General features: G+C 70.9%; 105 protein-coding genes (2 of these 105 only partly in view). 60 read left to right on the top strand and 45 right to left on the bottom strand.

From position 1 onward, the window contains the following. Together IPM43_10830 and IPM43_10825 are read right to left on the bottom strand one after the other, a co-directional pair. A protein-coding gene (locus tag IPM43_10830) for a universal stress protein (protein ID QQS23912.1) crosses the window boundary here: on the bottom strand, positions 1–12 show its start. 477 nt of this gene lie to the left of the window's left edge; 12 of the gene's 489 nt are visible here — the first part of the coding sequence; it begins with the start codon at positions 10–12; the stop codon falls past the left edge of the window. 42 nt (positions 13–54) lie between these two features. Then, complete coding sequence (locus IPM43_10825) at positions 55–2,037, bottom strand: AAA family ATPase (protein ID QQS23911.1); 1,983 nt, start codon at positions 2,035–2,037, stop codon at positions 55–57. Positions 2,038–2,102: 65 nt separating this feature from the next. Between IPM43_10825 and mftA the strand changes: the two genes are divergently transcribed. The 9 genes from mftA (at position 2,103) to IPM43_10780 (ending at position 10,586) form a co-directional block, all read left to right on the top strand. Then, the gene (gene mftA, locus IPM43_10820) at positions 2,103–2,273 is read left to right on the top strand and encodes a mycofactocin precursor (GenBank protein QQS23910.1); all 171 of its coding nucleotides are present in this window, start codon (positions 2,103–2,105) and stop codon (positions 2,271–2,273) included. Positions 2,274–2,299: 26 nt separating this feature from the next. Continuing rightward, complete coding sequence (mftB, locus tag IPM43_10815; protein QQS23909.1) at positions 2,300–2,584, top strand: mycofactocin biosynthesis chaperone MftB; 285 nt, start codon at positions 2,300–2,302, stop codon at positions 2,582–2,584. Further along, positions 2,556–3,692: a mycofactocin radical SAM maturase gene (mftC, locus tag IPM43_10810; protein ID QQS23908.1), complete on the top strand. Its 1,137-nt coding sequence runs from the start codon at positions 2,556–2,558 to the stop codon at positions 3,690–3,692. Before mftB ends, mftC begins: the two co-directional genes overlap by 29 nt. Further along, positions 3,692–5,593 carry a mycofactocin system FadH/OYE family oxidoreductase 1 gene (locus IPM43_10805; protein ID QQS23907.1) on the top strand — a complete coding sequence of 634 codons (1,902 nt, stop codon included), beginning with the start codon at positions 3,692–3,694 and terminating at the stop codon, positions 5,591–5,593. Before mftC ends, IPM43_10805 begins: the two co-directional genes overlap by 1 nt. Position 5,594: 1 nt before the next feature. After that, on the top strand, positions 5,595–6,185 hold the full coding sequence (locus IPM43_10800) for a glycerol-3-phosphate acyltransferase (GenBank protein ID QQS23906.1): 591 nt from the start codon (positions 5,595–5,597) through the stop codon (positions 6,183–6,185). A 14-nt stretch (positions 6,186–6,199) separates the two neighbouring features. Further along, on the top strand, positions 6,200–8,167 hold the full coding sequence (locus IPM43_10795; protein ID QQS23905.1) for a mycofactocin system FadH/OYE family oxidoreductase 2: 1,968 nt from the start codon (positions 6,200–6,202) through the stop codon (positions 8,165–8,167). 83 nt (positions 8,168–8,250) lie between these two features. After that, entirely contained in the window at positions 8,251–8,715 is a 465-nt protein-coding gene (purE, locus tag IPM43_10790) for a 5-(carboxyamino)imidazole ribonucleotide mutase (protein ID QQS26436.1), read from the top strand. Further along, positions 8,712–9,860 (top strand): 5-(carboxyamino)imidazole ribonucleotide synthase, encoded by a 1,149-nt coding sequence (locus IPM43_10785; GenBank protein QQS23904.1) that lies wholly within the window; start codon positions 8,712–8,714, stop codon positions 9,858–9,860. Before purE ends, IPM43_10785 begins: the two co-directional genes overlap by 4 nt. A gap of 42 nt (positions 9,861–9,902) precedes the next feature. Beyond that, positions 9,903–10,586, top strand: a complete 684-nt coding sequence (locus IPM43_10780; GenBank protein QQS23903.1) for a DedA family protein — start codon at positions 9,903–9,905, stop codon at positions 10,584–10,586. Here IPM43_10780 and IPM43_10775 read toward each other — a convergent pair. Next, positions 10,551–12,110 (bottom strand): MFS transporter, encoded by a 1,560-nt coding sequence (locus tag IPM43_10775; GenBank protein ID QQS23902.1) that lies wholly within the window; start codon positions 12,108–12,110, stop codon positions 10,551–10,553. The genes IPM43_10780 and IPM43_10775 overlap by 36 nt on opposite strands. 90 nt (positions 12,111–12,200) lie before the next feature. Between IPM43_10775 and IPM43_10770 the strand changes: the two genes are divergently transcribed. The 9 genes from IPM43_10770 (at position 12,201) to mftF (ending at position 20,808) form a co-directional block, all read left to right on the top strand. Then, a complete protein-coding gene (locus tag IPM43_10770; protein QQS23901.1) occupies positions 12,201–13,421 on the top strand; it encodes a DUF222 domain-containing protein in 1,221 nt (406 codons plus the stop codon). A 125-nt stretch (positions 13,422–13,546) separates the two neighbouring features. Next, positions 13,547–14,494: a mycofactocin-associated electron transfer flavoprotein alpha subunit gene (locus IPM43_10765; protein ID QQS23900.1), complete on the top strand. Its 948-nt coding sequence runs from the start codon at positions 13,547–13,549 to the stop codon at positions 14,492–14,494. After that, complete coding sequence (locus tag IPM43_10760) at positions 14,491–15,795, top strand: FAD-dependent oxidoreductase (GenBank protein QQS23899.1); 1,305 nt, start codon at positions 14,491–14,493, stop codon at positions 15,793–15,795. The genes IPM43_10765 and IPM43_10760 overlap by 4 nt, the downstream gene beginning before the upstream one ends. Beyond that, the gene (locus tag IPM43_10755) at positions 15,795–16,172 is read left to right on the top strand and encodes a ferredoxin (protein QQS23898.1); all 378 of its coding nucleotides are present in this window, start codon (positions 15,795–15,797) and stop codon (positions 16,170–16,172) included. The genes IPM43_10760 and IPM43_10755 overlap by 1 nt, the downstream gene beginning before the upstream one ends. A 10-nt stretch (positions 16,173–16,182) precedes the next feature. Then, positions 16,183–16,989: a mycofactocin-associated electron transfer flavoprotein beta subunit gene (locus tag IPM43_10750; protein QQS23897.1), complete on the top strand. Its 807-nt coding sequence runs from the start codon at positions 16,183–16,185 to the stop codon at positions 16,987–16,989. A 109-nt stretch (positions 16,990–17,098) separates the two neighbouring features. After that, entirely contained in the window at positions 17,099–17,299 is a 201-nt protein-coding gene (locus IPM43_10745) for a hypothetical protein (protein QQS23896.1), read from the top strand. A 28-nt stretch (positions 17,300–17,327) separates the two neighbouring features. Then, positions 17,328–18,626, top strand: coding sequence for a PQQ-binding-like beta-propeller repeat protein (locus tag IPM43_10740; protein ID QQS23895.1), 1,299 nt, complete (start codon positions 17,328–17,330; stop codon positions 18,624–18,626). A 17-nt stretch (positions 18,627–18,643) separates the two neighbouring features. Continuing rightward, on the top strand, positions 18,644–19,315 hold the full coding sequence (mftE, locus tag IPM43_10735; protein QQS26435.1) for a mycofactocin biosynthesis peptidyl-dipeptidase MftE: 672 nt from the start codon (positions 18,644–18,646) through the stop codon (positions 19,313–19,315). A gap of 32 nt (positions 19,316–19,347) precedes the next feature. Next, on the top strand, positions 19,348–20,808 hold the full coding sequence (mftF, locus tag IPM43_10730; protein ID QQS26434.1) for a mycofactocin biosynthesis glycosyltransferase MftF: 1,461 nt from the start codon (positions 19,348–19,350) through the stop codon (positions 20,806–20,808). Here mftF and IPM43_10725 read toward each other — a convergent pair. From IPM43_10725 to IPM43_10715, 3 genes are all read right to left on the bottom strand, one after another. Beyond that, a complete protein-coding gene (locus IPM43_10725) occupies positions 20,706–22,235 on the bottom strand; it encodes a hypothetical protein (GenBank protein ID QQS23894.1) in 1,530 nt (509 codons plus the stop codon). The two genes, mftF and IPM43_10725, sit on opposite strands and share 103 nt — an antisense overlap. After that, positions 22,232–22,732 (bottom strand): sigma-70 family RNA polymerase sigma factor, encoded by a 501-nt coding sequence (locus tag IPM43_10720; GenBank protein ID QQS23893.1) that lies wholly within the window; start codon positions 22,730–22,732, stop codon positions 22,232–22,234. Before IPM43_10720 ends, IPM43_10725 begins: the two co-directional genes overlap by 4 nt. A gap of 66 nt (positions 22,733–22,798) precedes the next feature. Next, on the bottom strand, positions 22,799–23,296 hold the full coding sequence (locus IPM43_10715; GenBank protein QQS23892.1) for a DUF4395 domain-containing protein: 498 nt from the start codon (positions 23,294–23,296) through the stop codon (positions 22,799–22,801). 70 nt (positions 23,297–23,366) lie between these two features. Between IPM43_10715 and IPM43_10710 the strand changes: the two genes are divergently transcribed. Together IPM43_10710 and IPM43_10705 are read left to right on the top strand one after the other, a co-directional pair. Next, positions 23,367–24,329: an alanine racemase gene (locus tag IPM43_10710; GenBank protein QQS23891.1), complete on the top strand. Its 963-nt coding sequence runs from the start codon at positions 23,367–23,369 to the stop codon at positions 24,327–24,329. Positions 24,330–24,339: 10 nt separating this feature from the next. Next, positions 24,340–25,476, top strand: coding sequence for a DUF418 domain-containing protein (locus IPM43_10705; protein ID QQS23890.1), 1,137 nt, complete (start codon positions 24,340–24,342; stop codon positions 25,474–25,476). Between the two features lie 21 nt (positions 25,477–25,497). Here the strand turns inward: IPM43_10705 and IPM43_10700 are convergent, their stop codons facing one another. Together IPM43_10700 and IPM43_10695 are read right to left on the bottom strand one after the other, a co-directional pair. Next, the gene (locus tag IPM43_10700) at positions 25,498–26,409 is read right to left on the bottom strand and encodes a neutral zinc metallopeptidase (protein QQS23889.1); all 912 of its coding nucleotides are present in this window, start codon (positions 26,407–26,409) and stop codon (positions 25,498–25,500) included. A gap of 32 nt (positions 26,410–26,441) precedes the next feature. Beyond that, positions 26,442–27,371 (bottom strand): ROK family protein, encoded by a 930-nt coding sequence (locus tag IPM43_10695; GenBank protein ID QQS23888.1) that lies wholly within the window; start codon positions 27,369–27,371, stop codon positions 26,442–26,444. Positions 27,372–27,438: 67 nt separating this feature from the next. Between IPM43_10695 and IPM43_10690 the strand changes: the two genes are divergently transcribed. The 3 genes from IPM43_10690 to IPM43_10680 are packed head-to-tail and all read left to right on the top strand — an operon-like array spanning position 27,439 to position 30,670. Continuing rightward, positions 27,439–28,251: an acetoacetate decarboxylase family protein gene (locus IPM43_10690; GenBank protein ID QQS23887.1), complete on the top strand. Its 813-nt coding sequence runs from the start codon at positions 27,439–27,441 to the stop codon at positions 28,249–28,251. A 34-nt stretch (positions 28,252–28,285) separates the two neighbouring features. Beyond that, positions 28,286–29,584 carry a cytochrome P450 gene (locus IPM43_10685; GenBank protein QQS23886.1) on the top strand — a complete coding sequence of 433 codons (1,299 nt, stop codon included), beginning with the start codon at positions 28,286–28,288 and terminating at the stop codon, positions 29,582–29,584. Positions 29,585–29,620: 36 nt separating this feature from the next. Then, positions 29,621–30,670, top strand: a complete 1,050-nt coding sequence (locus tag IPM43_10680; GenBank protein QQS23885.1) for an alkaline phosphatase family protein — start codon at positions 29,621–29,623, stop codon at positions 30,668–30,670. A gap of 11 nt (positions 30,671–30,681) precedes the next feature. On the opposite strand, the gene IPM43_10675 is transcribed toward IPM43_10680, so the two are convergent. The 4 genes from IPM43_10675 to IPM43_10660 all read right to left on the bottom strand — a co-directional run bounded on the left by IPM43_10675 (position 30,682) and on the right by IPM43_10660 (position 35,052). Beyond that, entirely contained in the window at positions 30,682–31,995 is a 1,314-nt protein-coding gene (locus IPM43_10675; GenBank protein ID QQS23884.1) for a glutamine synthetase, read from the bottom strand. A gap of 62 nt (positions 31,996–32,057) precedes the next feature. Beyond that, on the bottom strand, positions 32,058–33,077 hold the full coding sequence (locus IPM43_10670) for a peptidase M29 (GenBank protein ID QQS26433.1): 1,020 nt from the start codon (positions 33,075–33,077) through the stop codon (positions 32,058–32,060). A 58-nt stretch (positions 33,078–33,135) separates the two neighbouring features. Next, entirely contained in the window at positions 33,136–34,299 is a 1,164-nt protein-coding gene (locus IPM43_10665) for an acyl-CoA/acyl-ACP dehydrogenase (protein ID QQS23883.1), read from the bottom strand. Positions 34,300–34,308: 9 nt separating this feature from the next. Continuing rightward, on the bottom strand, positions 34,309–35,052 hold the full coding sequence (locus IPM43_10660; protein ID QQS23882.1) for a gamma-glutamyl-gamma-aminobutyrate hydrolase family protein: 744 nt from the start codon (positions 35,050–35,052) through the stop codon (positions 34,309–34,311). A 95-nt stretch (positions 35,053–35,147) separates the two neighbouring features. Between IPM43_10660 and IPM43_10655 the strand changes: the two genes are divergently transcribed. Next, positions 35,148–36,629, top strand: coding sequence for a wax ester/triacylglycerol synthase family O-acyltransferase (locus tag IPM43_10655; protein QQS23881.1), 1,482 nt, complete (start codon positions 35,148–35,150; stop codon positions 36,627–36,629). Here the strand turns inward: IPM43_10655 and IPM43_10650 are convergent. Next, positions 36,586–37,635 (bottom strand): isopenicillin N synthase family oxygenase, encoded by a 1,050-nt coding sequence (locus IPM43_10650; protein ID QQS23880.1) that lies wholly within the window; start codon positions 37,633–37,635, stop codon positions 36,586–36,588. The two genes, IPM43_10655 and IPM43_10650, sit on opposite strands and share 44 nt — an antisense overlap. 194 nt (positions 37,636–37,829) lie before the next feature. Between IPM43_10650 and IPM43_10645 the strand changes: the two genes are divergently transcribed. Together IPM43_10645 and IPM43_10640 are read left to right on the top strand one after the other, a co-directional pair. Beyond that, positions 37,830–38,633, top strand: coding sequence for an alpha/beta fold hydrolase (locus tag IPM43_10645; GenBank protein QQS23879.1), 804 nt, complete (start codon positions 37,830–37,832; stop codon positions 38,631–38,633). Next, on the top strand, positions 38,630–39,475 hold the full coding sequence (locus tag IPM43_10640) for a DMT family transporter (GenBank protein ID QQS23878.1): 846 nt from the start codon (positions 38,630–38,632) through the stop codon (positions 39,473–39,475). The genes IPM43_10645 and IPM43_10640 overlap by 4 nt, the downstream gene beginning before the upstream one ends. On the opposite strand, the gene IPM43_10635 is transcribed toward IPM43_10640, so the two are convergent. Continuing rightward, complete coding sequence (locus tag IPM43_10635) at positions 39,466–40,491, bottom strand: pyridoxal-phosphate dependent enzyme (GenBank protein QQS23877.1); 1,026 nt, start codon at positions 40,489–40,491, stop codon at positions 39,466–39,468. The genes IPM43_10640 and IPM43_10635 overlap by 10 nt on opposite strands. 100 nt (positions 40,492–40,591) lie before the next feature. Between IPM43_10635 and IPM43_10630 the strand changes: the two genes are divergently transcribed. The 4 genes from IPM43_10630 (at position 40,592) to IPM43_10615 (ending at position 43,415) form a co-directional block, all read left to right on the top strand. Then, a complete protein-coding gene (locus tag IPM43_10630; protein QQS23876.1) occupies positions 40,592–41,149 on the top strand; it encodes a sigma-70 family RNA polymerase sigma factor in 558 nt (185 codons plus the stop codon). After that, on the top strand, positions 41,149–41,943 hold the full coding sequence (locus tag IPM43_10625; protein ID QQS23875.1) for a hypothetical protein: 795 nt from the start codon (positions 41,149–41,151) through the stop codon (positions 41,941–41,943). Before IPM43_10630 ends, IPM43_10625 begins: the two co-directional genes overlap by 1 nt. 110 nt (positions 41,944–42,053) lie before the next feature. Further along, positions 42,054–42,713 (top strand): hypothetical protein, encoded by a 660-nt coding sequence (locus IPM43_10620; GenBank protein QQS23874.1) that lies wholly within the window; start codon positions 42,054–42,056, stop codon positions 42,711–42,713. Between the two features lie 24 nt (positions 42,714–42,737). Beyond that, a complete protein-coding gene (locus tag IPM43_10615) occupies positions 42,738–43,415 on the top strand; it encodes a uracil-DNA glycosylase (GenBank protein QQS23873.1) in 678 nt (225 codons plus the stop codon). Between the two features lie 46 nt (positions 43,416–43,461). On the opposite strand, the gene IPM43_10610 is transcribed toward IPM43_10615, so the two are convergent. From IPM43_10610 to IPM43_10600, 3 genes are read right to left on the bottom strand one after another with little or no spacing between them, the layout of a single operon-like run. Next, positions 43,462–45,267 (bottom strand): hypothetical protein, encoded by a 1,806-nt coding sequence (locus tag IPM43_10610; protein QQS23872.1) that lies wholly within the window; start codon positions 45,265–45,267, stop codon positions 43,462–43,464. 3 nt (positions 45,268–45,270) lie between these two features. Beyond that, positions 45,271–48,264, bottom strand: coding sequence for an MFS transporter (locus tag IPM43_10605; GenBank protein QQS23871.1), 2,994 nt, complete (start codon positions 48,262–48,264; stop codon positions 45,271–45,273). Beyond that, on the bottom strand, positions 48,261–50,267 hold the full coding sequence (locus IPM43_10600; GenBank protein QQS23870.1) for an ABC transporter permease: 2,007 nt from the start codon (positions 50,265–50,267) through the stop codon (positions 48,261–48,263). The genes IPM43_10605 and IPM43_10600 overlap by 4 nt, the downstream gene beginning before the upstream one ends. Positions 50,268–50,346: 79 nt before the next feature. Between IPM43_10600 and IPM43_10595 the strand changes: the two genes are divergently transcribed. From IPM43_10595 to IPM43_10585, 3 genes are read left to right on the top strand one after another with little or no spacing between them, the layout of a single operon-like run. After that, the gene (locus tag IPM43_10595; protein QQS23869.1) at positions 50,347–50,751 is read left to right on the top strand and encodes an SRPBCC family protein; all 405 of its coding nucleotides are present in this window, start codon (positions 50,347–50,349) and stop codon (positions 50,749–50,751) included. Between the two features lie 42 nt (positions 50,752–50,793). Further along, positions 50,794–52,362 carry a sulfatase-like hydrolase/transferase gene (locus IPM43_10590; protein QQS23868.1) on the top strand — a complete coding sequence of 523 codons (1,569 nt, stop codon included), beginning with the start codon at positions 50,794–50,796 and terminating at the stop codon, positions 52,360–52,362. Further along, a complete protein-coding gene (locus tag IPM43_10585; protein QQS23867.1) occupies positions 52,344–53,693 on the top strand; it encodes an MATE family efflux transporter in 1,350 nt (449 codons plus the stop codon). The genes IPM43_10590 and IPM43_10585 overlap by 19 nt, the downstream gene beginning before the upstream one ends. Before the next feature lie 14 nt (positions 53,694–53,707). Here IPM43_10585 and IPM43_10580 read toward each other — a convergent pair whose 3' ends face one another. The 7 genes from IPM43_10580 to IPM43_10550 form a co-directional block, all read right to left on the bottom strand. Further along, complete coding sequence (locus tag IPM43_10580) at positions 53,708–54,295, bottom strand: DUF4202 domain-containing protein (protein ID QQS23866.1); 588 nt, start codon at positions 54,293–54,295, stop codon at positions 53,708–53,710. Further along, positions 54,292–56,076, bottom strand: coding sequence for a nitrite/sulfite reductase (locus IPM43_10575; GenBank protein QQS23865.1), 1,785 nt, complete (start codon positions 56,074–56,076; stop codon positions 54,292–54,294). The genes IPM43_10580 and IPM43_10575 overlap by 4 nt, the downstream gene beginning before the upstream one ends. Beyond that, entirely contained in the window at positions 56,073–56,810 is a 738-nt protein-coding gene (cobA, locus tag IPM43_10570; GenBank protein QQS23864.1) for a uroporphyrinogen-III C-methyltransferase, read from the bottom strand. The genes IPM43_10575 and cobA overlap by 4 nt, the downstream gene beginning before the upstream one ends. Continuing rightward, entirely contained in the window at positions 56,807–57,499 is a 693-nt protein-coding gene (locus IPM43_10565) for a bifunctional precorrin-2 dehydrogenase/sirohydrochlorin ferrochelatase (protein ID QQS23863.1), read from the bottom strand. The genes cobA and IPM43_10565 overlap by 4 nt, the downstream gene beginning before the upstream one ends. Before the next feature lie 3 nt (positions 57,500–57,502). Then, a complete protein-coding gene (locus IPM43_10560; protein QQS23862.1) occupies positions 57,503–58,225 on the bottom strand; it encodes a phosphoadenylyl-sulfate reductase in 723 nt (240 codons plus the stop codon). A gap of 79 nt (positions 58,226–58,304) precedes the next feature. After that, positions 58,305–59,672 (bottom strand): carotenoid oxygenase family protein, encoded by a 1,368-nt coding sequence (locus tag IPM43_10555; protein ID QQS23861.1) that lies wholly within the window; start codon positions 59,670–59,672, stop codon positions 58,305–58,307. A gap of 77 nt (positions 59,673–59,749) precedes the next feature. Beyond that, positions 59,750–60,604 (bottom strand): phytanoyl-CoA dioxygenase family protein, encoded by an 855-nt coding sequence (locus tag IPM43_10550; protein ID QQS23860.1) that lies wholly within the window; start codon positions 60,602–60,604, stop codon positions 59,750–59,752. A gap of 85 nt (positions 60,605–60,689) precedes the next feature. On the opposite strand from IPM43_10550, the gene IPM43_10545 reads away from it, so the two are divergent. From IPM43_10545 to IPM43_10530, 4 genes are all read left to right on the top strand, one after another. Continuing rightward, positions 60,690–61,217 carry an 8-oxo-dGTP diphosphatase gene (locus IPM43_10545; protein ID QQS26432.1) on the top strand — a complete coding sequence of 176 codons (528 nt, stop codon included), beginning with the start codon at positions 60,690–60,692 and terminating at the stop codon, positions 61,215–61,217. Positions 61,218–61,306: 89 nt separating this feature from the next. Continuing rightward, entirely contained in the window at positions 61,307–62,215 is a 909-nt protein-coding gene (locus IPM43_10540; GenBank protein QQS26431.1) for a fumarylacetoacetate hydrolase family protein, read from the top strand. Further along, positions 62,212–63,690, top strand: a complete 1,479-nt coding sequence (locus tag IPM43_10535; GenBank protein QQS23859.1) for an aldehyde dehydrogenase — start codon at positions 62,212–62,214, stop codon at positions 63,688–63,690. Before IPM43_10540 ends, IPM43_10535 begins: the two co-directional genes overlap by 4 nt. 20 nt (positions 63,691–63,710) lie before the next feature. Then, positions 63,711–64,589 (top strand): catechol 1,2-dioxygenase, encoded by an 879-nt coding sequence (locus IPM43_10530; protein ID QQS23858.1) that lies wholly within the window; start codon positions 63,711–63,713, stop codon positions 64,587–64,589. Between the two features lie 4 nt (positions 64,590–64,593). Here the strand turns inward: IPM43_10530 and IPM43_10525 are convergent, their stop codons facing one another. Next, complete coding sequence (locus IPM43_10525) at positions 64,594–65,112, bottom strand: universal stress protein (protein QQS23857.1); 519 nt, start codon at positions 65,110–65,112, stop codon at positions 64,594–64,596. Between the two features lie 76 nt (positions 65,113–65,188). Beyond that, positions 65,189–66,331 (bottom strand): RDD family protein, encoded by a 1,143-nt coding sequence (locus IPM43_10520; GenBank protein ID QQS23856.1) that lies wholly within the window; start codon positions 66,329–66,331, stop codon positions 65,189–65,191. Positions 66,332–66,510: 179 nt separating this feature from the next. Here IPM43_10520 and IPM43_10515 point away from each other — a divergent pair, with 179 nt between their 5' ends. Next, a complete protein-coding gene (locus IPM43_10515; protein ID QQS26430.1) occupies positions 66,511–66,990 on the top strand; it encodes a MarR family transcriptional regulator in 480 nt (159 codons plus the stop codon). Here IPM43_10515 and IPM43_10510 read toward each other — a convergent pair. The 7 genes from IPM43_10510 to IPM43_10480 all read right to left on the bottom strand — a co-directional run bounded on the left by IPM43_10510 (position 66,987) and on the right by IPM43_10480 (position 74,342). Beyond that, positions 66,987–68,810, bottom strand: a complete 1,824-nt coding sequence (locus tag IPM43_10510; protein ID QQS23855.1) for a branched-chain amino acid ABC transporter ATP-binding protein/permease — start codon at positions 68,808–68,810, stop codon at positions 66,987–66,989. The genes IPM43_10515 and IPM43_10510 overlap by 4 nt on opposite strands. 26 nt (positions 68,811–68,836) lie before the next feature. Next, on the bottom strand, positions 68,837–69,727 hold the full coding sequence (locus IPM43_10505; GenBank protein ID QQS23854.1) for a branched-chain amino acid ABC transporter permease: 891 nt from the start codon (positions 69,725–69,727) through the stop codon (positions 68,837–68,839). Beyond that, on the bottom strand, positions 69,724–70,449 hold the full coding sequence (locus IPM43_10500) for an ABC transporter ATP-binding protein (GenBank protein ID QQS23853.1): 726 nt from the start codon (positions 70,447–70,449) through the stop codon (positions 69,724–69,726). The genes IPM43_10505 and IPM43_10500 overlap by 4 nt, the downstream gene beginning before the upstream one ends. A gap of 18 nt (positions 70,450–70,467) precedes the next feature. Further along, positions 70,468–71,763, bottom strand: coding sequence for an ABC transporter substrate-binding protein (locus tag IPM43_10495; protein ID QQS23852.1), 1,296 nt, complete (start codon positions 71,761–71,763; stop codon positions 70,468–70,470). Between the two features lie 74 nt (positions 71,764–71,837). Continuing rightward, complete coding sequence (locus IPM43_10490) at positions 71,838–72,752, bottom strand: hypothetical protein (GenBank protein ID QQS23851.1); 915 nt, start codon at positions 72,750–72,752, stop codon at positions 71,838–71,840. A gap of 36 nt (positions 72,753–72,788) precedes the next feature. Next, positions 72,789–73,460: an enoyl-CoA hydratase/isomerase family protein gene (locus IPM43_10485; protein ID QQS23850.1), complete on the bottom strand. Its 672-nt coding sequence runs from the start codon at positions 73,458–73,460 to the stop codon at positions 72,789–72,791. A gap of 36 nt (positions 73,461–73,496) precedes the next feature. Continuing rightward, on the bottom strand, positions 73,497–74,342 hold the full coding sequence (locus IPM43_10480) for a sugar kinase (protein ID QQS23849.1): 846 nt from the start codon (positions 74,340–74,342) through the stop codon (positions 73,497–73,499). A 72-nt stretch (positions 74,343–74,414) separates the two neighbouring features. Between IPM43_10480 and IPM43_10475 the strand changes: the two genes are divergently transcribed. From IPM43_10475 to IPM43_10465, 3 genes are read left to right on the top strand one after another with little or no spacing between them, the layout of a single operon-like run. Further along, positions 74,415–74,729: a hypothetical protein gene (locus IPM43_10475; GenBank protein QQS23848.1), complete on the top strand. Its 315-nt coding sequence runs from the start codon at positions 74,415–74,417 to the stop codon at positions 74,727–74,729. A 57-nt stretch (positions 74,730–74,786) separates the two neighbouring features. Further along, entirely contained in the window at positions 74,787–75,977 is a 1,191-nt protein-coding gene (locus IPM43_10470; protein ID QQS23847.1) for an exonuclease SbcCD subunit D, read from the top strand. Continuing rightward, the gene (locus IPM43_10465; protein ID QQS23846.1) at positions 75,974–78,946 is read left to right on the top strand and encodes an AAA family ATPase; all 2,973 of its coding nucleotides are present in this window, start codon (positions 75,974–75,976) and stop codon (positions 78,944–78,946) included. Before IPM43_10470 ends, IPM43_10465 begins: the two co-directional genes overlap by 4 nt. A gap of 5 nt (positions 78,947–78,951) precedes the next feature. On the opposite strand, the gene recD is transcribed toward IPM43_10465, so the two are convergent. The 7 genes from recD to IPM43_10430 form a co-directional block, all read right to left on the bottom strand. Next, positions 78,952–80,688 carry an exodeoxyribonuclease V subunit alpha gene (gene recD, locus IPM43_10460; protein ID QQS26429.1) on the bottom strand — a complete coding sequence of 579 codons (1,737 nt, stop codon included), beginning with the start codon at positions 80,686–80,688 and terminating at the stop codon, positions 78,952–78,954. A 23-nt stretch (positions 80,689–80,711) separates the two neighbouring features. After that, entirely contained in the window at positions 80,712–84,023 is a 3,312-nt protein-coding gene (locus tag IPM43_10455; GenBank protein ID QQS23845.1) for a UvrD-helicase domain-containing protein, read from the bottom strand. Continuing rightward, on the bottom strand, positions 84,020–87,418 hold the full coding sequence (locus tag IPM43_10450; GenBank protein ID QQS23844.1) for an exodeoxyribonuclease V subunit gamma: 3,399 nt from the start codon (positions 87,416–87,418) through the stop codon (positions 84,020–84,022). The genes IPM43_10455 and IPM43_10450 overlap by 4 nt, the downstream gene beginning before the upstream one ends. Positions 87,419–87,506: 88 nt before the next feature. Beyond that, positions 87,507–88,370, bottom strand: coding sequence for a (2Fe-2S)-binding protein (locus tag IPM43_10445; GenBank protein ID QQS23843.1), 864 nt, complete (start codon positions 88,368–88,370; stop codon positions 87,507–87,509). After that, positions 88,367–90,097, bottom strand: a complete 1,731-nt coding sequence (locus tag IPM43_10440; protein QQS23842.1) for an NAD(P)H-dependent oxidoreductase subunit E — start codon at positions 90,095–90,097, stop codon at positions 88,367–88,369. The genes IPM43_10445 and IPM43_10440 overlap by 4 nt, the downstream gene beginning before the upstream one ends. Further along, positions 90,090–91,994, bottom strand: coding sequence for a molybdopterin-dependent oxidoreductase (locus IPM43_10435; protein ID QQS23841.1), 1,905 nt, complete (start codon positions 91,992–91,994; stop codon positions 90,090–90,092). The genes IPM43_10440 and IPM43_10435 overlap by 8 nt, the downstream gene beginning before the upstream one ends. A gap of 22 nt (positions 91,995–92,016) precedes the next feature. After that, positions 92,017–92,568, bottom strand: coding sequence for a protoporphyrinogen oxidase (locus IPM43_10430; protein QQS23840.1), 552 nt, complete (start codon positions 92,566–92,568; stop codon positions 92,017–92,019). 45 nt (positions 92,569–92,613) lie between these two features. On the opposite strand from IPM43_10430, the gene IPM43_10425 reads away from it, so the two are divergent. From IPM43_10425 to IPM43_10415, 3 genes are all read left to right on the top strand, one after another. Next, positions 92,614–93,594 carry an L-threonine 3-dehydrogenase gene (locus tag IPM43_10425; GenBank protein ID QQS23839.1) on the top strand — a complete coding sequence of 327 codons (981 nt, stop codon included), beginning with the start codon at positions 92,614–92,616 and terminating at the stop codon, positions 93,592–93,594. Next, entirely contained in the window at positions 93,584–94,831 is a 1,248-nt protein-coding gene (locus tag IPM43_10420; GenBank protein ID QQS23838.1) for an aminotransferase class I/II-fold pyridoxal phosphate-dependent enzyme, read from the top strand. The genes IPM43_10425 and IPM43_10420 overlap by 11 nt, the downstream gene beginning before the upstream one ends. Before the next feature lie 67 nt (positions 94,832–94,898). Next, positions 94,899–95,171: a hypothetical protein gene (locus tag IPM43_10415; protein ID QQS23837.1), complete on the top strand. Its 273-nt coding sequence runs from the start codon at positions 94,899–94,901 to the stop codon at positions 95,169–95,171. A 25-nt stretch (positions 95,172–95,196) separates the two neighbouring features. Here IPM43_10415 and IPM43_10410 read toward each other — a convergent pair whose 3' ends face one another. After that, positions 95,197–96,066, bottom strand: coding sequence for a bifunctional (p)ppGpp synthetase/guanosine-3',5'-bis(diphosphate) 3'-pyrophosphohydrolase (locus tag IPM43_10410; protein QQS26428.1), 870 nt, complete (start codon positions 96,064–96,066; stop codon positions 95,197–95,199). 92 nt (positions 96,067–96,158) lie between these two features. Between IPM43_10410 and IPM43_10405 the strand changes: the two genes are divergently transcribed. From IPM43_10405 to IPM43_10370, 8 genes are all read left to right on the top strand, one after another. Continuing rightward, entirely contained in the window at positions 96,159–96,677 is a 519-nt protein-coding gene (locus tag IPM43_10405) for an SRPBCC family protein (GenBank protein ID QQS26427.1), read from the top strand. 185 nt (positions 96,678–96,862) lie between these two features. After that, a complete protein-coding gene (gene nosZ, locus IPM43_10400) occupies positions 96,863–98,845 on the top strand; it encodes a Sec-dependent nitrous-oxide reductase (GenBank protein ID QQS26426.1) in 1,983 nt (660 codons plus the stop codon). Between the two features lie 109 nt (positions 98,846–98,954). Continuing rightward, positions 98,955–99,671, top strand: a complete 717-nt coding sequence (locus IPM43_10395) for a cytochrome C (GenBank protein QQS23836.1) — start codon at positions 98,955–98,957, stop codon at positions 99,669–99,671. Further along, positions 99,668–101,068: a nitrous oxide reductase family maturation protein NosD gene (gene nosD, locus IPM43_10390; GenBank protein QQS23835.1), complete on the top strand. Its 1,401-nt coding sequence runs from the start codon at positions 99,668–99,670 to the stop codon at positions 101,066–101,068. Before IPM43_10395 ends, nosD begins: the two co-directional genes overlap by 4 nt. After that, positions 101,065–101,919: an ABC transporter ATP-binding protein gene (locus IPM43_10385; GenBank protein QQS23834.1), complete on the top strand. Its 855-nt coding sequence runs from the start codon at positions 101,065–101,067 to the stop codon at positions 101,917–101,919. Before nosD ends, IPM43_10385 begins: the two co-directional genes overlap by 4 nt. After that, positions 101,916–102,821: an ABC transporter permease gene (locus IPM43_10380; protein QQS23833.1), complete on the top strand. Its 906-nt coding sequence runs from the start codon at positions 101,916–101,918 to the stop codon at positions 102,819–102,821. The genes IPM43_10385 and IPM43_10380 overlap by 4 nt, the downstream gene beginning before the upstream one ends. Then, positions 102,818–103,315 carry a nitrous oxide reductase accessory protein NosL gene (locus IPM43_10375; GenBank protein ID QQS23832.1) on the top strand — a complete coding sequence of 166 codons (498 nt, stop codon included), beginning with the start codon at positions 102,818–102,820 and terminating at the stop codon, positions 103,313–103,315. Before IPM43_10380 ends, IPM43_10375 begins: the two co-directional genes overlap by 4 nt. A gap of 34 nt (positions 103,316–103,349) precedes the next feature. Then, the gene (locus tag IPM43_10370; GenBank protein QQS23831.1) at positions 103,350–103,790 is read left to right on the top strand and encodes a cytochrome c; all 441 of its coding nucleotides are present in this window, start codon (positions 103,350–103,352) and stop codon (positions 103,788–103,790) included. Positions 103,791–103,858: 68 nt separating this feature from the next. Here IPM43_10370 and IPM43_10365 read toward each other — a convergent pair whose 3' ends face one another. Next, a complete protein-coding gene (locus IPM43_10365) occupies positions 103,859–105,394 on the bottom strand; it encodes an NAD(P)/FAD-dependent oxidoreductase (protein ID QQS23830.1) in 1,536 nt (511 codons plus the stop codon). Between the two features lie 83 nt (positions 105,395–105,477). Here IPM43_10365 and IPM43_10360 point away from each other — a divergent pair, with 83 nt between their 5' ends. From IPM43_10360 to IPM43_10345, 4 genes are read left to right on the top strand one after another with little or no spacing between them, the layout of a single operon-like run. Further along, positions 105,478–106,095: a DUF47 family protein gene (locus tag IPM43_10360; protein ID QQS23829.1), complete on the top strand. Its 618-nt coding sequence runs from the start codon at positions 105,478–105,480 to the stop codon at positions 106,093–106,095. Between the two features lie 39 nt (positions 106,096–106,134). After that, complete coding sequence (locus IPM43_10355; GenBank protein ID QQS23828.1) at positions 106,135–107,130, top strand: inorganic phosphate transporter; 996 nt, start codon at positions 106,135–106,137, stop codon at positions 107,128–107,130. Continuing rightward, the gene (locus IPM43_10350; GenBank protein ID QQS23827.1) at positions 107,127–107,309 is read left to right on the top strand and encodes a hypothetical protein; all 183 of its coding nucleotides are present in this window, start codon (positions 107,127–107,129) and stop codon (positions 107,307–107,309) included. The genes IPM43_10355 and IPM43_10350 overlap by 4 nt, the downstream gene beginning before the upstream one ends. Further along, positions 107,306–108,274 (top strand): ADP-ribosylglycohydrolase family protein, encoded by a 969-nt coding sequence (locus tag IPM43_10345; protein ID QQS23826.1) that lies wholly within the window; start codon positions 107,306–107,308, stop codon positions 108,272–108,274. Before IPM43_10350 ends, IPM43_10345 begins: the two co-directional genes overlap by 4 nt. Here IPM43_10345 and IPM43_10340 read toward each other — a convergent pair. Continuing rightward, the gene (locus IPM43_10340; GenBank protein QQS23825.1) at positions 108,269–108,496 is read right to left on the bottom strand and encodes a hypothetical protein; all 228 of its coding nucleotides are present in this window, start codon (positions 108,494–108,496) and stop codon (positions 108,269–108,271) included. The two genes, IPM43_10345 and IPM43_10340, sit on opposite strands and share 6 nt — an antisense overlap. Before the next feature lie 175 nt (positions 108,497–108,671). On the opposite strand from IPM43_10340, the gene IPM43_10335 reads away from it, so the two are divergent. Genes IPM43_10335 through IPM43_10325 form a run of 3 tightly spaced genes read left to right on the top strand, consistent with a single transcriptional unit; the run spans position 108,672 to position 112,106 of the window. Continuing rightward, complete coding sequence (locus IPM43_10335; protein ID QQS23824.1) at positions 108,672–109,646, top strand: SDR family oxidoreductase; 975 nt, start codon at positions 108,672–108,674, stop codon at positions 109,644–109,646. Beyond that, positions 109,643–110,395: a hypothetical protein gene (locus tag IPM43_10330; protein QQS23823.1), complete on the top strand. Its 753-nt coding sequence runs from the start codon at positions 109,643–109,645 to the stop codon at positions 110,393–110,395. Before IPM43_10335 ends, IPM43_10330 begins: the two co-directional genes overlap by 4 nt. Positions 110,396–110,399: 4 nt before the next feature. Further along, positions 110,400–112,106 (top strand): DEAD/DEAH box helicase, encoded by a 1,707-nt coding sequence (locus IPM43_10325; GenBank protein ID QQS23822.1) that lies wholly within the window; start codon positions 110,400–110,402, stop codon positions 112,104–112,106. Between the two features lie 22 nt (positions 112,107–112,128). Here IPM43_10325 and IPM43_10320 read toward each other — a convergent pair whose 3' ends face one another. Together IPM43_10320 and IPM43_10315 are read right to left on the bottom strand one after the other, a co-directional pair. Further along, positions 112,129–112,755 carry a helix-turn-helix domain-containing protein gene (locus IPM43_10320; protein QQS23821.1) on the bottom strand — a complete coding sequence of 209 codons (627 nt, stop codon included), beginning with the start codon at positions 112,753–112,755 and terminating at the stop codon, positions 112,129–112,131. 6 nt (positions 112,756–112,761) lie between these two features. Then, complete coding sequence (locus IPM43_10315; protein QQS23820.1) at positions 112,762–114,189, bottom strand: multicopper oxidase domain-containing protein; 1,428 nt, start codon at positions 114,187–114,189, stop codon at positions 112,762–112,764. Between the two features lie 215 nt (positions 114,190–114,404). Between IPM43_10315 and IPM43_10310 the strand changes: the two genes are divergently transcribed. After that, positions 114,405–115,343, top strand: the 5' portion of a protein-coding gene (locus tag IPM43_10310; protein ID QQS23819.1) for an LLM class flavin-dependent oxidoreductase. The gene runs 264 nt beyond the window's last position; 939 of the gene's 1,203 nt are visible here — the first part of the coding sequence; its start codon is at positions 114,405–114,407; the stop codon falls past the right edge of the window.

Below are 115,343 nucleotides of genomic sequence, written 5' to 3'. Positions count from 1 at the left end.
CACTCTCGCCATTTCAAGTGCCTGCTTTCGTGGGTTCCGTGGGACGAGCCGGACTTACCCACCCCGTGGGTGCGTCGAAACCACCGGGAACAGCCAGTGCGGAGGCGGCGCGTCGCCGACGAGGTGCAGCACCTGCACCGCCCGGGTCATCGCCACGTACAGCAGTCGCGCGCCCCGGGCCGTGCCGTCGAGGATCTCTGCCGGGTTCACCACCACCACACCGTCGAACTCGAGCCCCTTCACGGCCTCCGGGGTGAAGAGCGGCACCCGGTCGTCGCCGGGCGCGCCGGCTGCCGACGCCACGGCGAACAGGCCGTCCGCGGCGAGCGCCTCGGTCAGTGCCGGGTGGAGGTGCTGAGGGGCGACGACACCGGTCAGCGGGTGGCGGTGCCTGACCAGGCGCACCTCCTCGGCGGCGGCCGCGGCCAGCCGCTCGGTGGGAACCACCCTGACCACCGGGGCGGCTCCCTCGAGGCGGACGCTGCGACTCGGTGCCGTCGAGACCGCGGTCATCGCCAGCAGCCGGTTCGCGACGTCGAGGATCGGCGCCGGCACGCGATAACCGATGGTCAGCTCGGCGACGTGGCCGGCCAGCGCGTCGAGGTGCGTGAGCACTGCGGACCAGTCCTCCTGGCCGGCCGGCGCCGTGCTCTGCGCCAGATCCCCGAGGATGGTCATCGAGCCGGTGGGGCTGCGCCGCCCGATCGCGCGCAGGGCGACTGCGGAGTGGTCCTGGGCCTCGTCGACCACGAGATGGCCGTAGGTGAATGGCGGGCCGTTCAGCAGTGAGTTCGCCTCGTCGACGAGCAACTGGTCCGCCGCCGTCCAGCGCCGGCGCTTGCCCCCGGGGCCGTAGCCGGCCGCAGCCAGCAGCTTGTCGACCACCCGTACGGGGTGCTGCGCGGGCCACGCACGCTGGAGCGCCTGCTGCAACGTTCGAGCGTTGGCCCACGAGTCGTCACGCCCCGTACGCCGCAGCAGCTCACGCTGGGCAGCCGCGCGCAATGCCTCGCGGCGGCGGTTGAGCGGCAGGCGCCCGTCGAGCACCTCTTCGATCCAGCCGGCCACCTCGCCGGCGGAGAAGACGAAGACGCGGGTCCCGATCGGCACCTGCACGTCGTCGTCGGGAGGCTTGATCGCCGCCAACAGGCGCTGCTCGAGCATTTCGACCATCGCGAGCGAACCCTTCTCCACCGCAGCTCCCGCAGGGTCGACGTCGGAGACGTCCACTCGCGGCGCGCACAGGTCGAGCACCGTGCACTGGCGCACCGCGCGCTCACCGAGGCTGGGCAGCACGTTCGCGATGTAGTCGAGGAACACCGGGTTGGGGCCGACCACCAGCACGCCGTCACGACTCAGCCGGCGCCGGTGCTCGAACATCAGGTACGCCGCGCGGTGGAGCCCGACGGCGGTCTTGCCGGTGCCCGGGCCGCCCTGCACGATCAGGCACTGGTCGGCCCGGGCGCGGATGACGACGTCCTGCTCGGCCTGGATCGTGGCCACGATCTCGCGCATCGCGCCCGTGCGGGCGGCGCCGATCTCGGCCAGCACCGGATCGGGGATGCCCGTGGCGACATCGGCCGCGGTCGGGTCGTCGAGGTGCTCGTCTAGATAGGCGGTGATCTCCCCGCCGGCAAGGGTGAAGCGCCGCCGGTGGACCAGGCCGAGCGGGTCGGCGACGGTCGCCCGGTAGAACGGCGCGGCGATCGGCGCCCGCCAGTCGACCACCACCGGCTCGTGCCCGTCGTCTTCGATGTGGCGCCGCCCGATGTACCACCGCTCGGGTGCGTCTCCCGGGCCAAGCGCTTCCTCGTCGATGCGCCCGAAGAAGTCGCCGGCACCCGGCGTGCGCAGGTCGTCGAGAGCCTCGGCGACGGTGATCTCGACGTACTCCTTCGTGATTTCGTCGGCCGCGGCCTCCGGGTCGACGTGCGCGAAGCGCTCGATCATCCGGTCTCGGCAGGCGCGCGCGAACGAGAGGCGCGCGCGTTCGGAGGCGAGCTCGGGGAAGACGTCGACGACAGGGGAGGCATCCACAGGGGTCGGCGATGCTAGTGGGCCCGCATGCGCGTGCCGAGCGGGTATCGCTACGCTCGTCCTCCATGGAGCACCAGCCCACCTCCGCCGCACCGCGCGACGCGAAGAGCGCCGCCGAGACCGCGGTGTCCACCCCTTCGCCGTCGACGCCTACGGGCGCCACCGGCGACCTGCTGATCGCCGAGGAGCTCCTCGTCGAGGAGATCTCGATCGACGGGATGTGCGGCGTCTACTGACGCCGCCTACTACTTCGCCGCCGGTGATGGCCGTCGCGCTCGACCGTGCCCTGGAGCTGCACCCGCAGGTCTCCGTGCGGCCCGAACCGTTCGGCGCGCTCGCCTACCACTACGGCAACAGGCGCCTCGTGTTCTTGAAACACCCCGACGTCGCCGGCGTCGTGAACGCCCTCGGCGACCACGCGTCGTTGCGCGGTGCGCTCGTCGCCTGCTCGATCGACGAGCGGCGTTGGCCGGCGTTCGTCGCCGCGCTCACCTCGCTCGAAACCTCCGAGATCGTCCGTGAGCGCCAACCCGCAACCGCTCGTTGAGCAGCTGAAGGGCGGCCTCGACGCCCCGATCTGCATCACGTGGGAGCTGACCTACGCGTGCAACCTGCAGTGCGTCCACTGCCTCTCGTCGAGCGGCACCCGTGACCCCCGCGAGCTCGACACCGCAGAGGCCAAGGCGTTGCTCGACGAGCTGGCTGCCCTCCAGGTGTTCTATGTGAACATCGGCGGCGGCGAGCCGATGGTGCGCCGCGACTTCTTCCCGATCGTCGAGCACGCGGTGGGCAGCGGCATCGGCGTGAAGTTCTCCACCAACGGCGCCTTCATCGACGCCGGGACGGCGCGGCGCTTGGCGGCGCTCGACTACCTCGACGTCCAGATATCCCTCGACGGTCTCGACGCCGCCACGAACGACGCCGTACGCGGCGCCGGTTCACACGCCACCGCCCTGGCGGCGATGCGCCATCTCCGCGATGCCGACTTCGGCCCGTTCAAGATCTCCGTCGTGGTCACCCGCCACAACGTCGACCAGCTCGACGGTTTCCGCCGCCTCGCCGACTCGTTCGGCGCCCAGCTCCGCATCACCCGCCTGCGACCCTCGGGCCGCGGGGCCGACTCGTGGGCCGAGCTGCACCCGACCGACGCCCAGCAGCGGGACGTCTACCGCTGGCTGCTCCAGCACGGCGACTCCGTGCTCACCGGAGACTCGTTCTTCCACCTCAACGCGCTCGGCGAGTCCCTGCCCGGGCTCAACATGTGCGGGGCCGGCCGGGTGGTGTGCCTGATCGACCCGGTGGGCGACGTGTACGCCTGCCCGTTCGTGATTCACGACGACTTCCGCGCCGGCAACGTGCGTGAGGCCGGCGGCTTCGCACGGGTGTGGCGGCAGAGCGCGCTCTTCGCGGAGCTGCGTGAGCCCCATTCCGCGGGTGCCTGCGCGAGCTGTGGCAGTTTCGACGCCTGCCAGGGTGGGTGCATGGCGGCGAAGTTCTTCACCGGCCTGCCCCTCGACGGCCCCGACCCCGAATGCGTTGTCGGTGCCGGCTCGACGCTGCTCGCGGCGGTCGACGCTCGACACAACCCGCGCCCGGCGGCCGACCACACCAAGCCGGTCACGCTCCGTCGCAAGCCGACCCTGGCCGCACCCTGATGGAGCTGCTCCAGCCCCTGTCCCTCGGGCCGCGCACCGCCCCCAATCGCGTGCTCTTCGGACCCCACGTGACCAACCTCGGCGACGACGACCGCGGCCTCACCGAACGCCACGTCGCCTACTACCTGCGCCGTGCCCGCGGTGGGTGCGGCACGCTCGTCGTCGAGGGCGCGAGCGTCCACGACAGCGACTGGCCGTACGAACGCGCCCCGCTGGCCGAGCGCTGCGCCGAAGGCTGGGCAGCCATCGTCGCCGCCTGCAGGCCAGAGGGTGCGCTCGTCGTGGCTTCGCTGGATCATGCCGGCGGTCAGGGCTCGAGCGCGTACAGCCAGGCGCCGCTCTGGGCGCCCTCACGGGTACCGGAGGTCAACTCTCGCGAGGTCCCGAAGTGGATGGAGCCCGACGAGATCGCCGCCGTGGTCGAGGGGTTCGCCGCCGCGGCCGAGCTCGCCGTCGAGGCGGGCTGTGACGGCGTCGAGGTGAACGCCGGCCAGCACAGCCTGGTACGCCAGTTCCTGAGCGGGCTGACGAACCACCGTGACGACGAGTGGGCGGACCGCCTGCTGTTCGCGCGTCAGGTGTTGGCTGCCGTGCGCGGCGTGCTCGGGCCGACCCACGTGCTCGGCCTGCGGCTCTCTTGCGACGAGCTCGCCCCGTGGGCCGGGCTCACCCCGGAGATGGCGCCCGGCGTCGCCTCCGAGCTGACCCACACCGGCATCGACTACGTCGTCGTCACGCGGGGGGCGATCTTCTCCGCGGAGAAGACGCGCCCCGACTTCCACGAGGCACAGGGCTTCAACACCGACGTGTGCGCGGCGGTCAAGGCCGAGCTGGCCGGGTGGGCGACGGTGGTGCTCCAAGGATCGGTCGTCGATCCCGCACTGGCGGAGCAAGCGATCGCCGGTGGCGTCGCCGACGCGGTCGAGATGACCCGTGCCCAGATCGCCGACCCCGACCTCGTGGCCAAGGTCGCCGCCGGAGCCGTGGGGCAGGTACGGCCGTGCATCCTCTGCAACCAGGCCTGCCAGGTACGCGACGCCCGGAACCCGATCGTGAGCTGCGTCGGTGAGCCCTCGAGCGGCCACGAGCAGGAGGACCCCGACTGGACCTCGCCGACCACCCGCCCCCGCGACGTGGTGGTGGTCGGCGGCGGGCCCGCAGGGATGGAGACCGCCCGGGTGGCCGCGCTGCGCGGCCACCGCGTCCGCCTCGTCGAGCGCGACGCCACGCTCGGCGGCCTCGCCCGGCACGGTCCGGGAGAACCGCTCGTGCGCTGGCTGGCCGCCGAATGCGAACGCCTCGGCGTCGACGTCGAACTGCTCGGCACTCCCGGGGTGGTCGCGTCCCCGGAGACGGTCGTGGTGCAGGCGACTGGCTCGCGCCGCGGCGAGCCGTCGTATGCCCTCGATGAGGACGTGTCGCCCGCTCAGGTGATCGACGTCGCCGATCTGCGCCGGGGTGAGAGCGCGCTGCCGCCGGCGGGCACGATCGTCGTCGTCGACCCCATCGGCGGCCCGATCGCGGTCGCGCTGGCCGAACAGCTCGGCGCCCGGGCAGTGCTCGTGACACCAGACCACGTCGCCGGCAACGAACTGTCCCGCAGCGGCGACCTGGCGCCGGCCAACGTCCGGCTGGCTCGGCTGGGCGTCGCGGTCGAGCGCCGCAGCATCGTGCGCCGCGTCCGCAGGCAGGGCGACGGGCTGGCGGTCGAGGTGGAGGACCGCTTCGCCGGCACGATCCGCTCGATCGAGTGTGCAGCAGTGGTCGACTGCGGGTTCCGGCTGCCCGACACCGCGCTGGCCGACGCAGACCTGCAGGCCGGCGACTGCGTCGCCCCCCGCACGTACCTGGAAGCGATCCTCGACGGTCGCCGCGCAGCCCTCGCCGTAGACGGCGTCTGAGATGCTCGCCGCAGCTCTGCTCGTGCCCGTCGCCTACGCGCTGGGCATGTTCCCGAGCGCCCAACTCGTAGCCCGCTCGAAGGGTGTCGACATCACCGCCGCCGGCTCGGGGAACCCCGGAGCCTCCAACGTCGGCCGCGTGCTCGGGCGCCGCCAGGGCGTCTACGTGTTCGTGCTCGACGGCCTGAAGGGCGCGGCCGCGGCGGCGGTCGGCTACGGGCTGGCCGGGCTTCCCGGCGGGCTGATGCTCGGCATCGCTGCCGTCGTCGGTCACGTGTTCCCGATCACCCGGGGGTTCCGCGGCGGCAAGGGAGTGGCCACCGCCGGCGGCTCGATGATCGTCCTGTACCCGTTGATCTCGCTCGGGATGTGTGCGCTTTGGTTGGTGACGTCGAAGATCTCCGGCAAGGCGTCGATCGGCTCGCTCGCGCTGGTCGTCTCGTTCCCGATCACGCTCGTCGCCGTCGGCAGGCCGATCGGAGAAGTGCTCGCCGTCGTCGGTCTCGCCGTGCTCGTCGCCTGGCGGCACCTGCCGAATGTCCGCCGCCTGATGTCGGGCACCGAGCCCGACATCAGCCCCACCCCTCGCTAGCGTTCCGAGCTGCAATGGCCTACCGCTTCCTCTGGACACCACAGCAGCTCGGCCCTGTCGCCACTCGGAACCGGCTCGTGTTCGGGGCTCACCTCACGAACTACGCGAGGGACGGCAGGCCGACCGAGCAGCACGCCGCGTACTACGCCGCGCGGGCCGCAGGCGGGGTGGGGCTCGTGATCACCGAGGAGCACTCCACCCACCCGACCGACTGGCCCTACGAGAAGCTGATCCACGGCTTCCGCCGCGAGGTCATCCCCGGGTATCGGCGGATCACCGAGGCCGTCCACCGTCATCGGGTGCCGATCTTCGCCCAGCTCAACCACAACGGCGGACAGGCGTCGAGCATGTACAGCCGACTGCCCGTGTGGGCGCCGTCAGCGGTGGCCGACCCGCTGTTCAGGGAGGTGCCGAAGGCGGTTTCGCTCGCCGAGATCGACGAGGTCGTCCACGGATACGCGACGGTGGCCGAGAACTGCGCCGAGGGCGGCTTCGACGGCATCGAGCTGCAGTGCAGCCATTCCTCGATCGTGCGCGGGTTCTTGTCGCCGCTCACGAACCGGCGCACCGACGACTACGGCGGTTCGTTGCGCAACCGCACCAGGTTGCTGACCGAGATCGTGTCGGCGGTACGCAAGGTGGTCGGCAACCGCCTGGCTCTCGGCGTGCGCATCTGCGGCGACGAGCTCGTCGACGGAGGCACCACGATCGACGATGCCGTCGCCATCGCCACCATCGTCGAGGCGACGGGTCAGGTGGACTACATCAACACCTCGATCGGTGTCGCTACCGCCAGCCTCCACATGATCGAGGCGAGCATGCACGTGCCTCCCGGGTACGCGATGTTCATCCCGAGCGCGATCCGCAAGACCGTCGACCTGCCCGTCGTCGGCGTCGGCCGGTTCAAGGACCCGCTGCAGGCGGAGCGGGCTCTGGCCGAGGGCCACTGCGACCTCGTCGGCGTGGTGCGCGGCCAGATCGCCGACCCCGACTTCGCCGTGAAGGCTCGGGCCGGGGCGACCGACGAGATCCGCCTGTGCCTCAGCTGCAACCAGGAGTGCGTCGGGCGGATGGGCCTCAACCGTTGGCTCGGCTGCATCGAGAACCCGCGCACCGGGCGTGAGCACGAGTGGTTGATCTCCCACCACAGCGATGCCACCGACAACCCGCGCAAGGTGATGGTGGTCGGTGCCGGCCCGGCCGGACTCCAGGCGGCCATCGCTGCTGCCCGCAAGGGCCACCAGGTGCACGTCTTCGAGCAGCATCTCCAGCCGGGAGGCCAGGTGCGTCTCGCGGCGAGCGTGCCGAATCGCGCCGAGTTCGGCGACATGATCCGCAACCAGGTCGCCGAGTGCCGCCGGCTCGGGGTGGAGATCACCTACGGCGTCGGGGTGTGGCCCGGCCTCGTCGCCGAGCAGCGGCCGGACCACGTGATCGTCGCCATGGGCGCCGAGCCTGCCCGGCCTTGGTGGGTGCCAGAGGGCGCCGACCACGTGTGCGACGTGCGCGCAGTGCTCGACGGATCGGCCCCGAACGGGGGTCCCGCAGAAGGCGACATCGTCGTCGTCGTCGACGAGCTCGGCTTCCACCAGGCCACCTCCGTGGCCGAGCTGCTCGCCGATCGTGGCTGCCGGGTAGAGGTGCTGACGAACGGGATGGTCGTCGGCCAGGACCTCGGGATCACCCTCGACATGGAGGGTTGGTGGATGCGGGCCGGGGCGAAGGGCATCGAGCAGTCCACCGACCTCGTCCCGATGGGCGTCGACGGCCAGACGTTGAAGCTGTTGCACCATCCGACCGGCGCCGAGGCCACCCGCATCGCCGATTGGGTGGTGCTCGCCGTACCCGCCAACCCGGTGGAGTGGCTCTACCACGAGCTGAAGGCGAAGGGCTGGAGCGTCGAGCGCGTCGGTGACTGCGTCGCCCCCCGCCGGGCGCACGCCGCCGTGGTCGAGGGCGAGCGCGCCGGCTCGGCGATCTGAGCCGACGAGCCTCTCCCGGCGAGGTTTGCCAGACTGGGGCGGTGAGCGAGCGAGCGGAGCCGGCCGTGGCAGTCGGCGTGGTGATGGGCTCGTCGTCGGACTGGTCGACGATGCAGCACGCGGTGGCCGTACTCGAGCGCTTCTCGATCGCCTACCAGGTGCAGGTGTTGTCGGCTCACCGCATGCCGGACGAGATGTTCGCCTATGCCGAGTCGGCGGCAGCGAGCGGGCTGCGGTGCATCATCGCCGGCGCGGGTGGCGCCGCCCACCTACCCGGGATGCTCGCCTCGAAGACCACGGTGCCCGTCCTCGGCGTGCCGGTGCCCTCACGGCACCTGGCCGGGCTCGACTCCCTCTACTCGATCGTCCAGATGCCCGCCGGCATCCCGGTGGCCACGTTCGCGATCGGCGAGGCGGGCGCCACGAACGCGGCCTTGTTCGCGGTTGCCATGCTCGCCCACGACGACGACGACCTGGCCCGCCGCCTGGACGCGGACCGGGCCGCTCGCCACGACCAGGCGGCGTCGTCGACGTTGCCGCCGCAATGAGCGTCTCCGCCCCCGGCAGACCGATCCTGCCACCGGCGACGCTCGGCATTCTCGGTGGCGGCCAACTCGGCCGGTACGCGTCGATCGCGGCCCGCACCATGGGCTACCGCACGGTGGTGCTGGAGCCCGACCCCCGCGCCCCGGCGGGCACCGTCGCCGACGAGCACGTCGTGGCGCCCTACGACGACCCCGCCGCACTCCAGCGCATCGGCGCGTCGTGCGCGGTGGTGACGACCGAGTTCGAGAATCCGCCCTCCGCTTCGCTCGACGCGCTCGCCGGGCTGACGTTCGTCGCTCCGTCGCCGCCGGCCGTCGCGCTCTGCCAGGACCGCCGCCTGGAGAAGCGGTTCCTGCAGCAGCACGGCATCCCTGCCGCGCCGTGCGCGGTGATCGAGGACGCGGGCGACCTCGACCGCGCGGCGTCGTCGATGCGCTTCCCGGCCCTCTTGAAGACCGCGCGCCTCGGCTACGACGGCAAGGGCCAGGTGGCCGTGTCCACCGCCGCAGAGTTGGCCAAGGCATGGGACGCGGTGGGCAACGTGGCCTGCGTGCTCGAGCAACGCCTGCAGCTCGACGCAGAGCTGAGCGTGCTCATCGCGCGCACGGCCAGCGGCCGCTCGGTGTCCTACCCCGTGGCCGAGAACCACCACGTCGACAGCATCTTGGACCTCACGGTGGTGCCCGCCCGCGTGGACCCGGCGCTCGCCGCCGCGGCGGTGGAGCTGGCCGACGCGATCGCCGAGGCGCTCGACTTCGTCGGCGTGCTGGCGGTCGAGCAGTTCGTCGTCCGTGACCACCTGCTCGTCAACGAGCTCGCCCCGCGCCCGCACAACAGCGGTCATTGGACGCTCGACGCGTGCGCGACGAGCCAGTTCACGCAGCAAGTACGCGCGGTGTGCGGCATCGGCCTCGGCCCGACGACGATGACCGCCCCCGCGGCAGCGATGGTGAACCTGCTCGGCGACCGCTGGATCGACGGCGAGCCGGATTGGACCGAGGTGCTCGACCACCCCGACGCCAGGCTCCACCTCTACGGCAAGCACGAGCCACGACCGGGGCGCAAGATGGGACACCTCACGGTCACGGCAGCAGACCCGTCCGCAGCGGCCGAGCTGGCGCTAGCTCTTCGCTCGCAGACCATCTGAGTCAGCGTCCGCAGGCGGCGGGCACCGGTAGGGTCGAGGGCCATGTGGGCCGCGTCGGGGATCCTCGGGGATCTCACCGAGTGGCTGAAGGACCTCAGCGGCAACTGGTGGTTTCTCGCCGCGATCTTCTTGGTCGCCGTGTTCGACTCGGTGATCCCGATCGTGCCGAGCGAGACGACCGTGATCGTCGGCGGCGTCGCCGCGAGTGCGGCGGGCACGGCGTCTTACCCGGTGTGGCTGGTGATCCTGTGCGGCGCGGCGGGAGCATTCGTCGGCGACAACATGTCGTATCAGATCGGCCTCCGGGCAAGCGGGTGGATGGCGCGGCGCGCGGAGAAGCGCCCCGCCACTGCCGAGCGCCTGGCGTGGGCGTCGAGACAGATCCAGCTCCGCGGCGGCCTGCTGTTGATCACCGCGCGGTTCGTGCCCGGTGGGCGCACCGCGCTCACCCTGTCGTGCGGTGTCACCCGCCAGCCGGCACGCTGGTTCGCCACCTGGGTGGCCGTCGCCGCGCTCGTCTGGGCGTCGTACGCGGCTCTGCTCGGCTACGTGTTCGGCGAGCGGTTCGAGGACAACCACACGCTGGCGTTCCTGCTCGCGTTCGGGGCATCGCTCGTGGTGACGATGCTGATCGAGGTGTTTCGCTGGATGCGCCGGCGCCGCCAGGAACGCCTCGCCGAGCGGCTGCTGTCAGCCTCGCGTGACGACGGTGTCGTCGGCGGGTGAAGGAAGCGTGAACGCGAGAACCACCGCGACGGCGAGCACGATCGCGGCGCCAACCTTCAGACCGATGCCGATGGCGTCTACGAACGCCGCCCGTGCAGCCACACGCAGAGCCTCGACACCGGTCTCTTCGGCGACGAGGTCGGCGCGGGCGACCGAGTCCTTGGCCAGCTCACGCAGCGGCTCGGGCAGCTGAGCGACTGCCGGTGAAAGCCGGTCTGCATAGACGCTGTTGACGATCGTCCCGATGATGGCGATGCCAATGGCGCCGCCCACCTCACGAGTGGTGTCGTTGACCGCCGAGCCCACACCTGCCTTCGCGGTGGGCACCGACGACATCAACCCGGCGGTCAGCGCAGCTACCGCCAATGCCGGCCCAAACGCCATCACCACCAGCGCCAGCGCGGTGCGCCAGTACGGCGTGTCCTGCTGCGAAAGGGAAAGCAAGAACAGCCCTGCCGAGGCCATCACGATCCCCGTCACGATCACGAGCCGCGTCCCGAACCGCTCGACCAGCTTGGGCCCGCGGGGTGAGACGAGGATCATCGTGATCCCGAAGGGCATGCCGCGCAGCCCGGCACCGAGCGGGCTGTAGCCCTTCACGTACTGCAGGTACTGGGTCAGCGTGAAGAACATCGCGAACATGCCGAAGAACACGAACGTGATCCCGAGCGCGCCGTTCGAGAACTTCGGGATCGCGAAGTAACCCATGTCGAGCATCGGCTCGGCAATGGCGCGCTCGTACAGGACGAATCCGACGAGAGCCAATACGGAAAGCGCAAACGCCCCGAGCGTGAGCGCGTCCGTCCATCCGAGCTCGGGACCTTGGATGATCGCGAACAGCAGCGCCCCGAAGCCGGTGAGCGACAGCAACGCCCCGCCGAGGTCGAGCTTGCGAACCTGCGGGTCACGCGACGACGGCGCCATCAAGGAGATCGCGACGAGCGCCACGAGAGCGATCGGTGCCGGCACCCAGAACACCGCCCCGAACCAGAAGTGCTCCACCAACGCGCCGCCGAGCAGCGGGCCGATGGCGCCTCCTGCCCCGGCGAAGCCCGCCCAGACCGCGATCGCCCGGCGGCGTTCGTGCGGCGGGAAGACGCTCGTGAGGAGCGACAGCGTCGAAGGCATGATCAGCGCTGCGCCGACGCCCATCACCCCGCGCATCATGATCAGCGAGTTCGGCGACTGCATCACCGCGCACAGCGTCGACGCCACCGCGAAGATGACGAGGCCGACTTGGAGCGCACCCTTGCGGCCGTAACGGTCGCCGAGCGCCCCCGCGGGCAGCAGCAGGCCAGCGAACACCACTGCGTATGCGGCCACGATCCACAGCAGCTGGGTATCGGAGGGGCGCAGCTCTCGCGCGATCGAGGGGATGGCGACGTTGACCGAACTGACCGTGGCGACGACCAGCACCAGGCTGAGGCACAAGACGGCGAGGATCACGGAGCGGCGGTGGTACACCTCGGGGTCGATGCCGTGGGTGTCGATGGCGGCTGCAGCCGCGTCGGAGCTCGTGGTCATGAATGCCTCAAACGAACGAGGCTAGTGCTGGGCGCAAAGATCCTCCGAGTACGGGTTGACAAGACGAACATATGTTCGTATACTGTGTCTATGGAACCCGTAGTCGGGGTTGTAGGGGTCGAAGAAGAGGCGCTGGCGGTCTTGAACGCCGGTGTCGATGCACTGTCCAGTCTCGACCTCGTCGGTCTGTCTGACGACAGATTGCACGCGTTGACGATCGCCGTGCAGCGCTGCACCGCCCGGTTGGGGGTGGCTCGCGCCGCTGTCGTTCGCCGCTGGGACATGCGGGGGGTGTGGGCCGCAGACGGGTCACGCAGCCCCGCCCACCGCCTCGCCCGGGAGACGAACACCTCCACGCACTCCGCTCGGGTGGAGATCGCCAGGGCGCGGGACCTTGCCGTGATGACGAAGACCGCAGCGGCGATCACCGCCGGTCGGTTGTCGTTGGATCACGTGTACTTGTTCGCCAAGGCGCGCAAGGAACCCTGCCAGGCCGCGTTCACCGAAAGCGAGGAATGGCTCGTCGACCAATGCGCCAGGTTGCCGTTCCCCGACGCCGAACGGCTGGTCAGGTACTGGCGTCAACGCGCCGACGCCGCCGCCGCTGAGGAAGAGGCCGAACGCAACGAGAGCGCGAACGCGTTGCACGCGTCCGCGATCTTGGATGGCACGGTGGTGATCAACGGTCAACTCGACGCAGTGTCGGGGGCGGTGTTCACCAACGAACTCAACCGCCTGGAACGCCAGCTGCTGCTCGCTGACAAGGCGCAACTGGTGGTGAGAACCGCTGCGCAGCGGCGGGCGGCGGCGTTGGTGGAGATGGCCAAACGATCGGCCGCGTCCAAGACCGGTCGGCAGCGGCCACTTGTCACCGTGCTCGTCGGCGACGAGACGTTGCGGCACATGTGTGAGTTGTCCAACGGCACGGTGATCACCCCCGGCCAAGCGGCCGGGCTGGTCAACGACGCGTTGGTGGAATCGGTGATCTTCGACAACAAGACCACCGTCATCGCCGTCACCCACAAACGCCGCTTCACCGGCGCTTTGCGGCGCGCGATCGAAGTGCGTGACCGCCGCTGCCAACACAGCTCCGGCTGCTACCAGAGCGTGGAGCGTTGCGACGTCGACCACATCACCGCTTGGCGTGACGGCGGGCAGACCAGCCAGTTCAACGGACGGCTGCTGTGCGCCTTCCACAACCGCCACCCCGACGTCAGCGACCACCACCAGGTCAAACCCCAACCGGTGAGACCGATCGACGACCTCGACCGCCTCCGCGCCCTCATCCGCTGGCGCAACCAACAAGCATAAGCCGCCGAAGACGCGGCGGCCGCCGAAGAAGAAGCGAATGACGACGACAGCGACGACGACAGCGACGACGACAGCGACGGCGGTGGCGCCTAGCGAGGTGGGGCGCCATTAGCCTCGGCCACGCCATGCTCGCAGTCGTACCCGTTCGTGCCGGAGCACTCCCTGCCGGCGGCTCAGAGGCTGTGGCCGAGTGTGGTGGAGCGGTGCTGCTCGTCGGCGAGGGGACCGCAGATGCGGCGCAGGGCCTGGCCGGGATGTCGTCGAGGGTGGAGACAGCCGAGCTCGGGCTCTTCCGGCCTGGCGCCTGGTCACGCGTCCTCGCCCCTCACCTGCGCGCCGAGAACCACCTGGTGCTGCCCGCGTCTCCCGACGGCCGAGACCTCGCACCGCGGCTCGCCCACGAGCTCGGCCGCGACCTGCACGCTGGTGCGATCTCGATCACCCCGCAGCGGATCAGCCTTGCCCGCCACGGCGGGCTGTTCGTCGCCGATGTGCGGCCCCGTGGGCCGTTCGTGGCCACTCTCCAACCCGGCGCCCGCGGTGCCGAACACCGTGTCGGGGCCGCACCCCCAGAGGTCGTCGCCATCGAGCTCGCCACGTCTGCGGCCGGCCGCGACGACCACGGCGAGGACGCGGAGATGATCGAGCAACTGCCACCGGACGTCACCACGATGGACCTCGCCGAGGCACCCCGCATCGCCGCCGGCGGCGGTGGGCTCGACTCGGCCGAACGCTTCGCCCAGCTCTCCGCGGTCGCCGCTGCGCTCGGCGCCTCGCTCGGGGCGACGCGGGTGGTCACCGACCGCGCTTGGATCGGCCACTCCCGCCAGATCGGCACCACCGGCGTGGTCGTCGACCCGCGCTTGTACATGGCGTTCGCGATCAGCGGCGCGGTGCAGCACACCAGCGGGCTCGGCCAGCCGGACCACATCGTCAGCGTCAACACCGACCCGCACTGTCCGATGATGCAGCTCGCCGACCTCGCCGTCGTGGCCGACGCGAACGCGGTCATCGACGAGCTTGCCGCCCTGGTCCGCGAGCTCGGCGAAGTCGGCGAAGGAGCCCCACGATGAACCACGACGCCGACGCGATCGTCGTCGGTGCCGGCCCGGCGGGCGCCAGCGCGGCGCTCGTCCTCGCCCGCGCCGGGCTGTCGGTGGTGCTCCTCGAGCGGGGGCCGTTCCCCGGCTCGAAGAACATGTACGGCGGCGTCGTCTATCCCCGCGTCCTCGACCAGCTGATCCCCGAGTGGTGGCAGACGGCACCTGTCCAGCGCTGGGTGGTGCGCCGGGCGACGATGCTGATGACCGAGACGCAGGCGCTGACCGTCGACTACCGCACCAACGCGTGGGGCAAACCTCCGTACAACGGCGCCACCGCCTACCGCCCCGACTTCGACCACTGGCTTGCCGGGCAGGCCGAGGAGGCTGGCGCGCGCCTCGTCTGCAGCACGACCGTCACCGGGCTGCTGCGTGACACCTCGGGGGCGATCGTCGGCGTGCGCACCGACCGTCCCGGCGGTGACCTGCGCGCGCCGATGGTCATCGCATGCGACGGGGTGAACAGCTTCCTCGCGAAGGAGGCCGGGCTCTACGGCAAGCTCGACGCGTCGAACTACACGCTCGGGGTCAAGGAGACCCTCGCTCTGCCCAAGGACGTCATCGACGAGCGGTTCGGCGTGCGCGACTCCGAGGGTGTGGACATCGAGATCCTCGGCGGCACGTCGGGGGTGAACGGCGGCGGTTTCCTCTACACCAACCTCGATACGATCTCGGTGGGCGTGGTGCTGAAGTTGCCCAAGCTCGCCGCGCAGGACAAGCGGCCGGAGGAGATCATCGCCCGCCTCAAGGCGCACCCCGCGATCAAGCCTCTCGTCGAGGGTGGCGAGCTGAAGGAGTACTCGGCCCACCTCATCCCCGAGTCCGGATGGTCGATGCTGCCCGACTTCGCGGCGCCCGGCCTGCTCGTCGCCGGCGACGCGGCCGCGCTCTGCTTCGCGGCCGGCATCTGGCTGGAGGGCGTCAACTTCGCGATGGCGAGCGGGATGTACGCGGGCCAGACCGCGGCCGAGGCGCTGCGCAAGGGCGACACGAGCTTGGCCGGGCTCGCCGGTTACCGCGAGCGGTTGGAGGCAAGCTTCGTCCTGCAAGACCACAAGAAGTTGCGCGGGGTGCCTTCGCTCGTGCTCTCCGACCGCGTGCAGCACCGATACCCGCCGTTCGTCGCCAACGTGGTCGAGCGCATGTTCCGCGTAGACAACCCTGACCCCAAGCCGGGCCTGCGCCGGATCGTGCTCGAGGAGCGCAAGCGAGCCGGGCTGCGCTGGCGCGACCTGATCCGTGACGCGCGTACCGCGGTGCGAGGATTCGGCTGATGGCCGGCCGTTCGACGCGCGTGGAGGCGAGCACGAGGATCACCCCGCGGGTGACCCCTCATCTGCACGGTCACATCGAGCCCGACCACAGCTGGCCGGCGCTCTCGTTCGAGGAGCGGATGGAGACCGCCGAGTTCCGTGTGCACGAGCGGGCGCACATCGTCGTCGACGACGATGCCTGTCACGGGTGCACGACGCGCGCGTGCGTCGTCGCGTGTCCGGCGAACCTGTTCGTGCCCACGGCAGACGGAGGCATTCTCTTCAACTACGAGCAGTGCTTCGAGTGCGGCACCTGCTACATGGTGTGCAACACCGCCGGCGCGATCACGTGGAGCTATCCAGAGGGTGGCCATGGTGTCGTCTTCCACCGCACCTGAGGGACTACCGGTGGCGCCACCGGACGGTCCCGAAGTGTTCGCCTGCGTGAAGTGGGTGGCTCCCACTCCGGAGGCCGACGAGCGCTTCGCGGGGATCTCCCCCGCCGACCAGGCCGCGTTGGAGTGGGCGCTGCAGTCGGCCGAGGCGATGGGTGGCCGGCTGACCGTGGTCTGCGCCGGGTCACCTGCCGCCGAGGCGGCGCTGCGTGACGCGCTTGCCGTCGGCGCGACCCGCGCGGTGCGCATCGACGTGCCCCACGGACTGGACAGCGCCCGCGTCGCTGCCGCGTTGCGTGGTGCGCTGGGCGGCGCATCGCTCGTCTGGTGCGGTGACCACTCGCTCGATCGCGGCACCGGGTCGGTCCCCGCCTACCTCGCCGCACACCTGGGCGTGGCCCAGGCGCTCGGCGTGTTGCACGTCTCGCTCGCCGGCGACGGACCACTCGAGGTGCTGCGCCGCCTGGACGGAGGACGTCGCGAGCGCTTGCGCGTCCACGCGCCAGCCGTGGTGTCCGTCGAAGGGGGCACCGCCCGCCTGCGACGGGCACCGCTCGGGTCGGCCCTCGCCGCGAACGCGGCGACCGTCACCGTGCTACCCGGCCCTACGGCGCTGGAACTGGTCCCACCGGCGCTGCGGCCCTACCGCCCCCGCGCGCGCGTGCTGCCCGCTCCCGCCGCGGAGACGGCTCTCGGGCGGATCCGTGAGCTGACCATGGCCGGCAAGGCGGCGAGCCACGGCGAGACGTTGGAGGCACCGCCGAAGGAGGCCGCGCGGCGCATCCTTGCCGCGCTGGCGGAGTGGGGCTACCGGTCCTGATCCGGCGGCGCTAACTAGCGTGGGCGCCGATGCGTGCCTGCCGAGCCCAGCACCTGCGGGTCGGGCTGGCCACGCTCACCACCATGACCGCTCTCGCCACGGGTGCGGCATGCGCCGCGGACGACGAGTCCACGGCGACCACGACCGCGACGACCGCGCCCACTGCGGGGGCCACGACCACGACCGCGGCCCCGACGGCGACGACGACGTCCACGACTACGACTACGACCACTACTGCCGCCACGACGACTACCTCCACGACGACTACCTCCACGACTACGACTGTCCCGGCGCTGCTCGCCGACCCTGACGGGTTCGCCCAGCCGTGGGGCAGCGCGGTGCAGGGTCTGCTCACGTTCCGCGGCAATCCGACGCGCAGCTTCATGGGCACCGGTCCCGTTCCGCGAACCCGGCCCGAGGTGCTGTGGCGCTACCCACCGGACGGGCGGGCGATGTGCGCCGAGTCGAGCGAGTACGGGGAGATCCGTACGTGGTGCGGCACCGGCTGGACGGGCCAGCCGGCGGTGTTCGAGCGAGACGGTCGCACGTGGGTGGTCTTCGGTGCGTACGACCGGGCGGTGCACTTCGTCGACGCGGCAACCGGCCTCGACATCCTCCCTCCGTTCCCCACCGGCGATCTGGCCAAAGGCACGGTGACGGTCGACCCGGACGGGTACCCCCTCGTCTACGCGGGCTCGCGCGACAACCGGCTGCGGATCATCGCCATCGACGGCCCGGCGCCGCGCGAACTCTGGTCGCTCGACGGCCGCACCGCCGACCGGCGCTGGAACGACGACTGGGACGCGGCGCCGCTCGTCGTCGGCGGGCACCTGATCGAGGGTGGGGAGAACTCGTGGTTCGTCGGCTACGAGCTGCACCGCGGCTACGGCGCCGACGGTCTCGTCACCGTCGCCCCCGAGCCCGCCTTCCGGGTGCCGGGCTTCGACGACGAGCTGCTGTCAGCCGTCGGGGACAACCGCGTCAGCCTGGAGTCGTCGGTGAGCATGAGCGGCGACATCGCGTACCTCAACTCCTCCGGCGGGCTGCTGCAGGGTTGGGACCTGACGCCGCTGCGCACCGGGGAGGGTCAGGTGACTCGGGTGTTCCGCTTCTGGACGGGAGACGACGGCGACGCCACCGTCGTCACCGACGACGGTGGCTACCTGTACGTCGGTGTGGAGGTCGACCGCGACACCGCGCGTGGACGTGAGCTCGGCCAGATGCTGAAGGTCGACCCCCGCCTGGACGACCCCGTGGTCTGGTCGGTCGACGTCCACGGCGGCCCGGACACGGGAACGTGGAGCACGCCGGCCGTGGTCGGCGATCTCGTCGTGTGGCCGACCAAGCCGGGCACCGTGTACGGACTCGACCGCGCCACCGGCGAGATCCGGTGGACGCTCGACCTGCCGTGGGGGATGCTGTCTTCGCCTGCCGTCGTCGATGGTGTGCTCGTCGTCGGCGACGCCGGTGGTGTGCTTCACGCTTACGACCTGGGCGGCGGCGGTGGTGCACCGGTGGAACTGTGGCGCGTCGAGCTCGGCGGCAACATCGAGTCCACGCCGGCGGTGTGGCAGGGGCGGGTGTACGTCGGCACCCGCGGAGGCTTCGTCTACGCAGTGGGGGAGAACACACCGTGAACCAGCGGCATCGCTTCTTGGGCTCGGCGACGTGGTCGGAGCTGTGGGACCGCACGCCGCGCCCGCTGCTCGCCGTTCCCATCGGCTCGTGCGAGCAGCACGGACCGCACCTGCCGCTCGACACGGACACCAGGATCGCGGTCGCCCTGGCCCAGGGCCTGACCGACGCCTTCGAACCCGGCGACGTGATGGTCGCTCCTCCCCTCACGGTGAGCGCGAGCGGCGAGCACCAGGGCTTTCCGGGCACGCTTTCGATCGGTGTCGAAGCGACCGAGCTGATGCTCGTCGAGCTCGTCCGCTCCGCCGACTGGAGCGCCGGCGTGGTGTTCGTGAATGGCCATGCGGGCAACGACGCTCCGGTGCGACGCGCCGTCAGCAGGTTGGAAGCCGAGGGGCGCCGGGCGATGGCCTGGTGGCCTCGCGTGCGCGGTGGTGACGCCCATGCCGGCGAGACGGAGACCTCGCTGATGCTGGCCATCGCACCCGACCTGGTCCGCGCCGAACGCACGGCGGGGCGCACCGAGCCGCTGGCCGACCTGATCGAAGAGCTACGCGCGAACGGAGTGCGCCCGGTCTCGCCGAACGGCGTGCTCGGCGATCCGCGAGAAGCGAGCGATGTGCACGGTCGAGCGCTGCTGACCCGGCTCGTGGTCGACCTGGTCGCCGCCGTCGACGAGTGGTGGCGGTGAGCGAAGACCGCCCTACAGGGCCCGACCGGTTCGTGGTGGACCGCTCCTGGACGCGCCCCGAGCACGGCGACGTCGTGGTCGCCGGCTCGCCGTTGCGGCTCTTCCGCCTCGGCCCGGCAGGCGTGCGCGTGGTCGAAGCGATCGAGCGAGGAGAGCCCTGCCCGTCCGGGCACGAACCGCTCACGGACCGCCTCGTCGACGCGGGGGCAGTGCACCCGCTGCCTGGGCCGGCTCGTGCCTACGGCGCGGGTGAGGTGACGGCGGTGATCCCCGTGCACGACGAGGACCGCGCCGTGCTGGCCGCGCTCGTCGGACGGCTGGGCGCTCTGGGCGAAGTGGTGGTCGTCGACGACGCCTCCACCGAGCCGGTCGGTGAGCTGGCCGGTGCGCGTGTGGTTCGCCTTCACCGCAACCGTGGCCCGGCCGCGGCCCGCAACGCCGCGCTCGGCGCCGTGCGCACCGCTGTCGCGCTGTTCCTCGACGCGGACACCGAACCGCCCGATGGCGACTGGCTGGGTCCGCTCCTCGCCCATCTCGACGACGAGCGCGTCGGCCTCGTCGCCCCTCGTGTCCTCAGCGTCGGGGCGCCAGGCGTGCTCGGCGCGTTCGACGCCGCGCGATCGCCGCTCGACCTCGGCCCTCACCCCGCCCGCATCCGCCCGGGAACACGCGTCTCCTACGTGCCGGCGGCGGCGCTGCTGGTGCGGTTGGAAGCACTCGCCTCGATCGGTGGCTTCGACGAGGCGCTGCGCTACGGCGAGGACGTCGACCTCGTCTGGCGGCTCGTCGAAGCGGGGTGGGCGTGCCGGTACGAACCGGCGGTGTCGGTAGGCCACCGCCCACGGCGCAACCTCGCCGCCTTCGCCCGCCAGCGGTACTCGTATGGCACGTCGGCCGCTCCCCTCGCCCGGCGCCACCCGGGCGCCCTGGCGCCGGCAAGGGTCAGCGGGTGGAGCGCGGCGGTGTGGGGGTTCGCTGCCACCGGCCACCCGCTGGTGGCAGTGACGACGGCCGCGGCCACCACAGCTGCCTTAGCGCGACGACTGCGCAACGTGCCCCGCCCATGGCGACTGGCGCTGCGCTTCGCCGGACTCGGGCACGTGTTCGCCGGGCGCACCCTCGCCGCGGCGGTGACGAGGGCCTGGTGGCCCATCGCCGCCGTCGTCGCCGTGCGCGGCTCGCGCCGCGCCCGTCTGGTGGTGACGGCGGCCGCCTTGGTGCCTGCCCTCGTCGACTGGCGGGAGCGACGCCCAGGCGTCGACCCGCTCCGCTACACCGCGCTGGCCCTGCTGGACGACGCCGCGTATGGATGGGGTCTCTGGCGTGGCTGTCTCACCGAGGGCGAGATCGGCCCATTGCTGCCCGAGCTCGCCTCGTGGCCACGTACCCCTCAGACGCACAACTCGCCGTCGAAGCCACGGCTGCAGAGCCAGCGCCGTTCCACCACGGCGACGTCGGAGGCGCCGATCCGTTCGACGCCGACGACGCGGTAGTCGGTGCCGCTGAAGGTGTCGTCGCAGGTCCCGGTGACGCGCACGATCGTGCCGCCGATCACCGACACCTCGCGCGCCACCTCGCAGTCGTGGGGCTGTTGCCCGACGATCTCCACCAGCCGCCTGATCAGCAGGGTTGACGACTGCTGGGGGTCGGCGGTGGGGTCGGCGGGCACGGAGACGCCTTCGGGGAAGTCCCCGGCGGCGCTCTCCCACGGGGTCGGCCGGGCCACGCTCGGCAGGTCGGCCATGACCACCTGCATCTCGCCCGAAGGCAGCATCTCGAGCCACAGCCGTACTGAGGAGTCGGTGTAGGGGTCGCTCTGGTCGTAGGCGTCGCTCCATCCTCCGACGCGTGCGGCGCCGACCTCTCCCTCGGGGCTGAGGCGGTAGAGCACCGTCTCGTCGTTCGGCAGCAATGCCCACACGAGCAGCGTGCCGTCGGCGAGGGCGATCGGCGGGCCCGGGGACATGAGCGGATCGAAGCTGAACGTCACCTCGCCGAGCGTGACCGTCGGCGGAACAGCGTCGAAGTGGGGCTCGAACGTGGCCGCGGTGCCGTCGCCGACGAGGGGGAAGCGCTCGTCGGTCAGGCCGACGAGGGCGACGACCTCGGAGCCTGCGAAGCGCAGCGAAGAGATCAGGCCGTCGACGGGGACCTCCCGCAACGGGGTCGCCAGGTTCGCGACGTCGAACGTGGCCAGCACGTGCTCGCCGGCGGGCCACGACCCGCTCGCCGGCTCTGGGGTGACGAAGCCGACGTAGATCAGACCATCGGGGCCGAGCGCCGCCGCGCTCGCGCTTCGTCCGGCAGGGAACGCAACGTAGGTGGACCCGTCAGCCGTGGGGTCGAGCAGCGACCAGCGGGAGTTGACCGGATCGGGTACGACGAGCGTGCCGGCGCCGCGGGGTACGAGCATCGGTGTGAGCGGGCGCAAGGGATCGCACTCCTGGCAGTCCTCGACGCCGAGCTGGTCGGGACCCGATCCCCGGCCATACGTGACGAGTGCAGTCGCCTCCGGCTGGGCGGCCACGGCGAGGTCGGTGCCGATCACCACGGTTCGCGGCCCCTCGCCCGGCCCTGTCGTGATCGGCGTCGTGATCGGCGTGGTGATCGGCGTGGTGGCCGGCGTGGTGGTCGGAGCGGTCTGCGGCGCGTCGGTCGTCTCCGGCTTCGTCGACACCGGGGCGACCGGGGGGTCGACGGTGGAATCACTGCCGTCACCGTTGCGGACGAGCGCCACGCCGACGACCGAGGCGGCCGCAACTGCCACACCGCCGACCACGAGGGAGAAGCGGCGGCGGTTGCGTCGCGCCGCGTCGCCGGCCTGGAGCCCGGCCAGGGCGCGCTCCGTGTCTGCCACGGCTGCGGCCTCGGCCCTCACGGCCGCAGCGGCCGCGCGTGCACGTTCGTCGAGCGGGCTCATCGATCTTCGTCCTCCTGTTCGACCCCGAGCGCGCGGGCGAGCGTTGCCCGGGCCGCATGCAGCGACGCCTTGACCGTCCCCTCGGCAACCTCGAGGATCTCGGCCACGTCGGACACCGCCAGGTCCTCCAAGTAGTGCAGCGCGACCGCCGCCCGCTGGCGTTCGGGGAGCGCCCGTACGGCGTTCCAGAACTGCTCGTGGGGCGGTTCGGGTGCAGCGACGACGTCTGGACGAATGGCCCGCGCGCCACTGCGCTCCCTCGCCACGCGGCGCTGGGCATCTGTGGCCAGGTTGATCGCCACCCGGCGCGTCCACGCCCCCGGCCGCTCCAGTTGCGACACCTTCGGCCAGGCCCGGTAGGCGCGCAGCAGGGCTTCCTGGGCGATGTCGGCGGCCGCCTCTCGGGAGCCGGTGAGCGCGATCCCGAGCGCCACGAGCTTCACATGCTCGTCGCGGAAGAAACCGTCGTACTGCAACGACGTCCGCTCCGCTTCCACGATCACGTCCTACACACGCTCAGGCGACGAACCAGGTTTAGCCGGAAGCCGGCGTGCAGTGCTCGTTCAGCGAGAAGGAGACTGCACGAGGCGCGCCGAGATGTCGGCGCACTCGACGCACACCGCGTCCGGGATCACCCCGGCGCGCATCAGTTGGGCGAAGGCGATGCAGCCGAGGCACAGGGCGAACGCGGCCTCCAAGAACGCGGCCACGGCGAGGCCGGCGATCAGGGCCATGGCGAGGCCCACCGCGCCGAACGCCCACGCGAGGAGCGCCCCCACCGAGAACGCGGCACCGATCCCCTGCGCGAAGCGCTTCGGCGGCCCGGCGACGAAGCGGTGCTGCATCGCCAACCGCGGCGTGACCGCCTTCGTGACGAAGAGGCCGAGCGGGCTGAAGGCCGGGCCGGCGACGACGCGCGCGACGAAGCCGTACGCGAGGGGCACCAGCAGCCACCACTCCCGCACGACGAGGAAGGCGACCGCTTGCAGCACCACTCCGGCGGCCACCAGGCGGGCGGAGGTCTCGTTGACGGGGTTCGGGAAACGGGGCAGACGCCGCATCGGGAGAACGCTACGTCGATAAATCCGATCGGACAACTCAACATTGGGTGTCGGGTTAGGGTCCGCGGGCATGACGCTGCGGCTCACGGTGCGCGAGTCCGCCTGGCGGGCCCACGTCGCCGAGACCGCCGCAGCCTTCCCCGGTCTCGTTCCCGTGGTGAAGGGCAACGGCTACGGGTTCGGCCGCACCACCCTCGCTGCCGAGGCGTTGAAGATCTCGCCGACGATCGCCGTCGGCACCGTCCACGAGCTCGCCGGGCTGCCCGCCGGCGCCGAGCCGGTCGTGCTGACACCGACGATGTCGCCGCCGGTCGGCCTCGCAGCGAACGTGGTGCTCACGATCGGGGCGCCGCACCACCTCGACGCGCTCTGTAAGGCCGGCTGGAGCGGGTCGGTGCTGGTGAAGGTCGAGAGCCCGATGCTGCGCTACGGGCGCTCGCCGGCAGAGGCGGTCGAGCTGGCCGCCGCGGCCCGCGAACATGGGCTCGACGTGGCCGGGTTCTCCGTGCATCCGCCGATCGCCGGCCCGGCAGCGCAGAACGCGCGGGAGATCGAGGCGACGATCGCCGCGCTCGCTTCCTCCGTACCGATCTGGACCAGCCACCTCGATGCGGGCGCGTACTCCGACCTGTGCTCCAGGCATTCGGAGCGCACCTGGCGGATCCGCCTCGGCACTGCGCTGTGGCACGGTGACAAGCGGCCGATGCACCTCGACGCGACCGTGCTCGACGTGCGTGCCGTACCCGCCGGGACTCGGGCCGGATACCGCATGGTCGAGGTGCCCGGCGACGGCCACCTGGTGGTGGTCGCCGCCGGTACCGCCCACGGCGTGCACCCGCTCGAGGGTGGTCTCAGCCCGTTCCACTTCGCGCGCCGGCGGCTCGCGTTGCTCGAACCTCCACACATGCACACCTCGATGCTCTTCGCCCCCGCGGCAGGCCCTGCGGCCGGCCAGGTGCCCGTTCCGGGCGACCGTGTGGACGTCCAGCGCCCGCTCACCTGGACCCTCGTCGACGAAGTCGTCTGGGCCTGACGGTGGAGCCGTGACCGCGCCTACGCCGGCGGAGCGAGAGTTCGACCACCCGGCAGCACCGCCGATCAGCACCGGTGCCGAGCGGGTGATCGGGATCGACGTCACCCGCGCCGTCGCGCTCGTCGGCGTCGTGGTGATGAACTACCACGGCTACTTGAACGCCGGCTTCGACGGCGAGGATCGCTCCTTCGCGGAGCGGCTCTTCCACCCGTGGGACGGACCGCTGTCGACGCGCTTCGCGGCCACGTTCGTACTCGTCGCCGGCATCGGGGTCTCGATGCTGACCCGGCGCAGCCGGATGTCGGGCGACCGAGCGGCGGCTGTCGACGACAGGTGGCGCCTGCTGCGGCGCGGGTTCCTCCTCTACGCGAGCGGATACGCACTGAACTGGATCTGGCCGGGGACCATCCTCTTCTTCTACGGCGCCTACTTCATGCTCGCCGCGGCGCTGATCACAGCGCGCGACCGCGTCGTCGCGCTCGTCGGCGCGGTGGCTGCCCTTGCCGCCGCCGGGATCGCGTGGTTCGAGCTGGAGCGGCGCCTCGACGGGCATGACACGAGTTGGCTGCACCCGAGCGAACCGGACTCGCCGCGCAACGTGTTGCTGCGCACGTTCGTCGACTACACGCACCCGGTGCTGCCGTGGTTCGCGTTCTTCTGCGCCGGCATCCTGATCGGGCGCCACCTGCACCGCCTCGCGCCGATGCGCGCTCGGCTGGTCGGAACCGGCATCGGGCTGGTGCTCGTCACCTCCGGCATCGCCCTGGCGGCACCGGACTCGCCGCGGTGGCAGCTGCTCACGTCGGTCAACCCGTGGGACCGCGGCCTGCTCTACACGCTCAGTGCTCTCGGGTCGGCGATCGCCGCGTTTGGCATCGTCTCCGTCGTCGCCGAGCGTTGGCAGAGCACACCGCCCGTCGTCGCGCTGCAGCGTGCCGGCCAGCTGACGTTGACGATCTACGTGCTGCACATCTTGGTGTTCAACGAGATCGTCGAGCGACGGGGCTGGGTCGGCCCGACCGGTCTCGACACCTCGCTCGCGCTGGCCCTCGGCTTCTGGGTGGCGGCGATCGCGCTGGCCGCGTGGTGGCACCATCGGCTGGGGCGCGGCCCGCTGGAGCGCGTCTACCGCCGGTTCGGCGGCTGAACCCGGACTACAGGATCTGGACTACAGGATCTCGTCGAACGTGTTGCAGCGGTTCGGGTCACCCGTGGTGAAGCCACGATTGAACCAGTCTTGGCGCTGCTGGCTGGTGCCGTGCGTGAACGTCTCGGGATCGGAGCGGCCCTGTGTCTGCTCCTGGATCCGGTCGTCGCCGACGGCTGCCGCCGCGTTGAGCGCTTCGTTCACCTCGCTCGCGTTGTCGAGCAGCCCGCGCTGCGCGACGTCGTGGACCCACACCCCGGCCATGCAGTCGGCCTGGAGTTCGAGCGCCACCGAGTACTCGTTCGCGCGGCCGGGGTCGTTCTGCTGCGCCTGCCGCACCTGATCGTTGATGCCGAGCAGGTTCTGGACGTGGTGGCCGTACTCGTGGGCGACGATGTACTGCGCGGCGAGGTCACCCTGCGCGCCGAACTGATCTTGCAGCTGCACGAGGAAGTCGAGGTCGAAGTACACCAGGCTGTCGGCCGGGCAGTAGAACGGCCCGGTCTGGGCCGACGCCTGGCCACAGCCCGTGTTCGTGCCACCGCTGAAGAACACCGTCTGGGCAGGCTCGAAGTCGCGCGAGAACGAAGTCGGGAACTGATCGGTCCAGAACGCGTTGACGTCCTCGACGGCACCGCACAGCACCTGTTCCAGCTCGGACTCACACGTCGCGTTGCCACCGTTCGAAGAACCACCGTCGGGAGTGAGTCCGACGCCGCTGTTCGTCCCTCCCCCGCCGAGCAGCTTGGGCAAGAAGATCGCGGCCGCGAGCACGAGCAGCCCGATCAGCCCACCGCCCATCTTCGTCGGGATCGGCAAGCCCCCACCGCCGCCGCCGCCGAGCCCGGGGAACGAGAGGCCACCGCCGCTCGACCCAGCGCCGCGACGGTCCTGGACCATCGCGCTCTCGCCGCTCTTGCGAACCTTCGTCATTCTCCACCCACCCTTCGTCCTGGCGGCAAAGGCTAGAACACCGAGTTCCGGTTATGCCCGCGCCAGGCCACGGCGGCGGCACCGACGAGTGGGCCGCGATCGCCGAGCCGGCCTGGGGTGATGCGCGCCGAGCGCGAGAACTCGAGCCGGCTGTGTTCGTCGATCACCTCTTGCGCGGCGTGGAAGAACGTCGCCCCGAAGCCGAAGGCGACCGAGCCGCCGACGACGGCAAGGTCGAGGTCGAGCAGGTTGCACACGCTCGCCACCGCCAACCCCACCAGGCGTCCCGTGCGCTGCATGATCTCGTAGGACGGCGCGGTCGGCGGGCGACCGGTGATCGCTTCGATCGCCAGCCCCGACGCCTCGGCCTCGAGGCAGCCGCGCGATCCGCAAGCGCATCGCCGTCCCTGGGGGACGACGATCATGTGGCCGATGTGGCCGGCGTTGCCGCTGGCGCCGTCGAGCAGTTGGCCGTCGAGCACGATCCCCCCGCCGACGCCGGTGCTGACCACCATCGCGAGGAAGCTCGACCGGCCGCGGGCGGCGCCCAGCCAGCCCTCGGCGAGCGCATAGGCCTTCGCGTCGAGGTCGCCGTACACCGGCCGGTCGGTGAGCTCGCGCAGGCGGGCGCGCAGCGGGAACGACCGCCAGGCGTGGATGTTGAGCGGCGACACCGATTCCGCCTCGCGCGTGATCGGCCCCGCGCACCCCACACCGACCGTCACCACCTTGCCGAGGTCGCGGCCGGCGGCACGATCGAGGAGCTTCTCGACCATCTCGGCGAGGCTGTCGAACAGGCCGTCGCCGCTCAGGTCGCGTGCGGTGTGCACCTGGTCGCGGTCGACCAGATCACCCTGGCGCGTGGCCAGCCCGGCGGCGATCTTCGTGCCCCCGATGTCGATCGCGAGCGCCAGCTCCCTCGGGTTCCGCTGCGCCGGTGCGGCCGCTGCCGAGTCGTCCATGACGTGGACAGAAGGTACTACCGCGGCAGACGAACGTTCGACGGCGAACGACTACGATTCCGAAGTCATGGGGGTCGAGGCGCTGCAGGGGTTCATGTTCCCCCGCTCCGCGACCGGGGCATCCTCGATCGTGCCCAGCCCGCCGTGGCACTACAGCGGGCAGATGCTGACGATCGAGTACCGCACCGATCCCGGCGCCGTTGCCGAGCTGCTCCCCGCCCCGCTCGAACCAGCACGGGAGGACCCCGGCGCGGTCGCGGTGATCTGGGCCGACTGGCAGAGTTGCAGTGACTCCTTCGACGAGCTGCTCGACCCGGTGCGCAGCCAGTACATGGAGACCTTCGTCGTCGTCCGCTGCACGTACCGCGGCGAGACCTACAGCCGCTGCGTCTACATCTGGGTCGACAAGGACTTCGCGATGGTGCGCGGCCACCACCAGGGCTACCCGAAGAAGTTCGGGGAGCTCTACCTCACCCGGGCCGTGCGCGTCGGCCGGGCAGGCCCACGGCTCGAACCCGGCGGTCGCTTCGGGGCCACCGCCAGCGCGGCCGGGCGGCGCCTCATCGACGCCACGTTCGAGATCACCGGCGTCAGCGAAACGGCGGGGTTCGTGAACGGGCACCCGATGCTGCACCACCGCTGGCTCCCGGCGATCGAGAGCGACGGCACCGACTCGCTCCACGAGTTGGTGACGATGAGCGGCTACGACGCCGAGACGGGCCCGTGCTTCTGCGGCGAGGCGACGATCACCCTGCACGAGTCACCGGTCGAGGAGCTGACCCGCCTCGCCCCGCGCGAGATGATCGGCGGCTACTGGCGCGAAGTTGGCACCTCGTGGAACGGGGGCACGACCCTCGAACGCTCCAGCACCTCCCGATGACCCGCATCGACCACACCATCCCCGGAGAGCCCAGATGACCGGACCCGCACCAGTGGCCGACGGCGCCGAGCTCGACCTCGGCCCCGCCGACGCCGACATCACCGATCCCGACACGTACACGCAGGGTGTCCCCCACGCGACGTTCCTGCGCCTGCGCAAGGAGGATCCTGTTTCGTGGTGGGAAGAGACCGACGGCGGTCACGGGTTCTGGGCCGTCACCGGCTACGACGACCTGCTCACCGTCAGCCGTGACGTCGCCACCTACTCCTCCGCCCAGGGGATCCGTCTGGAGGAGATGACGCCGGAGGAGTGCGACGCCCGGCGCACGATCATGGAGCTCGACCCGCCCGAGCACACGCGTTACCGGCGCCTCGTCTCGAAGCCGTTCAGCCGTCGCGAGGTGTACGCGTACGAGCAGGGCATCCGCCTCCTCGCGCGGGCCGTCGTCGACGAGGCGCTGCCGCTACGCACCTTCGATTTCGTCGACCGCATCGCGAAGCAGCTCCCGATGCGAATGCTCGGACGCCTGCTCGGCATCCCCGACGCCGACGGCGACTGGCTGGTCGAGCGCGGCGACGCGCTGCTCGGCAACACCGACCCGGAGATGACCGACTACCCGGTCGGGCTGTCCGACACGGAGTCGTTCCGGATGATGCCGTTCCGCAGCCCGGTGCACCTCGATCTGTTCGAGTACGCAGAGCGCGCCGCCGAGGAGCGACGCGCGAACCCGACCGACGACGTGATCAGCGACCTGTTGCATCCGATGGTCGACGGCGAGCAGTTGAGCGAGCTCGAGTTCAAGAACTTCTTCACCCTGATGGTCGCCGCCGGCAACGACACCACCCGCTACTCCGTCGCCGCCGGCATGAAGGCACTGCTCGAGCGCCCCATGGTGATGGCCGAACTGACCGACGCCGTGCGTCGCGGCGACAGCGCCCTCGTCGACTCTGCGGTGGAGGAGATCATCCGCTGGGGCACGGTGACGATGCACTTCCGTCGCACGGCCACCCACGACACCGAGCTCGGCGGACGCTCGGTGAAAGCCGGTGACAAGGTGGTGATCTGGTTCGTGTCGGCCGACTACGACGACACCCAGTTCCCCGACCCGTTCACGTTCGACATCCACCGGCACCCGAACGACCACGTCGCGTTCGGGCGGATGAGCCCCCACCTGTGCCTCGGAGCCCAGCTCGCCCGCATGGAGGTGAAGGTGCTCTTCGAAGAGCTGCTGCCGCGCATCTCCGGCGCCCGCCTGGTGGGCCCGGTCGAGCGGCTGCGCAGCAACTTCATCGCCGGCATGAAGCGCCTGCCGATCGAGGTGTCGCTGGCATAGCGCCCGCCGGCACCGGGCGCATGGCACGATCGCGCGGTGCACGTGGTCTTCTGCATCCTCGACGCGCTGCCCAACCGGCACGTCTCGAAGGAGCTGACACCGCGGCTGTGGGAGCTCGCGGAGCAGGGAGCGCGCTCGGTCGAGGGCGGCACGGCGGTGATGGCCGCGTCCACGTACCCGAACATCCGCACGTTCGCGACAGGTGTCGGGCCGAGCGCGCACGGAGTGCTCGTGAACGCCGACCGCCGCGCCCCGACACCGGTCCCCACCTTGTTCTCGGCCTGCCAGGAGGCCGGTGTGGCGATCGAGGCCGTGCTCGGCGACCAGGAGCTGGTCGCGGTGATGGGTGCGGCCGACGCCGACCGGCACTGGCCTCCCGATGGGGTGCTACCCGCCGGTACTCCGACGTGCGAGTTCGGCTACCCCTCCGACGCCGCCGTGCTCGACAACCTGCTCGACGCGATCGAGCGCCGCCCGAGCGTGCTCGTCACCCACATCAACGACCCCGACACCGCCAGCCACCTGTACGGCCCCGACTCCCCCACCGCCATCGACCGCTTCCGCGCCACCGACGCCGTGGTCGGCCGACTCCTCGACGCCCTCGCCCCGCAGTGGGACGAAACCGTGGTGATCGTCGTCAGCGACCACGACCAGGAGACGGTGACCGTGCCCGAGCCCGTCGACCTGGTGACCGACGCGGCCGACGCCGGGGTTGCGCTCGAGGTCCACGACGAGGGATCGGCGGCGCTGGTCCACGGTGACGCCGAGGCCCGTCGCTGGCTGCTCCGCCACCCGGCGCTGTCCGGCCACGCGCAAGTGCGCCACCGCGAGCGCGACGGGTGGCTCGTCTGGTCGTTCGCGGGCACGTGGTTCGGCCGCCCGGAGTGGGCGGGCATGCTGCAGGGTGTGCACGGCAGCCCGAGGACGCAGACCCAGATCGCGATCGTCGGTGGTGGCCACCACGCGGTGGCCGGGCTCACCGCATCGATCTCGGGCCGCGCCCCGCACGCGACCGATTGGGCCCCGACGGTCGCGGCGCTGGCCGGCGTGACCTTGCCCGGAGCCACCGGACGCTCGCTCTCCTGATCGGGCCCGAATCAGAAGAGCCGCAGGTACTCCTCGAGCTCGAAACGGCTGATCTCGTCGTCGCTCCACTTCTCGCCGGTCGCGGCGAAGCGCTCCTGCTCGTACCGCCGGATCGTGGTGTAGGCACGCACCAGATCGGGCCCCATCGCCTCGACCAGCACCGTGTCGGCCTCGAGCGCAGCCAGGGCGTCTTCGAGGGTGTGCGGCGTGTGGCGGTCGGTGCACGGCTCCGCGTCGGCGTCACCGAGCTGAGGCTCACCGCAGTCGAGCCCGTCGACCACCCCGAGCAGGGCCGCGTTCAGCGTCGCGGCTGCCGCCAGGTACGGGTTCGCCGAAGCGCACGGCAGGCGGTTCTCGATGCGCGTCGACGCGCCGCGCTGGCCCGGCACGCGGTACGTGCTGATCCGGTTGTCGAGACCCCAGTTGGCCCAGTAGCCGGCGATCATCCCCGGGCGCAGGCGCCGGTAGCTGTTGTTCAGCGGGGCAGACAGCGCCGTCGTCCCCTCGTGGTGCTGGATCAGGCCGCCGATGCACTGCCGGGCGAGCGAGCTGATGCCGTCGGGATCGGACGGGTCGTGGAACGAGTTGAAGCCTCCGCCGACGGGGGTGAACGACATGTTGATGTGCAGTCCGCTGCCGGTGAAGCCCATCACCGGATAGCCGAGGTAGGTCGCCTTGTACCCACGGCTCGCGGCCACTTCGGTGGTCATCTCCTTGCAGATGAAGGTGCGGTCGGCGGCGTCGAGCGCCGGCCCGAAGCGCATGTTGAGCTCCATCTGACCGGGGCAGAACTCGCTCATCAGGCCCTCGAGGGACAGCCCGAGGTGCTCCGCCATGTCGTAGTACTCGAGCATCAGCCCGGTCGTGTCTGCGCCGCGCCCGACCCCGTAGACCCGGTGGCTGGGGTTGTCGAGCGCCGCCCAGCCGCCGATCGCGTCGGGGTCGCGCTGCAGCACGTAGAACTCCAGCTCGAACCCGAGGTGAGGCTCGAAACCGAGCAGCCGCCACGCCTGCACCGCCCGCTTCAACGCGTTGCGGGGGCAGAGCGCGAGCGGCTCGTGGTGGTACTCGAGATCGGCTACGACGACGTCGGTGTCGGGCTCCCAGCCGGGACGGCGGGTCTCGACGAGCGGGACCGTCGACAGGTCTGGATAGCCGACGTCGGCGGCGTAACCCCGAACCGGCAGGATCTCGCCGTTCAGACCCATCGACAACGTCGTGACGGCGTGGTGTCCGTGCTCGCCGAGGCGGCCCTCGGGCACGTACCGGCCGTGCGACAGGCCGTTGAGATCGCTCCACATCACCCGGACCCTGCGGTTCCCCATGGGGGCGGAACGTACCACCGCGGTACGAGCGGACCGGGTGGAAGCCCCGCGGTTCGGCGCGCTCAGATGGCGAGGTGGCCTGCGGAGACGACGGTGGTGGTACCGGCCGGGCCGTCGAGCACCACCGTGCAGCCGCGCATCGGCAGGTCGAAGTGGCCACGTGTGAACCGCCCGGCCACCTCGTTGGCACCGGTCGAGTACAAGAAGTTGCCGGCGAACGCGCGCAACTCGGTGCCGTTGATGTCGCCCTTGTCGTAGAGCTGCAGCACGTCCCAGCGCGCGCCGGGGTTCATCCCCCAGCCGGCATGGCTGACCGCGTAGGCGGCATGATCGCCCCACGCGGCGAGGTACGAGGCGAACAACTCGGCGTCGAGGCCGTCGCCTTCGACCGCGGTGATGTGGTCGTCGGCGATCGTCAGCCGCACCGGCGTGCGCACGTACTCCTTGAACGTCAGGTTCACGTCGCCCGGGGCGAGCACGATCGTGCCCGCCACGCATCCCGCAGCGGGGAAGCACAGCACCAGCCCACCCGGCCAGTGGGCGATGGTGCCCGGCTCGGTCGTCCACCCGCAGCTACCGGCGCGCAGCGCCCCGTCGAGGTTCACGGTGAGCTCGGTGCCGTGCGGCGAGGTCACCCGCATCGCCTCGGCGGCCTGCATCAACGCCAGGCCGGCTTCGACGCGACCGGCGAGCGACGGGTCGTGGGCGAGCCGCTCGAACACCTCCGGATGCTCGTTGGAGATCATCAGCACGCGGGCACCACCGGCCAGGATCGTGCCGAGCTCGGGCGAGTGGAGCAGACCCTCGACGGTGCAATCGACGACGATCCCCGCGGCGGAACAGGCAGCGACGGCCCCCGCGTGGCCCTGCAGGGCCACGGAAGCTCCGGTGGAGCGGATCGGCACCGGGCCGGGGTTGGCCGGGGTCGGCACCTCGACGACCGCCACCTGCGCGCCGAGGTAGGCCAGCGCGAGTCGAGCGGTCTCGACGGTCACGCGACGGCTGCGCGTCTCGCACAGCACGACTGCGATCTCGCCGGCGCGCACGGCGCACGCCTCGAGCTGCTCGGCCACACGGCGGATCCAGTGCCACTCGGTGGTGTTGGGCGACGCGTCGGTGCTCATCGCAGGTCCGGGGCGCTCACGCCGGAGGGCGCTCGTCGGAGTCGACGAGCCCGTAAGCGCCGAGGCGCTCCAAGCAGACGTCGACCGCCCACGGCAGCATCGTCGAGCCACATCGCGCGTCGCGGTACATGCGCTCCAGCACCTGCGGCTTCAGCAAGGAGCGCCCGCCGCAGATGCGCAGCGCTGTCGAAGCCACCGACGGAGCGGTCTCCATCACGGTGACCATCGCCGTCCACGCGCGGCGCACCTGCTCGGGCGTCGGATCGACGCCGGCCTCGTCGACGACCCGATACATCAGCGCCTGCGCCTGCTCGTGGGCGATCTGCATCGCCGCCCACCCCTGTTGCTTGACCGCGTTGGTGTGGCGGCCGCTGCTGCGCAGGTACGCCGCGGTCGCTTCGAGCACCCCGCCGATCAGGCCGAGATAGGTGAACGACAGCGTCAGGTAGAAGTGCGGCCAGCGCCGCGCGGCCTGGTTGAAGCCGTCCGGGGGCAGCCACTCGTGCTCGGCGGGTACGAAGACGTCGTCGAGGACGAGGTCACGTGACAAGGTCGCGCGCATGCCGACGGGGTCCCACTCGCCCTCGATCCGCAGCCCTGGCGCGTCGCGGTGGACACCGAGGAACCGCACCCGCTCCTCCCCGGGGACCACAGCCACGACGTTGTGCCACGTCGCCGCCTCGGAGAGCGAGGCGAAGATCTTCTTGCCGCTCAGCCGGTAGCCACCCTCGACGGGACGGGCGACGGTCGCGTACCCCACCGTGGCACCGGTGAGGATGCCCTCCGAGAACGGCTGGGCGTGGATGTCGCCGCGTTCCAGCACCCCCGTGTAGATCTGCCGGCGGCGGTCGGCGAGCATCGCCTCGTCGGAGCCGTCCCATGACAGGTCGCCACCGATCTGTCCGGTGAGCATCATCGTCACGCAGTGCATGTTGAACGCGAGCGCCGTCGCCGGTGCGTGGTGGCCGAGAGCCTCGGCCACCCGCGCGTATGTGGCGAAGTCCGCGCCGAGCCCGCCGTACTCGGCGGGCACGCACAGGCCGAGGAACCCTGCGGCGCGCAAGTCGTCGAAGTCCTCGTAGGGAAAGCTCGCCTCGCGGTCGTGCCGCTCGGCTCGGGTCGCGAAGACCCGACCCAGCTGGTCGGCTCGCGCGAGCAACATCGCCCGATGGTTCTCCATCTCGCCCACCTAACCGATCATCTCCTTCACGAAGTGCTCGAACAGCACGTGGTCGCCTTCGTTGACGATCTTCTCCGGGTGCCACTGCACCGCGAGGACGGCGAGCTCGGGGTCGTCGGGTTCGATCGCTTCGATCACTCCGTCGGGAGCCCATGCCACGGCGCGAAACCGCGGCGCGACCTGGTCGATGGCCTGGTGGTGGATGTTGTTGACGACGTGTTCGGTGTTGCCGTACGCCTTGGCCAATCTGCTGCCCGCGGCGATGCGTAGCGGATGGCGGGCGCCGAGGACCTCGTCGGGCACGGGGCTGATCGGCTCGTGGTGCGTGCCGCCGGCGGTGACGTCTTGGAACAGCGTCCCGCCCATCGCCACGTTCAGCACCTGGCAGCCGCGGCAGATGGCAAACGTGGGCAGCTCCAGGTCGACCGCCGCCCGCGCGAGCGCGATGTCGCTCTCGTCGGCGGTGGGCGACACCCCCTTCGAGCACCCGTGGTCGGGCTGGCCGTACTGGGCGGGATCCACGTCGTCGCCGCCGACCAGCACCACGCCGTCGAAGCCCTTCAACACCGACTGGGCATCCTCGGCGTGATGGTGCGGCAGCAGGTAGGGAAGGCCGCCCGCGGCCAGCACCGCGGCGGGGTACTCGGCGCCGAGCGTGTAGAGATCGGTGCGCTCGGACAGGAACGTCGGCATCGTGCGCCGCCAGGTGGTCATCGCGATGCGGGGTTTGGCCCTGCCGGTGAGAGCGACCATGGGGAGCGACCATAATGCGGCTCCGCACCTGCTGTTCCCGTGCGCCGGACCGTTGGTCCCTTGCCTACGGACGTCGAGCGGAGTGCAATGGCGCAATGACCGAGTCCCTCTCCGCCCAGACGAACCGCCACTTCGGAGAGCGGCTGAAGCCGAGCGACGCCACCGTCTGGCGCATCGAGCGCGACCCGGCGCTGCGGACCACGATCGTCGGCATCACCCTGCTCGGCAGGACTCCTGCTTGGTCGGACCTGCGCCGGCGGCTGGCGGAGTTGAGCGTCGACATCCCACGCCTGCGCCAACGCGTCGCCGACGGCCCCTTCGGTTACGGTCCGCCGCGCTGGGTGGAGGACAAGAACTTCGACCTCGACACCCACCTGAGGCGCGTGCGCGCCCCGCGGCCCGGCGACCTCCAGACGGTGCTCGACATCGCTGCCCCGATCGCCATGGCACCGTTCGACCGTGAGCGGCCGCTGTGGGAGTTCACGCTCGTCGACGGTCTGGCCGACGGCCACGCCGCGATCGTCCAGAAGATCCACCATTCGATGACCGACGGGGTCGGCGCGGTGAGGCTGAGCCGGCTCCTGTTCGACCCCGAGCCCTCCGGCGCGACCAGCACTGCGCAGAAGAAGCGCAAGGCGGTGCTCGAAGCGAGCCGCCAGCACGAGCACCACGACACCGACCTGGCCGAGCTCGGCATCCGCCTGGTGCAGGACAGCTTCGACGCGGCGCGGCACCCGATGCGCACGACGACAAACGTCATTCGCACGACCGAGAGCGTGGCGCGCCTGCTGCGCCCCGTGCGCGAGCCGATGTCGCCGATCATGCGCGAACGCGGCATGTCACGCAGGCTGATGGCGCTCGACTTCTCCCTCGACGCGCTGAAGGCCGCGGGGCATGCGGCGGGCGGCACGATGAACGACGCGTTCCTCGCCGCGCTGGCCGGCGGGATGCACCGCTACCACAAGGCTCACGGCGTCCAGTGCGAGGCCCTGCGGGTGACGATGCCCGTGAACCTGCGCCGCGACGACGACCCGCTCGGCGGCAACCGCTTCACGCCGGTGCGGTTCACGCTGCCGATCGACATCGCCGATCCGCGCAAGCGCATGCGCGGGCTGGGCGACCTCGCCCGGAGCGAGCGCCGCGAGCCCGCACTCGGCCTCAACGACGTCATCGCGGCCGCCTTCAACGTCGTGCCGCCCCAGGTGACCGCGGCGGTGATGGGCAGCATGCTGAAGTCGATCGACCTCGTGGCCACGAACGTGCCCGGGCTCACCGAACCCGTCCGCCTCACCGGTGCGCCGGTGCTGTTGCAGTACGCGTTCGCGCCGACGTCTGGAGCGGCGTTCAGCGCCGCCCTGTTCTCCTACCTCGACCACTGCACGATCGGCCTCGTGTTCGACACCTCGGCGGTTCACGACCCCCAGGTGCTCGCGGCATGCATCGCCGAGGGCTGCGCCGAGGTGCTCGCCACCGGCCGGCCCCGGCCGAGGACGTCTTCCGCCCAGTCACGCAAGCGGGCGAGCGGTACCTCGGCTAGCTCTGGTCCGCGACGCGCCGCGCGTCCTCGACGAGGTTGATCTCGTACAGCACCTCGTCGAGCGCGTCGGCGGCGGTGATCGCCGAGAAGCGCTGCGGGTGGTCGGCGGTGACGCACGACGGCACGGGATGCAGCACCGTCCACGGGCGCGGATGGCAGAACTGCACGACGCTGTAGCGCTCGCCCTCGAAGCCCGGGGCGGCCACCACCCGGTGCCAGCCGATCGGGATCACCCCGTTGGTGAGCCGCTCCAGCATGATCCCGGTGTTGACGATCACCCGTCCATCGGGAGGTACCGCGTCTACCCAGCCGTCGTCGACCTTCACCTGGAGCCCGGGCGCCGTGGCTCGCGGCAGCGCGGTGATCAAGTTGATGTCCCCGTGCTCGGCGGCCCACACGTGGCCCTCGCTCGGCACCTCGACCATGGACGGGTAGCGGATCGCTCGGGTCAGGGTCGGCCCGTCGGCCACCATGCCGTCGAAGAACGACTCGTGACAGCCGATGCCCTCGGCGATGACCCGCAGGAACCGGGTCTGGAGGTCGCTCACCGCGTGGTGGAACGCGTACAGGACGTGGGAGATGCCCGGCACGGCGGCCTCGGGCAGCACCTGGTCCGGGTAGGCGGTCGGGTGCTTGCGCTTCAACGGGTGACCGGGCGCCAGCTCGATCGACCAGTTGAGCATCTCCTTCCAGTCGGGGCGCTCGCTCGACGCGGCGGTCTCGACGAGCAGGCCGGTGTAGCCGGTCTGGCCGTGAGCACCCTCTGGGGTGAACTTCTGCTTCTCGACCGCAGGCAGCGAGAAGAACTCGGCAAGCATCCCGTACGCGTCGTCGAGCAAGGCCTCGGACATGTCGTGGCTGGTGTAGACGAACCCGGTAGCCAGGCTGCGGCGCACGCCGTCGACGACGGCCCGCCGCGCGGTGCCGCTGCCCCGCTCGAACGCGAGCAGGTCGACGTCGAGGATCTCGTTCCCCCCGTGTTGGTTCCCGCCGTCGTGGTCCCCGCCGTCGTGGTCCCCGCCGTGTTGGTTCCCGCCGTGCGCCATCCGACCACGCTAGCCACCCCCACAAACCGCAGCTTCCGCGCCAATCTGTCAACGAATCGACTCCTGCCGCAGCTATCGCTCCAGATTGGCGCGCAAGCCGCGGTGGATTGCCGCGAGAAGCTGCGGTGGCGAAGTGCCGCGAGAAGCCGCGGTGGCGAAGTGGGGGGTGAGGCGGTGGGCATAGCATCCCGGCGATGCAGGACCACGATGGCGGGCCGATCGCGTGGCGTGAGCACGGGCCGGCCGACGCCGAGGCGGTGGTGCTGCTGCACGGCCTCGGCGGCACCCGCACCGCGTGGCAGCCCCAGCTGCGCGCTCTCGGCCAAGCCGGTTGGAGGGCGGTGGCGTGGGACATGCCGGGTTACGGCGAGAGCCCGGCGCCCGAGGGCCGACTGGGCTTCCCGCTGCTGGCCGATGCCGTCGTGATGCTGCTCGACGAGTTGGGAGTGTCACGCGCCGACCTGGTCGGGCTCTCGATGGGCGGGATGATCGCCCTGCACGCCGCGCACCGCACTCCCGAACGCGTCCGCACCCTGTCGCTCGTCGACACCAGCCCCAAGTTCGGCCTCGACGGCGCCACGTCGGCGCAGCAGTGGGTGGCCGCGCGCCTCGCCCCGCTGCACGCCGGAGAGACACCGGCGACGATGGCCCACCGGGTCATCCGTTCGGTGATGGCGCCCACCGCCCCCGCGGCTGCGGTGGCCGAAGCCTGCGCGGCGATGTCTCGCATCTCCCCCGCCGGGCTGGAAGCGGCGGTGCGCTGCCTTCCCGAACACGACCTCGCGGCGGAGCTGGGCCGCATCGCCACCCCGACGGTCGTGGTGGTGGGCGAGCACGATCGCGAGACGCCACCTACCTACGCCAGGTACCTCGCCGATCATCTCGCCCGTGCTCGGCTGGTGGTGCTGCCCGGCGTCGGTCACTTGTCGAATCTCGAGGCACCAGACGCGGTGAACGAGCTGCTGCTCGACTTCCTCGAGCGCCAGCGCAGCCTGTGATCACCGTCGTCTTCGCGCTCACCTCGTCGGTGGTGGTCGGGGTGTCCGACTACCTCGGCGGACGTGCCGGCGAGCAGCAGCACCCCGCGCTCGTCACCGCCTACGCCCAGGCGACGTACCTGTTGATGGTGCCGCTGATCGCCGTGATCGTCGGCTGGGAGCAGGTCGCAGCACGCGACATATGGCTGGGGCTGGCCTGCGGGGTGCTCGTCGGCGCCTCCTACATCTTGTTCTTCTCGGCCCTGGCCAGTGGCCGGATGGGCATCGCCGCGCCGACGACGGCAGCGATCAGCGCGTCGATACCCGTCGCCTACGACCTCCTCAGCGGAGTCCAGCTCTCCACCGGGCGATGGGTGGGCGTAGCGGTCGCTCTGGCCGCGGTGCCGCTGCTCGCGTACGCGCCCGACGACATCGGCGACAAACCCGGCCGCGCCAGTTCGAAGGTCGTGCTGTTGACCGCGGCGCTCGCCGGGCTCGGCTTCTCGGGGTTCTTCATCCTCCTCGGAGAGACGTCGCCCGAATCGGGCCAGTGGCCCTTGGCCGCGTCGTCGCTCAGCTCGACGCTCGCCGTCGTCGCTTTCGTCGCGCTTCGGCGGGTTCCCCTCGCCAGGCCGGTGCCGGGAGCGATCTGGAGCGGAGCGACAGGCGCCGTCGCGGGGGCGCTCATCACCGCCGCGCTCCAGCGCGGCCCTGTGGCAGTGGCGACCGTGCTCGGCTCGATGTACCCGATCGTCACGGTGGGGCTGGCCGCGCGCCTGGCGGCGGAGCGGATCCGCTGGTGGCACGCGGCTGGACTCGGCCTGGCGGTCTGCGGCGCCGCCCTCGTCGGCTTCTACGCCTGAGGCCGCGCCGCGACCGGGCTGCCCCCTGGCGCGAACACCGCCGGCATGCCGCCGGTGTGGACGAAGACGACGTCGTCGCCGTCACCCCAGCGGCCTTCGCTCGCCATGCCGAGTAGGCCGGACAGGCCCTTGCCCGTATACGTGCGATCGAGCACCCACCCGCCGCGACGCGCCGCCCAGTGGATCGCGTCGTCGCCGGCGTCCGTGGGCACGGCGTAGTCGTCGCCGATCCAGCGCGGGTCGAGCTCGACGTCGCCGGCGCCGACATCGCCGGGCAACCCGGCGTGGCGCAGCGCGCCTTGCGCCAGCTCTGCCGTGTCGGGCGAACCGGCGTTCACCCCGCGGGCGACTCCGACGGCGACCACCTCGGGCAGTGCCGCGTCGCCGGTCGCCGCCCGCCACCAGGCGCGCCCGGCGACGAGGCCGGCATGGGTGCCCCCACTCGACGACGTCACCACCACGGCACGGGGGGTCACCTGGGCCGTGCGGCACTGCTCGATCAGCTCGGCGAAGGCGACCACGTAGCCGAGCGCGCCGACCGGGGTGCTGCCCCCGATCGGAATGCCGTGCGGGCGCAATCCCTGATCGGCCAGTTCGGCGAGCAACGCCTCCCGCGCGATCTCGAGCTCGCCCCAGTGCGACTCGTGAGCGCCGGTGAAGTGGAGGTGTGCTCCGAAGCGGGCCGCGAGCGCCTGGTTGCCATACAACTCGTCGGGACGTTCGCCGGCGAGCACGAGGTGGGTCTCCAGGCCGAGCACCGCGCCGGCCGCGGCCGTCATCCGGCAGTGGTTCGACTGGCCTGCGCCGACGGTGACCAGCGAGTCGGCCCCTGTCGCAATGGCCTCGCCGCACAGGAACTCGAGCTTGCGGGCCTTGTTGCCTCCGGCCCCGAGGCCGGTCTGGTCGTCGCGCTTGACCCACAGCCTGGCGCCACCGGGCAGCACCGGACCGCGCTCCAGCGCCGTCGGGAGCGTGGCCAGCGTCGCCCGCGGGATCGACGGCGGAAGCACCTCCATGGACGCCGACTGTAGAAGACGCACATGCGACCAAACCGCGGCCAGACTCGCGTCGTGTCTTCGGGCAGTGACGGCTGTCCTCGATGTCACGAACCACCCGATGAGCCGCGACGAGATCCACCTGGTGCCCGACCGGGCCACGGTCGATCTCGCCTCGCTCTTTCGCGCCCACTACGGGCGTCTCGTGCGGGCGCTGACCCTCGTCTGCGGCGACGCCGACGGAGCAGCCGATGCCGTGCAGGAGGCGTTCGTGAAGGCCCACCTCCGGTGGCGCAAGCTGCAGCACTACGACGACCCCGTCGGGTGGATCCGCCGGGTGGCGATCAACAAGCTGCGTGACGACAACCGTCGGCGGATCCGCAAGGACCGAGCCGTGGAGCGCCTCGGAGCCGGGGCGGAGAGCACCGTCGCCGAGCACGAGCCGGGCCACGACGGGCTGCTCAGGACTCTGCTGGCCGACCTACCCCGCCAGCAGCGGCTTACCGTGGCGCTCTACTACGTCGACGGGCTGAGCGTGGCCGAGACCGCCGCCACCCTCGAGCTCTCGGAGGGCGCGGTGAAGTACCACCTGCACCAAGCACGTGAGCGACTGCGCGGGCGCGTCGAACCCGACGGCTCCCTGCGCTCCCCGGACGAGCAGAACCAGCGAGACCACTGATGCACGACCACGACGACCCCCACCTTTCCCGCATGTTGGGCGCCGCGAGCGGCCCCGAGCCGGACAGCGACGTCGCCTACCGGAGCGTTCTCGGGCGCGTGAAGCGCGCGCGGCAGCGCCGCGCGGCGGCCATCGTCCTCGGCGCCGGCACCGCCTGCCTGGTCGGCCTGGTCGCTTTCAGCGTGTCGACCAACGACGAGGGCAGGCGCCTGGGACCTGCCGAACCGATCACGGTGGACAGCAGCGGCGCGTCCACGACGCAGGTGGGCACACCGGGCACCGAGGAATCGGCGAATTCGTCACCCGGGACCACCGGGCCGACGACGAGCGATCTCGCCGGCGCCACGACGGTGCCCGGCGTCGTCGACGGCACCGCCACGTCGAACAGCTCGGTGCCGGGCGGCGGTACGACGTCTCTGCCGACGCTCCCGTCCAACGCGGCCACTTCACCGCCGCCCACGCAGCCACCGTCCACCCAGCCCCCGGCGACGGCCGCGCCCACGCAGCCACCCGCGACGGCTGCGCCGACCACGACCGCCACGACGACCCCGACTGCGCAGTCCTACTCGCACACCTGCGCCGGGGGCAGCGCCACGGTGCGGCGCTCCGGCGACACCCTGGCGCTCACCGGGGTGAGCCCTGCACCCGGGTACGCCCACTCCGGAGACGATGTCGACCCCGACCGGATCCGGGTGAAGTTCGAAGCCGACGACGGGAGCTCGGAGATCGAGTTCGAGATCGCCGGCGCCGACGTGGTGAGGAGCTGCAACGACAGCTCGTCGGGCAACGACTAGGGGCTCCTCCGACGGCGCCGGTCGGCGAACAATCCTCCCGGTCGCCAAACCCGCTGCTCGCCGGCGTCGTGTCATGCGGAAGTCACCCACCAACAGCCAGGAGAACACCGATGCGCAACGTCGTCAGCACGCTCACCTCGGGCTCACGCCGCCTCACCCTCGCCGTCGCCGTCAGCGCCGCGGCCGTGCTCGGCACGGCGGGGCTCGTCGCCGCCCGCGAGGCCGACGAAGGGCCTCGCGGCGAGGACAGCCCTTCCGACCAAACGGTCGTCGCCGATACGTCGCCGGATTCGAGCGCACCGGGGTCGAGCACACCGGGTTCCAGCACCCCGGAGGGCACCGCCCCCGACAGCACCAGCCCCAACAGCACCAGCCCCGACGGCACCAGCCCCAACGGCACCAGCCCCAACGGCACCGCCCCCGACAGCACGAGCCCCGACGCCACCACACCCGACGGCACCATCCCCGACAACACCAGCCCCGACAGCACCAGCCCTGACAGCACTGCACCCGACGGCACCGCCCCCGACAGCACCGCCCCCGACAGCACCGCCCCCGACGGCACCAGCCCGGACAGCACCACACCCGGCACCGGGACCACGCCCGACTCCGACGACGACAGCGGCCACCACGGCGGCGACGACAGCGACGACTCCGACGACGACAGCGGCCACCACGGCGGCGACAACGACGACGACAGCGACGACGACAACGGCCACCACGGCGGCGACGACGACAGCGAAGACGACGACAACAGCGGCCCCGGCTGAACCTCGGCGCGCGAAGGCGCGAGCATGGGCCTTGCGATGGCGAGGACGGACTGGAACCCGGTGCTGCGGGCCGAGCTCGAAAAGCCCTACTACGCCGAGCTGGCGGGCTTCGTCGCCGAGGAGCGCAGCCGGCACCTCGTGTACCCGGCGCCCGACGAGGTGTTCGCCGCGCTGCACCTCACCTCGTACGCCGAGACGAAGGTGCTGATCCTCGGCCAGGACCCGTACCACGGTGCGGGACAGGCACATGGGCTGTGCTTCTCGGTGCGCCGCGGCACCGCCGTCCCACCATCGCTCGCGAACATCTACCGTGAGCTGCACGACGACCTCGGCATCGAGCCCCCGGCGCACGGCAACCTCGAGCACTGGGCTCGCCAAGGAGTGCTGCTGCTGAATGCCACGCTCACGGTGCGCGCCGGTCAGGCGGCATCGCACCACGGCAAGGGTTGGGAGCAGTTCACCGACGAGGTGATCCGCGCCGTCAGCGCCAAGCCGGAGCGGGTGGTGTTCGTGCTCTGGGGCGCCAACGCCCGCCGTAAGAGGACACTGGTCGACACCGCGCGGCACGTGGTGATCGAGTCTGCGCATCCGTCGCCGTTGTCGGCCCACAACGGGTTCTTCGGGTCGCGGCCGTTCTCCCGCGCGAACGCGGCCCTCGTCGCGGCCGGGCGCACCCCGATCGACTGGTCCCTGCCGGCATGAGCAGCCGGTGTGCCAGGGACCAGTCGACGCGGAAGTCGTCGGGGGGCTACCCCGCCGGGCTCGGGTAGTCGGGCGGTTCCTCGCCGGGCGGCGGCTCCTCGTAGATCGTCACCGCCCCCTCGGGATCGAAGTAGCGCTCCTCGGTCGGCCATTCGCCGGGCAGGTAGCGGGTGCCGCCGTCGACGTACTGGTACATGCCGACGCCGTCACGGCGGATCTCGTCTGGCCCCTCCACCGTCGGGTCCCACCAGATCATGGTGGAGTCGTCGACGCCGCTGTAATCGGGGTCGGGCCAAAGATTCTCGCCCCAGCTGAGGAACGGGGCGCTGATCGCGTGGAGCGTCTCGCGTCCGTACAACGCGTCCCGCCAGTTCTGAGCGGTCAGGTTCGGGCCGGTGATCTGCAGCACCGCGGCCATCGTGGCCATCGGCGGTACGACCACGCCGATCGTGTCCTTCGCGGGCGGCGGCTCGCCGTGGAACCACTGGTACAGCGCGTAGTAGCCGCTGATCTCCGGCATCAACCGCGCCGCCACTTGCGTGACGCCGAACGCGTGCGCCCATTGCTGCTGATCGTAGGTACGGGCAAACGCGGTGATGTCGGCGAGCGGTGCCGCGGCGAGGATCCACTCGGGGAAGTACTCCTGCGCGGTCGCCTCGCGCGTGAAGTCACGCGGCGCGATCGGGTCACCGATGAAGAGCACCGACGTCACCCCGGACGCCTTCAGCTTGGCAATGATCTGGGCCGCGCTCGCCTGGATCGTCGCGGGGTCGAGCTGGTACGGGAGCACCTCGGCGATGTCGGCTCCGTCGTCGCGCAGTCCCGCGACAAACTCGTCGGTGACGTCTTTCGAGTCGCCGCCGGATTCGATGTAGACGACGCCGAACTTGCGCGGTGTCTCCTGGAACGCCGGGTCGCCGGCGTGTTCGGCGTTCTTACCGACGAGCTGCTTCGCGACCATCTCGCGTGCGTGGGCACGGGCCTGCCGGGCGCCGATGGCAAGCCCCCACACGTAGGGGTCGCGTTCGGCGTACCAGCTGTCTGCCTGCCCTGGCGTGCACGACACGCACAGCACCCCGTTGGCCGCGAGCTCGTCGGCGAAGGCGGGCGTCAGATCCGGGCCGTCGAGCACGGCGAAGGGCTCCATCTCGGCGATCGCGATCGCGTCGGCACGCGCGGTCACCTCGTCGTTCGCGATCCCGGTGCTCTCGTAGACGACGAGGTCGACCTTGCGCCCGTACCACTCGTAGAACACGTCGTAGTACTCGAGCATGCCGCGGACCGTGTCGGCCTGCTGCTGGTTGGTGTCCTCCACCGCGATGGCGTCGGTGATGTAGTTGATGATCGGGTCTTCCTCGGGGCCCTGGTACAGCACGATCTTGATCGAGTCGGCCGTGACACCTGGCGCGGTCGCACCGCCGTTGTCCCCCTCGAAGGGGGCGTAGCACTCCGGCGCGAAGAAGTCGCGCACGGCGAGATAGCCCGTCTCGGTGTTGCACCGTTCGTCCCAGGCCACTTCGATGCCCTGATCCTGCGCCTCGGAGAACGAGAGCGGGAACGTCACCTCTCCCCCACCGGTGACCGGCGGGGAGCCGGTGTCGGGTGCTCCCGTGTCGGGTGCACTGTCGGGTGCACTCGTGTCCGGTGCTCCGGTGTCCGGCGCGTCGGTGTCCGCCGGCCCTGTCGTCGTGACCGGGGCCCCTGTGGAGTCGGCGCCGTCGTCGTCACCGCCGCCGGCGACGACGATCACCCCGATGACCACTGCGGCCACCGCGACGAGCGCGGCGACGGGTCCCCATTTGCGCAGCGATCGCGACTTCGTCGCTCCGCCGCCCGAGCTTGCTGGTTGCACGGACTACTCCCCTCTGCTGACGGTTGTGAGGCTTGCGCCGGTCTCTCCCGACCGGGCGATGGCGGCACCCGAGGTGCCCAGGTAGGACTCGACGACACCCGGATGGACGAGCACGTCGGCCGGGTGGCCACTCGTCACCACCCGACCCTGGTCGAGCGCGATCAGGCGGTCCGACACCGACGACACGAACGGGATGTCGTGCTCGACGATGACGAGCGCAGCGCCCATCTCGTCACGCAGGCGCCGCACCACCGGCGCCAACGCCTCCACCTCTCGTTGGGCGATGCCCGAGCTCGGCTCGTCGAGCAGGACCACCGACGGCCGGTGCGCGACGAGGCACGCGATGTCGAGGACGCGGCGCGTGCCCGTCGAGAGCTCACGTACGAACGAGTGCCGGTGGTCGCCGAGTCCCATCAGCTCCAACAGCTCGTCGACCCGAGCCGCGACCCGTTCCTCGGACTCGAACGCCATCGGCAGGTGAAGCGCGGCGACGAGGGCGCTGCGATTGCCCACGAAACGCTCGAGGGAGATCGCGAGCGTCTCGGCGACCGTCAGCTCAGGGAACAGCCGGGCGTCCTGGAACGACCGGCCGAGGCCGGCCGCGGCCCGTCCGGACGGTCCGAGCGCGGTCACGTCCTGGCCGTTCAGCTCGACGGTGCCCTGGTCTGCCGGGGTGAAGCCCGAGATCAGGTCGAACACCGTCGTCTTGCCCGCCCCGTTGGGGCCGATGACGCCGACGATCTCCCGCTCCGCGATGTCGAAGTCGACCCCGTCCACCGCCCGGATCCCGCCGAAGCTCACCGCCAGGTCTCTGATCGCCAGCGCCGCCGGTTCGACCCTGGCATCCGCTTCGGGCGGGCCATGGGCACCATCGCCATTCGCCGTGGCCTGGGCCTCGCCGTCGGCCGAGCCCGCAGCGGCGCCGGACAAGAACACCGAGCGCAGCAGGTCGGGGCGCTCGAGCAGCCCGGCCGCGGAGCCGCTGAAGAGGATCTCGCCCCGCTCCAAGAAGTACGCCCGGTCGGCGATGGTCAGCGCCACGTTGACGCTCTGCTCCACGAGCACGACCGTGACCCCGTCGTCGGCCAATCGCCGCACGATCGGCAGCAGCTGGCCGACGATGACCGGGGCCAACCCGAGCGACAGCTCGTCGATCAGCAGCACACGAGGACGCATCACGAAGCTCATCGCCAGCGCGAGCATCTGCTGCTGGCCGCCGGACAGGTTGGCCGCAGGAGAGTCCATGCGCTCGGCGAGCACCGGGAACAGCTCGAGCATCTCGGTCGTCGCGGCGGCGACGCCCGCGGGGTCACGACGCCGGGTCCACCCGGCGAGCTCGAGGTTCTCGCGCACGCTCAGCGAGCCGAAGACGCCCTGACCGCCCGGCAGCTGCGCCACGCCGAGCGCAGCGATCTCGTTCGGAGGGGCGTGGGTGATGTCGCGACCGTCGAACACGATCGCTCCCCGGTCGGCTTCGACGATCCCGCTGATCGTCTTCAACAGCGTCGACTTGCCCGCCCCGTTCGTGCCGAGCAGGGCGACGATCTCGCCCTCGTCGAGGTGCAGGTCTACGCCGTGCAGCACCCGACGGTCGTCGTACCCGGACACCACCCCGCGCAGCAGCAAGAGGCTGGTCTTGCCCTGCCGGCGCTCGTACAGCACCTCGGCGCGCGCCGCGGCCGACTGCCACACCTGGGCGATGTCGCCGTCGATCACGTCGCCGACGCTGCGCAACACGATGCTGCCGATCACGAACATCGGCAGCATCGCGAGCATCCCGACGCGGATGCTCCAGGTGTCGGCCACCCAGCCGATGAACGGCAGGATCAAGAGGCCGGGGATCACCCAGAGCGACGCCACCGAGAAACCGGTCGCCCGTGCCCGCGGAGGGATGGCGAGCGACAACGAGGCGAGGATGCCGGGCCCGATCATCGCGAGCGCCGCCGAGATGACGCAGTTCAGTGCCACGGCGAGAACGACGTTCGGCGCGAGCGCGAACAGCACCGAGGCCACCGAGGTGCCGAGAGCGACGGTGGCGAGGAAGCGGAGCAGGCCCTTCACGTTGCCGATGAAGCGCCTGGTGGCGATGCGGGCACCGACGACGAGCCCGACGAGCTGGAACGGCTCGGCGACGGCTGCCGCCACACCACGGGCACGCTCGTCGAGCCCGAACTCCTGCTCGTACAGCAACGAGGCGAGCGTGACGAACCCGATGAGCGCGGTGGCGAGGAAGGGCAGGCTCCACCAGATGCGATGCAGGGAGCGCACCTTGTGCACGGTCCGCCAGCTCTCGCCGAACGAGGGCGCCGTCTCCTCGGTGTCGATCACCCCTTGGGCGGCGCCGGCCGCCTGGCGCTCCCAACGCCCCCGGATCGGTTCGTGCAGCCGCAGCGCGAGCACCGCGAACACGATGGTGGGGATGACGAAGATCAGGAACGGCGCCCGCCACCCGAACGCGTAGGCGAGGAGCCCCGCACTGAGCGGGCCGACGAATGCGCCGACCGCGTTCGCCGCGCGGTGCGTGCTGTACACGCGCGCCCGTGCCTCGATCGGGTAGTAGTCGGCGAGCAGCGAGTTGTGCGTCGGGTCGATCACCGCCTTGCCGAGCGAAGATCCGCTGCGCGCCACCGTCAGCACGATCAGGCCGGTGGCCAGGCCGGTGAGCCCGGAGAAGCCCGCCCACACGAGCGCCCCGATCATCGCGAGCGGCACCCGCCGTGAGCGGTCGGCGAACTGCGCGATGGGCACCTGCAGCGCGAGTGCCGCGATGGCGGACAGCGCGACGAGGGACAGCGCCGTCGTGATGTCGATGCCGAAGTGATCGCGGATCTCGGGGAGCAGGATCCCGAACGCGGTGCGGTCCAGTTCGTCGACGGCGTTCAGGCCGAACAGCACGACGAGCGGGAACGCGGACTCGCCCCCGCACACCCCGCGCAGCCACTCCATCGGATGCGCCACTCCCCGCCCGAAGCGTCGCAACAGCGTCGGCGAGCTCACTGCTCGGCCCTTGCCGTCACGAGAGCCACCACCCGGTCACGTAGGCGCACGACGAGGCTGCCGAGGCCGCCCGGCAGGATCATCAGCACCAGCAGCACGCCGACCGCCGAGGACAGGAACCGCCACTCCGAGGCGGTGATGAACCACTGCGTGCCGCGGAGGTACACGGCACCGAGCACTCCGCCGAACAACGAGCCGAGGCCGCCGACCACTGCCGCGGTGAACACGTCGAGGCTCTCCCCCGCCCCGTAGCTGGCCAGGTCGAAGCTGCGCGTCAGGTGCACGTAGAGCCCGCCGGCGACGCCCGCCACGGCACCCGAGATGGTGAACGCGGTGAGCTTCACCGGCACGGCCGACACCGAGTAGCTCTGGGCGGCGCGCTCGTTCTCGCGGAGGGCGACGATCGCGCGCCCGGTCCTGCTGCGCCTGACGCCGCGCAGACCGACGAGGACCAGCCCGAGGACGACGACGGAGTACACGTAGTAGCTGCGCGGCGAATCGACGTCGATCCGGCCGAAGAGCGGCGGGCGCTCGATGCGTTGGTTCGGTATCCAATCGAAGAAGCGGTCGTTCAGCAGCCAAGTCGAGATCGCGAGGGCGAACACGAGCGTCGTCACGGCGAGATAGAGACCGCGCAGTCGCAGGGCCGGAAGGCCGACGACGAAGGCGGCGACGGCACCGACCGCGCCCCCCACCACCAAGGCGAGCGTCAGGTCCAGGTTCCAGGTGGCGGTGCACTTGGCGCTGGCCGCGGCGCCGAGGGCGACGAACGCGACCTGGCCGAGCGAGATCTGGCCGGCCCAACCGGTGAGCACCACGAGCGACACCCCGACCACGGCGAACACCACGATCGCGGTGGCCTTGATGACCTGGTCGGTGCGCAGCAGCAGCGGTACGGCGGCGACGGCGGCCACGAGCAGCACGGCCACTCCGACGCGCAGCAGGCGCACGAGCGGCAGTGCCCGCGCCTCGTCGGTGAGCGGGCGCACCTCGTCGGCCAGGCGCCACGACGCGAGCTCGTCCTGGTCGGCACGTGTCGTGCGACGGCGCTGCAGCAACAGCGCGGCGAGCACCGCGGCGCCGACGATGGGGGTGACGAGCAGCGGGCTCGACGCGTTCCACGCCACTCCGTACTCGAGCACGCCGAGTGCCACCGCCGCCGTCGCCACGGTCGGCAGGTGGCGCAGGCGTCCGATGACGAGTGCGGCGAGGGCCAGCACCAATGTCGTCAGGCTGAGCGCCGAACCGAGCGGCACGCCGAGGATGCCGGCGCGCAGGAACAGGGCCAGGAACGAGAGCCCCGCGGCGATCGACCACACGATGGTGGACAGCCAGGTGACAGGGATGCCGAGCATCTCGGCCCGCTCGCTGCGCTCCGCCGCGGCGCGCACCGCGGTACCGACGCGGGTGGCACCGAGGAACACGGCGACGGCGACCATCGCCAGCGGCGCGACGATGAGCGCGATCAGGTCGTTCGCCGACAGGATGAACGTGCCGATCGTGAGCTTCCAGTCGAGCGGCGGGGGAATGCGCTGCGAAGCCGCGTTCTGGTCCCAGAGGCGCGGCAGGAGCACCGCGAGCACGGCGAGCAGCTGCGTGATGCCGATCGTGGCCACCGTGAGCACCAGCCGGGACGCACGCGCGAAGCGGCGCACGAGCGCGAGCTCGACCACCGCGCCGAGGACGAGCGCGGCGACGAAGCCGATGCCGAGCCCGGCGAGGTAGGGCCAGCCGCTGAACACGATCAGCCCGACGGCAAGGGACGTGGGCACGAACCCGAGGTCGGCCTGCGCGAAGTTCACCACCCGGTTCGCTCTGTAGACGAGGGCCATGCCCACCGCCAGCAGCGCGGTGAGCAGGCCGATCACCACGCCGCGGATCCACGCCCCGAGCGGCATGCCGAACCAGACGAGCTGCACGGCGACGAGCCCGACGGCAGGCGCGAGCTGGCCGAGCAAAGTGCGGAACCGATCGGCCCCCCCGCCGCGGTACGACATCCCCATGTCGCGGCGACCGTAGCCGGTAGTTCCGCCCCTACCCCGCTCGGAGCACCTCGCCGAGCGTGAAGTACTCTCCGCGGTTGTGGGGAGCGTCCGCCGGCATGTGCACATCGACGCCGGCGCCGACGCGGTGTGGGCGTTCGCGGGCGACCCGGGCCGGCTGGCCGAGTGGTTCCCGGTTGCAGAGAGCCCGATGACCGGCCCCGCGACGAGAACGGTGACGCTCGCGACCGGGATCAGCTTCCACGAAGAGATCGTCACCCACGACCACGACCAGCGCCGGTTCCAGTACCGCATCGTCGGCAACCCGCTGATCACCGCGCACCTCGGCACCCTCGACGTGATCGAGGACGGACCGCGCCGCTGCACGGTCGTCTACTCCACCGACATGGAGCCCGACGCGATGGCACTCGTCGTCGCCGGGGCCGCGGCGGCCGGCCTCGCCCGGCTGAAGGAACGCTTCGAACGCGACGTGCTGGCCACCTAGGCCCGACAACCGGCCCGCAGGCGCGCCGACAGGAAGGAAAGCATGGGACGCAAGATCCTCTTCGTCACCACCGACCAGCAGCGCTACGACGCGCTCGGCTGCAACGGTGGTGCCGTCGCGCGCACACCCGTCGTCGACGCGCTCGCCGCGAGCGGGGTCAGGTTCGAGCGCGCCCATCCGCAGAGCGTGGTGTGCATGCCGTCGCGAGCGACCATGCTCACCGGACAGCACGTCAGCACCCACGGGGTGTGGATGAACGGAGTGCCGCTGCCCATCGACGCGCCGAGCGTCGCCGAGCGGCTGTGGGTCGCCGGCTACCGCACCGCGCTCGTCGGCAAGGCCCACTTCGAGCCCTTCCTCGACCCCTTCGGGCGCTTCACGGAGAACCGCCTCGGCCGCGAGGGGGCCTTCACCGCGCATCATCCCGACGCCGACGGCCGCCCGGTGCCCCACCGCGGCTTCGAGCACCTCGAGTTCGCCACGCACACCGCCAACGGGCCCCTGCACTACTCCCAGTGGCTGCAGCGTGAGCATCCGGAGGCCGTCGGCATGTACTACCCCGTGCTCGATGCCGCACTACGGGTGAACGGCGCCGGTGGGGGCGACACCGGCGCGCCCCAGGTGAGCCCGAGCGCCATTCGGCGCGAGTGGTACCACACCGACTGGGTCGCCGACCGCGCCATCGCCTGGCTCGACTCGTTGGACGACGACGAGGACTGGTTCTGCTGGGTCAGCTTCCCCGATCCCCATCACCCCTGGGACCCGCCGGCGAGCGAGCTCCACCGGGTGGACTGGCGCCAGCTCGACCTGCCCGCCGGATACCCCGCCGACCGGGCCGAGCGCGAGGCGATCCTCGACGCCAAGCCTCGCCAGTGGCGGCAGTGGTACGACGGCACCTTCGTCTCCAACTACGAGGCGCCGGCCACCTGGGTTCCCTCGACACTGACCGACGACCAGGTGCGCGAGGTCAACGCGCTCGCCCACATCGAGAACGAGATGATCGACGAGGCGCTCGGGCGCATCCTCGGCGCCGTCGAGCGGCGCGGTTGGGGAGCCGACCTGGACGTGATCGCGACGACCGACCACGGTGAGCTGCAGGGCGACTTCGGCCTGCTGTTCAAGGGTCCCTACCACGTCGACGCTCTGATGCGCCTGCCGCTCGTGTGGCGGCCTGCGCCGACGGCCGGCGTCGCGCCCGCCGTCGTCAGCGCACCGGTCGGGCTGGTGTCCCTCGCGGCGACGTTCTGCGCGATCGCCGGCCTGCCCGCGCCGAGCTACGTGGAAGCGCCGCGATTGCCGACGTCGGACGCTGACGCCGCCGCGCTGGGCCACGAACGGGTGCTCACCGAATGGGACAGCGTCGTGTTCGACAAGGTCGTGCGGCTGCGCTCGATCTGCCGAGACGGATGGGTATGCACCACGTGCCTGCCCGGCACCCTGCACGACGGCTCCGAGGGTGAGCTGTACTCGCTCACCGACGACCCGCTCCAGCGCGCCAACCGCTTCGACGATCCGGCGGTGCGCGCGCTGCGCGACGACCTGGTCGCCGACATGCACGACCACCTGCCCGCACCACGCAGCCCGCGGCTCCAGTGCGAGGCCCCGGTCTGAGCCTGCCGAGCTGGCGCCTCGACGACCTCGACCGCCGCATCCTCGCCATCGCGGTCCCCGCGCTCGGCTCCTTGCTGGTCGAGCCGCTGTACGTGCTGACGGACACCGCGATCGTCGGCCGGCTCGGCGAGACCCCGCTCGCCGGGCTGGCGCTGGCCGCGGTCGTGCTCAACACCCTCGTGTGGGTGTTCAACTTCTTGTCGTACGGCACCACCGTGCGCGTCGCCGTCCGCCGCGGACGTGGCGACCGGGCCGGCGGCGCCGTCGACGCACTGCAGGCGTTGTGGTTGTCGATCGCGATCGGCAGCGGGGTCGCGATGCTCGTCGCGTTCGGCGCCCATGCCTTCGCGTCGCTGCTCGGCGACGACCCTGCCGCCATCGACGCGGCCACGACCTACCTGCGCATCAGCGCGATCGGCCTGCCCCTGCACTTCGTCACCATCGCCTCGATCGGGTACCTGTACGGCCTCCCGGACACCAAGCGGCCGTTCTACGTCGCCATCGCGGCGAACGTGCTCAACCTGGTCGTCGAGCTCGTGCTGGTGTTCGGCCTCGACCTCGGCATCGCCGGCAGTGCCTGGGGCACCGTGCTCGCGCAGGCCGTCGCCGGGGTGGTGATGCTCGCGATCGTCGTCCCCCGCCTGCGGGCCGACGGCCTCCACCGGCTGAGCGTGGACCGCTCCGTGATGTGGGAGGTGCTGAAGGTCGGCGGGCACCTGGTGCAGCGCACCGGCTTCTTGCTCCTCGCGCTCGCGATGTCAACCTACGCCGCCTCCGCGGTGGGCACCGACGCGCTCGCCGGCCACCAGGTGGCGCTACAGCTCTTCCTCTTCCTCGCGATCGGCGTCGACATGTTCAAGGTTGCGGGCACCGCGCTCGTCGGGCATGCGCTCGGCGCGCAGGACGAGGCGCAGGCCGTGGACGTCGTCGAGCACATGTACGGCTGGGGATGGCGCTCGGGAGTGGTCCTCACCGGCGCCGCGCTCGTCCTCGCGCCGGTGCTGCCGGCGGTGTTCTCGCCCGATGCCAGCGTGCAGGACGCGGCCACCGTCGCCATGCTCGGGCTGGGGGCGATGCAGCTCCCTGGTGCCTTCACGTTCGTACTGGACGGTGTGCTCATGGGGGCGAACGACTTCGCGAACCTGCGCTGGCAGACGACGATGGCGTTCGCCGTGTCGCTTCCCGTGTTCGTCGCCGTGCGCTTGTGGCCATCGCTCGGCCTGCCGGCGGTGTGGGCCGGGCTGCTGCTGTGGATCTGCACTCGCGCGGCGTTCAACAACCGTCGGGTCCGCAGCCGGCGGTGGATCGCGAGCGCGGCCGGAGTGAGGTGAGCCCCGCCGCAGCGCTAGGGCAGGGCGGTTGAGCGGGCGAGCAGTGCCGCCCCCCGGTCGCCGACGGGCACCTCGCCGGCCAGCGCGATTGCGGCTGGGCTCATCTTGGCGAGGGTCTTGCGCACGATGACCTCGGCCCGGTCGTCGTCGACGATCCGCTCCAACAGCTCGGCGTACTGGGTCTGCAGGAAGACCAAGCAGGCGCAGTCCTCCACCGTCTGTGCCTCGGGGTCGGTTCCCAGGCCAGCCCGCGACACCAGCTGGCGAGCCCGGCCGACCGACGCGGCGGGCAGCCCGAGCGGCGCGAGCACCTCGCCGAGCGCGTCGGCGTGCACCTGCTTCAGAGCGTGGCGCCAGCGCAGGTACCCGCTGCGCCCCGCCGGGTAGTCGTCGCGCTCGACGGTCCAGCGACGGATGTGATGGGCACGCACCGCGTATGCCAGGGCGTCGGATGCGTCGCCGCGCAGCCGCGCCAGCCATGCCGAGGCCAGCTCACCCTGCAGCTGCGCACGCGGCCGGCGCCGGCCCTCCCATTCCACGGTGTTCGGGTCGGCCGCGTTCGCAGCGTCGATCACGGCGAGGACCGCGGCGCGTGCGTTCACGCACACTCACTCTGGCCGAGCACCACCTCGAACGGGGCCGCCTCGTCGAAGTCGACGTAGTACTCCGGCGCCTCCTCCGGGCTCGGGAAGTGGTCGAGGTCGGCCAGCCCCACGGCGATTGCTCTCGCGCCGCCGGCCCTGTCCATCCAGTCGCGGAACGACTCCGCCGCGACGCGCTCCGCGGCGAAGCGGCGCACGACGCGCACGACTGCCTCGGGGGCGTTGCGCGCCGGTAGGCGCAGCGCCTTGTCGCCGAAGTGGGCCTGCTCCTCACCGACGAAACCACCGAGCAGCATCTGGTAGCCGGGTGCGGTGCGGCCGTGGGCACGACGCTCGGCGCCGAAGAAGCCGATGTCGGCCACGTGGTGCTGCCCACACGAGTTCATGCAGCCGGAGATGTTGACGCGCAGCCCGCCCACCTCGGCCAGACCCTCCTCCTCCAACCGGTCACCGATCGCCTTGGCCAGGCCGCGGGACTGGGTGATCGACAGGTTGCAGGTGTCCGCCCCAGGGCACGACACGACGTCACGGACCAGCTCGGCACCGGGGCGGCTCATCGCCAACGACCGCAGGCGCTCGTACAGGACCGCCAGCTGGTCCTCGGCGAGTCCCCGGAAGACGATGTTCTGGCGGTTCGTCAGGCGCACGGTGGCCCCGAGCTCACGCTGGAGCGCGGCGAGCCCGCGGAACTGCTCGGGCGTGACGTCACCGAGCTCGGCCCAGGCGTACGCGGAGACGGTGCCGTTCGCCACGCCGCGCACCACGTTGGCGTCGACCCAGCGCGAGTAGTCGTCCTTGCGGCTGAGCGTCACCGGGGTGCCCTGCCCGATCGGCGTGGAGGCACCTGCGCCGGCGCCCGCCGGCTCGTCGCCGAAGGCCAGCACCTCGGCCGGGATCCCTTCCGGCCACGACGACGACGCCGGCAGGTGACGGCGCGCGGCCAGCACGCGGCGGCGCACCTCGTCGATGCCGAGCGTGTCGACGACCCACTTCATGCGGGCCCGGATCCGGTTCTCGCGGTTGCCCGTCTGCTCGAACACGCGCAGCACGGCCTCGATCGTCGCCAGCAGGTCTGCGCGGCTCGTGAACTCCTCGACGGCCAGCGCCGGATGGGGGTTGGCACCGAGTCCACCGGCGACATAGACACGGAAACCCGCTTCGACCGTGCCGTCGTCACGCAGACGCGTCGTGGCGACGACGCCGACGTCGTTGAACATCGCCTGCCCGCAGTCCGTCGCACAGCCGGAGAAGTTGATCTTGAACTTCCGCGGCAGACGCTGGCCGAGCGGGTTGCGCAGGAAGTGGCGGAACGCGGCCTCGGCCCACTGGGTGATGTCGAGCACCTCGTACGGGCAAGCCCCGGCCAGATGGCAGCCCTGCACGTTGCGCACCGTGTCCCCACAAGCCTCCCGGGTGGTCAGGCCCACCGACCCGAGCTTGCGCATGACGGTCGGGATCTCGTCGAGCTGCACGAAGTGGAACTGCACGTTCTGGCGGGTGGTGATGTGCCCCCAGCCGCGCGAGTGCGCCTCGGCGATGTGGGCCAGCATCTCCAGCTGCTCCGGGGTGGCGCTGCCGTAGGGAGCCTTCACCCGGACCATGTGGTTCTCGCCGCCCTGGCGCTGGCCGTAGATGCCGTTCGCCAGGCGGAACGTGCGGAAGACGTCGTCGTCGATGCGCCCGGCGCGGAAGTCGGCGAGCATCCGTTCGAACTTGGCCGCGTCGGCCTCGATCTCTGGCTCGCTCGGCGCGAGGACTCTGTCGTGTAGCACGGGGTTCATCTGGCGTCCTCCGTCAGTGCGAGAAGGTGTGGGCGCAGATCGAGCGCGGCCACCGCGCCGACGACGATCACCGATGGGCTCTCGACGGGCTCGGTGCCGAGCTCGCCGAGCGTCATGCGCTGCTCGCGCTGGGTGGCCAAGGTGGCATCGGTGACGACGGCGACCGGGGTGTCGGCGGCCATCCCGCCGGCGATCAGGCGCAGCGCGATCGACCGCGCCCGGGCAGCGCCCATCAACACGACGAGCGTGGTCCCGAGCCGGGCGAGCGCCCCCCAGTCGAGCACCTGGTCGTTGGCCGGGTCCTGGTGGGCGGTGACCACCGTGAAGCCGCTCGAAGCGTGCCGCGAGGTCAGCGGGATCCCCGCCGCCGCCGGCGCGGCCACAGCCGACGACACACCGGGCACGACGATCGCATCGATGCCGGCGGCGCGCAAGGCAGCGAGCTCTTCCCCGCCGCGTCCGAACACGTGCGGGTCTCCGCCCTTCAGTCGCACCACGCATTCGAACCTGTTGGCGCGGTCGACGAGCAGGTCGTTGATCGCCGCCTGGGTGTCGCCCGCACTCGGCACCTTGCCGACGTCGAGGCGCTCGGCCCAAGGCGGCACCATCGCGAGGATCTCGTCGGACACGAGCCGGTCGTGGACGACGACGTCGCAACGCCCCAGCAACTCGGCCCCGCGCAGCGTGAGCAGACCCGGGTCACCCGGGCCCGCTCCGACCAGGTAGACGGTCACGACGCCTCCTCCAGCTCCAGCGCCTCGCGCAGCAGCGACCTCGCATCGGCGGTCCGGCCCTCGGCGACCAGGTCGACGAGGCCGCCGTCGAGGGCGATGAACCAGCCCCGGTGTTCCGTCGGCCGACCGGCCGCCAGCATCCCCCGGCGGGTCTCCGCCAGCAGCTCGAGCACGTCGACGAGGTGCGCCGGCAGGTTCGCCTCTATCCGGTTGCGCACCCACGAGGCGAAGGCCGGGCTGCGCCCCGCACTGGACACCGCGATCTGCAGGTCGCCGCGGCGCAGGATGGAGGGCAGGGTGAACGTGCAGAGGGCGGGTACGTCGGCGACGTTCACCGGCACGCCGACGGCGCGGGCGTCGTTCGACACCTGCGCGTCTACGTCGGGGTCACCGGTGGCCGAGATGGCCAGCCGGTACGAGGCCACCTCGCCGCGCCGGTAGCCCCTGCGGTGCCAGCGGACCCGCGGGTTCTCGCGCAGCTCGGCGACGGCGTCGGGCGCGACGACGGTGACCGCGGCCCCGCAGCCGAGCAGGCCGGCCACCTTGCGTGCGGCCACCTCACCGCCACCGACGACGAGGCAGGCGACGCCGTCGACGTCGAGGTTCACCGGGTACTTCGGTGCGCTGGCGGGGCGTTCGTCCTTCACCAGTTCGTCCGTCACCAGTTCGTCCTTCACGAGTTCGTCCATCGACTACAGGTGCAGCCCGCACTCGGTCTTGGCGGTGCCCCGCCAGCGACCCGCCCGAGCGTCCTCGCCGTCCACGACCGGCTCCGTGCAGGGCCAGCAGCCGATCGAGGGATAGCCCTCGGACGAGAGCGGGTTCACCACCAGGTCGTGCTCGGCCACGTAGCGATCGACGTCGTCGTCGCTCCATGTGGCGAGCGGAGCCAGCTTCACGAGGCCGCGGCCGTCGACCGAGATCACCGGCGTGGCGCGCCGGGTGTCCGCCTCGCTGCGGCGCAGGCCCGTCATCCAGGCGTCCTTGCCGGCCAGCGCCCGGTCGAGCAAGGTCCTCTTGCGGGCCGCGCAGCACGCCTCCGTGCCGGCCGCGAACAGGTCGGGCGCTTGGGGGTCGGGCCGCTCCACGCGCAGGTCGAACCCGTAGCGGGCATGGGCCCGGCGGAGGGTGACGATGGTCTCGGAGAAGTGAAAGCCGGTGTCGAGGAACACCACCTCGACGTCGGGATCGACCGTCGTCGCGAGGTGGACGAGCACCGTGTCGGCCATCGACGCCGCGACGCAGATCCGTCCCGCGAAGGTCCCGAGGCCCCACGCGACGACGTCGCGGGCCGACCACGTCTCGAACCGACCGGCGAGGCGGTCGGCGTCGATGGCAACCGTGGCGGCGAATCTCGTCACGCGGACCTCCTCGGAAATCCTGACATATTCCATAAATCTGATCGGAACAGTCATATTTCCACGCCAGGCGTGCTTCCGCAAGCCCGTCGGGGTCTGCACCGCCAGGCCGCGAGGCCGGCCGAGAGGGGGCGGTTCAGGCAGGAGGGACGGCGCGGTCGCTCACCCAGTTGCCGTGGAACCCGAACGGCACTCGCTGGGGCAGTGGTACGCGCGCCACGTATCCGCGCCCGAAGTCCTGCGCGTCGAGGACCACGAACTCGGCCCTTCCCTGCGGGAGATCGTGCACGAACGTCATCAGCCAGCCGTCGTCTTCGACCGTGGACCCCTCGCGCCCGACGAACACCGGCTCACCGCCGGCGCGGCCCGGTCCGTGGTCGAACACCTCGCTCGAGCCTCGCGCCAGGTCGTGCTTCAGGGTCGGCCACCCCTCGCCCGGCGTCACCGACGGCGACGCGCAGTAGCCGTACCTGTGCTCCTTGCCGGTCAGCGAGCCGCGGTGGCGGGGGAACTCGTTCGACCGCTCGTCGACCACGGTGACCGAGCAGGTTCGCTCGGCGTGGTCGACGACCCAGCGCTCGAGCCGGCCCACGCCGTCGCCGAACGGGCCGAGGATCTCGGCGGCGAACATCGTGTCGTACACGCACAGGTCGACGACCACCTTGCCGTCTTCGGTGTCGTAGGCGTTCAGCGGATGGAACGAGTAGCAGAGCGGGGCGTCCACCCACGTGATCTCGTCGGCGTCGCCCTCGCGCGGCAACAGGCCGAGGCGGTTGCCGTAGTCGGGGTTCCAGCGGAACGGGAAGCGCCCGGCGAACGCGAGGTCGAAGTCGACCGTGCACGGCTGGTCGTACACGATGGCGAAGCGTCGCGTCAGCGACATGTCGTGCAGCATCGTCATCCCCGGCAGGGCGATGTCGACCGTTCGCCTCACCCGCCCGTCGGTGCCGACGACGATGTACTGCACGTGATCCATCCACTCCTGCCAGGAGTAGGCCACGGCGTGCAACTCGGCGGTGTCGGGGTCGACCTTGGGATGGGCAGTGAACGCGCCGGGGAGCGTCCCGTAGAAGTCGTTGCGGCCGACGGTCTCCAACTCGTAGTCGAGCTCTACCGGGCACCCGCCGGCCTCGACGATCGCCCACGTCGTGCCGGCGAAGCCGCCGACGTTGGTGTTCGGGCCGAACGGGCTCGAGTTCCAGTTGCGGCCCTCGATGTCGGGCATACCGCGCGTCTCGCTCAGCCGGGTCGAACCCACGTAGCGGTTGCGGTACCACTCGGCGCGCCCGGAACGCAGGCGGATGCCGTGCACCATGCCGTCACCGAGGAACCAGTGGTGTGTCGCCGGATCGGCGACGCCGAGCGGGTTGGGGCCGTTGCGCAGGTAGCGCCCGAGAAGTTCCTCGGGCAGCTCACCGATCACGTCGAGGTCGAATGCGGTGACCTCCTCCGTGACCGGGGCGTAGTTGCCCTCCAGGTAGCGGTTGGTGACGGTCGTGGCCATCGGGCGCCCCCCATCTGCGGTCGCTGGCACAAACAGCCATTGTCGTGGCCGGCCGGCAGACCGTCAACCGGGCAGGCTCAGCCCGGCCAGAGCAGCGGGAACAACCGATGCTCCATCGGCACCCCTGGGGCAAGCTGGTCGGCGAGGCCGGGGAACTCCGGTGAGGTCTTCCACGGACGCGGCGCGTGCACCATGTCGTCGCCGAGCAGGCGGACGCCGAACACACGTCGGCGCTGCGCCCCGGGGACGCCACCGGCGGCGTGGAGGGTCAACATGTTGAAGGCGACCGCGTCGCCGACTTCGAGATCCCAGCCGAGGATGTCGAACGCGCCGCGATCGGCGTCGATGTCGGGCAGTTCGGCCAGGCTTCCCTCGGGGAACCACTTCGCCTCGTCGTCGAGGAACGATCGGGGCATCATCCACGGGCCGCGGTGTGACCCGGCGACGAACTCGAGCGTCGACTCGCGCGGCACGGGGTCGACGGGGATCCAGAAGCTGATGTTCTGCGCCCCCTCGACGTTGTAGTACGGCTCGTCCTGGTGCCAGGGCGTGCGCTGCTGCGTGCCCGGCTCCTTCACGAGCACATGGTCGTGGAACAGGCGCACCGTGGTGCTGCGCATCAAGCGCGCCGCCGTCGCCGCGAGCGGCGAATGGAAGATGATGTGCTCGAAGGCCGGGTTCTCCTGCCACGTACAGAAGTCCTCGAAGAACTTGCCCGGGTCGTCGTCCCTGCTCGCCACCTTCGCCCGCCAACTCGGATGGGCGATGTCGAAGTCGATGCCGCGCCGCAGCTGTTCGACCTCGGCGTCGGTGAGCAGGCCACGCAGCAGAACCGCGCCGTCGCGCGCGTACGCGCTGACGGCAGAGTCCGGTGCAGCGGCCAGAGCCCGCAACGACCGGCCCTCCAACTCGGCGGGAGTGGGCGACGACATGGTTCGGCCCATGCTGGAACCGCATTGCGGCCCGGCCAAGGGTCGAAGGTCCCGCGACACGCTCGCGTCTGGCATCGTGGCCACGATGCCCTACACGCCGATCGTCGGGACTCTCTGCTACGTCTGGGATCGCGCGAACGACCGAATTCTCTTGGTGCACCGCACGGGTCGCCCCGACGACGAGCAGTTCGGAAAGTGGAACGGGCTCGGCGGCAAGCTCGAGCGTGACGAGGACGTCGCCGGCTGCATGCGCCGGGAGTTGGCCGAGGAGGCGGGGATCGCGGTCACGTCGATGGAGTTGCGCGGCACGATCTCGTGGCCCGGCTTCGGACCGAACGGCGAGGACTGGCTCGGCTTCGTGTTCCTCGTCGACCACTGGACCGGCACACCCCATTCGGCGAACCCGGAGGGGCCGCTCGAGTGGGTGCCCCGCCCACGCCTGCTCGCCGCGTGCAGCGAAGATCCCGTGGAGCGCGAGTCGGCCGAGCTCGACATGTGGGAGGGCGATCGTTTCTTCCTGCCGCTGGTGTTCGACTCCGACCGCCGCTCGTTCCACGGGGTGATGCCCTACGAGGAAGGCCGCCCCGTCGGCTGGCACTACGAGCGCCCGTGAGGAGCCGCTCCACCGGGCGGCGGGTGGAACGGGGGCGGCTAGCGTTCGGCGTCGAAGGGGCCCGGGGAGAGCGACACACGATGAGCGAGCTGATCGAGACCCGGCGCATCTTGCTCGGCGGGACCGCGACAGAGGTACGCCGCGACGGAGACATGCTCGTCGCCGCCGACGGGCGCATTGTGCCCGCGGCCGCAGCGGTGCACCTGGCACCGGTGGAGCCCACCAAGATCGTCTGCTGCCACCTCAACCACGTGTCGAGGGTGCACGAGTTCGGCACCGTCTCCCTTCCGCCCGCGCCGACCTACTTCCACAAGCCGGTGTCCGCGCTGAACGCTCACGGCGGCGACGTCGTGCGCCCGAGCAACTGTCGGTGGCTCAACTACGAGGGCGAGGTCGCGATCGTCATCGGGCGGACGTGCCGGAACATCGCATACGGCGAGGCGGCGGACTACGTCGCCGGTTACACGATCGCGAACGACTTCGGCCTGCACGATTTCCGTGACACCGACTCCGGCTCGATGCTGCGCGTGAAGGGGGCCGACACCTTGTGCCCGCTCGGACCGGGCCTGGTGCGCGGCTGGGACCATCGCGCGAAGCGGATGCGCACGCTCGTCAACGGCGAGGTGCGCCAGGACGGATCCACCGACGAGATGGCCTGGGACATGCACTACCTCGTGGCCGACATCGCGCGACTGATCACCCTCGTGCCCGGCGACGTGATCCTCTCCGGCACTCCGGCGAACAGCCGCCCGGTGGTGCCGGGCGACGTGGTGACGGTCGAGGTCGAAGGACTCGGCGAGCTGACGAACACGATCGTCGCCGCGGCACCGGTGAGCGACGAGGTCGGCGCGCAACCGACGGAGACCGAAGAGGTGCTGTCGACCGCGCTCGGCGGCGACTGGGCGCTGCGCGGCCAGCGCGCGCCACACCGGACAGAGCTGAGCGAGCTGCCGTACCCACGCATCCGGCCGCGCCATGGCGGCGGGGAGCAGCGATGACCGTTGCCGAGCGCGAGCACGCGCGCGTCGACGTCGGCGGCACGTCGGTATCCGTCGACCACTACATCGGCGGGCGGCGAGTGGCGTCGGCCGAGACGTTCGAGGACCGCACGCCCCTCGACTGGCAGGTGGTGCTCGCCGAGGTGTCGAGGGGCGATGCCGAGATCGCCGGGCTCGCCGTCGACGCCGCCGTCGACGCGTTCCCGGCCTGGAGCGCGATGGGCGTCCACGGCCGCGGCGAACTGCTGAGGAGGCTGGCCGACCTGATCGACGAGAACGTCGCCGGCATCGCCCCGGTCGAGTCACTCGACATGGCGATGCTGGAAGAGAGCCTGCGGCTGCGGGTGCTCTCGCGCGGCGCCCGCAACTTCCGCGCGTACGCCGACCTCGCCGAGCAGTACGAGGAACGGGTGTGGAGCTCGTTCGGCACCGCCAACCGCGTCGTGCGGATGCCGGCCGGGCCGACGGTGGTGATCACACCGTGGAACGCGCCGTTCATGCTGTCGACGTGGAAGTGCGCACCGGCGCTCGCGGCCGGCAACACGGTCGTGTTGAAGCCCGCCGAATGGTCGCCGCTCTCGTGCAGCCTTCTCGCCGACCTGGCGGACGAGGCCGGCCTGCCCCCCGGCGTGTTCAACGTGGTGCAGGGCATCGGCGAGGAGGTCGGCGCCGCGCTGGTCGGCGACACGCGCGTCCGGCGGATCAGCTTCACGGGCTCGCCCGAGACTGCGCGCCACATCGGCGTCGCGGCCGCCCGCAACATCGTGCCGTTCACCGCCGAGCTTGGTGGCAAGGGACCCTTCGTCGTGTTCGCCGATGCCGACATCGATGCCGCGGCACGCAAGGCCGCCGCGATGTACGACGACTCCGGTCAGGTGTGCCTGGCGGGCACCCGCCTGCTCGTGCAGGAGGCGGCCAGGGACGAGTTCCTCGATCGGTTCCATGGCCATACCGACGCCCACGTGCTCGGCGACAGCCGTGACCCGGCCACGACGATCTCGCCGCTCATCCACCCCGACCACCTCGCGCGGGTCGCCGGGTTCGTGGACCGCGCGCGGGCGAACGGCGACCGCATCGTGCGCGGCGGGAGGCTCTGGCGAGAGGGCGGGCTGTGGTACGAGCCGACGCTGATCGAGCCGGTCGGCAACGACTCCGAGGTGGTCCAGCGCGAGATCTTCGGTCCGGTGCTCACGTTCCAGGCCTTCTCCACCGAGGCCGAGGCGATCACGCTCGCCAACTCGACGCCGTACGGTCTGTCCGCGATCGTGTACACCTCGTCGGCCGTACGAGCCGAACGCATGGGCGAAGCGATCAGGGCCGGGACCATCTGGACGAACTGCTTCCTCGTGCGCGACCTCACCGCGCCCTTCGGCGGGTGCGGGATCAGCGGCCTCGGGCGCGAAGGCGGCGACTACGCGCTCGATTTCTCGAGCGACTTGAAGACCCTGCAGGTCTTCGACGGCACGGTGAGTTGAAGCCGAAGGACGGAGGAACCATGGGAGAGATCGTCGGAGCCGCACTCGTCGCCCACGTGCCGACCATCGTGCTGCCCGAAGACCAGCGCCGGCAGCTCAACGAGAACAAGGAGATCTCCCTCGTGCCCGGCCTGCACCGGCTGCGGCGGGAGGTGCTCGACGAGCTCGCCGCGGACACCTTCGTCGTCCTCGACAGCCACTGGTTCACCACCGTCGAGTTCGTCGTCACCTCACACGAACGTCGGACCGGGTTCTACACGAGCGAAGAGCTCCCCCGGGGCATGGCGTCCGTGCCGTTCGACTTCCCCGGCGACCCGGAGCTGGCCCACGCGATCGCCGCCGCCGGAGCGCGCCGTGACGAGTGCTGGATCACCCCGATCGACGACCCCTACCTGCCGATCCACTACCCCACCGTCAACTTGTTGCCGTTCCTCCAGCGCGACGAGCGCTGGGTCTCGGTCAGCGTCTGCCAGACGGCCGAGCCGATCGACTTCCTCACCGTCGGCGAGGCCATTGCCGAGGCCGTCGCCGGCACGGACCGGCGTGTCGTGCTGCTGGCCTCTGGCGCGATGAGCCACACGTTCTGGCCGCTGCGCGAGCTGCGCCGGCACGAAGCGTCCGATCCGGTGCACATCTTCACCCAGGCCGCGCGTGCGGCCGACGAGCGCGTGCTCGCCGCTTGGGCGAGGGGCGACCATGCCGGCGTCATCGACGACATGGCGAACTACGCCGCCTACAAGCCGGAGGGCCGCTTCGGTCACTACCTGATGATGGTCGCCGCCATCGGCGGGCGCTCGTGCCGCGCCGTCGGGCGCCGGTTCAGCGACTACGAGAACTCGATCGGCACGGCGCAGGTCCACGTGAACTTCGAGCGCCCCGCGGGCGGCTGGACGAGCTGACGCGCTACTCGGCGCGCCGGCGGCCGCGGCGGGGGATCACCTGGGTGTCCTTGCGCACGACGACTACCGCGGCCGGCGACTTCGCCTCGCACAGCCGGGCGACCGACCCCGGCAGCCATCGCTGCAGGCCGGTGGCCGCACCGACCACGAGCATCGCGGCCCCCTGCGACTCGGCACACAGCTGCTTCACCGGATCGCCGTCGAGGATCGTGCGGGTGATCCGCTCGTCGTCGGCGGCGTCACCGAGCGCCTCCCGCAACAGCAGGTCGAGGCGCGCGGCAGCCTCTGACGCGCTCACCTCGGTGCCGACGGTGGCCGCCACCCCGAGTGGGTCGGCCATCACCACCGGCTGGGCTCGCACCAGGACGGCGTCGAGCGTGGCGTCGCGCTCCAAGGCCTCCTCGTACGCGAACCGCAACGCGTTGATCGTAGCCTCGCCCCCGCCCACACCGACGACGACGCGCTCACGCCCCGAGTCGGGGGACAAGGCGTCGAACCCTCCGTCGGGCGCATCGGCGTCCATGACGCGCAGTCTGGCACCGGCGCCGGCGCGCGTACAGCCACCGTGCTACGTAGGGCCCGCGGCGCGCCGATCCAAGTCACGTCGTCGACGCCGCAGCCACCGACTCCTCGGCACTGCGCCGGGCCGCCAGGCGGGCACGCAGCGGCACCGGCTGCTCGGCCCGGCGAGTACCCCAGTCGTACACCACCACCGTGTCGGCGATCACGTCGTGCATGGCCCGCCGGCGACGACCGAGGACGATGCCGAACAGACCTAGGCCGAGTAACGCCATCGACCACGGCAGGCAGAGCACACGCACCAAGGCGCGCCAGGGGCCGATACGCGTGCCGTCGCCGCGCAGCACGCGCAAGCCGACCAACGCCTTGGCCGGACTGCGACCGGTAGCCGCGAGGGGCAGCCAGAACCACAGGAAGACCCAGATCGCGAACAGGGTCCACCCGAGCCACGGCGCGATGGTGAGCTGGCGTTCGTCGCGGGTGATCGCGTCGTAGAAGAACCCGAGCACGGCCCCGGCCAGGCCGAACAAGGCCACCGACGCGGACGCGTCGAGCGCGTGGGACACGAGGCGGCTGAACGGCCCGGCGAAGTGGCCGCTCACGTCCCGCCGCGTCGGCAAGCCCTCGGGGATCGGGGCGTCGCTCTGCAGGGCAGCGGCCGGTCCGAGCACCGCATCGGCGCCGCTGCGACCGAGCACGCGGTCGACGACCGCGCTGCCCGCGCCGTCCAGACGGACGAGTTGGCGACGGGCGAGATCGAGCGTCGACAGTGCCATCTCCTGGGTGCCGCGGCTCATGAGCGGGATCAGCTCCATCTCGGACAAGAGCGCGTCGAGGTCGAGGCGATCGGCGATGCGGTTCACGTCGAGACGGTCGACGAGCGCGTCCAGGTCGAGGCGGTTCGCGATCGCGTTCACGTCGAGCCGACTCACCAGCAGGTCCAGGTCGAGGCGGTCGGCAATCGCGTTCACGTCGAGTCGACTCACCAGCAGGTCCAGGTCGAGGCGGTCCGCGATGCGGTTCACGTCGACCCTGGCGATCAGCGCATCCACGTCGAGCGCGTCGACGATCGCGTCGACGTCGAGCGACTCGACCAGCGCCTCGGTCTCGATGTTGCGCATCACGGCCGGGGCGGCGCGACCGACGAGCCGGCCGAGGCTTCTGCCGAAGATGCCACCGTGCTCGGCGTGCTCACCGTGCTCGACGTGCTCGTACTTGGGCACAGGCGTCTCCGACCTGTCGTGTGTGCGACCTGTGGTGTGTGGCGACTGGTGTGTGTGGCGACTGGTGTGTGGCGACCCCGACCCCCGAATGCTAGGCGGGTATCGTTCGGCGCGACGGAGAGGGGACGGGGGTGACGAGAGCGTCGCAGTCCGGTGCGCCTGGCGACGATCCGACCGACCTGGTGCGAGCCGAGGAGGACGTGCGTGCCCGGGTCCGCGAGCTGCGCCTCGACACCGGCGCGCTGGCGGCCATCTCCAACGTCTACCGGGTGGCGAACGCGGTGCGCACCCACATGGAGCAGACCGTGCTGCGCGAGGACGACCTGTCGTGGACCTCGTTCCAGGTGCTCTGGGTGCTCTGGATCTGGGGCGAGATGGAGACCCGTCATGTCGCCGCCGAGTGCGGCATCGCGAAGGGGACGCTGACCGGGGTGCTCGCCCGGCTCGAAGCACGCGGCTTGCTGCACCGCGCCCCGCACGAGAGCGACCGTCGCCTGGTGCGCGTCGGGTTGTCCGCGGCCGGTGACACCCTGCTGGAGCGGCTCTACCCACGCTTCAACGCCCAGGAGGTCGCCGTCACCAACCGCCTCGACGAGACGCAGCGCCACGAGCTCGCCCACCTGTTGCGCGAGGTGCTGCGCTCGGTCGACGACCTCTAGGCGTCGACCCCGGCCGAGGGGGCAGCAGTACCCAGGTATGCAGCTTGCACGCGGGGATCCGCCTGGATCGCGCCCGGGTCACCGACCGCGATCACCTCGCCCTGGTCGAGGCAGTAGATGCGGTCGCAGATCCCGGTGATGAAGCCAAGGTCGTGGTCGATGACGATCACTCCCGCGCCGACGGCCGCGGCCGTGTCGCGCACCAGCGCGATCATCCCCAGCGACTCGGTGTCGCTCATCCCGCTCGTCGGCTCGTCGAGCAGCAGGAACGACGGTGCGCTGGCCGCAGCTCTCGCCAGCTCCAGGCGGCGAGACGTGCCGTAGTCCAGCTCACGCGCCCGCCGCTCACGCACGTCCCACAACCCGACCCGCACGAGGAGCGCGTCGACGTCGGCGCGCGAGCGCTGGCGACGATGGCGTCCGGCAACGATCGCCGCGGTCTCGACGTTCTCGCGCACCGTCAGCGCCGGATAGAGACGCAGGTTCTGGAACGTGCGCACCAGGCCGGCGCGGGCGATGCGGTAGGTGGAGGTGTTCGTCAGGTCGACCCCGTCGAGGGTGACCCGACCCTCGTTCGCGGCGACGATCCCGGTGATCACGTTGAGCAGCGTCGTCTTACCAGCACCGTTCGGCCCGATGATGCCGACCACCTCGTGGTTGGACGCGTCCAGATACGCACGGTCGAGCACGCGGAAACCGCCGAACGTGACCTCGATCTCGGCGGCCGAGACGTGCTCCGGGCTCGGCGTGGCCACCGGGGCCGCGGCCGGCGGCGCGGTCTCACGGCGCGTGCGGAACCTGCGCAGCGCCCACCGGTCGAGCTCCCAGTCGCCGAGCAGGCCGCCCGGGCGCAGGATCATGAACCCGAGCATCGCCCCGCCGAGGAAGATCTGGCTGAGCCCGTCACGCAGCAGCCATCCGAGCCCGGTGACGTCGACGTCGGGTCCGGCGAGGTAGCGCGTCACTTCGTTGCCTGCCGTCATCAGCGCGACGCCGGCCATCGCCCCGGTCAGGCTGTTGCGACCGCCGACGATCAGCATCACGAGCGTGAGCAGCGTGTACTCGAAGAAGAAGAACTTCGGCGTGATCGTGCCGAGTTGGTACACGCGCAGCGACGCGGCGACCGCGACGACCGCCACCGAGAGCAGCAGCGCGGCCATCTGCGGCCACACCGGGTTGATGCCGACGGCGCGCGCGGCGAGGTCGTCCTCGCGCGACGCCTGCGCCAAACGACCCGTGTTGCTCGCCTTGAACACCGCGGCGGCGACGAGCGAGCAGACGAGCGCGAGGTAGATCCACCCCCGCCCTTGCAGCGTCTGGCCGACGGTGAAGGTCAACCCAGCGCGGTCGCCACCGGTGAGCTCTGTCCAGTTGATCGCCACCTCGTGCGTCATGAACAGCAACGCGAGGGTGATCACGGTCGCCGAGACCGCGCCGGACTTCGCGCCGGACCGCGCCAGGCCGAGCCCGACTAGCGCTCCGACGGCCACCGTGACGACCACCGCGACGAGCGTCGCCTGGAGCGGCGTCAGGTGGACGTCGCCGAGACCGAACGGCGCGTCGGGGATCACCCGCTGCTTGCGATCCGGTGAGATCGCCGTGACGGCGAAGGCGTAGCCGGCGATGGAGGCGAAGCCCATGTGGCCGAAGGAGAGGATCCCCGTGTTGCCGATGTAGATCTGGAGGCCGACGACCATCACCGCGTTGATCAGGCCCTGGGTGACGAGCGCATCACGTGATGCACCGCCGCCGGCCGCGTAGAGCAACCCTCCACCGACCAGCACGGCGAAGATCACGATCGCCGACGCCGTGGGTGCCACGACGCGCCGTACGGGATCGACCTTCGTCACACCCGCTCCGCGTGGCCGACGCGCACGATGCCCTCCGGGCGGAAGATGAACAGCAGCGCGATGAGCAAGAACACGAAGCCGTCGGTCAGCCCGGAGATGTCGGTCGGCAGCCACGAGCGCAGGAGCACCTCGGCCAGACCGAGCACGAGCCCGCCGATCACCGCCCCGGGCAGGCTGCCGAGGCCACCGATGATCGCCGCCAGCACCCCCTTCAGCATCGGCGTCTGCCCGAGGTCGGGCTGGGCCCGCCCGCCACGCATCAGCCAGAACACCGCCGCGACCCCGGCGAGCGCGCCGGCGAGCGCGAAGGCGCCCTGGATCACGCGGCTCGACCGCACGCCCATCAGCCGGGCGGCGTCGAAGTCGAGGGCGGCCGCGCGCAGCGAGATGCCGAACACCGTCTTCTCCATCAGCCAGACGGTGACGAGCAGGGTCACCGCCGTGGCCGCGATGGTGAGCAGGTCGAACACCTCGAGGTTGATGCCCGCGACACCGACGGTGTTGTTGACCCACTCCGGGCTCGGGAAGATCCGCACGTTGGCCGACACGTACATGACGAAGATCGCCTGCACCACGAAGTGCACTCCGAACGACGTGAGCAGCAACGTGAAGTCCGCCGCGCCGCGCACCCAGCGGAAGGCGACGAACTCGATCGCCACGGACGTCGCGATGGACGTGAGGAAGATCGCCGGGACCGCCACCCACCAGCTTCCACCGGACACGGCGAGGATCCAGTAGCTCATGTAAGCGCTGACCGTGATCAGCTCGCCGTGGGCGAAGTTGACGAGGTGCATCACACCGAAGATCACCGCGATGCCGAGCGCGAGCAGCGCGTAGATGCCGCCGCGACCGAGGCCGTCGACGAGGTTCTGGATCAGCTCGGTCATCGCTCGCGGGCCTCTGAGTGTTGGGCTCCGACGAACGTGTCGAACAGGTCGTCGCGCGCGAGCAGCTGCGCGGCGGGGCCTTCGATCGAGATCTCACCCGTGCGCATCACGTAGGCACGATCTGCGGCCTGCAGCATGCGCCTCGCATTCTGCTCGACGACGAGCAGCGTGCGTCCCTCCGCGCGTAGCCGGTCGACCAGCCCGAACACCATGTCGACGAGCGTCGGCGCCAGCCCGAGCGAGGGCTCGTCCATCAGCACGATCCTCGGCTTGGACATGAGCGCTCGCGCGATGGCGAGCTGTTGCGCCTCGCCACCGGACAGGTAGCCCGCCGACGTCGTCCAGCGGACCCTGAGCATCGGGAACAGGTCGGCCATCTCGTCGAGCAACGCCGGACGCTCCCGCGGGGCCACGGTGACGGCGCCGACGCGGAGGTTCTCGACGACGCTCAGGTCGACGAAGACCCGGCGATGCTCGGGCACCAACGCGAGCCCGGCGCGCAGCATGCGGTCGGGCGACCACCCGGTGACGTCGCGGCCCTCGAGGAGCACCCTGCCGCCCGATGGCGACAGCAGCCCGGCGACGGTGCCGAGCAGCGTGGTCTTGCCCGCGCCGTTCGGCCCGATCAGGCCGACGGCCTCTCCCTCACCGACCGACAGGCTGACCTCTCGTACGGCGCTGATCGAGCCGTAGCGAGTGGTGACCGCCTCGATCTCGAGCATCGAGACGACTGGTTCGGTTCAGCCTTCGATCGTGGCGGCGAGTGTGACCTCGCCGTCCACGATCTGGTGGATGAACACCGGCTTGTCGGGAACCCCGCCCGTCCCCGCGTACGTGGTGGTGCCGGTCATGGTGGTGAGCCCGGAGATGTTCGCGATGGCCTCACCGATCACCTTGGGGTCGGTCGACCCCGAATCGACGAAAGCCTGGGCGATGACCATGATCGAGTCGGCGGCGAGCCCGGCGAACGACGGGTTCTCCGCCGGCGAGCCGGTGGCCTCCTCGTACAGGGCGAGGAACCGGCCGAGGTGGTTGTCCGGCTCGGCGAAGGCGTGGGTCGTGTAGAACATCCCGTTCGCCGCGTCGCCTTCGGCGATCAGCCCGGTCGCCTCGAACGCATCGGCGCCCAGATAGGTGAGCTCCACCCCCAGCGCCTCGAGCTGCGCCCGCAGGGCTGTGACCTGGAACCCCGGAGCGGCGGTGAACAGGAGCTGGGGTGTCTCGTCGAGGTTGGAGATCTCGTTTGCCTGCGCCGAGAAGTCGGTGTCCTCGAAGGGCACGTACGTGTAGTCGCCGAGGATCGTCCCCCCGAGCTCTTCGAACGCGGCGGTGAACGTCTCGGGCACGTAGCCGAAGTAGGGCCCCGGGGCCGAGAGCGTGATCGCGGTCGTCCAGCCCTGGTCGATCGCGAACTGGGCCGCGGCCTCGGCCTGCGCGGTGTCGTCGAACGAGGCGAGATAGCTGAGCGCGCCGGGGTCGGCGAGCGCCGGCTCGGTGGAGGCCACGAACACCACCGGCACCTCACCTGCCGTCACCTGCAGCAGCGGCTGGCCGAAGTCGGCGAAGGGAGGCCCGAGGATGCCGTGGACACCCTGGCCGATCAGGTCCTGCGCAGCTCGCTGGGTGACCTCGGGATCGCCTTGGATGTCTTCGACGATGAGCTCGACCTTCGCACCGTCGACACCGCCGGCGCAGTTGACCAGCTCGACGAAGAACTCGGCCGCGGCGCTGGCCGGGATGTCGGCGAACCCGCCGGCCTCGGACTTGTCGGCGGCATAGCCGATCTTCAGCGGTCCACCCGTTGGCTCCGCGCAGTCGGCGAGATCGACGCCGAGCACGGCGTCGAGGTCGATCGCGCCGGTCGTGCCAGCCGGTGTGCTGGCGTCGGGGCCATCGGTGCTCGGCGCGCCGCTGTCCGGAGCCGTGTCCGGTGTCGTATCCGGCGTCGTGTCGCCGCTGCCGGAGTCGTCGCCGCCGCACGCGGCGAGAAGGGTGCCGGCCGCCACGGCCAGCGCGATCCATGACCTTCGTGCCACTTCGTTCCCCCTTCTACGCGGCTTCGGCCGCGGCCCTTCGCGGCGTGACGCTACACGACCCGGAGACGTGGGATTCAGGCGCCGATGCCGAGGTTGACGAGGCCGACCTGCGCTCCGACGTCGCCGGTGACGGCGACGAGCAGCCCGGTGGCGGCGACGTCGCCCGCGATCGCGTCGTCCTCGTTGCGCGTGCGCTGCGCGGGTTCACGCGCGTCGTATGGCGAGGTGGCGAGCACCCGCTCGTTCACCGCTTCGTCGAAGTACACCTGGGTGGTGAGCACGGTACGCGGCGAAGACCCCGAGGCGATCCAGACCTTCACGTGGATGTGGATCGCCCGTCCCGGGTACCACCCCGGGTAGAGCGTGGCGAACTCGACGATGCCGTCGTCTCCCGCCTGCTGGGTGCCGCGCAGGAACGTCGTCCCCGGGCCGGCGTCGTCGGTCGAGCCACCGTCGACGAACCCGGAGTAGTCGCCGCTCGGATCGGCATGCCAGATGTCCACGATCGCGCCGGGCACGGGCACACAGGCGGCGTCCACGACGCGCAGGCCGAGACGCAACGGTGCCCCGGCGACACCCTCGGTCACGTCGCGCCGCAGCAGATCGGCGACCAGGTAGAACGGCCCCTCGGTCTGCTCCGGCACGAGGGTGCAGGTCGCCAGACCGTCGAAGTCGGCGGCGCTGAAGGCGGTACCGGGCGACGGCGCGACGCTGGCGACCTCGGCCGTGGCCGCCGACGAGTCCACCGTGGCCGCCGAGTTGATCGAGCCGGCCGTGCCGGGTGTCGTCGGCGCCGCCGTGGCCGGCGAAGTCGCCTCGGTGACCTCGCTGGCGCTCGGCGGTGTGGTCGAGGCGGACGACCCGGCCCCGGGCGTTCCCCCGTCGTCGCTGCTGCAGGCGGCCAGGCCGGCAGCCACCAGGCCGCCGCCTCCGAGGGCGAGCAGCCGGCGGCGGGTGATCGGCGTCTGGGGCTCCGGGAAGGTCGTCACCGCAACATCGTTGCGTACCGCGAGCACCGCCGGGCGTCAGAGGTCGAGCGTCGCCCCGCCGCCGACGGCCGCCCGCCGGTTCGCCTTCGCCTTCGTACGCACCAGCACCTCACGCGGTGCACGAGCAGCCAGCGCTGCTCGCTCGTGGGCGACGGCGAGCACCTCGGCGGCCGGCACCACGGCCGACACCAGCCGTAGCGAGAGCGCCTCGGCGGCGTCGATCTCGCGCCCTGTGAGGCAGAGGTCACGGGCCACGGCGCCGCCCACCAGGTCGTGCAGTGGGCCGTACACGACGTCGCCGAAGCCGATCTCGGGGTGGGCGAACCGGGCGGTGTCGGCCGCGATGCGGATGTCGCACATCACGGCGAGGTCGAACCCCCCGGCCAACGCCGGGCCGTTCACCGCTGCGACGAGTGGCAAGGGGAACTCGATCACCGTGCGGTGGAAGCGGTCGCTCGACGCCCACAGCCGCGCTTGGAAGTCGGCGTCGTCGACCGCGAACTCGGCCAGGTCGAACCCCGCGCTGAACACCTCACCGGCACCGGTCAGCACGACCACCCGCACGGCGTCGTCCTGCGCGAGCTCGCTCAGCGTGTCGCTCACCTCGTCGCGCAGCGCGATCGACAGCGCATTGCGCTTCGCCGGCCTGTTCAACGTGAGCCGGGCGATCCCGTCGGTCGGCCCGTCGACGAGCAGCAGCTCACCCATCGCCGTCGACGCTACGCCCTCGCCGGAGGGAGCCCGTCACCGGCGCGGCGCGGAGAGCACCGCCGCAGCCACCTGGTGAGCGCGGCGCGCGGCCTCGACCGGGTCGGCGCCCTCGGCCAGCGCGCAGAGCAGCCCCGCGGCGAACGCGTCGCCGGCACCGGTCGAGTCCTCCACCGCGGTTAGCGCGACCGCGGGCACCTCGACCGCGTCTTTCCCGGCAGCGACTACGGAGGCCGGGCCGGCGCCGTGCTTGACGACCGTCAGCGCGGCGGCGATGCGCGCCATGCCGTCCTCACCGAGGCACCGTGCCTCGTCCGCGTTGGCGAGCAACACCGCGGGGTGCAGCGCCGCCACGCGCTCGACGAGCGCGTCGACACCGAAGGCCTCGATCACCGCGACCGAGGCGGCATCCACCGACACGCGCAGCCCCCGCTCGCCGGCCAGCGCGGCGAGCGCCAATGCCGTCGAGGCGATCGGTTCGACGGCGAGCGAGTACGCAGGAACGTGCAGAGTGTGCAGGCCGTCCAGCCAGGCGGCGTCCGCGGCGTCGAGCAGCATGGACGCTCCCCTGTCCGAGAGCATCGTGCGTTCGCCGAGGTGGTCGACGAGGACGACGATCGTGCCGGAGCGCCCGCCACGTCGGCCCACCACCTGCACTCCGGCGGCGGTGAGCTCGGCGACGAGTCCGGCTCCCGCGCGATCGTCACCCACCTGGCCGATGAAGCGAGCCGCACCGGTGAGCGAAGCAGCCACCGCGGCGACGTTGGCCGCGCTGCCGCCTCGTCGCCTGACGACGTGAGCTTCGGTGTCCGACGCCAATGCCACCGGGCCGCCGAGGTACACGACGATGTCTTCGACGAGGTCTCCGATCGCCCCGAGCACGACCCGGACTGTACGACCTTCGCCCTTTCGACGATGCAGAGCGCGACCGACGAAGACGCGAGACTGAGGGCGATGTACGTCCACGTCGCACGTGACGAGTCCGGCTCGGTGGAGCTCAGCCTGCGCGACGCGGACGACTGCCAGCGCTTCCACCTCGCCGCCACGGCACTCACCCTCGACGACGTCGGCGCGGCACTCCTCGGCAAGGGTGCCGGCGTCGTGGACGGCGAGCACGCCTACATCGAGACCGCGGCCCTGCGCCAGATGTCCACGGGTCTCGTGTCCCCAGGTTGGGACGAGCGCTTCGCCGCGATGCTCGAGTACGCGTCGAGCAAGGGCTGGATCGACGATCGCGGTCGCGTCCGGGCCCATTGCGAGCTCGGCTGAGCGGCCCGGCGCAGACGGTCCCCGATCGTGTAACACCCCCTTCCTAACCTTCGGGGTGTGCGCCTGCTCCACACCAGCGACTGGCATCTCGGCCGCAGCTTCGGCCCGGTGCCGCTGCTCGACGACCAGCGCGCGATGGGTGAGTGGCTCGTCGCCACCGCCGTCGACGAAAGGGTCGATCTCGTCGTCGTGGCCGGCGACGTCTACGACCGCGCCATCCCTCCCACGGCAGCGATCGAGTTGCTGCGCGACACGCTGCAGCGGCTCCAGGCCGCGCGGATCCGCACCGTCGTCATCTCCGGCAACCACGACAGCTCCGAAAGGCTGGCGGCATACGGCGGGCTCACCGACCAATCCGGGATCCACGTGCGGGGCGGCTACCACCGCGCCGGCGAGGTTCTGCCGCTCGAGTTCGACGACGGCCCGCTCGACGTCGTCGCGCTGCCGTATCTCGACCCCGTCCTCGCCCCGCTCGATCGGGTCGGCCCGCCGGCGCCCGGCGACGAGCCCGACGCCGCGGCCAGACGCTGGCGCGCCACCCACCAGGCGGTGCTCGCCCAGGCTGCCGGCGTAGCCAAGGCCGCGCGGCGTGCCCCCCGGTCGCTGGCCGTGGCGCACGCGCTGGTGGTCTCCGGTGCCGGCGCCCCGGGCCTGGTGCGCAGCGACTCCGAACGTGAGCTCACCGTCGGCGGCACCGGCGCCGTCGACGTGTCGGTGTTCGACGGGTTCTCGTACAGCGCGCTCGGTCACCTGCACGCGCCCCAGCTCGTCGGTGGTCGGGCGAACGTGCGCTACTGCGGCTCACCGCTCGCCTACTCCTTCTCCGAGCAGGCACCGAAGCAGGTGCTGCTCGTCGAGCTCGCACCCGACGGCAGCACCGAGGTGCAGCCGCTGGCCGTGCCCTGCGGGCGCGGCGTATGTCAGGTCACGGGCACCATCGACGAGCTGCTCGCCGAGGTGCGCCTCGACGCGGTCGACCGGTTCGTGAAGGCCGTGCTCACCGACGCCGGTCCGGTCGTCGACGCGAAGGTCCGCCTGCAGCAGCGCTACCCGTGGGTGGTCGAGATCGAACTGCGTCCCGAGCGCCCCGCCGGCACCACGGCGAGCGCCGGCCACGCCGGCGAGCGGCGCTCGCTCAGCCCCGCCGCCGCCGCCGACGCCTACTGGCACGACCTGTTCGGCACGGCACCGAACCACGACGAGGCCGAGCTGCTCGTACGGATGCTCGACGAGGCGGTGCGCGGATGAGACCCCGGCTGTTACGCCTCCAGGCGTTCGGGCCGTACCCCGAAGAAGAGGTCGTCGACTTCGTTCCCCTCGCCGGGCTCGGTCTGTTCGTCGTCGCCGGCCCCACCGGCGGCGGCAAGACCACCATCTTCGACGCCATCACCTATGCCCTCTACGGCGAGGTCCCCGGCGATCGACCCTCCACCGACGTCCGCTCCCACCACGCCCGGGCAGACGTACCGACGGTGGTCGAGCTCGAGTTCGAGATCGACAAGCGCCGGTTCAAAGTGCTGCGCAAGCCGTCGTACGAGCGGCCACGCAAGCGCGGCGCCGGCACCACGATCGAAAAGGCCGAGGCCGAGCTGTACCAGCTCAACGAGCAGCTCGGCTGGCAGGGAATCGAGCGCGGCCCCGGCAAGGTCTCGGCGCGCTGCGCCGAGCTGATCGGGCTGAGTGCCGGGCAGTTCCAGCGGGTGGTGCTGCTGCCCCAGGGCAAGTTCGCCCAGCTTCTGCTCGCGCGCACCGACGAACGCGAGCAGCTCCTCCGCCAGCTGTTCGGCACCCACCTCTACCAGATCGCCACCGAGCGGATGCGCGAAGAGGCGCGCCGGCTCTCCGGCGCCGTTGGCGATGTCGAGCGCCAGGTCGACCACCACCGCGAGAACGCTCTCGCCGCTCTCGGCGCCGCTCGCCTCACGCTCGGTCTGTCCGCCGACGCCGACGACGCCGACGAGCCGCCGGCCGGCCTGGCTCACCTCGCCGGCGCACTCGCGCATGTACGACCCGTGCTCACCGAGCGCGAGGCGCGGGCCGGCGCCGCTCGTACCGCCGCGGAGAAGGCGCGAGTTGCCCACACCAGCGCGGTCGAGGTCGCCCGGCGGTTCGACCGCCACCGCCAGCTCGCCTCGCACAGAGACCAGCTCGAGGCGCTGGCACCGGTGCGCGAGCTCGCATCGGAGCGGGCAGCGGCCGCGCGGCGAGCGGCGCCAGTCGTCAGCTTGGCGCTCGTTGTCGACGAGGCGGTCCTGCACCTCGACACGGTCCGTGAGGCCGAGCGCGCCTCCCGGTGCGCGATCGCTGCCCAGGCGGCGAGCCTTGGTGCCGTCGCGCCAGCTTCCCCGACCGAGGCGTCCACGCTCGCCGCGCAGCTTGCCGAGCGAGCCGCCGGCGATTCCCGCCTGCTCGCGGCCGCGGCCGACGCCGACGAGCAAGTCCGCGCGGCAGGAGACGGCGCGAGCGAGTGTGTGCGCGCGCTCGCTACCGCGCAGGACAACCACCGCGCGGCCGCCACGGCGCTCGAGCTGTCCACCGCCGAGCGCGCACCACTCGCGGCTCTCGCGGCGCAGGTTTCGGCGCTCGCCGCGCGCGCCGAGGCCGCCCGAGCGGTGGTCGAGCTCGCCACGCGGCTCGCCGACGACATCGTCGGGCTGAGCAACGCCCATCAACTGGCGATCGCCGCCGAGCGACACCACGACAACCTGTTCGCCGCGTTCACCGCCGGAGTCGCGCCACGCCTGGCGGCCGAGCTCAAGCTCGGCGATCCCTGCCCGGTGTGCGGCAGCGAAGACCACCCCCACCCGGCGCGCAGCGGGCCCGACGCGCTGGCGGTCGGCGTCGACGATCTGGAGTCGGCTCGAGATGCTGCGGACGAGGCGCGCAGCCACCGCACGCGGGTCTTCGACCGTGTCGAGCAGGCCCGCGGCGATCTCGGGCCGGCGGCCGAGCTCCGCCTCGACGAGCTGAAGGCAGCGCATCAATCGGCGCAGGCCGCGCTGGCCGGCTCTCTCGCGGCTCGCCAGCGTCTCGTCGTCGTCGACGCCGAGGTGGAGCTGGCCCGGGTGGCAGTGCACCAAGCCGAGGGCGCGGTGGTGCAGGCCAGGCTCGACTCACGCGGCGCCGAGGTCCGCGTCGAGCAGGCCGGCCAAGCGCTCGTTGCCGCGCGTGCCGCGGCAGAGGGGATCGACCCCGCCGACCTCACCCGCCGGGTCGACGCGATCGCGGTGTTCCAGCAGGCCATCGCCGACTGGTCGAACACCGCCGCCGCGTCGGGGCCGGCAAGCGGGCGCGCCGATGCCGCCCGGCAGGATCTGTCCAGGGCACTCGGCGCGAGTGGTTTCGACGACGTCGTCGGTGCGCGGGCATGCGCGCTGTCCGCAGACGAGCTGAACGACCTCGAGGAAGAGATCGCGCAATGGCAGCAGCAACGGCGCCACGTGAACGCCGCGCTCGACGAGTTGGAGCACCTCGGCGTGCCCGACGTACGGCCCGACCTCGTTGCGCTCGCCTCCGCGGCCGACGTCACCCAGCAGCGAGCGGCACACCTCACCACGAGCACCTCTTCGGTGGCCCAGCGGCTCGACGACGCAGAGCTGGCGCTGACCACGGCGCAGCAGCTGGAGGCCGGCTCGGCCCGCATCCGCCACGAGCGCGACGTCGCCGTACGTGTCGCCGGCACCTGCGCGGGGGTCATCGCCCCGAAGGTACGCCTCGAGGCGTGGGTGCTCGCCGGCGAGCTCGATCAGGTCGCGGCCGCGGCGAACGTGCACCTGAAACGCATGTCGGCAGGTCGTTACACGCTCGTACGGGAGGGCGGGTCCGACGACCTGCGCTGTCGCACCGGACTCGACCTCGTCGTCCTCGACGCGCACACCGGGCGTGAGCGGAGCCCAGCCACGCTGTCGGGTGGCGAGCAGTTCCAGGCTGCGCTCGCGCTCGCCCTCGGCCTGGCCGACGTCGTCAGCCGCGGCGGCAGCGCAAGCGGGCGCAGTTTTGAGGCCCTGTTCGTCGACGAGGGCTTCAGCACGCTCGACCACGACGCCCTCGACGACGCGATCGAGACGCTCGACCACCTGCAGGCGGGCGGGCGGATGGTCGGCGTGATCACCCACGTCGATGCGTTGAAGCAGCAGCTGCGCACGGGCATCGAGGTTCGCCGTCGCCCCGACGGGCGCGGCTCCACCATCGTCGGCGCGTGCCGACCTCGCGGCTGAGCTGCTCAGCCGCCGCGAGCGCCGCCGGGCCACAACAGCGCCCCCAGTCCCCCGGCTCGGGCCACGCGCCGTTCGATGGCGGCGACCACCGACGCCTCGTCACCGACGAGCGTCACGCCGAGGCGTGCCCTGGTGACGGCGGTGTAGAGCAGCTCCCGGCTGGCGAGCGGTGACTCGGCCGGCGGGAGCACCACCACCACGTGGTCGAACTCGGAGCCCTGGCTCTTGTGGATCGTCATCGCATGCACCGTCTCGACCGACTGCAGACGCGACGGGGCGAGTGAGCGCACGCCGTCGTGGTCGGCGAAGGCGACCACCAGGCGGTCGTCGCGGCGCACGACAACCCCGAGGTCGCCGTTGTAGAGGAGGTTCACGTAGTCGTTGGCGGTGACGAGCACGGGCCGCCCGGGGTACCAGCCGGCGACACCACTGCCACTCGCGGCGAGTGCCGCCTCTACCCGATGGTTCCAATCGCCGACCCCGAACGGGCCGTCGCGATGGGCGCAGAGCACGCGCAGCTGCCCGAGCCGCCCGAGCGCTCCGGCCGCGTCGCCTGCCGCGGCGAGCTCGGCCACCTCGAGAGCGACGGGCACGGCGAGGGCACGCACACGTTCGACGGCGCCGGGGTGATCGGCCGGGCTCGCGTGCCATTCGAGCGCTCCCGCGCCGTTGCCTTCGGCGCCGGGTTCGGTGAGCACGGCAAGCGCGGCGCGCGCGTCACCGCGGCGAACCGCGCCCGCGAACCGGTCGAGCGGTGACCCGGCTGGGAAGCGCCGGCTGTGGCGGAGCACGATCGTGTGACCGGACAACGGACCGCCGCGGGGCTCGGCCACCGCCGGGTCGGCGATTGGCCCGGACAGGTCGCCGAGCACGGTGCCCGCCTCGACGCTCGTGAGCTGGGCCGGGTCGCCGACGAGCACCAGGCGCGCTTGCGGTCGGACGGCGTCGAGCAGGCGGGCCATCAGCGGCAGCGACACCATCGAGGTCTCGTCGACGATCACGACGTCGTGGGGCAGGGGTCGGTCGCGGCCGTGGAGGAACCGCCCCCCGCGCGTGCCGAGCAGGCGGTGGATGGTGGATGCCTCGGCGGTGGCGATGCGCTCGGCGAGCGGGGCGGGCAATCGACCGGCTGCTGCACGCAGCGCCTCGCCAAGGCGCGCCGCGGCCTTTCCGGTCGGTGCCGCGAGCGCGATCCGCGTCGAGGGGTCGTGCGCCGTGAGGCACGCGAGCAGCGCGGCGACGGTGGTGGTCTTGCCGGTGCCAGGGCCTCCGACGAGCACGGTCAGCGACTGGTGCAGCGCCATGACGACGGCGTCACACTGCGCCGCGGCGCCCTCACCGGTGAGCAGCGCATCGAGGACGTCCGGCGACGGTTCGACGGCCACGGCCGGCGCGACGGCACGTGTGGCGAGGTGCGCGGAGACGGCCTGCTCGTAGGCCCAGTAGCGGTGCAGGTAGAGCCGGTTCCCGTCGAGCACGAGGGGGGCGTCGGGGCCACGGGTGAGGGGGCTGGCCGAGATCGCCGCTGTCCAAGCGTCCAGCTCGGGTAGCGCGATCGGCGGGTCGACGCTGCCGAGGGCGCCGAGGTCGACACAGGTGTGGCCGACGCGAGGAGCACGTGCGGCGAGCGCAGCAGCGAGGGCCACGGTCTCGTCGTCGCATCCGCCGAGGCGCGCGAGCGCGGCAGCGATGTGCACGTCGGACGCGCCGAGCACGCCGGCTTCGCGCAGCGGCTGGAGCAGGTCGAACACATCGAGCGCCGCGGTCACGACGATCCCCCGGTGGCGAGCAGCCGATCGAGGGCGTGCACCGCAGCAACGGGTGGCCGCCACCACAGCACCCCGCGGGGCGCGGCAGAGGCCGAAGCCGGCACCATCCCGCGCACGAAGAGGTACGCGGCGCCGCCGAGATGACGCTGCGGGTCGTACCCAGGCAGTCGCCAACGCAGGAAGCGGTGCAGGGCGACCAGGTACAGCGCCGCCTGCAGCGGGTAGTGCGAGTGGGCCATCGCGGCGGCGAGCTCGCCGGTGGTGTAGCCAGACGCCGGGCCGAGCTGGTTCGTCTTGTAGTCGGCGACGAAGTACAGACCGTCGGGGGCGGTCCGGGCGACGAGGTCGATCGAGCCGGTCAGCATGCCGGCGATGTCGATGTCGAAACCGGTCTCGTCGCGCATCGAAGACGCCCACGCCAGCAGCGGATCGTCGGGCGCGAGGTGGTCGGCGAGAGCGGCACCGATGCGGTCGGCGCGGATCGCGGCAAGGGGGAGGTCGAAGACGAGCTCGTCGAGGCGGTCGTGACGATGCAGATCGCGCAAGCACCGCTCGCCGAGCGGGCCACCGAGCGGTGCGCCGACCACGTCGGTGAGCGCCGCGGCGAGCGCCGCTGGTTCGACCGACAGCCGCTGATACCGCAGCTCCTCCTCGCACAGCGCGACGAGATCGGCCTCGAGCGTCGCGCTGGCGAAGTCGCAGCGCTCGAAGACGCGGTGCACGAGCGTGCCAAAGCGCGTGCCCCCGGGCGCGTCGGACAAGCGGGTGGTGACAGCACCCGCTGCGCCGGACACGACCAGCGCCTCCGTCGCGCCTGGCGCTGCCTCGTCGACGCCGCCGACGACCGGGCGGTCGGTGGCATCAGGGGGTGAGGAGCTGGCTGCTGCGTCGACGCGCCGCAGGTCGGCACCGGCCTTCACCGAGCTGAACGACCAGATCCGCCACGTTTGGTCGACGCGCCGCCGAGCTGTGGCCACCTCGAGCGGCGGTGGCTCCTGCACCGGCCCCGACGGTGAACGGACCGGCCGGGCCAGCGCGGTGACAGCCGCGAGGGCGCCGCCCGCGGCGTCGACGAGGGGGGCGAAGTCGCCGGGGTCGACCGGCGTCGCGCCGAGCCGCTCCTCGAACAGGCTGCCGAGGGTGCACTTGCCCTTCGCCGTCGTCGGCGCCCACCACACGACGCAGCGGTGACGGGCCCGGGTGAGCGCGACGTACAGCAGTCGCCGATCCTCGCCGTCGCGTTCGACCGACGCCTGCGTACGCACACCCTTTGCCCAACCGGTGGTGGGAGCCTCGATCACCCACCCGGAGTCGAGCTGGCGACGCCCGTCGATCTGGGCGTGGGGGATCTGCCCCCCGGCATACCTCGTCGTCCACAGGTACGGGCACAGCACGACAGGGAACTCGAGCCCCTTCGCGCGGTGGATGGTCAGCACCTGGACCGCGTCGTCGTCGCGGTCGATCCGGCGAGCGAGCTGCTCGCGCGCCATCTCCTCGTCGCCGCCTGCGCCGAGCTCGGCGAGCACGGCCAGCAGCGCGGCTGCGCCGACCGGGCGGCCACCGGTGGCGGACTGCATCAGCTCGGCGATGTGGTCGAGGTCGGTCAGGTGGCGTTCGCCGAGACGACGCTGCAGCAACCGGGTGTTCAAGCCGCGGGCGCGAGCGGCGGCGAGCAGCGCCGGGATGCCCCGCCCGGCGAGGAGCAAGGCCCACTCGCGCAGTTCGTCGTGCAGCTCGGCGAGCGAGTCGTCGTCGGGGACGGCGAGCCGCTCGGCGGTTATACCGACGAACCAGCCGAGCGCGGCCGCACGCGCGAACCCCGGGTGACCGGGACGCTCGAGCGCGCGCAGCAGCACCGTCCACTGGATCGCCGCGTCGGTCTCGAGCACGCTGCGCGTGGCCGCGGTGGCTGCCGCGAACCCGTGCGCGCCGAGATCGAGCGCCGTCGCCACCGCGTCGGCGTTCGAGCGGGTCAGCACCGCGATGTCGCGGGCGGCGAGGGGCCGCTTGCCGCCTTCGGCCGAAGGATCGTCCACCTGCACATCTCCCCCGAGCAGCTCGGCCACCTCGGCGACGACGTCGGCGCGCACCAGGCGGCGGGCTCGGGGAGCGCTCAACGCGGCGTCGGCGCCTCGGGGGACGCAGCGGATCACCAGCGACTCCGGGCAGGCGCCGTGCAGGCCGCGGTGCTCGTGGCCCGGCGCGGCGTCGACGGGCGAGAACGCGATCGCGGCATCGCCGAACGTGGCGCCGTCGAAGACCTGTTCGAGCGATCGCAGCAAGGGTGCGTCGGAGCGCCAGTTCGTGGTGAGCGTGCTGACCTCGCGCGCGGCAGCGGTGGCGTCGAGGTAGGCGGAGATGTCAGCCGACCGGAAGCGGTAGATCGACTGCTTCGGATCTCCGACGAGAACCACGGTGACGGGAGCAGGCCCGTCGACGAACGCCGTGCGGAAGATGTCCCACTGGACGCGATCGGTGTCCTGGAACTCGTCGATCAGCACCACCTGGTAGCGGCTGCGAAGGGCGGCGACGACCGTCGGCCCGCCGGGGCCGGTGAGCAGGTCACGCGCATCGCAGAGCAGGCCGTCGAACGTGCGTCGGCGCGTTTTCGCCCGCCGGTGCAGCACCTCGTCACGCGCGTCGTCGGCCAGGGCCACGGCGAGGTCCCACTGCTCACGCAGTGGCCCTGCGGGGTCGGCTTTGCCCGCAGGACACGGAGCGAGGTGAGCCATCACCGACTCGGGCATCGACAGCCTGGCCCGCACGGCCTCGGCCACCCTGTCGACACGCACCTTGGTGTCCGGGTCGTCACCGGCGCGGGCGAGGAACAGGTCGTTGACGGCTTCGTCCACGTCGAAGGCCGACTCGGTCAGCCCCGCCCCGGCAGCGGCCGACGACGCGCCGGAGAGGACGCGACTGGCAAAGCCGTGGATGGTGGCCACGGTCGCCGCGTCGAACTCGGCGACCGCCTGGCGCAGCCGGGCGAGGCGGGTTGCAAGCAGTGGTGTGGGGTCTTGCGCCGAGGCGATCGCGCCGAGCACGGGGTCGTCCACGGGGGGAGCCCCGGCCTCGATGTGCGCGACCGCCTCGACGAGGCGCGACCGCACACGCCCGCGCAGCTCGGCCGTGGCGGCCTCGGTGAAGCTGACGATGCACAGCCCGCCGGCAGGCACTCCCGCCTCGGCCACATACCGCACCGCCAGCGCGGTCAGCGCGTACGTCTTGCCCGTGCCGGCACTGGCCTCGAGCGCGGTGAGCCCGGCGGGCAGGGGCCCGCCCGGGTCGAACGCGGCGGGAATGGCGGTCACGGCTCCACCTGTTCGGGGACGGTCGTGGATTCGACCATTGTCCAGACGCGGTGGGCCCACCGTTCGATCCTCGACGCCGCGTCACCCCACTCCGGGCCGACCTCGTCGGCGCGCGGAGGGATGCCGAGCAGCTCCTCGAAGTCGACCTCGCCGAGCATGAACCTGACGTAGCGCTCGTTGCCGTTGTCACCACCGGCGCCCGCGAACGAGGGCCGCCAGTCGCTGGCGGCTTTGTCGGGGCCCTCGTCGAGCAGTGCCCGAGTGAGCTCGGCCAGTGCCGGAACGACGCTGCACCGCACGCGCCCGACGAGATCGACCGCCGACTGCAGCGCGATCCGCGCGTGTTCGGGCGAGCGCATCTGGAGCCGAATCACCTTCGCACGATCCTTCTCACGCCCGACGGTGACCGCGCGCCACGCGACTTCGGGTCGGGCACACGTGAGCGCGGCCAGGCGCACCCATGTGGCCAGGCGGTGCCGGGCGCGAAGCGTGGAGGCGGTCAACTCGACGAGCAACTCGCCCCGCACCCCGGTGATCTCCCCCACCACTTTGCAGTCACCGACGGCGACGTCGAGCACCTGCGTAAGCGCGGGGACGTCGAGGGCCACGCCCTCGGCCTCCGCGGCGTCGAGGATGGTGGTCACCGCCTTCAGCGACTCGTTCAGCGAACGCTCGCCGGCGGCGAGAGGGGGCAGCCGGCCCGCCGCCTGCTCGACCCGCAGCCACTCGTCACGTTCGCCGGCAGCGAGGCGCCGGCCGCCGGCAAGCACCTTGGCAAGCAGTCGGTCGCTGACCTGCCAACGCCCGAGACCGACCGTCGTCAGCTCGGGCAAGTCGCTGACCCGCTCGTCGTCGCCGGCGACGAAGATGCCAAGGCGCGCCCGGGCAAGGGCGCGGACCGGGTTGCGCAGGCCCTCGACGAGCTCGTCGACGGTGACTTCGGTGAGCGGCTGCGGGGGGAGGTCGGCACCCATTACGGGCAGGGTCGGGCGCGCCTCGCGGCGGGTACTGGCCGCGTCGCGGGCAGCGCGGTCGAAGCTCCATGCCGTGGGCACGCCGAGACGCCCTGGCCAGAAGTTGGGCTCCGACCACGACTGGCGGGGGTGGTCGACGGCCACGCGGTCGCTGGCCTTCCCGCTCGACCCCGGGCCTTGGGCGGCGCCGACCCGGACGGTCGCGTCGATCAGGTCGGCGAGCTCGGCGACGGGCACTGCCGGCGCCACGTTGGCGTTCGTGCGCAGGTCGCGCCCGGTGGTGCAAACGACGAGCCGCTCGCCGGCAGCCAGGATCGCGTCGAGCAGCTGCGCTCTCAGCTCGCTCCGCGCGTCGCCGTCGCCGACGCAAGGTGGCGCGGCGGCGAGGTCGTCGGCCGCGGCCGTGCCGGCGACCAGCTCGCCGTCGAGGCCGAGCAGGCAGACCACCCGGTGGGGGACGCCGCGCTGCGCGGTCGGCGAGGACACCGTGACGGCGCCGGTGCCAAAGCGTGCGCGACCGCCCCCGTGCTCGAGCAGTTGGGAGAGGAGCACGGCCAACTCGGCGGAGGGCACGGTGAGGCCATGATCGCCGCCGGCGAGCTCGTGGTCTTCGCGCATCGTCGCGAGCGCTCGGTCGAGGTCGCGCCACTGCCAGGCGTCGATCTCGGGTAGCGAGCACAGGGCATGCGCCGACGTCGCGACGGCATCGCACCAGTCGGCGACCCTCTGTGCTCCGCCGAGGCGCCGTACCGCGAGCCCGAGCTGACGAACCACATCGGCCAGCATCCCGACGGCATCGACGTCGTCGGACTCGATGCCGGCATGTGGCGGCGTATCGCCGATGGCGAGCGCGCCCGTCTCGTCGGGCATCGTCGAGCCGACGAGGAGCTGATCGAGACCCGCCTGCCAGGTGTGCGCGACGACGTTCGGGGGGAAGCCGAACTCGGTGCGGCTCGGTGAGTCGAGCCCCCAGCGCACATTGGTGCTGGCCGCCCACGAGGCGAAGCGCGCCAGGTGGTCGGACTTGATCCCGAAGCGGTGGCGGACCGCGGCGCGCGCCGTAAACGCGAGCACGTCACTTGCGCGGAACCTGCCCTCGAGCAGGTCGAGCAGCTGGGCGACGGCGTCGAGCAGCGGGCTGTCGGCGCGCAGGGAGCGGTCGGCGATCCTGACCGGCACCTGGGGCACGCCGTGCTGGGGGTCGCCGGCGAACACGGCCTCGACGAGGGGGGCGAAGGTGGCGACGTCGGGACAGACGATCGCGACGTCGCGTGGCTCGAAGCGCGGCCGTGGCCCGTCGTGCTCTTCGAGCAGGCGCACGATGACGTCGCGCAGCACCTCGACCTGGCGGACCGGACCGTGGCAGCGGTGCCACTGGAAACTCGCGTCGTCGGCGGCAAGCTCGGGGCGTCGGTCGGTGGCGCCGGCGGTCGGTCGCCCCGGCGGTGCGACGTCGTGCGCGATGTCGTGCTTCAGGCGCGCAAGCAGCGTGAGGGGTGGTTCGCCGGCGTCGTCTCCGGCACCGCCGACCAGCCGTGCCTGCACGCCTTGTCGCGCGGCCATCGCGGCGAGCAGCAACTGCGCCTCGCGCGAGGCGCGGCCCCACGTCTTGGCGAGGGGGTGGGCGACGGCTGCGGCGGACGGATCTCCCGAGCGCAGCACCGCCGACTCGCCAAGCTCGTGGGCGACGCCGGCCACCCTCCGCCACACCTCGATCGACGCTGCCGGAGCGAGGACGTGGAGCTCACGTCTGGTGGCGAGAGCACCGAGCACGTCGAGGTGGGGCGACGGCAGGCCGGACAGCCCGACCAAGACCACCCGGTCGGGCAGCAGGGGCTCGATGCGCGCAGCACGCAGGGCGGCGGTGTCGAGGGCCAGGCGCCGCACGTCGCTCGGTTCGCCGAGGCGGTGCAGGAGGCGTCGCCACAGCCTCGGCTGCCAGCGGACGTGTTCGGGCAGGGCAGCACCGGTGACGTCGACGTCGTGGCCCGCTTCCCAGGCGTGCACCATCGTCGGGCGGTGCAGCCCGTAGCGGTCGAACAGGTCGGCGATCGCACGGGCGCGCACCGCGTCGAGCGCCAGTCCGAGCTCCTCGGCCGCACCGTCGCCCAACTCCTGGTAGATCGCCCAGGTCAGCGGGCCGACGCTCCACCGACCCGAGTTGCGGTCGTCGCCGAGCGCGCGGCGCACGAGCGTGGCCGGAAAGACGAACTCGACGTTCGCGACGATGCCGTCGGGCCAAAGCCCGCCGCTCGCGCCGAGCCGCTCGGCGAGGCGGGCGACGAGCCACGACTTGGTGCCCTCACCAGGCACGGCCACGACGTCACGAGTGAACGGATCGGTCGGCGCGTCGGTGAGCAACCTCGCGAGCTCGTCGGCCAGCGGGGCCAGACCCGAGGCGACGGTGAGGTGGAGCGCCATGGGGACGAAGGTAGCCAAGGGGTGCTGCACCGCAGGGCAGGCGCGGATATCGCCCGTGGCCCTCCGCGGTGCTCGCCGCCGATCTCGGTCAGCTTCCGCCGTGGACGTACTGCCAGCCGAAGCGCCCCTTCACGCACAGGTGACCTTCGGTGACGTCGTGGTCGACCGGGCTCGTCACCTTGACGATCCGCCCGTCCTGCACGTGCAGCTCCAGGTTGCAGCCGACGCCGCAGTAGGAGCACACCGTGGTCGTCACCGACTGGTCGTCGGGACGCCAGTCACCGGCCGCGCGCAGCTCGAGCTCGGTGATCGGCACGAGCGCGTTCGTCGGACAGACGCCGATGCAGTTGCCGCAGTAGACGCATGCCGAGTCCGGGAGCGCGACGTCGTACTCGGTGGAGATCCGCGCGTCGAACCCCCGCCCGGCCACCGCGATCGCGAAGGTGTGCTGGGCGTCGTCCCCGCACGCCTCCACGCACTTGTAGCAAAGGACGCACTTGTCGTAGTCGCGCGCGTACAGACGGTCCTGCACCCTGACCGGCTCGTCCATCCGGCGTACGGACAGGCCGTTTCCGGAGTAGCGCTGCGGTTCGGCGCCGTAGTGCTGCACCCACCGCTGCAGGTCCGGCGCCTGTGACAGATCGACGCCCGACCCGAGCAGCTCGAGCACCATCTTGCGGCTGTGTCGCACCCGAGCGGTGTCGGTCTGCACGACCATGCCGTCCTCGGCGAGGCGTGAACAGGACGGCACGAGGGGACGTGACCCCTCGAGCTCGACGACGCACAGCCTGCACACGTTCACCGGCGTCAGGTTCGGCGCCCAACACAGGGTGGGCGTCTCCACTCCGACGATCCGAATGGCGTCGAGAAGTGTCGCACCTCGTTGCACATGCAACGACTGGCCGTCGATCGTCAACTCCACCACATCTGCGCTGTCGGGGTGCGAGCTCAAGTCCCACCTCCGACGAGGCCGAGCCGGAGAGCGGACTGCACCGCCGAAGCAGCAGTGTGGCCGAGGCCGCAGATGGACGCGTCGACCAGTACCTGGCTGAGATCGCCGAGCAGTTCGCGCTGGTCGGCAGTCACCTCGCCACGCTTCGCGATCTTCACCAGCGTCTCGTGCTGGCGCACCGTTGCGACCCTGCACGGAACGCACTGCCCACACGATTCGGCGGTGAAGAACGAGGCGATGCGCAAGATCGTGTCGGTGAGGTCGACGCTCGTGTCGAACACGACGACCGCGCCCGAGCCGAGAGCCACTCCCGCCTGGCGCGTGTCTTCGAGGGTCATCCTGAGCCCGAGCTGGTCGGCAGGGATGAACGAGCCCGCCGCACCTCCGAGCAGCACCGCCGCCAGCTCGCCGGTGACGCCGCCGGCCAGATCGAGCAGCTCGCCGAGCGTGGTGCCGAAGGAGACCTCGTAGAGGCCGGGCCGGACCACCCGACCGGACACGCTGAACAACCGCGTGCCAGGCGACTGCGCCGTGCCGACGCTGCGGTAGGCGTCCGGCCCCTCCACGAGGATCGACAACACGTTGACGAGGGTCTCGGTGTTGTTCACCGCCGTCGGCTGCCCGAACAGGCCGTGCGTGGTCGGGTAGGGCGGCTTGTTCCGCGGCTCGCCGCGGAAGCCCTCGATCGAGTTGAAGAGCGCCGTCTCCTCGCCGCAGATGTACGCACCTGCGCCGCGGCGCACCTCGATGTCGAAGGCGTCGCCCAGGTACCCGGCCCGGCGGCATTGGTCGACAGCCGACGTGAGCCGCTCCACCGAGCGCGGGTACTCGCCGCGCACGTACACCCAGCCGGTTTCCGCACCGGTCGCGAGCGCGGCGATGCACATCGCCTCGATCACGGCGAAGGGGTCGTTCTCGACCAGCGTCTTGTCCTTGAACGTGCCCGGCTCGGACTCGTCGAAGTTGACCACCACGTGACGGCGATCGCCGCTCGCGTCACGCACGGCGCGCCACTTGGCGGCGGTGGGGAAGGCCGCCCCGCCCCGCCCGGACAGCCCGGCCTGCGCGACCGCTTCGATCACGGCCTCACCGCCGATCTCACGGGCGACGCCGAGCGCGGCCATGCCACCTTGGCCCAGATAGGAGTCGAGGCTCGTCGGGTCGACCACGCCCACTCGGCGCAGCAGCCGCAGACCGGGATCCCCCGCCTGCGGTAGCTCGAAGGGCCCGCTGTCGTTCGGTACCTCGTCGCTGCCGCGGCGGTGCTGGACGAACACCCCCGGGGGACGATCGCACTGCCCGAGGCACGGCGAGTCGTGCACCGCCGCTCCCGCTGCGCGCAGCGCGGTTACGGCTGCCTCGCGCCGGGAGGGGTCGATCCGGCACGCGACGTCGTCGCAGACGTGGGCGATCGGACCCTCGGTGGCCGGAGCGGTGGTGCGCAGCATCTCGTAGAACGTCGCCACCCCGTAGGCCTCCGCCGGCGGCACCTGGAGCTGCTCGCACACGTGACGCAAGCCGCCGGGGCTGATCCAGCCCGCCTCACGCTGCAAGGCGTGGAGCGCGGGCAGCAGCAGGTGCCGGCGCTCGGCGCGCCGGGTGGTGCCGCCGCGCACGAGATGAGCGGACTCGACGAGCAGGGCGGGGCCGAACGGCGCGACGACTGCGTCGACCGCGACCCGCTCGGCGGGCGTCGCCGCCGCAGACCCGAAGTGCAGATCAGCCACGGCTGTCCAGCCCGCCGATCTTGTCGACGCGGATGGCCGCCGCCTTGAACTCGGCGGTGCCCGACCGCGGGTCCCAGGCGTCGTTGGTGAGCACGTTCGCGTCGACGAGCTCGGGGAAGTGGAACGTGGTGAAGGTGAGCCCTGGCGGCAGATCGGCCTGGACGCGCACCGGCATCTCCACCGAGCCCCGCGGCGAGGACACGAGCACGCGCTCGCCGTCGGCCACGCCGAGCGCCGCGGCGTCGGCGGGGCTCATGTCGAGCCCGTCCCCGGAGCGGATCGGTGAGGCGTAGCCGCCCGACTGCACACCCGTGTTGAACGAGTCGAGGGCGCGCCCGGTGGTGAGCCGCAACGGGTACTCGGCGCTGAGGCGCTCCGCCGGGCCGGAATGGTGCACCACGCTGAACGGTGCTCGGGGGTGCCCGCCGAGATCGTCCTCCCAGAGCCAGCCGTGCAGGAACGGGCTGCCCGGGTCGGTGAGCGTGGGGCACGGCCACTGCAGGCCGCCTTCGGCCTCGAGCCGTGCGTACGGCATGCCGGCGTGGAGCGACGACAGCGACCGCAGCTCGTCCCACAGGTCTTCGGCGCTCGGTTGCCCCCAGTCGTAACCGCACCGCCTGGCCAGTTCGCCGACGATCCACAGGTCGTCGCGCGCCTCGCCGGGGGGTGCCACGGCGGCCCGCACACGCTGCACACGACGCTCACTCGACGTGACCGTGCCGTCGGACTCGGCCCACGACGCCGCGGCGGGCAGCACGACGTCGGCCATCTCCGCGGTGCGCGTCAAGAAGATGTCCTGCACGACCAGCACCTCGAGGCCCGCCAGCAGGGCGCGCGCGTGCTGGACGTCGGGCTCGGAGTCGGCCGGGTTCTCGCCCACCACGTAGAGGCCGTGCAACTCCCCCACGGCCATCGCCTCGAACATCAACGTCAGATGCAGCCCCGGTTCGGGGTCGAGGGCCACGCCGTAGACGGCTTCGAAGCGAGAGCGGGCGACCGGGTCGTCCACGTCTTGGAACCCGGGCAGCTTCGACGGCAGCGCGCCCATGTCGCCGCCGCCTTGCACGTTGTTCTGACCGCGGAGGGGAACGAGACCCGATCCCCAGCGGCCTACATGGCCCGTCAGGAGGGCGAGGTTGCACAGGGCCAGAACGTTGTCGACGGCGTCGTGGTGCTCGGTGATGCCGAGCGTCCAGAGGATCTGCGCCCGGTCGGCGCCCGCGTAGGCGCGGGCGAGCTCGGCGATCGCCGTCGCCGGCACTCCGGTGATCGCCGCCGCATGCTCGAGGGTGTAGGGCTCCACGGCCGCCGCGTACGCGGCGTAGCCAGTGGTCGAACGAGCGACGAACTCGTGGTCGACGAGCCCGGCGTGGATGATCTCGCGGCCAACGGCGTTGGCGAGCGCGATGTCGGTGCCGACACCGATGCCGAGCCACACGTCGGCGAACTTCGCGGAGGCGGTCCTGCGGGGATCGATGCAGAAGAGCCGAGCTCCGGCAGCAACGCCGCGCAGCAGGTGGTGGAAGAAGATCGGGTGCGCCTCGCGCGCGTTCGATCCCCAGAGCACGATCACGTCTGCGTCTTCGATCTCACGGTAGGACGACGTCCCGCCCCCTGCTCCGAAGACCGTCGCCAGACCGACGACGCTCGGCGCGTGTCAAGTGCGGTTGCAGGAGTCGATGTTGTTCGTGCCGAGCGCGACCCGGGCGAACTTCTGCACCGCGTAGTTGACCTCGTTGGTGGCCTTCGAACAGCTGAACACGCCGATCCCTGCGGGACCGTGGCGGTGGAGCACCCGCTCGAACCCCTCGACCGCCCGAGCCAGCGCCTCGTCCCAGGAGGCCGGTCGAAGCGCCGAGCCGTCACGGACGAGCGGTGTGGTGAGCCGCGGCCGCATCGAGCGAGAACTTACCCTCGGTTCACGTCTGCAGGCGGCGCACCACCAGATCGTGCACGTCGCTGGCGAAGTGCTCGACCGCCTCCCAGTCGGTGTACTCCCAGTCTCGGCTGGTGTCGGTGTCGACCCCCTCCTCCTGCGCGATGTGGCGCATCACCCGACGCTTGATCCACCCGTACCTGCGGTAGGTGAGCGCACCGGCGAACACACCGACCACGTCGGGCCCGAAGCCCGTGTCGCGCTCGAGCTCTTCTACGTACGTCCACGCGGCAGCGTCGTGCACCGGGTCGTGCTGCGCGGACGTCAGGCTGACCTGGAAGAAGGCGGTCGACAGCTCCTCGAGGGCGGGCCGATGCGCCGACAGGTAGCCGATCACCACCGGGCTGTGCTTGCCCATGTGCACGGGGTCGCCGACCACGATCGCGTCGTAGCCCTTCGGCGACGGTGCAGACTCGGCGGGGAACGCGTCTACCTCCGCGCCGAGGTCGCGCAGCACGTGGGCGATCCGCGCCGTCACCTTGGCCGTCTGGCCCTCGTCGCTGTGGAACACCATCAACACCCGCGGTGAGCGCATCTCCAACCTCCTCGGTAGGACTCCGCGCAAGGCTACGGTCGTCCCGTGCGCAGGATCCTCGTCACCGGGGCTCTCGGACAGATCGGTTCCGAGCTCGTCCCCGTGCTGCGCGAGCGCTTCGGCGCCGAGCACGTCGTCGCCTCGGACATCCGCATGCCACCCGCCGGCGCCGATACGAGCGCCCCGTTCGAGCTGGTCGACTGCACCCAGATCCGCCAGCTCGATTCCGCCGTCCGGCGCTACGACGTCGACACCGTCTACCACCTGGCGGCGATGCTCTCCGCCGTGGCCGAGGACAAGCCGCAGGTGGCCTGGGACGTGAACATGGGCGGGCTCTACCGGGTGCTCGAAGTCGCCCGCCAGCACCGCTGCGCGGTCTTCCACCCGAGCTCGATCGGCGCGTTCGGGCCATCCACCCCGAAGCTGTCGACACCGCAGGACACCGTCCAACGACCGACCACCATGTACGGCGTCACGAAGGTGGCCGGTGAGCTGCTCTGCGACTACTACGCGACGCGCTTTGGTCTCGACACCCGCGGGCTGCGGCTTCCCGGCCTGATCTCCTCGGTCACCCCACCAGGGGGCGGCACCACCGACTACGCGGTGGAGATCTTCCACCACGCCATCCTCTACGGCCGCTACACGTGCTACCTGAGCGCGGACACGAAGCTCGACATGATGTACTTGCCGGACGCCCTGCGGGCGATGGTCGAGCTGATGGAGGCCGACAGCGGGCGCCTGGTGCACCGCAACGCGTTCAACATCGCGGCGATGAGCATCTGCCCGGAGGATCTCGCCGCCTCGATCGCGCGTCACGTGCCCGGCTTCCGCGTCAGCTACGAGGTCGATCCCAGGCGTCAGGCGATCGCCGACTCGTGGCCGGCCTCTGTCGACGACTCCGCCGCGCGTGCCGAGTGGGGCTGGGAGCCGCGCTTCGACCTCGACGCGATGACGCTCGACATGCTGAACGCACTGCGCGCCCGACGCCGCGCGGCGATCGGCGGAGGTGATCGACTTGCCGACTGAACGCCTCGACGCCGCCCTCGCCCGCCAGCTCGGCGAGCTCGACGCCCGCGGGGCGAGGAAGCGAGTCGAGCCGGTGTTCACCGGAGTCGTCGCGGCGACAGGCGACCAGGGCCCCCGCTACCTGCTCGCCGGTGAGGGTGAGCGGGCCTTCGTGCGGATGAACTCGAACGGCTACCTCGGCATGGCGATGCACGACGCCGTCCGCCGCGCCGAGGAGGACGCCGTGCGCCGCTACGGCACCGGTCCCCAGGCGGTGCGCTTCATCAGCGGCACCTACGACGTGCACACCGCACTGGAGGCGCGCCTCGCCGCGTTCCACGACCGCGAGGCGGCGATGCTCTTCAGCAGCGCCTACGCCTGCATGATCGGCACGCTGCCGGCCCTCGCCGGCTCGTCGACGGCGATGGCGAGCGACGAGCTGAACCACAACTGCATCATCACCGCCACTCGGCTCGCGCAGCCGAAGCTCAAGGTGGTGTACCCGCACAACGGCGTCGAACGGCTCGAAGCCGAGCTCACCGCACTGACGGACGCGCCGGGAGAGAGCTGCGACCGAGTGCTCGTCGTCACCGACGGTGTGTTCAGCATGCGCGGCGACCATGCCCCGCTCGGCGCGATCACCGAGCTCGCCGAGCGCTTCGACAGCGCGTTCCCCGACGGCGTAACCGTCGTCGTCGACGACTCCCACGGCGTCGGCGCCTTCGGTGACGCAGGACGCGGCACCGAAGAGGTGACCCGTGCCCGCGCCGACGTGCTGGTCGGCACACTCGGCAAGGCCTTCGGCGTCAACGGTGGCTACGTCGTCGGGAGCCGCGTGCTGGTGGACGTGCTGCGCGAGACGGCGACCACCTACGTGTACTCCAACCCGATCACCCCGCCCGAGGCCGCTGCCGCTCACGCGTCGATCGACCTGGTCGACAGCGTGTCGGGCCGGGCGCTGCTGGAGCGCCTCCGGGCGGCCACGAGCCGACTGCGCGAGGGGATCGGCGCGCTCGGCTACGAGACGATCGCCGGGAGCCACCCGGTGGTGCCGCTGATCGTTCGCGACACCGAGCGCACGGTCCGCCTGGTCGCCCATCTGCGGGCGAACGGGGTCCTCGCCACCGGCCTCGCCTACCCCGTCGTGCCCCGCGGCGAGGACGAGATCCGCTTCCAGGTGAGTGCCGACCACACCGCCGCCGACATCGATCACGTGCTGTCCGTCCTGGCCCTTCACAAGCGCACGAGCGAGGTCTAGCCTCGACAGGGCGACGGTCGATGCCCGCCCGTCGACGGAATATGGGGGCGCCATGGGCTTCACACAGATGATCGAATTCGACGGCTCGAAAGCGGACTTCGAGAGCAGGATGGCCCGTTTCAAGGAGCTGACCGGCGACGAGTCGACCGTACGGCGGGTGGTGCTGCTCGCCGACCGTGAGCGGCCGGGCTGCCTGATCGAACTCGTCGAGTTCGACTCCTGGGAGGACGCGTGCAAGAACAGCGAACTGCCGGGGACGAAGCAGGCCGCTGCCGAGGCCGGGTTCGCCGAGGCCAAGTTCCGCAACCTCGACGTGCTCGCCACCTACGACATCGCCTGATCCGCGCCGGCGCGCCGGCGCCGGCTCAGTCCGTCGCTGCCCGGACCGCCGCCGTGGCCAGGGGCAGCAGGCGGCCGTGTGATTCGAGGCGTGCGATCGCTTCGGCGCGCCCGCCGGCATCGGCGGGAAGGGGGTGCGCGTACCAGCTGGCGACGACGTCCCAGGCCGCCGTTCGCGCAGGACCGCACCCGGCGTCGAGGCGTCGGGCGATCTCGAACCCGACCCTCTCGGCGTCAGCGGGGTGCCAACCGAGCCCGGCATCGGCGGGCACCTGCTGCAAGCCCGCCGCGATGCGGGCGACCGAACCGCCCAGGCGGAACCGCTCCGCTGCCTCGACGCCCTTCAGCTCGCCCACCGCCTGCTCCAGCCGGCGGGCCAGCGCCGAACCGTCGAGCGGCGGGCCGAGCACGCCCGCCATCTGGTCGAGGTACCACACCGTGCCCGAGAGCCCGCCCTTGAAGCCACTCCACACCGCCGGCCCGGCATCGGAGAAGTCGTCGAGCATCGAGCGGGCGTTGGCCAACTTGTCCGCCGCCGCCACCCGCGCCACCGCCGCGTCCGGCCCACCGGAGCGCAACTGCTCCAGGTGGGCGTCCTTGCGGGGCTTCCACGGCAGCTTCTCCTGCCGGCCACCGGCGCCGTCCGCGGCCGTGTCGGTGCATGCGACGACGATGCGCGCCACCTCGTCGCCGAAGAGCTGGCGTAGGTCGTCGAGCGTGGCCGGGGTGTCTTCCAGCGCGTCGTGCAGCACGCCGGCGCAGGCCTCGTCCTCGGTACCGCCGTCTTCCAGCACCAGCGCGGCCACCACCAGCGGATGCCCGATGTAGGGGGTGTGCGAGTGCTTGCGTACCTGGTGCCGGTGCCAGACCGCGGCGGCGCTCAGGGCACCGACCAGCTTCGCGCCATACGCCGCAGTCACGCTCGACCTCCTTGCCGACCAACCGTAGTGGCGCGATTCGCGAGCGGGTAGAGGTGGCAATATGGCGCATGACGAGCGACCCGACGACCGCCGACGAGACCCCGACGGATGCCGAGCGCATCGAGGTGCAACGCACCATCGCCGCCGATCCGGCGGCGGTCTTCCGTGTGCTGTGCGACCCCGAGGGCCACGTCGCCATCGACGCCACCGGCATGCTGATGGCCGCCACGGGATCACCCGTCACCGCGGCCGGCGACACCTTCGTCGTGCACATGGACCGCGAGGCGCTGAACGACTACCCGCTCGGCGAGTACGACGTCACCGTGACGATCACCAAGCTGGTGCCCGACCAGGAGATCGCCTGGACGATCCTCGGCGCGATCCGACCCCAGATCGGCCACGTCTACGGATACCGGGTGGAGCCCTCCGGCGAGGGGGCCAGCATCGTCACCTCGTACTACGACTGGTCCGAGATCGACCCCACCTGGAGAGAGGCCGGGATCTTCCCGGTGATCTCCGAGGCCGCCCTGCGGGCCACCCTCGGCATCCTGGCGCGCACCGTCGCCCGTGGATGGCCGCAGGGGTAGAGCACAAGTCGTTCCGACATGTGACTAAGGCCCCTGAGGCCCTTCAGAGCCGATTGCCAGGATGAACGCATATCCCCCCTCCCCCTGAGCAGGAGGTAGTCATGCGTGTTCATCCAGCGCGGTCGGGCCTGAGTCCGGGCCGCCGCAAGGTCGTAGCCGCCAGCGTGGCAGTGATCGCTTTGGTCATGGCCTCGTGCACGGGTGACGACAGCGGCAACGGCGACGGCGACGGCAACGGCTCGAGTGGGGCGAGCGGTGACCTGGCGGACATCGCCGAGGCCCGCGGCCTGACCGATGCCGACCTGATCGCTGCCGCCAAGACCTACGTCCCGAGCGGCCAGCACGACGAGTACATCATGTTCTCGAGTGGCGGCCAGTCCGGGCAGGTTCACGTCGTCGGCGTGCCGTCGATGCGCCTGCTGCGCACGATCGGCGTCTTCACCCCCGAGCCCTGGCAGGGCTGGGGATTCGGAGCGGCCGACACCGAGGCGGTGCTCGAAGAGGGCTACGCCCCAGGAACCGAAGAACTCCGTTGGGCCGACACCCACCACCCGGCGCTGTCGGAGACCGAGGGTGACTACGACGGGCAGTTCTTGTTCATCAACGACAAGGCCAACTCCCGTGTCGCCACGATCGACCTGCGCGACTTCGAGACCAAGCAGATCGTTCGCAACCCGGTCGCCATCAACGACCACGGCGGCACGTTCGTCACCCCGAACACCGACTGGGTGATCGAGGGTGGCCAGTACGCGATGCCGCTCGGCTGGGAGTGGGCGTCTCTCGACGACTACGAGACCGACTACCGCGGCCTGATCACGTTCTGGAAGTTCGACCGCGCTGCCGGCCGGCTCGACCCTGCCCAGTCGTTCGCGATGGAGCTGCCGCCCTACTGGCAGGACCTCTGCGACGCCGGCAAGCTCGACTCCGAGGGCTGGGTGTTCTGCAACTCGATCAACACCGAGATGGCAACGGGCATGACCCACGGCGGCGAGCAGTTCGAGGCCGCCACGGGCGCGAACGAGACCGACTACCTGCACGCCATCAACCTGGTGAAGGCAGCTGAAGTCGCTGCCGGCGGCGGCACCGAGACCATCAACGGCTTCGAGGTGATCCCGCTGCAGACGTCGATCGACGAGGGCCTGCTGTACTTCGTGCCCGAGCCGAAGAGCCCCCACGGCTCCGACGTCACCCCTGACGGCAAGTACGTGGTCGTCTCCGGCAAGCTCGACACGCACGCCAACGTCTACTCGTTCGAGAAGCTGATGGCGGCAATCGAAGCCGGCCCGACCGAGGTCGATCCCTTCGGCGTGCCCGTCATCGCCATGGAAGACGCGATGGAGGCACAAGTGGAGCTCGGCCTCGGCCCGCTCCACACTCAGTTCGACGACAAGGGCTACGCCTACACCAGCTTGTTCCTCGACTCCGCAGTGGCCCGCTGGTCGCTCGGTGGGGACAGCACTCCCGAAGGCGAAGAGCCCTGGACGCTGATCACGAAGACGCCCGTGCAGTACAACATCGGCCACCTGACGGCGGCCGAGGGCGACACCGTGAGCCCTGACGGCAAGTACCTCGTGGCCCTGAACAAGTGGTCGATCGACCGCTTCTTCCCCACGGGACCGCTGCTGCCGCAGAACTTCCAGCTCGTCGACATCTCCGAGGGCGGCACCACCATGCCGGTGCTGTACGACTCCCCGCTCGGTGTTGCCGAGCCGCACTACGCCCAGACGATCAAGGCCGACAAGCTGGCCCCGTGGACCGTCTACCCGCTCGGCACCGATCCGTCGAAGATGGGCGGATGGGATACGCCGACCGCGGACATGGTCGGTGAGAACGCCACGACCGACGCAGCCCAGGCCGGGGTCACCCGTGACGGGAACACGGTTACGGTCGACATGACCGTGATCCGGAGCCACTTCGCTCCCGACCTGATCGAGGTGAAGCAGGGTGACCATGTGATCTGGCACCTGACCAGCCTCGAGACCACCCAGGACGCCACCCACGGGATGGCAGTGCCTGGCTACAACATCAACCTCAGCATCGAAGCAGGCGAAACGGTGACGGTCGAGTTCGACGCCACGCAATCAGGCGTCTTCAACTTCTACTGCACCGAGTTCTGCTCGGCGCTCCACCTAGAGATGATGGGCCACTTCCTGGTCGAACCAGCGTGACCTCCTGAGCCCGGTCCCCGGCACGCGAGTGCCGGGGACCGGGCTGCTCATCTCTTTGAGTATCCGGAATACCCCAACCCCGTAGAGCGTTTGCAAGAAGGCGAAGACCATGTCAGTGCTAGACCGAATCCTTGGGCCGAAGATCCCGAAAGAGGAGCTCGACAAGAACCGCGATCGCTATCGCCGTCCCACGGCGTTCTTCGTGGGCGCGATGGTCGTGCTGTTGGTCTCGTTGTTCTTCCCCTACTGGGTGCTCAAGCTGACAGCTCCCCAGTTCCCCAACGGACTGCGGGTGCAGGCGTACGTCAACCGACTTGTCGGCAACGTCGACAAGGTGACGGGATCGAACGACCTCGAGCAACTCGACGGACTGAACCACTACGTCGGGATGCCACCGCTCGGTGACGGTGCGCAGTTCGAGCGCACGATCGCCATCGCCGCGATCATCGTCATGGCCGGGCTGCTGCTCGCCGCCGTGTACATCCACAGTCGCTGGGTGGTGCTGATGGTGCTTCCGGCGTTGCTGTTCCCCGTGATCTTCCTCGCTGACTTGCAGTACTGGCTGTGGAACTACGGGCACAGCCTCGATCCTCGTGCCCCATTGGCTGGTGCGGTGGGCGAGTTCACCCCACACCTGTTCGGGCGGTCGAAGATCGCCCAGTTCGACACGCTGGCGATGCCCGGGGTCGGGCTGATCCTGGCCTTCGTCGCTTCCGTGCTGGTGGCGATCGGGCTGTGGTTCCATCGCAAGGCGTATAAGCCGTTGATCGAGGCAGCCGAGGAAGCGGAAGAGGCGAAGGCCGCTCCCGAGCTCGCCGCTCTGTGAGGAGTCGACACGCTCTGTACGGCGCTCTCCTTGCTCTCGTCGCAGTCTCCTTCTCCGTCGCCAATCTGGTCCCCGCGGCACCAGTAGCCGCCGCGGAACGAGAAGACCTGGCCGCCCTGGTCGCGGCGACTCCCGCCGGCGGCACCCTCCAGCTCGATCCGGGTGTCTACGCCGGCGGGTTCACCATCGACCGGCCGATCACGATCGTCGGCTCGCCGGGAACGGTCATCGACGGCGGCGGTGAGGGGTCCGTGCTCACCGTCGCCTCGCCAGACGTGACGATCACCGACCTCGAGATCCGCGCCAGCGGCACTTCACTCCAGCACGAGGACTCCGCGGTGCACGTGTTGGGGGAGCGCTTCACGTTCCAGCGCTGCCGGATCGTGGACTCGCTGTTCGGGCTCTACCTGGTCGACTCCCCCGGCTCGACGATCACCGACAACGAGATCAGCGGCAAAGACATCGAGTTCACCCGGCGCGGCGACGGGATCCACGTGTACACCTCGAGTGGCACGACGGTCGAGCGCAACCACGTCTTCGACGGCCGCGACGTGATCGCCTTCTTTTCCGACGACGTCGTCGTGCGCGACAACCTGATGGAGAACGGCCGTTACGGGCTGCACCTCATGTACTCCGACAACGTCCTCGTCGAGGGCAACCGCTTCCTCCACGCGTCTACGGGGTTGTACGTGATGTACAGCGTCGGGATCGTCGTGCGGGACAACGTGATGGCGATGGCCGAGGGCCCGAGTGCCTACGGGATGGCCACCAAGGAGTCCGACGTGGTCGACGTGACCGGCAACCGCTTCGTGTCGAACCGCGCCGGCATCTTCATGGACGGCTCGCCGTTCACCGGAGGTGTGATCGGGAACTTCGAGGGGAACGTGTTCGCCTACAACATCGTCGGCGCCCTGTTCCAGCCGTCCGTGCGCAACAACTACTTCGCCTCGAACGCGTTCATCGACAACCAGGAACAGGTATCGGCCACCACGGGCGGCGCGCTCGACGGCAACGTCTGGACCGTGGACGGTGTCGGCAACCACTGGAGCGACTACGCCGGCTTCGACGCCGACGGCGACGGCATCGGCGACGTCCCGTACCGCGCCGAGGGCCTGTACAACGACCTGACCGATCGCTACCCGGAGCTGACGTTCTTCGCCGAGACTCCGGCGGCACGAGCCCTCGACGCCGCGGCCCGGGCATTTCCCACCCTGCGACCCGATCCGAAGTTGATCGACGACGGCCCGCTCGTGAGGGCGCCGGAGATCTCGCCGCTGCGCAACGCCCCTCCGGGGCCGTCGCGGGTGGCGTTGCTCGCGATGTCTGCCATCCTCGTAGCCGTGGCCGTCACGCTCGTCACCACCGCGATCCGTCGCCCGTTCGGGGCGGCGACATGATCCACGTCGAGAAGCTGTTCAAGCGCTACGGCAAGACCACCGTCGTCAGCGACATCTCCTTCGACGTCGCGCCCGGCGAGGCAGTAGCGCTGTGGGGCCCGAACGGTGCCGGCAAGAGCACCGTGATGAAGTGCATCCTCGGCGCGATCCCCTACGAGGGCAAGGTCGAGGTCGGCGGCTTCGACGCCAGGCGACGCGGCAAGGCGGCTCGCCAGCTCCTCGGCTACGTGCCCCAGCACCTCGCCTTCTACGACGATCTCACCGTCGGCGAGACCGTCGCCCTTTCCACCCGGCTGCGCCGTGTGGCACTCGATCGCGGCCGCGAGGTGCTCGGCCAGCTCGGCCTGGGCGACGAATGGGGCAAGCGGGTCGGTGCGCTCTCCGGAGGCATGAAGCAGCGCCTCGGCATTGCTTTGGCGCTGGTCTCTGACCCCCCGGTGCTGCTTCTCGACGAGCCGACGTCGTCGCTCGACGTAGCCGCCCGGCGCTCGGTGCTCGAGGTGTTCGAGAGCCTGCGCGACGACCGGCGGGCGATCGTGCTGACCTCACACCACCTCGACGAGGTCGGCGTGCTCGCCGACCGGGTGCTGGCGATGGACTCCGGCCAGTGCATCCTCGAATCGACCCCCGGCGAGTTCGCCGAGCGGCTCGGGCTGAGGGTGTGGCTGCACGTGATGGTGGTGCCCGACGAGCTGCCGAGGGCGGTCGAGGTGCTGAGCGAGGCGGGTTACGCTGCCCGGCGCAACTCCCGCGGCCTGCTGGTCGAGGTCGGCGCCGGAGAGAAGGGCCAGGCCTTGAACGCCCTCCAGCACGCAGGGATGGATGTGATCGACGTGGACGTGTGGCGATGACGGCGACCACCACGCCGACCACCCCGGCCACGTCGCGTTCGGTCAGCACGGCTCGGGTGATCCCGGAACGGGCCGAGCTGTCGACGGTGCGCGTGCTCGCCGGCAAGGAGCTGCGCGACGCCCTGCGCGACCGCTGGCTCTGGCTGTACGCAGCCGCCTTCGCGCTGCTCGCCATCGCGATCACCTCGATCGCGGTGTCCGACCTGCGCACCATCGGCTTCTCCGGCTTCGGGCGCACGGCATCGTCGCTCGTCGCGCTGACCCAATTGGTGGTGCCGCTGATGGGCCTGACCGTCGGCGCAAGGAGCATCGCCGGCCAGCGTGAACGCGGCACGCTCACGTTCTTGCTCTCGCATCCGGTCAGCTCGACCGAGGTGTACATCGGCACGTTCCTCGGCAACGCCGCGGCCATGCTCGCCGCCGTCACCGGCGGCTTCGGCGCCGCCGGGCTCGTCGCCGCGATCGGCGGTGCAGCAGTCGACGGCGGCGACCTGGTGGTGATCGCGGCCATCTCGTGGCTGCTCGCCGTTGCCATGGTCGGCGTGGGCATGCTGGTCAGCGTCGTCACCCAGCGCAGCGCCACGGCGATGGGGCTCGCCTTGGTGCTGTGGCTCGCGTTCGTGCTGTTCGGCAACCTCGGCTTGATGGGTACCTCCATCGCCACCACCGCCAGCGAGGCGACGCTGTTCTTCTCCGCGATGGCCAACCCGGTCGAGTCGTTCCGGCTCTCGACGATGACCGCGATGGGCGGATCGCTCGACGTGCTCGGGCCCGTGGGCACCTTCGCAGTCGACCGCTTCGGCGACAACGTCGGCTGGCTGACCACGGCGAGCCTCGCGGTATGGGCGATCGTCCCCGCCGTCATCGGCGGCGTGCTGTTCCGCAAGAGGTCGCTGCGATGAACAGGCGCGCGATGCTGGCTCGCTGGGCGGCGGTGGCCGGCGCGGTCGCCTTGGTCGCCGCAACGACGGGTCTTCTCGGCGGGTGCGCGGACGAGAGCGCGAGCGGGCCTCCGCACATCGAGTTCGGCCGCGACGTCTGCGACGAATGCCACATGATCATCAGCGAGCCTCGATTCGCCGCCGCCTACCGCGACGCGGGCGGCGAGCCGTTCGTGTTCGACGACATCTCCGACATGCTGGCCAACATCGCCGGCGGTGGTCAGCCGGCCGACGACATGATCTGGGTGCACGACTACGAGACCGAGGAATGGCTAGATGCGCCAGCGGCGTGGTACGTAAGTGGCCAGATCGCCACCCCGATGGGTGGCGGGATCGTGGCGTTCGCGCACGAGGAAGAGGCGCAGGCGTTTGCCGACGAGCGTGAGGGAGAAATCCTCACATGGGCCGAAGTGACGGCCTTGGATCTAAGCAGTACGGTGCATTCGGCACCGTGACCGGTCGAGATCGGAAATGGAAAGGAACCAGCGGATGAGAACCACGAAGCTGAGGATGGTGGCGGTCGGAGCAGCACTCGCGTTCGTGCTGACCACCGCCGCATGCAGCGACGACTCGGACTCGGGCACCCCCGACACCGACGCCCCGAGCACCGACGCGCCCTCGACCGACGGCGGCGACAACGGCGGAGGCGGCGACGCCGAGGCCGGCAAGACGCTGTTCACCGCGTCCTGCTCGTCGTGCCACGGCCCCGAGGGCCTGGGAGTGGAGGGTCTCGGCAAAGACCTCACCACGTCGGAGTTCGTGAAGGGCCTGTCGAACGAAGAGCTGATCGCGTTCATCGAAGTCGGCCGCGGCGCCGAAGACCCGGCCAACACGACCGGCGTGGCGATGCCGCCAAAGGGTGGCAACCCGGCACTCACCTCCGAGGACCTGGCCAACGCCGTCGCCTTCATCCGCTCGATCGAGAAGTAGCCCCGGGCGGGTTCGAGAACCCTGGAGCCCCTGGTGCCCGCAGATGGGTGCCAGGGGCTCTTCTTCGTCTACTCGTAGACGAGGCAGCCGTCGTCGAGGTCGGCGGCGGGGAGGGCGTCCTTTTCCACCCAGTAGTCCTGGGTGTGCTGCCACTCCGGCTTGTCACCGCGCCGGGGCAGCAGGTGCATCGAACGCATCAGGTAGTTCGGGTTGAAGTTGCCCGAGTCCATCCACGGGAGCAGCTCCATGTCGGCGTCCTCGGGACGGAGCCGAGGGGTGACCTGGCGGGCGCCGAGATCGTCCATGTGGTGCAGCAGCCTGCACACCAGGTCGCTGATCAGGTCGGCACGCAACGTCCAGCTCGCCCGGAAGTAGCCGAAGACCCACAACATGTTGGGCACACCCGTGAACATCATCCCCCTGTAGGTGACGGTGTCGCTCAGCTTCAGCGGAACGCCGTCGAGGGTGAACGCGATGTCGCCGTCTACGCACAGGTTGAATCCCGTGGCGGTGATGATCACGTCGGCGTCCAGCTGCTGGCCGCTCTTCGTGCGCACCCCGGTCGCGGTGAAGGTGTCGATCTCGTCGGTGACCATCGAGGCCAACCCGGCGCTGATCCCGGCGAACAGGTCGCCGTCGGGCACGAACGCCAGGCGTTGCTGCCAGGGCCGGTACTTGGGGGTGAAGTGGGTGTCGACGTCGTAGCCCTCGGGCAAGCGGGAGCGGACCCCGTTGATCAGCTCGGACTTGATCAGGTCGGGCTCCTCGAACGAAAGCCGGGTGACCATCGCCTGGTCGTGGAGCACCTTGCGCCGCACGATCTCGTGGATCCACGTCTCGTCGATGTCGATCTCACGCAGCATGTCCGCAAGCTCGTTGGCGTTGCGGTCGCACCAGAAGTACGTGGGCGAACGCTGGAGCACCGTGACGTGCGCGCACTCACCTGCGATGGCCGGCACGAGAGTCGCCGTCGTCGCCCCGGAGCCGATGACGAGCACCTGCTTGCCGGTCAGGTCCAAGTCGTCGGGCCAGGTCTGGGGGTGCACGATGCGTCCCTCGTAGCTGTCCATGCCCGGCCACTCGGGGGTGTAGCCCTCCGCGTGGCGGTAGTAGCCCTGGCACATCCACAAGAAGTTGCAGGTGAAGCGACGACGTTCACCGTTGGCCGTGTCGGTGGCGTCGATCGTCCACGTCTTGTCGGCCGCGGACCAGTTCGCGGTCGCGATGCGGTGGTTGTAGCGGATGTGCCTGCCGAGGTCGTTGTCTTCGATGACCTCACCCATGTACTTGCGGATCTCGTCGGCAGTGGCGATCGGTGCGCTGGTCCACGGCTTGAAGCGGTACCCGAACGTGTAGAGATCGCTGTCGGAGCGGATGCCCGGGTACTTGTGGGTCAGCCAGGTGCCGCCGAAGCTCTCCAGCGCTTCGAGCACCACGAACGATCTCTCCGGGCACTGCTCGGTCAGGTGGTAGGCGGCACCGACGCCGGAGATCCCCGCCCCGACGACGAGCACGTCGAAGTGTTCGGTGCGCACCGGCGCGTCGGGCTCCAGTTGGGCTGTATCGGTCACGTCCCCACCTCCAGTTCCGTGCCAGCCTCGCATGCGGCCGATTCGTCGACGAAGCTGGGCGACCTCGGGACCAACGGCAGTTTCCTCGGCACCGCCCGAACCCTTACGATCACCTCGTGAGGTTCCGTTTGGTCCCGCGCGACGAGGGCTTCTTCGCCTTGTTCAACAAGACCGCCGAGAACGCGGCGGCCGTTGCGGCTCTCGTTCACGAGGCGCTCGGCAGGCTCCCCGACGTGGCGGCGGTCGCGGAGAAGGTGCTCGAGCTCGAGGACCGCGGCGACCAACTCCGGCGGCAGATCTTCACCGCCCTCGACACCGCGATCGTCACCCCGCTCGACCGCGAGGACATCCACGCGCTGGCCGAGGGGTTCGACCGCGCCGTCGACAACATGAGCGCAGCTGTCGACCTGATCCGCCTGCACCAGGTCTCCGAGCCGGTGGAGGGCGTCGCCGAGTTCGGCCAGCTCCTCGTCGCGGCCGCCGACGCCGCCGTACGGGCGACCGCGAACCTCGAGCGTCTGCGCGACATGCAGGCCGACCTCGAGATCATCGACGACATCGAGACGAGAGGCGATCACCTGTTCCGGGAGACGACGGCGTTGCTCTTCTCCGGGGCGTTCAAGGCGTTCACCGTGCTCAAGTGGAAGGACGTGGTCGAATCGCTGGAGGCTGCGCTCAACGCCTTCGAGAGCACGGCCGACGTGATCACCAGCATCGCCTTGAAGCACTCCTGACCAACTGACCGGCGACGACGGACGCTCCCCCCTCTCACCGTGGCCGACTTCGCCCTAGTCATCGTCATCGTCACGGCACTGGCGTTCGACTTCGTCAACGGGTTCCACGACGCGGCGAACTCGATCGCCACGATCGTCTCGACGAGAGTGCTCAGCCCCGGCAAAGCCGTGGTGTGGGCGGCGTTCTTCAACTTCATCGCGTTCGCCATCTTCGGCACGGCGGTGGCGGCGACGATCGCGAAGGGCGTCGTCGATCCGGAGGTGCTGTCGATCGGGGTCGTGTTCGCCGGTCTCATCGGTGCGATCGCCTGGAACATCTTGACCGCCGTGCTCGGTCTGCCGTCTTCGTCGTCGCACGCGCTCGTCGGCGGCATCGTCGGCGCGGCAGTGGTCAAGTCCGGCTGGCACTCGGTGAACCGCTCCGGGTTGCAGAAGATCGCGGCGTTCATCATCTACTCACCACTCGTCGGGCTCGCCCTCGGCTTCTTGCTGATCCTCGCCATCATGTGGGCCGTGCACCGCAGCCGCCACCCGCGGACCGTCAACCGCTCCTTTCGTTGGATGCAGCTCGCCTCCGCGGCCGCATTCAGCCTCGGCCACGGAGCCAACGACGCGCAGAAGACGATGGGCATCATCCTCGCCTTGCTGATCGGCGCCGGAAAGGTTCCGACCACGGCCGATGTGCCGCTGTGGGTGGTGCTGTCGGCGCACACCGCCATCGCGCTCGGGACGATGCTCGGCGGCTGGCGCATCGTGAGGACGATGGGCAACAAGCTCACCCGGTTGAACCCGATGAGCGGGGTCGCCGCCGAGTCCAGTGCGGCGACAGTGCTCTGGTTCGCGTCTGCGAAGGGCATCCCGGTCTCCACCACGCACACGATCACCGGCGCCATCGCCGGCGTCGGCTCGGCCAAGAGGCTGAATGCCGTGCGGTGGAACGTGGCGGGACGCGTGGTGTGGGCGTGGGTGCTCACCATCCCGGGATCGGCCCTGATCGCCGCCGTGGTCTACGGCATCGTGGGGTTGTTGAATTGAGCACCGACGTGGACCGCAGAGCGATCTTCTTCCTCGGCGCGGCCGTACTCTGCCTGATCACGCTCGTCATCACCCCCGACGAGCTCCGCTGGGTCGGCATCTCACTGGTCGTCCTCTACACGGTGCTCGCTCTCGCCTCCCACCTCGACTACCGCTCCCGTACCCGCGAGCGACGGTGACGGCGAGCGAACCGAGTCTGCACGACCGGGCCGTGGGCGCCGTCGTCGGCTCGGCTGCGGCCGACGCGCTGGGCGCGCCCTACGAGTTCGGGCTGCCCGGCCAGTACTCGGCACGGTTCCCCGAGCCCGCCCTGGACGGCCCCGGCGAGCAGGTCGGCGGCGGCGGCTTCGGGTGGGCTCCGGGCGAGTTCACCGACGACACCCAGATGGCGATCGTGCAGGGGGAGTCGGTGCTCGTCTGCGACGGCGTCGACCCGCGCGACCTGTTCGAGCGCTTTCGCATCTGGTCGCTCGACGCGACCGACGTCGGTGTACAGACCAACGCTGTGCTGTCGTCGCCGCTCGGTTGGCGCCGGGCGGCGCTCGACCACTACAGCCGGCACCCGGACCGCTCCGCGGGCAACGGCGCCTTGATGCGTTCCACTCCGACGGCCGTGCGCTTCGCCTCGAGCACCGCCCAGGCGACCGTAGACGCAGCACGCGCCGCTTCGGCGGTGACCCACGCCGACCCGGCGGCCGGATGGGGCACGGCCCTCTATCACCTGATGATCCGGGCCGCGCTCCACGGACGCTCCCCCTTCGACACACTCGCCGCCGCGCTCGAGCACCTTCCCGCAGACCAGCAGCGGTTCCACGAGGTGTTGCATCCGAGCTGGGAACCGAGCCACAGCCGCCTATCCAACTCCACGGTGTGGAGCTGCCTGGCCCAGGCCGTGTGGGCGGTGCGCACGACGACCACGTACAGCGAGGCAGTCGTCGCGGCGATCGATCTCGGCGGCGACACCGACACCGTCGCGGCAGTGACCGGAGGGCTCGCCGGAGCGCTGTACGGCATCGCCTCCGTGCCGGAACGCTGGACGATGCCGCTGCACGGCCACATCACGACTGCGGCCGGGCGGCGCACCTACCGTCTGGTCGACCTGCAGGGCCTCACGTACCGCCTGCTCGACACCGCCTCGTCATAGCCCGAGGAGGCTCGCGTGCAGGCGGGGGGACTGCTCGGCGCCGTGCTCCTTCAGCCACATCCACAGCTCGCCCATCCGCATGTGCAGCGCGAGCGATGCTTCGATCTCGGCCCGGGCGGGATCACCGGCGACAAGCGCGGCAGCCACCCGGTCGACGAGCTGGTCGTGCTCGTCGCGAATCTCGTCGTTCGACTTCTCGGAGCACTCCGTCTCGAACAGCATGTCCAGACCATCGGCAACCCCGCGGTGGACATGAACCGCTTTGCAGAGCCTTGGCAGAGCTTTGACACGCGTGTGAGGCGCCGGCGTTCCGGCGAGTCCGGTGCGTCAGGCCTCGCCGGGATGTGATTCGCTTGCAGAGGCTCACCCGAGCCGAGATACGAGAGGGGTTCGGCGCATGGAACGCTTCGACGGGTTGCTCGCCGTCGTCACCGGCGGCGGTCACGGCATGGGTCGCGAGCTCGCGCGCCAGCTCGCCGCGCAAGGCTGCAACGTCGCCTTCTGCGACGTCTCCGAAACCGCGATGGCCGAGACCAAGGAGCTGTGCCTGGCGGGAGCGCCGGCCGGAACCCTCGTGAGCACGTTCGTCGCCGACGTCTCCGACGAGGCCCAGCTCCAGGCATTTCGCGATCACGTCGTAAGCACTCATGACACCGACCACATCGACCTGCTGTTCAACAACGCCGGCATCGGTGGGGGCGGCAGCATGGTGTACGACGATCGGGCGGAGTGGGACAAGACCTTCGGCGTGTGCTGGGGCGGCGTGTACTTCGGCACCCGCACATTTCTGCCGCTGCTGATCGCCAGCAGTGACGCCCATATCGTGAACACGAGCAGCGTCAACGGCTTCTGGGCATGCCTCGGCCCGGAGATCCCCCACACCGCCTACAGCGCGGCCAAGTTCGCGGTGAAGGGGTTCACCGAGGCGCTGATCGTCGACCTGCGCCTGAACGCTCCCCATGTGAAGGTCTCGGTGGTGATGCCGGGTCACATCGGGACTTCGATCGTGTTCAACTCCGGTCTCGCCCACGGCCGTGACCCGAAGTCGTTGCGCCCCGAGCACATCGAGGAGATGCGCGAGCGCTTCTCCCAGCGCGGCATCGACACCACGGCGGCTTCCGACGAGGACTTGCGCCAGCTGGTGCTGATGCAGGCGGAATCGTTCCGTGACGACGCACCGATGACCGCGGCCGAGGCCGCGACGACGATCCTCGACGGCGTACGCGCCGGGCAGTGGCGCATCCTCGTCGGCGCCGACGCCCACCTGATCGACTCCCTGGTGCGCGCGAACCCGGTCGACGCATACGAACCCGGCTTCATGGAACAGCTCCAGGGTGAGGGAGCGTTCCGGTTCGTGCAAGGGCCCGAGTGACGACGCCCCGGCTCGCCGTCCTCGCCGCAGTGGTGATCGCAACACTCGCGGCCTGCAGCGGCGACGACTCGGCGACGCCGGACACCACCGACGGCGCTTCCACCTCGGCACCGACCACGGTGCCCACCCCCGACACCAGCGCACCGGGTACCAGCGGGCCCGCGACGACGGTCACGACGATCGCCCCCGTCACCACCACCCCCGCCACGACCACCACCACCCCTGCCCCGACCACTGCCCCCGCCACGACCCCCACCACGACCCCCACCACGACAGCGCCGGGCTGCGAGCCGATTGGGGACACCTCCGCCGAGCGCGAGTCGTTCCCGGAGCGGATGAGCGCCCTGATCGGGGCCGACATCCGCACCGGCGGCCACGAGTGCTTCGAGCGGATCGTGATCGAGCTGCAGGAAAGCGACCTGCCCGCACCCCAGCCGTTCCCGGGATGGTGGGTCCGCTATGCCGACGGACCGATCACCCTCGGCCAGACCGACGACCAGTTCGTCGACCTGCTCGGCGACGAGACACTGCTGATCACCGCCAACTCGTGGGTGTTCTATCCCGACGTCGGCGGCTACGAAGGCCCCAACCAGATCTTCCCGACGAATGTCGGCGGTATCCTGGAGCTCTTGTTGATCGACAACTACGAGGGCCAGCACACATGGGCGGTGGGCCTCGACAGCCGGCGGGCGTTCCGGGCCGACGAGTTGGTCGATCCCCCCCGTCTCGTGATCGACATCGCGCTCTAGAGCCGTGGACGACGAGAGCGGCACGGCCGCACCCGGATTCGAGGCCCTCGGGCTGCGTGAAGAGCTGCTGACCGCCCTCGTCGCGCTCGGCTACGAAGAGCCGACCCCCATCCAGCGCGCAGCGATCCCGCACCTCCTCGCCGGCGACGACCTGCTCGGCCAGGCCGCCACGGGCACCGGCAAGACGGCGGCGTTCGCGCTGCCGCTGCTGCACCGCCTCACCGAGGAGCTCCGTTCCCGCTCCGGTCCCGTCGGGCTGATCCTGGTGCCCACGCGTGAGTTGGCGATGCAGGTGTCCGAGGCGACGTACAAGTACGGCCACGGGCTGGGCGCGCGGGTGGTGCCGATCTACGGCGGCCAGCACATCGGGCGCCAACTCGACGCCTTGCGGCGCGGCGCCGACATCGTCGTCGCCAGCCCTGGCCGGGCGCTCGACCACATCCGCCGCGGCACGCTCAAGTTGGACGGCATCCAAGTGGTGGTGCTCGACGAGGCCGACGAGATGCTGGACATGGGCTTCGCCGAGGACATCGAGGCGATCCTGGCCGAGACGCCGGCGAGCCGTCAGACGATCCTGTTCTCGGCCACGCTGCCACCGCGCATCGACGCCATCGCGCGGCGCCACCTGCGCAATCCGGTACGCATCCAGATCGAGGCCGCCGCGCGGGAGACCGGCACGGCTCCGTTGGTGCGCCAGAGCGCGTACGTGGTGCCCCGCTTCCACAAGCCGGCCGCGCTCGGCCGCATCCTCGACGTCGAGGCACCGACGGCGGCGATCGTGTTCTGCCGCACCCGCGGTGAGGTCGACCAACTGACCGAGACCCTGAACGGGCGGGGCTACAGGGCCGAGGCACTGCACGGCGGGATGGACCAGGACCAGCGCGACCGGGTGATGGGCAGGCTGCGCAACGGCACCGCCGAACTGCTCGTGGCCACCGACGTCGCGGCCCGCGGACTCGACATCGACCACCTCACGCACGTCGTCAACTACGAGGTGCCCTCGGACGCCGATGCTTACGTGCACCGCATCGGTCGCGTCGGGCGCGCCGGGCGGGAAGGCACCGCGATCACGCTGGCCGAGCCCCGCGAGCAGCGCCTGCTGCAGAACATCGAACGGATCACCAAGCAGAAGATCGCGATCGCGAAGATCCCGACCGTCGCCGACCTGCGCGCGAAGCAGATGGAGCAGACGCTCGACACGGTGCGAGATGCGCTCGGGGCCGACGACCTCGAGCAGTTCGCCCGCCTGCTCGACGTGTTGAACGAGAACCACGACCTGGCAGACATCGCGCTCGCCGCGCTGAAGTTGGCCCACGAGTCCACCGGGGCAATGCTCGACGAGGCCGAGATCCCCGACCTCGCCGCCTCGTGGGACCGGCCTGCGGGTGGCAAGCGCGCCGAGCGCACTGAACGCCCCGACCGCGAGGGCGGCGGCAAGCGGCAGCTCTCCGACAGCCAGCGGACCGCGCGGATCTACGTCGGTGCGGGCCGCGCGTCGAAGGTGCGTCCACAGGACCTGGTCGGCGCGATCGCGAACGAGACGCGTCTCACCGGGCGTGACATCGGTGCGATCAAGGTCGGCGAGCACTCCTCTACCGTCGAGATCCCCGAGTCGGCCGTCGACGAGGTGCTCGCGGCGATGAGCCGTACCTCGATCCGCGGCAAGCGGGTGACCGTGCGCCGGTACCTCGAGGGTGGCGCACGGAACTGACCAAGCGGTCGCGCGCGCCGGATCAGGTCGTGCGGATCACGATCCGGCAGCCACCCTCGTGAGGTTCACGTACGTGGAGACACTCGATGACCACCCCGCCGGCGGCCTCGGCGAGGCCTTCGGCCACTCCGAGGTGCAGGTCGCAGATCGTTTCCGGATCGCTCGCGGCGACCTCGGCGAAAGGACACGTCCGCAGCACCACGTCTGCGCCGCCGAGTCGCTTCTCGACGACCGGGTCGAAGCCGAGCCGCCCGGCCTCGTCGCTGATCAGATCGAACGCGTCGGTGCCGGGTGAGGCAGCCTCGGCCGCGTTGGCCGCAGCTCTTACCCCGGCGCGCCGTCCGGCCTCGCGCGCATGGAGGCGATCGCGCACTGCAGCGACGAGCAGCATCGAGAGCGTCTGGTAAGGCGGTATGGGGCGGGGCATCGCCCGGAAGATGTAGTGGGGACGCCCACGGCCACGTGGCGCGGCCCGTTCGGCCCTGACCAGTCCCGCTTCGGCGAGGCTGCGCAGGTGGACGCGCACCGTCGTGTGGTGCACCCCCAACGCGGCGGCGATATCCGCCGCGTCGAGGGGGCCTCCGGCGGAAAGCAGCTCGTAGACCCGAGCCTGCGTCCCGCCGGGCGCGGTGGCGTCGTCGACCGGCATCGGCGCTCAGTGACCGCCGAGAGCGGACGTGTCGGCGTCGCCGGCGGCGAAGAAGCCGAGGGCTCCCTTGCTCGCGTTGGCGAACTTGTGCGTCACGAAGGGGTAGAGGCCGTCTTCGGCGAAGGTGAACTCGACGAAGCCGCCCTGGGACGGCTGCAGGTCGAGCGCCTGGGAGCCGCCCTGGGACTCGTCGGGCGACAACGTGTACGCGCCCTCCTTGAACACGGTGTCGAAGATAGTGCCGACGATGTGGAAGGCGGAGTTCTCGCTCGGGCCGTCGTCGACCACCCACACCCGGTAACGCTCGTTCACCTCGACGTGGATCGGGGCGTGCACGTACTGGTTGTAGTAGCCGTTGAACACCACCGCGTCCCAGTCCTCGCCGAGCATCTTCGTGAGGTCTCCGGGCTGACCCTCTGGGCCGAGGTACAGCTCGCTCTGCGTGATGACGAACTCCTCGGCGACCGGCGGGAGGTCGGGCGGGTCGATGATGATCGCCCCGAACATGCCGTTGCCGATGTGGTGCAGGGCGGGAGCGGTGCCGCAGTGGTACATGTACGCGCCGGCCTTCGTGGCCTCGAACTCGTACACCAGCTCCTCACCCGATGCGATCGTGCGCATCTCGTCGTCCCAGGCGACCATGCTGGCGTGGAAGTCGATCGAATGGCCGATCGAGCCTTCGTTGCGCAGCGTCACCCGAAACGTGTCGCCGAGCTTGCCGCGCAGGATCGGTCCGGGGGCCGAGCCGTTGAACACCCACATCTCCTGGGTGACGCCCGGTGCGACCTCGATCACCGTCTCGCTCGCGACCAACTCGATCTCGTGCACCGTGGCGGCTTCCGCTGCGGGCAGCACCGGATCGCGGGCCACCCAGTCGGCTCCGGGGGTGGCCGCCGAGTCGATCGTCGCGTAGTCGCCCTCCGCGGACGTGTCCCCACCGTCGGTCCCGTGATCGCCGCCCTCGGAACCGGCGACGACGATGTCCATCACCATCCCCGCCGCCTTGTGACCCGCGACCGTGCACCACGCCTGCGTCGACGCAGGGAACGGGCCGATCGTGATCGTCTCCTCGGCGCCGGGATCGAGCATCTCGGTACCGTCGGTCCCGTCGACCTTCAGGTCGTGGGCCATCGTGCCGGCGTTCGTCACGTGCAGGGTGATCTCGGTGTCGGCGGGTACCTCGATCGTGGCCGGACGGATGTAGAGCTCGCCGAGCTCGATCTCGAACTCGGTCTCGCCGGCTGGCGTCTCGGGGTCCTCGCCGTTGGAGCCGCCCGACTCGGCCCCGGCCGACGAGTCGGTCATCCCGGCCACGACGCCGATCACGGCGACGACGAGCGCGATGAGCCCGATCAGGCAGGAAACGACCCACCACGCGGTGTGTGAGGTGGTGCCGTTGCCCGAGGAAGCGGGCGCTGGATCCGACGAGGTCATGAGGAAGCTCCATTTTTTAGAGGTCGGATCCAAATTATTCGCAGAAGACGCCGACAGCAAAGGGACCAACGTCACGAATCGACAGGTCTGGTGCGCCGCGCTGGCCGACCGCGCGGCCGGGCGTGCGTTTGCCGCCGCGGTGCTTAATGGCCTACATTACTTGCGCTCCCGAAGGTGGAGCTCTGCGTTCGACTCGTTCCCAAGGGGGCCTCCACATGGAGTTCGGAATCTTCTTCAACGGCTACCTCCCCGGTCCCGCCGCCCACGACGCGGCAGCCGAGCACCTGATGCTGATGCGCGAGATGGAGTACGCCGTCCTCGCCGATCAGTGCAACTGGAAGTACGCATGGTTCGGCGAGCACCACGCCCTCACCGAGTACTCCCACATGTCGGCGCCGGCCCCCGTGATGGGCTACGTCGCGGCGAAGACCTCCCGCATCCACATCGGCACCGCGATCACCTCGCTGCCGCCGATCAAGGAGCACCCGGTCCGCATCGCCGAGATGGCGGCGATGATGGACCACATCTCCGAGGGCCGGTTCGAGTTCGGCACCGGCCGCGGGGCCGGCAGCCACGAGGTGGCCTCGTTCAGCGGTCTGCGAACCGACGAGACGAAGGCGATGTGGGACGAGGTCGCCCGGGAGATCCCCCGCATGTGGGAGCAGCGTGACTACGAGTACAACGGCGAGTTCTTCAGCGTGCCCACCCCGCACAACGTGTTGCCCAAGCCCTATGGCAAGGGTCACCCCCCGATCTGGGTGGCGTGCGGCAACCCGGGCACGTTCGCGAAGGCCGGCGCCCACGGCATCGGCGCGATCGCGTTCAACTTCGAGCCGATCCACAACCTGCGCGGCAGGGTCGAGGCGTACAAGGAAGCGATCCAGGACGTCACCGACCAGATCGGCCAGTACAAGAACGACAACGTGATGATGACGAACGCGTGCATCTGCTTGAAGGACCGCGAGCGGGCCCGCGAGATCGCGAAGAAGCGCACCGGCTACCGGGTGACGATGGTGAACCTGTACCACGACACGATGCCGAAGTCGCCCGACGCGATCGTCTGGCCCAATCCTCCCCAGAAGGTGGAGTGGACCGACGAGATGCTCGACCACGCCATCAGCGGCGGCCACATCTTGTGCGGCACGCCCGAAGAG

This window comes from Actinomycetota bacterium, assembly GCA_016700055.1.
In the GTDB taxonomy this organism is placed as follows: Bacteria; Actinomycetota; Acidimicrobiia; order Acidimicrobiales; family Ilumatobacteraceae; genus Kalu-18.
Note: the sequence above shows the minus strand (reverse complement) of the source record. Positions and strands in the feature narration are given on the sequence as shown.

Excerpts from the sequence above, each read along its gene's own strand:
- IPM43_10625 (QQS23875.1), top strand. The coding sequence starts at position 41,149 with ATGCACGACCACGACGACCCCCACCTTTCCCGCATGTTGGGCGCCGCG.
- IPM43_10780 (QQS23903.1), top strand. The coding sequence starts at position 9,903 with ATGTGGGCCGCGTCGGGGATCCTCGGGGATCTCACCGAGTGGCTGAAG.
- IPM43_10505 (QQS23854.1), bottom strand. The coding sequence starts at position 69,727 with ATGACCGAGCTGATCCAGAACCTCGTCGACGGCCTCGGTCGCGGCGGC.
- IPM43_10775 (QQS23902.1), bottom strand. The coding sequence starts at position 12,110 with ATGACCACGAGCTCCGACGCGGCTGCAGCCGCCATCGACACCCACGGC.
- IPM43_10695 (QQS23888.1), bottom strand. The coding sequence starts at position 27,371 with ATGGACGACTCGGCAGCGGCCGCACCGGCGCAGCGGAACCCGAGGGAG.
- IPM43_10370 (QQS23831.1), top strand. The coding sequence starts at position 103,350 with ATGAGAACCACGAAGCTGAGGATGGTGGCGGTCGGAGCAGCACTCGCG.
- IPM43_10375 (QQS23832.1), top strand. The coding sequence starts at position 102,818 with ATGAACAGGCGCGCGATGCTGGCTCGCTGGGCGGCGGTGGCCGGCGCG.
- IPM43_10335 (QQS23824.1), top strand. The coding sequence starts at position 108,672 with ATGGAACGCTTCGACGGGTTGCTCGCCGTCGTCACCGGCGGCGGTCAC.
- IPM43_10365 (QQS23830.1), bottom strand. The coding sequence starts at position 105,394 with ATGCGAGGCTGGCACGGAACTGGAGGTGGGGACGTGACCGATACAGCC.
- IPM43_10545 (QQS26432.1), top strand. The coding sequence starts at position 60,690 with ATGCCCTACACGCCGATCGTCGGGACTCTCTGCTACGTCTGGGATCGC.
- IPM43_10650 (QQS23880.1), bottom strand. The coding sequence starts at position 37,635 with ATGGCGCACGGCGGGAACCAACACGGCGGGGACCACGACGGCGGGGAC.
- IPM43_10385 (QQS23834.1), top strand. The coding sequence starts at position 101,065 with ATGATCCACGTCGAGAAGCTGTTCAAGCGCTACGGCAAGACCACCGTC.
- IPM43_10450 (QQS23844.1), bottom strand. The coding sequence starts at position 87,418 with ATGGCGCTCCACCTCACCGTCGCCTCGGGTCTGGCCCCGCTGGCCGAC.
- IPM43_10675 (QQS23884.1), bottom strand. The coding sequence starts at position 31,995 with ATGGGGAACCGCAGGGTCCGGGTGATGTGGAGCGATCTCAACGGCCTG.
- IPM43_10800 (QQS23906.1), top strand. The coding sequence starts at position 5,595 with ATGCTCGCCGCAGCTCTGCTCGTGCCCGTCGCCTACGCGCTGGGCATG.
- IPM43_10630 (QQS23876.1), top strand. The coding sequence starts at position 40,592 with ATGAGCCGCGACGAGATCCACCTGGTGCCCGACCGGGCCACGGTCGAT.
- IPM43_10725 (QQS23894.1), bottom strand. The coding sequence starts at position 22,235 with ATGAGCCCGCTCGACGAACGTGCACGCGCGGCCGCTGCGGCCGTGAGG.
- IPM43_10530 (QQS23858.1), top strand. The coding sequence starts at position 63,711 with ATGGGAGAGATCGTCGGAGCCGCACTCGTCGCCCACGTGCCGACCATC.
- IPM43_10535 (QQS23859.1), top strand. The coding sequence starts at position 62,212 with ATGACCGTTGCCGAGCGCGAGCACGCGCGCGTCGACGTCGGCGGCACG.
- IPM43_10770 (QQS23901.1), top strand. The coding sequence starts at position 12,201 with ATGGAACCCGTAGTCGGGGTTGTAGGGGTCGAAGAAGAGGCGCTGGCG.
- IPM43_10500 (QQS23853.1), bottom strand. The coding sequence starts at position 70,449 with ATGCTCGAGATCGAGGCGGTCACCACTCGCTACGGCTCGATCAGCGCC.
- IPM43_10700 (QQS23889.1), bottom strand. The coding sequence starts at position 26,409 with ATGACGAAGGTTCGCAAGAGCGGCGAGAGCGCGATGGTCCAGGACCGT.
- IPM43_10565 (QQS23863.1), bottom strand. The coding sequence starts at position 57,499 with ATGGACGAACTCGTGAAGGACGAACTGGTGACGGACGAACTGGTGAAG.
- IPM43_10715 (QQS23892.1), bottom strand. The coding sequence starts at position 23,296 with ATGCGGCGTCTGCCCCGTTTCCCGAACCCCGTCAACGAGACCTCCGCC.
- IPM43_10665 (QQS23883.1), bottom strand. The coding sequence starts at position 34,299 with ATGGAGAACCATCGGGCGATGTTGCTCGCGCGAGCCGACCAGCTGGGT.
- IPM43_10320 (QQS23821.1), bottom strand. The coding sequence starts at position 112,755 with ATGCCGGTCGACGACGCCACCGCGCCCGGCGGGACGCAGGCTCGGGTC.
- IPM43_10710 (QQS23891.1), top strand. The coding sequence starts at position 23,367 with ATGACGCTGCGGCTCACGGTGCGCGAGTCCGCCTGGCGGGCCCACGTC.
- IPM43_10560 (QQS23862.1), bottom strand. The coding sequence starts at position 58,225 with ATGACTGTTCCGATCAGATTTATGGAATATGTCAGGATTTCCGAGGAG.
- IPM43_10485 (QQS23850.1), bottom strand. The coding sequence starts at position 73,460 with ATGGGTGAGCTGCTGCTCGTCGACGGGCCGACCGACGGGATCGCCCGG.
- IPM43_10655 (QQS23881.1), top strand. The coding sequence starts at position 35,148 with ATGACCGAGTCCCTCTCCGCCCAGACGAACCGCCACTTCGGAGAGCGG.
- IPM43_10555 (QQS23861.1), bottom strand. The coding sequence starts at position 59,672 with ATGGCCACGACCGTCACCAACCGCTACCTGGAGGGCAACTACGCCCCG.
- IPM43_10315 (QQS23820.1), bottom strand. The coding sequence starts at position 114,189 with ATGACCTCGTCGGATCCAGCGCCCGCTTCCTCGGGCAACGGCACCACC.
- mftB (QQS23909.1), top strand. The coding sequence starts at position 2,300 with ATGGCCGTCGCGCTCGACCGTGCCCTGGAGCTGCACCCGCAGGTCTCC.
- IPM43_10475 (QQS23848.1), top strand. The coding sequence starts at position 74,415 with ATGTACGTCCACGTCGCACGTGACGAGTCCGGCTCGGTGGAGCTCAGC.
- IPM43_10635 (QQS23877.1), bottom strand. The coding sequence starts at position 40,491 with ATGGAGGTGCTTCCGCCGTCGATCCCGCGGGCGACGCTGGCCACGCTC.
- IPM43_10690 (QQS23887.1), top strand. The coding sequence starts at position 27,439 with ATGGGGGTCGAGGCGCTGCAGGGGTTCATGTTCCCCCGCTCCGCGACC.
- IPM43_10785 (QQS23904.1), top strand. The coding sequence starts at position 8,712 with ATGAGCGTCTCCGCCCCCGGCAGACCGATCCTGCCACCGGCGACGCTC.
- IPM43_10660 (QQS23882.1), bottom strand. The coding sequence starts at position 35,052 with ATGGTCGCTCTCACCGGCAGGGCCAAACCCCGCATCGCGATGACCACC.
- IPM43_10340 (QQS23825.1), bottom strand. The coding sequence starts at position 108,496 with ATGCTGTTCGAGACGGAGTGCTCCGAGAAGTCGAACGACGAGATTCGC.
- IPM43_10745 (QQS23896.1), top strand. The coding sequence starts at position 17,099 with ATGCGCCGCGGACGACGAGTCCACGGCGACCACGACCGCGACGACCGC.
- nosZ (QQS26426.1), top strand. The coding sequence starts at position 96,863 with ATGGCCTCGTGCACGGGTGACGACAGCGGCAACGGCGACGGCGACGGC.
- IPM43_10550 (QQS23860.1), bottom strand. The coding sequence starts at position 60,604 with ATGTCGTCGCCCACTCCCGCCGAGTTGGAGGGCCGGTCGTTGCGGGCT.
- IPM43_10645 (QQS23879.1), top strand. The coding sequence starts at position 37,830 with ATGCAGGACCACGATGGCGGGCCGATCGCGTGGCGTGAGCACGGGCCG.
- IPM43_10755 (QQS23898.1), top strand. The coding sequence starts at position 15,795 with ATGGCCGGCCGTTCGACGCGCGTGGAGGCGAGCACGAGGATCACCCCG.
- IPM43_10620 (QQS23874.1), top strand. The coding sequence starts at position 42,054 with ATGCGCAACGTCGTCAGCACGCTCACCTCGGGCTCACGCCGCCTCACC.
- IPM43_10575 (QQS23865.1), bottom strand. The coding sequence starts at position 56,076 with ATGAACCCCGTGCTACACGACAGAGTCCTCGCGCCGAGCGAGCCAGAG.
- mftA (QQS23910.1), top strand. The coding sequence starts at position 2,103 with ATGGAGCACCAGCCCACCTCCGCCGCACCGCGCGACGCGAAGAGCGCC.
- IPM43_10405 (QQS26427.1), top strand. The coding sequence starts at position 96,159 with ATGACGAGCGACCCGACGACCGCCGACGAGACCCCGACGGATGCCGAG.
- IPM43_10395 (QQS23836.1), top strand. The coding sequence starts at position 98,955 with ATGTCAGTGCTAGACCGAATCCTTGGGCCGAAGATCCCGAAAGAGGAG.
- IPM43_10380 (QQS23833.1), top strand. The coding sequence starts at position 101,916 with ATGACGGCGACCACCACGCCGACCACCCCGGCCACGTCGCGTTCGGTC.
- IPM43_10685 (QQS23886.1), top strand. The coding sequence starts at position 28,286 with ATGACCGGACCCGCACCAGTGGCCGACGGCGCCGAGCTCGACCTCGGC.
- IPM43_10795 (QQS23905.1), top strand. The coding sequence starts at position 6,200 with ATGGCCTACCGCTTCCTCTGGACACCACAGCAGCTCGGCCCTGTCGCC.
- IPM43_10465 (QQS23846.1), top strand. The coding sequence starts at position 75,974 with ATGAGACCCCGGCTGTTACGCCTCCAGGCGTTCGGGCCGTACCCCGAA.
- IPM43_10600 (QQS23870.1), bottom strand. The coding sequence starts at position 50,267 with ATGGGGATGTCGTACCGCGGCGGGGGGGCCGATCGGTTCCGCACTTTG.
- IPM43_10525 (QQS23857.1), bottom strand. The coding sequence starts at position 65,112 with ATGGACGCCGATGCGCCCGACGGAGGGTTCGACGCCTTGTCCCCCGAC.
- IPM43_10615 (QQS23873.1), top strand. The coding sequence starts at position 42,738 with ATGGGCCTTGCGATGGCGAGGACGGACTGGAACCCGGTGCTGCGGGCC.
- IPM43_10415 (QQS23837.1), top strand. The coding sequence starts at position 94,899 with ATGATCGAATTCGACGGCTCGAAAGCGGACTTCGAGAGCAGGATGGCC.
- IPM43_10765 (QQS23900.1), top strand. The coding sequence starts at position 13,547 with ATGCTCGCAGTCGTACCCGTTCGTGCCGGAGCACTCCCTGCCGGCGGC.
- IPM43_10430 (QQS23840.1), bottom strand. The coding sequence starts at position 92,568 with ATGCGCTCACCGCGGGTGTTGATGGTGTTCCACAGCGACGAGGGCCAG.
- IPM43_10760 (QQS23899.1), top strand. The coding sequence starts at position 14,491 with ATGAACCACGACGCCGACGCGATCGTCGTCGGTGCCGGCCCGGCGGGC.
- IPM43_10805 (QQS23907.1), top strand. The coding sequence starts at position 3,692 with ATGGAGCTGCTCCAGCCCCTGTCCCTCGGGCCGCGCACCGCCCCCAAT.
- purE (QQS26436.1), top strand. The coding sequence starts at position 8,251 with ATGGGCTCGTCGTCGGACTGGTCGACGATGCAGCACGCGGTGGCCGTA.
- IPM43_10590 (QQS23868.1), top strand. The coding sequence starts at position 50,794 with ATGGGACGCAAGATCCTCTTCGTCACCACCGACCAGCAGCGCTACGAC.